Origin of the sequence: Polaromonas sp. LjRoot131, from assembly GCF_964252805.1 — a bacterium.
In the GTDB taxonomy this organism is placed as follows: domain Bacteria; phylum Pseudomonadota; class Gammaproteobacteria; order Burkholderiales; family Burkholderiaceae_C; genus Polaromonas.
On sequence record NZ_CAXUPF020000001.1, the window covers coordinates 56025 to 167854 of the forward strand.

The following is a 111830-nucleotide window of genomic DNA, read 5'->3' on the forward strand; positions in this document are numbered from 1 at the left end:
ATCACCGGCCTCAGCATAGACCGGACGACGCGGTTCACCGGCCTGTTCGGCTCCACATCTTCGGCCAGCATCATCCGCAATGTGGGACTGGTGGGCGGTTCGGTCAGGAGCTCCAATAGCGATACCGGTCCGCTGGCGGGATGGAACGACGGCATTATCAGCAACAGCTACGCCAGCACTGCCGTGACCGGAGGAGCCGATACCGGCGGGTTGGTGGGGGGAACCGGCGGCAGCTCAAAAATTGACCACAGCTACGCGACAGGCGTGGTGAGTGGCTCGGTGTTTACCGGCGGGCTGGCGGGGTACAACCAGGGGGACATCACCAACAGTTATGCCGCCGGCAGCGTATCCGGCGGCCAGTATTCCGGTGGACTCGTTGGCTACATGCTCCATACCGGCGCCATCAGCAGCAGCTATTCAAGCGCCACCGTCAATGGTTCCGGCGACACCAACGGCGGCCTGGTGGGGTTGTGGAGCGGCAGCGGCGGCAGCATCAGCAACAGCTATGCCACTGGAGCCGTCACCGGCACCACCAAGACGGGGGGCTTGGTGGGGGATATGAGCAATAGCGGTGGTGTCCTGAGCAACAGTTATGCCGCCGGGCAGGTGACCGGTACGGCCGGCAGTGTGGGCGGGTTGGTGGGGAGCCAGACGGCCGGAACGATCAGCGGCAGCTTCTGGGATAGCACCACGACCGGCCAGGCCACCAGCGCGGGCGGCGGCACCGGCATGACCACGGCCCAGATGCAGCAACAGGCCAACTTCAACTCAGCCACAGCCGCCAACGGCAACGTCAACCCGAACTGGGATCTCACCAACGTCTGGCGGCTTTATGAAGGGAACAGCCGTCCCCTGCTCAAATCACTGATGAAGGCCACCACGGTCACCGTTGGCAATGCCAGCAAGACCTACGACAAGCTGTCCTGGAATGGGGGAACCGGCATCAGTTGCTCCAACGTGGCCTGCGGCAGCTTGTCGGGGAGCATCAGTTTCGGCGGAACCGCCCAGGGAGCGGTCAATGCCGGCAGCTACACGGTGACGGGTTCCGGCCTGTATTCGAACCAGCAAGGCTATGACATCACCATTGTCAACGGCACGCTGACAGTGAATCCCGCCAGCCTGACGGTTACCGGCGTGAGTGCGGGCAACAAGGTGTATGACGCCACCACCACCGCCACCCTCAACGGCACGGCCAGCGTCACGGCCATCGCCGGCGACACGGTGAGCGTGGCCGGCAGCGGCAGCGGGGCTTTCGCCGACAAGAACGTGGGCAACGGCAAGGCCGTGACCGTCACCGGCTACACGCTGAGCGGCGCCGATGCCGGCAACTATGTCATCGTGCAGCCCACGGGCTTGGCCGCGAACATCACGCCGGCCAGCCTTGTCGTTGGCGGTGTGACGATCCAGAACAAGGTGTACAACGCCAGCGACGCCGCCACCATCAACGGCACGGCCAGCGTTGCAGCTTTCGCCGGTGACACGGTGAACGTGGCCGGCACGGGCATCGGCCGGTTTGCAGACAAGAACGTGGGCAACGGCAAGGTGGTTACCGTGACCGGCTACACGCTGGGCGGCGCCGATGCCGGCAACTACACCGTGGTGCAACCCACAGGTTTTACGGCCAACATCACGCCGGCCAGCCTGGCTGTGACCGGCGTGGGCGCAAACAACAAGGTGTATGACACCACCACCACGGCAACGCTCAATGGCACGGCCAGTGTTGCTGCCCTGGGGGGTGATGCGGTGACTGTGGCTGGCACCGGCAGCGGCAGCTTCGCCAACAAAAACGTAGGCAGCGGCAAGACCGTGACAGTCACCGGCTACACACTGGTCGGCGCTGACGCCAGCAACTACACCGTGGTGCAACCCACGGCGGTGACGGCCAACATCACACCGGCCAGCCTTGCGGTGACGGGAGTGGGGGCAAACAACAAGGTCTATGACACCACCACCACCGCCACGCTTAATGGCACGGCCAGCGTGACGGCTTTGGCCGGCGATGCGGTGACGGTTGGCGGGACCGGCAGCGGCAATTTCAATAACAAAAACGTAGGCAACGGCAAGGCCGTGACCGTCACCGGCTACACGCTAAGCGGTGCCGATGCCGGTAACTACACCGTGGTTCAACCCACGGCGGTGACGGCAAACATCACCCCCGCCAGCCTCACGGTCACGGGTGTGAGCGCCAACAACAAGGTGTATGACGCCACCACCACCGCCACCCTCGGCGGCACGGCGGCCGTGGTGGCCCTGGCTGGCGATACCGTGACGGTGGGCGGTACCGGCAGCGGTAATTTCAACAACAAAAACGTTGGCAATGGAAAAGCCGTGACCGTCACCGGCTACACGCTGAGCGGCGCCGATGCCGGAAATTACACCGTGGTGCAACCAACGGCGGTGACCGCCAACATCACACCTGCCAGCCTGGCTGTCACCGGTGTGGGGGCCAACAACAAGGTCTACGACACCACCACCGCGGCGACGCTCAATGGCACGGCCGGTGTTGCGGCTTTGGGTGGCGATGCGGTGACTGTGGCTGGCACGGGCAGCGGCACTTTCGCCGACAAAAACGTGGGCAACGGCAAGACCGTGACCGTCACCGGCTACACGCTAAGCGGTGCCGATGCCGGTAACTACACCGTGGTGCAACCTGCAGCGGTGACGGCCAACATCACGCCGGCCAGCCTGGCTGTTACCGGCGTAGGCGCGAACAACAAGGTCTACGACACCACCACTACGGCCACGCTCAACGGAACAGCAGCCGTTACGGCCCTGGCTGGCGATACCGTGACCTTGGGCGGCACCGGCAGCGGCAGCTTCGCCAACAAAAACGTGGGCAACGGCAAGACAGTGACCGTCACCGGCTATACCCTGAGTGGTGCCGATGCCGGCAACTACACCGTGGTGCAACCCGCGGCAGTGACCGCAAACATCACCCCCGCCAGCCTGACGGTCACGGGTGTGGGCGCCAACAACAAGGTGTATGACACCACCACTACCGCCACGCTCAATGGGACGGCCGGCGTTGCCGCCCTGGGCGGCGACGTGGTGACGGTTGGCGGCGGCAGCGGCACCTTCGCCGACAAGAATGTGGGCAACGGCAAGGCCGTGACAGTCACCGGCTACACCTTGGGCGGCGCCGATGCCGGCAATTACACCGTGGTGCAGCCCACGGGCCTGACGGCCAACATCACGCCGGCCAGCTTGACTGTCAGCGGTGTGAGCGCAAACAACAAGGTCTATGACACCACGGCCACCGCCACGCTGAGCGGAACAGCGGCGGTCACGGCACTGGGTGGCGATACCGTCACTGTAGGTGGCACCGGCAGCGGCAATTTCGCGAACAAGAACGTGGGCAATGGCAAAGCCGTGACCGTCACCGGCTACACACTGAGCGGTGCCGATGCCGGCAACTATGTCATTGCGCAGCCCACCGGCGTCACGGCCAACATCACGCCTGCCAGCCTGGCTGTCACCGGTGTGGGCGCCAACAACAAGGTGTACGACACCACGACCGCGGCGACGCTGAACGGTACGGCCGGTGTCACGGCCCTGGGCGGCGATGTGGTGAGCGTGGCAGGTGTCGGCAGCGGCAGCTTCGCCGACAAGAACGCAGGCAACGGCAAGGCCGTGACCGTCACCGGCTACACGCTGGGCGGCGCCGATGCCGGCAACTACGTCATCGCGCAGCCCAGCGGCGTCACGGCCAACATCACCCAGGCCACTCTGGCCGTGACCGGCGTGAGCGCCCGGGACAAGGTCTTTGACGGCACGACCGCTGCCACCCTGGGCGGCACCGCCGCCGTGGCGGCCCTGGGCGGCGACGTGGTCAGTGTCGGCGGCGGCAGCGGCAGCGGTGCTTTTGCCGACGCGAATGTGGGCAACGGCAAGGCCGTGACCGTGACCGGCTTTACCCTGGGCGGTGTCGATGCCGGCAATTACGCGGTGGTGCAGCCCACCGGGCTGACGGCCGCCATCACGCCCTTGCCCATCGCGCCTGTGCCTCCTGTACCCGCCTCAGTGCCGGCAGCGGCGTCCGCGCTGGGATCGGCCGAGGACAGTATTCGTTCTGCCATGCAACAGGCCCTGGATACGGAGCGCTCCACATCCAAATCCAGCGCCAACGCCAACTCGACCGAGGCCTCGTCCATCCTGCGCGTCACCCACAGCGCAAGCACCGATGCATCGTCGGGTGGAGAAGCGCTGGAGCTTTCCGGCCGGTCCGACGAAGTGGTGAAAGAAGTACCCCTTGCCACAGGAAGAAAAGACCCGAGCCTGCACATCGTTGACGGCGGCGTGCAGCTGCGAAGCGGTGTGCTCGCCGCAAAAAAATAAAACCGCTCGCCCCACGGAAGTGTTCCCATGAAATGCCTCGCATCCCGAAAGCACGCGGCACTGCTGCTGGCCGCCGCGCCCTTTTTGACGGCCCGGGCGGCTGATCCGCTGCCGGTTGATATCGGCACCATCCTGCAGCAGGTCCAGCCGTCCCAGCCCTTCGCGCCGCCGCGCGGGGAAGGGCAAGGGCCGACCTTCAACAACCAGGAAAATGCCCCGGCGCCCCCCGTGCGTCCCGCGGTGTCGGTAGACGTCAAATCGATCCAGATCCTCGGCAACACCCTGGTCGAGACGGACACCCTGCACGGACTGGTGGCCGATGCGGAAGGCAAAACACTCACGCTGGACCAGCTCGATGAAATGGCGACGCGCATCAGCAGGTACTACCGCGGCCGGGGCCAAAGCTTCGCGCGGGCCGTGGTGCCCGCGCAGGTGATCCAGTCGGGCGTGGTGCGCTTTCTGGTGATAGAGGCGCGTTACGGCAAGGTCGGCATCGACAACCACACCCGCGTGAACGACCTGCTGCTGCAGGCGACGGCGGCACCGCTGCAAGGCGGGAAGCCGGTCGAGCAGGCCTTGCTCGACAAGTCCTTGTTGCTGATGTCGGACATCCCCGGCGTGATGGTGCAGGCGACCTTGAGGCCCGGCGAAGGGCTGGGAAGCTCCGACCTGGTCATCCAGGCCACGCCCGGCCCGGCGGCCTCCGGAAACCTGATGCTGGACGGCTACGGCAACAGCTACACCGGAAGGGCCCGGCTCGGCGGCACGGTGTATTTCAACAACCCCCTGCGGCGTGGCGATGTCCTGGGCGTGAGCGGCTTGAGTTCCGGTACCGGGCTGAACTATGGGCGCGTGAGCTACGAATCCCTGTTGAACGGGCAGGGCACGCGCGGCGGCGCCGCCTATTCCATGCTGAACTACAAGATCGGCGGCTCCCTGCAGGAGCTGGGCGCGCATGGTTCCGCCGAAACCGAAAGCCTGTGGGGCAGGCATCCGCTGGTGCGAAGCCAGGCGGTCAATGTCTACGGCCAGGTCCAGTACGACAACCTGCAGTTGCGTGAGCGCATCGACATGGCGGGCATGAAGACGGACCGGCATCTGGGCAGCTGGGTTTCAAGCCTGAGCGGGGATTGGCGCGACACGCTGATTTCCGGCGGCATCAACACCTGGAGCCTGGCATGGACCCGCGGCCGCGTGGGCTTTGATGTCGCGCAGGCCCAGCTGGCGGACGCGGCCAGCGCCAGAACGGAAGGCTGGTTCTCAAAGACCAACCTGAATTTCACCCGGCTTCAGCGCTGGGGAGACAAGGGCACGCTGCATTTTTCATGGGCCGGCCAATGGGCGGGCGGCAACCTCGATTCCTCGCAAAAAATGTCCGTGGGCGGGCCTTACTCCGTGCGCGCCTACGACGTGAGCGCGCTGTCGGGCGATGCCGGCTACCGCGCAAGCGTGGAACTGCGCTACGACCTGGGGCCGGTCGGCGGCGGGAAACTCCAGGCGCTGGCATTCTGGGACGGCGCCTACCTGAAGGTCAACCAGCGTCCCTGGGCGGCCGGCGCCAACAGCGCGAGCTTCAGCGGCGCCGGGGTCGGGCTTGACTGGACCGGGTTCAGCCAGTGGCGGGCCCGGGCTTACCTAGCCTCGCCGCTGGGGCCTGCGCCCGAGCTGGTCAGGGCGACAGACAGCACACGCATGTGGACAGAAGTCGCTTACAGGTTCTGATGTTCTTTGTCCTTATGAGCGCCGCTGCTTTTTGCTTAGGCTTGCTGGTCGGTTTTGCTCCGGCCTTTGTGCTCCTGTTCTCTCTGCTAAGGGTGGTTGGCCGGGATCGCCCGGCATGCGACTCACTTTTTTTGCTTCGCCAAAAAAAGTAAGCAAAAAAAGGCGACCCTGGTTGCTGCGTCCCTCCGCTTCGCTACGGGCAACCTGCGGTGCTCGGTCCAGGCGGGGTCTCGCTAAACTCGCTACGCTGCGCTTCGCTCAGACAACGCGATCCCTGATCCGCCTGAACCTGCGCTCCTCGGCGCATCCACAAGGGTGGGGACAGGAATATCAATACCGAATACCTGAAGAAACAAGGACTCGCCGTGGCGAGTCCTTGTTTGTATTGGTTTGTTCTTTGTATTTCTGTCTTCTGTTCCCGCTTCCGATCCCGATTGCCCCGTCCTGGCTGGGCCGAGGAGCGCAGACGTAGGCGGATCAGGGATCGCGCTTGTTTGAGCCGCAGGCGAGTTTGCGCGAGACCCCGCCGTAGTCGAGCACCGCAGGTTGCCCGTAGCGAAGCGCAGGGACCCAGACTGCGGGTCGCCTTTTCTTTGGTGACTTTCTTTTGGCGAAGCAAAAGAAAGTTACTTGCTGCCGGGCAATCCCCGGCCAGCCGCCCTCAGCAAGAGAACCGAGGAGATAAGAGGCCAGAAGAGTGCGCCCGCCGGCGCAAGACCCGGCCACCAATCCCTGTCAATTCAATGAATAAAGCCCTGTTTCGCGTCTTGTTCGGGCACAAGCGCCCGAACTTTTCTTGATACCGTGCATGAGCTTGGCCTCTCCCGCGCCTTCAGACGGAAGCGGCTTGCAGGAGACAACACCATGCAACTGGACAATTTGAAGGTCAGCACGCGGCTGGGCGCGGGTTTTGGCCTGGTATTGCTGCTGACCGGCGGCCTGCTCGCCGTGGGCCTGGGCCAGCTGGCCGGCGCCGGCGCTTTCAGCCGCGATGTGAGCGGCGACGCCTGGTTCCGCGCCGGTGCCGTGGCGGCATTGGCCGCTTCATCACAGGCCACTGCGCGCGCCACCCTGGAGCTGTCCCTCTCGGGCGATCCGGCGCAGGCGGCCGCTGCGCGGCGGCAGCTGGCGGTCGGCGACAAGAACATGGCGGACGCACTTGCGGTGCTGGAGACCGGCGCCCCGCCGGCCGAAGAAAAAACCTTGCTCGCCGGCGTGCGCAGTGCGCAGGCCGCCCATGCGCAGGCGCTGGCCAAAACGGCCAGGCAATTCGAAGCGGGTGACCGCGACGGCGCCTCCCGCGCCTGGACGGGCGAGGCCGGGCCCGCACTGGAGCGGCTGCAGCAGGAACTGGCCGCGCTGGCCCAGCTGCAGGCGCGGCAGGCCAGGGCCGGCGGCGAAGCTGTCGCAAGCGGCATCGCGTCGGCGCAGCGCTGGATGCTGGGCCTGGCGCTGGCCGCGCTGCTGGTGGGCGTGGTCGTGGCCTGGCGGCTGGGCCGCGGCATCGCGCAGCCGCTCAATGAAGCCATCTACATCGCCGAAACCGTGGCCGCCGGCGACTTGAGCCAGGAGTTCGCCACCGAACGCGGTGGCGATTTCGGCCGCCTGCTGGGCGCGCTCGGCGATATGGAAGACACGCTGACCGACCTGGTCAGCCGCATCAAGGCCTCGACGGATTCCATCACCCTGGCCTCCGGCGACATCGCCGCCGGCAATGCCGACCTGTCGCGGCGCACCGAGGAGCAGGCCGCTTCGCTGGAAGAAACCGTCTCCAGCATGGAAGAGCTGACCTCCACCGTCAGGCTCAACGCCGAGCATGCGCGTTCGGCCAGCGGGCTGGCGGCCACCGCCTCCGGCACCGCGGAACAAGGCGGCGCGGTGGTGGCCCAGGTGGTCGACACCATGGCGGCCATCAGCGGCAGTTCCAAAAAGATCGTCGACATCATCGCCGTCATCGAAGGCATCGCCTTCCAGACCAACATCCTGGCGCTCAATGCAGCCGTCGAAGCCGCGCGCGCCGGCGAGCAGGGCCGCGGTTTTGCCGTGGTGGCCAGCGAAGTGCGCGGCCTCGCCCAGCGCAGCGCCGAAGCCGCGCGCGAAATCAAGGCGCTGATCGCCGACTCCGTGGCGCATGTCGAGAACGGCTCCGAGCTGGTCGGCCAGGCCGGCCGCACCATGCAGGACATCGTGCAGGCCGTCAAGCGCGTGAGCGGCCTGCTCGAGCAGATATCCGCCGCTTCGGTCGAGCAAAGCAACGGCATAGCGCATGTGAACCAGGCCATGGTGCTGATGGACAAGGCGACCCAGCAAAACGCCGCGCTGGTCGAGCAGGCCTCCACGGCCGCGGCTTCGCTAGCCGAGCAGACGCTGCAGCTGCAGGCCGCAGTCGATGAGTTCAAGCTCGACGCGGAGCCCGAAGCCGCGCCATCCGCCACGCTTCATTTCCAGGCGATAGGCAAGGACCTGCACCGCACGGCGCCCGTCCCCGCGTAGTTCGTTCAGATACCCGGCGGTTTTTTCAGCGTCAGCATGCGGTCCTGGCCGCGCAGCACGATGGTCTTGATCTCGGCGCCCTGCAGCACCGTGAGGCGGATTTCCGCGTCCGGCGCGGTGTGGTCCCAGAGCTTTTTGTAAAAGGCCTCCAGCGTCGCGACCTTCGCATCGTCCACCGCCAGCACCACGTCACCCGCCGACAACCCGGCCAGGTCCGCCGGGCTTTCCTTGCTCACGCGCAGGATCTGGATGCGCCCGCCCTGGTCGTTGGAGGTGATGCCCAGCCAGGGCCTGCGGCTCTTGGCGCTGTAACCCGCGCGCTGCAGCTCCGTGAGGATGGGGCGCAGCAAATCCACCGGCACAAACATATTGCCCGGCAGCCGGCGGTTTTCGCCCGTCGCGTCCGACACGAACAGCGAGCCTATGCCCATCAGTTCGCCGCGCTGGTTGAAGAGCGGCGCCCCGCTGTGGTTGCCGCCGCTCGCCAGTACCGGCGGGCTGGTGAACAGTGCCGATTCAATGTGGTATTCCCAGCTGCCCGAGAACGCGCGCCGGCTGACCAGCCGCGTCATGCTCACGTCGCCGTCCTCGTCCGGCTGCGGGCCGGTCACGGCCATCAGCGGCTCGCCCGGCTGCAGGTCCCGGCTGCTGCCCAGCACCGCCACCGCCACATTGCGCAGCGGCAGCAGCGGGCGCACCAGCCCGAAGCCGGTGGCCAGGTCGTAGGCCACGGCGCGCGCCGGGAGCGTCCTGTTGTCCTGGGTGACGATCTCGATCTGCTCGGCCTCCAGCATCAGGTAGCCGATGGTCAGGATCAAGCCGTCCTGGCTGATCAGCACACCCGAACCGGCACGCCGCAAGCCCAGCGTCTCGGCCGAGCGCGCATCTTCCGTCGCCATGACCTTGACGCCGACCACCGACGTCGTGGCCCGGTTCAGCGCGTCCATCATGGCCTGTGCAGGCGGCGGCGGTGGTGTAGCCGCGTGGGCCGCGCCCAGCAGCAAAGTGCTTGAGAGGAGGAGACAGAGCCAATGACGCAAATGCAGGCTGCACATGACGGACTCCAGACGCGGCGAGGGGCAGGGCACAGAAAGAAAATGGGCCGGCCGCGTTGGAAGAATGCGCTTTATTAAATGGTGTTGCAAGCAGCAGGGTCAAAGCCGACCGGACGAGTACGGCGAGATATGGGAGAGACCTGTATTCAATCAGGCAATAAAGCTTTGCCAGTTTGCTCGGTCATTGAAACGTGGATGTTGATGCGCAGGATGGGTTTCCATGGCTGATCACTTGGCGCAATCGCGAAGCATTCAAGAGGGATTGGTGAACGCCATTTCGCGGCACGCCAAGCGGTGTAGCGTGATGTTCTCCATGGCTAAAGAAGAGCCATGGTGCCCGGGGCCGGAATCGAACCGGCACGCCTTTCGGCGGGGGATTTTGAGTCCCCTGCGTCTACCAATTTCACCACCCGGGCTGGAATGAGCGAAGCCTCAAATTATGGCACAGTGTGGTCATGAACTATCCCACCCTTGAAGACGCGATTGGCAAAACGCCTCTGGTCGCGTTGCAACGCATCCACGCCGCTGAGAACGCCGCACGGGGCAATGTGATCCTCGGCAAGCTTGAAGGCAACAACCCGGCCGGCTCGGTCAAGGACAGGCCGGCGCTCTCGATGATCAAGCGCGCCGAGGAGCGCGGTGACATCAAACCCGGCGACACCTTGATCGAAGCCACTTCGGGCAATACGGGTATTGCCCTGGCCATGGCGGCGGCGATCAAGGGCTACAAGATGGTTTTGATCATGCCGGAGGACCTGAGCATCGAGCGGGCTCAGACCATGAAGGCCTTTGGTGCTGAACTGATCCTGACGCCCAAAAGCGCGGGCATCGAATACTCGCGCGACCTGGCCGACCAGATGCAGAAAGAGGGCAAGGGCCGGGTGCTGGACCAGTTCGCGAATGCCGACAATCCGCGCATCCATTACGAGACGACGGGGCCCGAAATATGGACAGATACGTCAGGCAAAGTGACACATTTTGTCAGTGCCATGGGTACAACCGGCACGATTACCGGGGTTTCGCGCTACCTCAAAGAGAAAAACCCGGCCATCAAGGTGATTGGCGCCCAGCCGAGCGAGGGTTCGCGCATCCCCGGAATCCGCAAATGGCCGCAGGAATACCTGCCCAAGATCTATGACCCGCGCCAGGTCGACGAGCTGGTGCTGGTGAGCCAGGCCGACGCCGAGGACATGTGCCGGCGCATGGCGCGCGAGGAAGGCATCTTCGCCGGAATCTCGGCTGCGGGCGCCCTGTGGGTGGCACAGGAGATCGCCAAGACCGTGCAAAACGCGGTCATCGTGTTTGTAGTCTGCGACCGGGGCGACCGTTACCTGTCGACCGGCGTGTTTCCGGCTTGATGGCTGTCTGCACCCGTCCGATGAGCGTTCGAAGCTGTTAAAGCCTGGCGGCAGGCGCGCTTTCTTTCTTTTCCCTTCTTTTTTATTCCGATCTCCACCATGACCCATGAATTCCGGTTTTGCCCGAACTGCGCGACGCCGCTGGCCATGGTGTCGCAGATGGAGGACGGCGGCGAAAAGGCGCGGCTGCGCTGCCCGGCCTGCGGTTTCACCCACTGGAACAACCCGACGCCGGTGCTGGCCGCGGTGATTGAATACCACGGCCAGGTGCTGCTGGCGCGCAACGCGGCCTGGCCGGGCAAGATGTATGCGCTGATCACGGGTTTTATGGAGGCGGGCGAAACGCCGCAAGGCGGCATAGAGCGGGAAATCAAGGAAGAAACCAATCTGGAAACTTCCTCGCTGGACCTGATAGGCGTCTACGACTTCCAGCGCATGAACCAGATCATCATCGCCTACCACGCGGTCTGCACGGGGGAGGTCAGCCTGTCGCCCGAGCTGGTGGATTACCGGCTCTATGATCTGGACAAGCTCAAATGCTGGCCCGCGGGCACCGGCTATGCGCTGGCCGACTGGTTGCGCACGCGGGGCCATGAGCCGGAGTTTGTGGAGTGGGCCAAGCGCACTGAGTAGAGCGAATAGAGCCACTCAAAAACCCTCCTGGCGTTGTTGCAGCCGCCTTGCCGTGCTGGTGCACTGTCTGCGGCGTCGCGCCTAGCCAGGACCGCTTCGCTGGGTTTTGTGAGAAGCTCCAAAGAGGCGGGCAGGCCGCGGCCTCGGGTAAAGCCCGTTAAAGGGCCTTTACGCTTTGCTTAAAATAGCGGCAACCCAAGGATTTTCATGAACATCGACAAAGAACTCGACACCCGCGGCCTTAACTGCCCGCTGCCCATCCTGAAAGCCAAAAAGGCGCTGACGGAAATGCTGAGCGGCCAGTTGCTGCGTGTGGTGTCTACCGATTCGGGCTCGACCCGCGACTTCCAGGCTTTTGCCAAGCAGACGGGCAATGAGCTTGTCGAGCAGCAGGTCGCCGGCAGCGACTTTATCCACGTGCTCAAACGGCGCTAAGCCGCTTGACCACCAAGCCGCCAGGCGTCAAGCCTGCTTGCGGCGTTCCCGGCCCGACCAGCCGATCTGCAGGTTGTCGAGGTAATTGCGGAAGTGCACGCCCACCTCGGGGTGCTGCAGCGCCAGCTCGACGGTGGCTTCCAGAAAACCTTCCTTGCTGCCGCAGTCATAGCGTTTGCCCTCGTACTGAAAGGCATAAACGGTCTCTTTGTCCAGCAGGCTTGAAATGCCGTCGGTGAGCTGCAGCTCACCGCCCACGCCGGCCTTCTGGCTGCGGATGTGCTCAAAAATGGCCGGCGTCAGGATGTATCGGCCGGCAACGCCCATGCGTGACGGAGCCACTTCGGGCGCGGGCTTTTCGACGATTTTTTTCACTTTCATCAGGCCTTTGCTGGCCGCACCATCGGTGGCGACGATGCCGTAGCGGCGGGTCTGGTCCTGCGGCACTTCCTGCACCGCCAGGATGGACTGCTGCACTTCCTTGAACTGCTCGGCCATCTGGCCCAGCACGGATTTCCCGCCCTGGGGGCCGACCATCAGGTCGTCGGCCAGCAGCACGGCAAAAGCCTCCTGGCCGACCAGGTGTTCGGCGCAGAGCACCGCATGGCCCAGGCCCAGGGAGCGGGGCTGGCGCACATACGAAAAATTCATGTCATCGGGCTGGACGGAGCGCACCAGCTCCAGAAGCTTGTGCTTTTGGGCTACCTCGAGCTCGTTCTCAAGCTCGTAAGCAGTATCAAAGTGGTCTTCTATGGCCCGTTTATTGCGTCCTGTCACAAAAATCATGTGACGGATGCCTGCCGCGTAAGCCTCTTCGACCGCGTACTGGATCAAGGGCTTGTCGACAACGGGGAGCATTTCCTTGGGCTGGGCCTTGGTGGCCGGTAGAAACCGGGTGCCGAGACCGGCCACCGGGAACACTGCTTTGTGTAATGTAAATTTTTGCATCGACTTTGATCGGGGAAAAGACTAGAGTGTTGCGTTGTTGATACATCGATTCAGGTCGGACAAACGCTCGACTTGACGTGGTCAAACCGCGCAAATTGCGGTCTGCAGGAAAAAGGACTCACTGGGTGGACATCTTACTTCTTGACGCGCTGGTGCCCGAGGCCATGGCCTGGCTCGAGACCCGCCACAGCGTGGGCTACCACCCTGAGCTCGCCGACGACCTGACTTCGCTGCGCAAGATCGCCTACAAGACCAAGGGCATCGTGTTTCCGCGGCAGACCGTGGTGACGCGTGAATTCCTCGACTTCCTGCCCAAGATCAAGGCCGTGGGCCGCCTGCACGTGGGCACGGACAACACCGACCTCGAAGCCTGCAAGGAGCGCGACATCAAGGTCGTGCACGCCAGCAGCGCCAACGTTCGCTCCAATGCCGAATATTTGCTCAGCAGCCTGCTGCTGCTGTACCGCCGCGGCCTGGTTTCGGCCCTGATGGGGCGCCGCCACCCGACGACGCAGATGGGGCGCGAGCTGCACGGCAGCACCGTGGGCATCCTGGGCCTGGCGCCGACGGCGCACACGCTGGCCGGCATGCTGAGCGGGCTGGGCGTGCGCCTCATAGGCTACGACCCGGCGGTGCACCATACCGCGCCGATCTGGGAGCGCCTGCGCATACAGCCGGTGTCCCTGCCCGAGCTGGTCAGCCAGGCCGACGCGGTCTCGGTGCAGATGCTCTACGCCACGCGTTTCCGCGGCTTTGTGAATGAAAAACTGCTGGCCGCCTGCCGGCGCAACCAGCTGTGGGTGGGCATCAGCCGCAGCGAACTGTTTGACGAAGCCGCGCTGGCCGCGGCGCTGTGCGACGGCCGCATCGAGGCCTGCATCCTGGACGGCGCCGAAGCCAGCTTCCTGGGCGACACCTCGCCGCTCAAGGGCCTGAAGAACCTGTTCGTCACGCCTCGCCTGGGCTCGCACACGCGCGAGGCGCGCCTGCGCTCGAGCTGGTATGTGGCGCACCGCATGCACGAAGCCATAGGCACAACAACGCACAGCGGCATGGACCAGTTGCCCAGCTCGCCCATGGACCTGGAGTTGCCGGGCGGGGTCTCTCCGTCGCAATGGTCCGAGCCGGAGTTCATGATCCGTTGAACACGCGGCCGCCATAAAAAAAGCCCCGTTGACCGGGGCTTTTTTGTGGGTGGCGTTTGGTCTTTTACTTCAAGCGCGCCAGCTGCTCGCGGATTTTGGCCAGGGCTGCCTGGTTATCGGCCAGGCGCTTGCGTTCCTGCTCCAGCACGGCCGGGGGCACCTTGTTGACGAAAGCTTCATTGGCGAGCTTGGTTTCGGACTTGGTGATCTCTCCCGTCAGGCGAGCCTCTTCCTTTTGCAGGCGCATCTTTTCCGCCGCCAGATCGACTTCCATGAAAAGGCACAGGCGCGCTTCGCCGACGATGGCCACCGGTGCAGACTGTGCCGCGGCGGCCCAACTGGCTTGGTCGTCGAACACCTTGACTTCGCTGAGCTTGGCCAGCGACTTGAGCACGGGTGCCACGCCGGTCATGAAGGCGCTGTCGCCGACCACAAACAGCGGCAGGCGCGTGGCCGGCGAGACCTTCATCTCGCCGCGCAGGTTGCGGCAGGCGTCGACCAGGGTCTTGAGTTTGGCGACGTGGGCTTCGGCTTTTTCGTCGATCTTCTCGGGCTGGCTTTGTGGGTAGGGTGCGACGCCGATGAACTTGCCGGTCTTGCCGGCGATGGGGGCCACGGTCTGCCACAGTTCTTCGGTGATGAAGGGGATCAGCGGGTGTGCCAGGCGCAGGATGGCTTCGAGCGTGCGGATCAAGGTGCGGCGCGTGGCGCGCTTTTGCGCGTCGTTGCCGGTCTGGATCTGTACCTTGGCGATTTCGAGGTACCAGTCGCAGAACTCGTCCCAGACGAACTGGTAGATGCTGCCGGCGACGTTGTCGAGGCGGTAGTCGGCAAAGCCCTTGGCCACGTCGGCTTCCACGCGCTGCATGGTCGATGAAATCCAGCGGTCGGCCTGCGAGAAGCTCAGGTAGTTGTGGAACTCGCCGCCGGGCGCGCACTGCTCTTTGGTGTGCTCTTCAAGCCCGCAGTCCTGGCCTTCGCAGTTCATCAGCGTGAAGCGCGTGGCGTTCCAGAGCTTGTTGCAGAAGTTGCGGTAGCCCTCGCAGCGCTTGCTGTCGAAGTTGATGCTGCGGCCCAGGCTGGCCAGCGAGGCGAAGGTAAAACGCAGCGCATCGGCGCCGTAACCCGGAATGCCGGCGGGGAATTCCTTTTCGGTGTTCTTGCGCACCTGCGGCGCGGTCTCGGGCTTGCGCAGGCCTTGCGAGCGTTTTTCGAGCAGGGGGGCGAGCTCGATGCCGTCGATCAAATCGACCGGGTCCAGCACATTGCCTTCGGACTTGCTCATCTTCTTGCCCTGGGCGTCTTTCACCAGGCCGTGGATGTACACGTGTTTGAAGGGCACCTGGCCGGTGAAGTGTGTGGTCATCATGATCATCCGGGCGACCCAGAAGAAGATGATGTCGTAGCCGGTGACCAGCACGCTGGAAGGCAGGAAGAGGTCAAGCTCCTTGGTCTTCTCGGGCCAGCCCAGGGAAGAGAAGGGCACCAGCGCCGACGAGTACCAGGTGTCCAGCACGTCTTCGTCGCGCGTGAGCTTTTTGCCGGGCGCCTGCTTCTGCGCTTCTTCCTCGCTGGTGGCGACATAGACCTTGCCGTCTTCGTCGTACCAGGCCGGGATCTGGTGGCCCCACCAGAGCTGGCGCGAGATGCACCAGTCCTGGATGTTGTTCATCCACTGGTTGTAGGTGTTGACCCACTGCTCGGGCACGAACTTGACCTCGCCGCTGCTCACGGCGTCACGCGCCTTCTGCGAAATGGATTTTCCGGTCGGGTCCTGCTCGCTGACCTTGCTCAGCGCGACAAACCACTGGTCGGTCAGCATGGGCTCGACCACCGCGCCGGTGCGCGCGCAAACCGGCACCATGTTTTTGTGCGGCACGGCCTTTTCGAGGAAGCCCTGTTCCTCCAGGTCCTTGAGCACGGCCTTGCGGCAGTCGTAGCGGTCCAGGCCCTGGTATTGCACCGGGCCGTTTTCGTTGATCTTCGCGTCCAGCGTGAAGATGGTGATCAGCGGCAGGTCGTGGCGCAGCGCGACCTGGTAGTCGTTGAAGTCGTGCGCGCCGGTGATCTTCACCACGCCGCTGCCGAAGGCCGGATCGACGTAGTCGTCGGTGATCACCGGGATCTTGCGGTCGCACAGCGGCAGGTCGACCATCTTGCCGACCAGGTGTTTGTAGCGCTCGTCGTCGGGGTGCACCGCCAGCGCGCCGTCGGCCAGCATGGTTTCGGGCCGTGTGGTGGCGATGTGCATGCCGCGCAGCGGCGATCCGTCAGCGGCTTTTTGCGGGCCGTCGCTGAAGGGGTACTCGATGTGCCACATGAAGCTGTCGCGCTCTTCGTTCTCGACTTCCAGGTCGGACACGGCGGACTTGAGGATGGGATCCCAGTTCACCAGGCGCTTGCCGCGGTAGATCAGGCCCTGTTCATAAAGCTGCACAAAGGTCGAGGTGACCACCGTGGACATCTTCGGGTCCATGGTGAAGTACTCGTGCTTCCAGGCCACCGAGTCGCCCATGCGGCGCATCTGGCGCGTGATGGTGGTGCCGGACTCTTCCTTCCATTCCCAGACCTTGGCGACGAAGTTCTTGCGGCCGAGGTCGTGGCGGCTTTTGCCTTCGCCCTGCAGCTTGCGCTCCACCACGATCTGCGTGGCGATGCCGGCGTGGTCGGTGCCGGGCACCCACAGCGTGTTGTGGCCGCGCATGCGGTGGTAGCGCGTGAGCGAATCCATGATGGTCTGGTTGAAGGCGTGGCCCATGTGCAGCGTGCCCGTCACATTGGGCGGCGGCAGCTGGATGGAGAACGAGGGCTTGGCCGCGTCCAGCGTGGGCTCGTACTGGCCGCTTTGCTCCCATTCGGGGCCCCAGCGGCTCTCAATGGCGGCCGGCTCGAAGGATTTGGCCAGGCTGTCCAGCCCCGGTGTCGGGACTTTGACGGCCTCCGCGGCGGGGGTGGCGGTATCGGCAGGGGCGGGGGCGGCAGCGTTGGTCATGGGGGCAATGAAAAACGGCATCGAGGGGATGCCGCCTTGGGGTTGGGGGAAACTGCCCTGATTTTATTCGACTGGAAGGCCCGGGGCCTGCTTTAGCCCGTACGCCCTGGCGGACCCGATGTCTTTGCGGCCGCCACGCAGGCCCGCAGCACCGCGGTGTCGCCCAGCTGGTTGGCCATCAGCAGGATCAGCCGGGCATTGAGCAACTCGGACTCCTCGCGGCTCAGGCCCTGGTGGGCGTCCAGCAGGCATTCGTAAAACGCATCGGCGTCCTGGAAATGCAGGCGCGTGCTCAGGGGGCTGTCGGGTTTCATGCGTTTTCCTTTCCGGCGTGGGCGCTGGCGCCCAGCGCGGCGGCCACCGCGTGGACCAGCGAGGCGTCCACACTCTCGCCGGTGGCGGCGACATGGCCGTCGGGCCGCAGCAGCGCCCAGGCGTGGCCGAAGACGTGGCAGGTCGCCTGCAGGTGGCCCTGGTCGTCAATCACGTGTTCCATGGCCGCAGCCTTCTCGCCGGGGCCGACCACCTGCACGCAGCGTATGCCGGCCTCCACCGACAGCGCCGCCAGGCGCGCCAGCGCGGCGGCGGAGACATCGCCAAAGGCCAGCAGCAGCAAGCGGCCCTGGGCCCAGGCCAGCAGGTCCAGCAGTTCGCCGGGGCGGCCGCCGGGCCAGGCAAAACCCACGTTCTGCGTCGCGCGCCCGCCGGAGGGGTCGCAGGCACCCGAGCGCGTGTAGTGGTTGGGCGTGGACATGCGGCCGGTGTTCACGAGTTGCCGCGCGAACACATGCTCGCGCGCCAGGCCCAGCGCCGCCGTGCGGAACAAGCGCTCGGCGCCATCGGCAGGCCGCAAAAACCGCGCCGTGCGGTTGGTGACCAATACGTTGTGCGTGGCCGCCTCATGCCGCTCGTGGTGGTAGCTGCCCAGCAGGGCGGGCGCGGCGCGGCCCTGCAGCACGGCGGCCAGCTTCCAGGCCAGGTTGTCGGCGTCCTGCACGCCCGAGTTGCCGCCGCGCGCGCCGAAGGGGCTCATCACGTGGGCCGCGTCGCCGGCAAAAAACACGCGGCCGTGGCGCAGGCTGTCCAGGCATTCGCTGCGGTAGGCATAGGGGCCGACCCAGACGATCTCGTAGTCGCTGTCGTCCAGCAGCTGGCCGGCCTGGCTCTTGAACTGCGCCTTGAGGCGGGCGCGCACCACGTCCTCGCGGCTGACCTCTTCGGCCTTGGCGTGCGGCGGCATCTGGTAGTCGATGCGCCAGACGCCGTCGGCCATCAGGTGCTGCCAGACGGCCCGGCCTTCGTTAAACGGTGCCTCTATCCAGGTGTGGCGCTCCACCGGCGGCGGGTTCTTGAAGCGCACGTCGGCAATGCACCAGCGGTCGTCGCCCTGTTGCGCCGTCACGGTGGCGCCGCACCAGGCGCGAAACGGGCTGCGCGAGCCGCTGCAATCGATCACATGCTCGGCCTCCAGGGTGTAGGCGCCGGCCGGCGTTTCCAGCTGCAGCGTCGCGAAGTCCTCGTTCTGCTCGAAACCGGTGACGCGGTGGCTCCAGCGGATATCGACCCGGCGGTCTTCGGGCGCAGGACTGTACAGCTGCTCGACCAGGAAACCCTCGACGTAAAACTGCTGGATGTTGATAAAGGGCGGCTGGCGGCTCAGCGAATGGGTCTGCTGCTGGCGCAAGTCGAAGGCGTAGACCTCGTCGCTGCCCGCGAAGGTGCGGCCCACGCTCCACTGCACGCCCCGGGCCGCGATGCGCTCGTAAATGCCCAGGCGCTTGAAGATCTCCAGGCTTTTTTGCGCATAGCAGATGCCGCGCGAGGAGGCGCCTTTGACGCCCACGGTGTTGTCCTCATCCAGCAGCACGGCCCGGATGCCGTACTGCGCCAGCGCGCAGGCCAGCGTCAGCCCGGTGATGCCGCCACCCACGATGGCGACGGCGTGGCGTTTGACCTCGCCCGTGCGTAGCTCCGGCGGCTCGACGAAGGGGTATTCGGGCAGGGTGTAACCCGCGCCCTGGGCGAACTCATAGCCGTTGGTGAAGGCGGCGGCCAGCGCGGCGGGCGGCTTGTCTTGGGTGGGTGTTGTCTCGGACATGGGCTGCGCCTCTTGTCTTGTTTACCTATTCGTAATCAATCTACCATAACGTAATTTCAAAAAGGGCGGCCGTCAGCTTTTCAGGCAAAGCCCTATGACGGCATGGCTCGCAATTGATGGTTGTTATTAATGCTTACGTATTTATAGTTTTTATCAATTCCATGCATTGATTCCGGCAATTAGACGAAGCGGCCGAACAGGTCTAAGGTGTTTTGGTCTTCGGTCTTCGCGCCTGGACTTTTGGGGCAGGGGCTTGAAGCATTGGCGATTTGTTCATCCATCAACCCACGAAGGAGATTTCCATGGCTGCTCTCAAAGGCTCCAGGACGGAAGAGAACCTGAAAGCCGCATTTGCCGGCGAATCGCAGGCCAACCGCCGCTACCTCTATTTTGCGAACAAGGCCGACGTTGAAGGCCAGCCCGACGTCGCGGCGCTGTTCCGCTCGACCGCGGAAGGTGAAACCGGCCATGCCCACGGCCACCTCGAATGGCTGGAGCAGTGCGGCGACCCCGCCACCGGCATGCCCTTCGGCGCCACGCGCGACAACCTCGCATCCGCCGTGGCCGGCGAAACCCACGAGTACACCGACATGTACCCCGGCATGGCCAAGACCGCGCGCGACGAAGGCCATGACGAAGTGGCCGACTGGTTTGAGACCTTGGCAAAAGCCGAACGCTCACACGCCAATCGGTACACCAAGGCTCTCGCAGAACTGGTCGATTAAGGCTGCTGGTTCCCTCTCCCTCTGGGAGAGGGTTAGGGTGAGGGCGAGAGGCGATAGATTGAGCCTTGCTTTCACCTTGGCTGCACCCCCCTCACCCCAACCCTCTCCCCGGTGGGGCGAGGGAGCAATGGAAGAGACAAAACCATGGCCACAGAAGGCAACCTCCAGGCGCCCACGCGCCACGCGATCGACTGGAAAAATCCGGACTTCTACAACGAGGACGCGGCCCTCCACGAGATGGAGCGCATCTTCGACATCTGCCATGGCTGCCGCCGCTGCGTGAGCCTGTGCGGCGCCTTCCCCACGCTGTTCGACCTGGTCGACGAAAGCAAGACCGGCGAGGTCGACGGCGTGGACAAGAAGGACTACATGAAGGTGGTCGACCAGTGCTATATGTGCGACCTCTGCTACATGACCAAATGCCCCTATGTGCCGCCGCACGAGTTCAACCTCGACTTCCCCCACACCATGCTGCGCGCCAAGGCCATCAAGTTCAAGAAGGGCGAGGTGGGCGCGGGTGAAAGGTTTTTGTCCTCCACCGACGTGCACGGCCAGTTCGCCGGCATCCCCATCGTGGTCCAGGTGGCCAATGCGGTCAACAAGACAAAGCCGGCGCGCGCCGTGATGGAAAAAGTGCTGGGCGTCGACAAGAACGCCTGGCTGCCGGACCTCGCCGCGAAGAAATTCCGTTCCGGCGCGCCCGAATCACCGCCGCACGCGGTGAAAGACGGCGCCAAGACACCCGGCAAGGTGGTGATTTATTCCACCTGCTACATCAACTACAACGAGCCCGGCATAGGCCATGACCTGCTCAAGGTGCTGGACCACAACGAGGTGCCCTATGTGCTGGTTGAAAAGGAAAAATGCTGCGGCATGCCCAAGCTGGAGCTCGGCGACCTGGCCTCGGTGAACCGCAGCAAGGAGGCCAACATCCCCGTGCTCGTGAAGTACGCCAAAGACGGCTACGCCATCCTGAGCGCCGTGCCCAGCTGCACCCTGATGTTCAAGCAGGAGCTGCCGTTGATGTACCCCGATGATGCCGAGGTGCAGCTCGTCAAGGAGCACATGTGGGATCCGTTCGAATACCTGATGGCGCGCAGGCGCGACGGCCTGCTCAAGACCGAATTCCCCACGCCGCTGGGCAAGGTCAGCTACCAGATCCCCTGCCACGGCCGGGTGCAGAACATCGGCAAGAAGACCGAGGAAATGCTCAAGATGGTGCCCGGCACCAGCGTGCACACGCACGAGCGCTGTTCGGGCCATGCCGGCACCTTCGGCGTCAAGGTGCCCTACCACCAGCAGGCCATGAAGATCGGTAAACCGCTGTTCAAGGCCATGGCCAGCCACAAGGACGGCGGCCTGCCCGATGTGATCAGCAGCGACTGCCCCCTGGGCGGCCACCACATCGCCCAGGGCTTTGAGGTCAACAGCCTGGGCGCGCCGCCGCAAAAGCATCCGCTCACTTTGATACGCACGGCCTACGGCCTCAAATAAGGAATGAGGAAGCCGCCATGAAGACCACCGGAAAGATCACCCGCGACTCCCTGATGACGCTGGAGGCCTACAGCAAATACCGCAAGGAAAACAAGGCGACCATCATCGCCCACCGCAAGCTGCGCAGCGTGCGCCTGGGCGAGCACATCAACCTGCAGTTTGAAAGCGAGACCAGCATCCGCTACCAGATCCAGGAGATGCTGCGCGTGGAGAAGATCTTTGAGGATGAGGGCATAGAACAGGAGATCGACGCCTATGCCCCGCTGATGCCTGACGGCAGCAACTGGAAGGGCACGCTGATGCTGGAGTACCCCGACGTCAACGAGCGCAAGCGTGAACTGGCGCGGCTGATCGGCGTGGAGGACCGCATGTTTGTGGAGGTCGAAGGCCATGCCCGCGTCTACGCGATTGCCGACGAGGACATGGACCGTGAAAACGACGAAAAAACCTCGGCCGTGCACTTTGTGCGTTTCGAGCTGGACCCGGCCATGTGCGCGGCGGTCAAGGCCGGTGCCGGCGTCAAGTTGGGCTGCGACCATACGCATTACCCGGCGCATACGACGATTCCGGCGGAAACCCTGGCGTCATTGGTCAGCGACCTGCATTAAGGCTTTTGCCGGCAGCTGTCTGTGCCGTGGTCCGCCTGTCGTAAAGTGGGGGTTTCGCCTTACCCAAAATTCCAAGCATGCTGTTTCTCATCTCGCCGGCCAAGTCGCTGGACTACGACACGCCGCCGCACGTAGACACCCACACTCAACCCCTGTTCACGCGCCAGTCGGCGCAACTGATTGAAGTGTTGAAAACCCGGACCCCGCAGCAGATCGGCACGCTGATGAAACTGTCGGACGCGCTGGCCGGCCTGAACGTGGCGCGTTACCAGGCCTGGTCGCCCAAATTCACCGCGAAGAATTCCAAACAGGCCGCGCTGGCCTTTGACGGCGATGTGTACGGCGGCATCAATGCCAAAACACTGAACAAGGCGCAGCTCGATTGGGCGCAAGACCATCTCTGCATCCTGAGCGGCCTTTACGGCGTGCTGCGGCCGCTGGATCGCATGCAGCCCTACCGCCTTGAGATGGGCACGGCACTGGCCACGCCCCAGGGCAAAAACCTCTACCAGTTCTGGGGCTCGCAGATTTCCGCTTACCTCAATGAGCGCGCCGCGGCCGACACCTCGCCCGTCATCATCAACCTGGCCAGCGAGGAATACTTCAAGGCCGTGGACCGCAAGGCGCTGAAAGCGCGTGTGGTGAGCTGCGTGTTTGAAGAGTTCAAGGGCGGCCAATACAAGGTCATCAGCTTCTTCGCCAAGCGCGCCCGCGGCCTCATGGCGCGTTATGCGATCGAGAAAAAAATTGCCACGGTCAAAAAACTCGAAAGCTTTGACGCCGAGGGTTACCGCTTCGACCCCAAGGCCTCCGAGCCCGACCGGTTGGTGTTCCGGCGCAAGCAGGCCGCCTGAACGGCCCCAACCCCGCCAGCCCGCCAGCCCGTCAGCCTGCCATGCAAGCCCAGACCCTCACGCGCGAGATGCAGGACTGGGTGGCGGCACAGCTCGCGACCGGCTACACGCCGCACGAGGTTTTTCAGGCGCTGCTGGATGCCGGCTGGCAAGCGGCCGCCGCCAACCAGGCCCTGGGCCTGCCGGTGCCCGGCGCCGCGATACCGCAGCCAGCGCAGGCCGTGCCCTGGGTCAAGGCCGATGCCTCAGGCGCCATGGTGGATGCGGGCGACAAATGGGTGACGGTGAGCGAGCACCGCAGCGCGCCCGAGCTCTGGGTCTTCGGCAACCTGCTCAGCACGGCTGAATGCGAGGCACTGATGGAAGCGGCCGAGCCGCGCCTGGCGCGTTCGCTGACCGTGGACATCCGCACCGGCGGCGAAGAACTCAACCACGACCGCACCAGCCACGGCATGTTTTACACGCGCGGCGAGAACGAGGTGGTGAGCCGCATCGAGGCGCGCATCGCGAGGCTGCTGAACTGGCCGGTGCAAAACGGCGAAGGCCTGCAGGTGCTGCGCTACGGGCGCGGCGCCGAGTACAAACCGCATTACGACTATTTCGATCCCGGCGAACCCGGAACGGCGGCCATCCTGCGCCGCGGCGGCCAGCGCGTGGCCAGCCTGATCATGTACCTGCAGGAACCCGAAGAGGGTGGCGCCACGGTATTCCCCGACATAGGCCTGCGTGTGCGGCCGCAACGTGGCAGCGCGGTGTTCTTCAGCTATGCGCTGGCGCATCCGGCCAGCCTGACGCTGCATGGCGGCGAGCCGGTTAAAACCGGCGAGAAATGGATCGCTACCAAGTGGCTCCGGGAAAGAGAGTTCATTTGATCTTCACCCCTTATCTCTATAGGCTGAACGAAGACTTCAAATCATGATGTCTTCATCTGCGTAAATCTGCGAAATCTGCGGATGAACTCTTTATCCGCAGATTTCGCAGATTTACGCAGATTGAAAACCGGATGATTGGCGTGCTTCGGGGCGGACACCATAATCCACCATGAAAATCAAAGCTAACAACATTGATATAGAAATCGAAGACACCCACCCCGGCGACACCAGCGGCCGGCCCGTGGTGCTGCTCATCATGGGCTTGGGCATGCAGCTGATCGCCTGGCCGCCGGCCATGGTGCAGGCGATTGCCGATGCGGGTTTTCGCGTTGTGCGCCTGGACAACCGCGACATCGGCCTGTCCCAGCATTTCGACCACCTGGGCAAGCCCAACCTGCTCTGGGAGGGCCTCAAGTTCCGCCTCGGCTGGCGTATACGCCCGCCTTACAGCATGGAAGACATGGCCGCCGACACGCTGGGTGTGCTGGATGCGCTCAACATCGCCAAGGCGCATGTGGTGGGTGTCAGCATGGGCGGCATGGTGGCGCAGCGCCTGGCGGTGCTCGCACCTTCGCGGCTGCTCAGCCTGTCCAGCATCATGAGTTCCAGCGGCGCGCGCGGCCTGCCCGAAGCCAGCCCGGCCGTGACCCGCATATTGCTGAGCCGGCCCGCCGGCAAGGGCGTGCAGGCGGCCGTAGACCACACAGCGCGGCTGCTCAAGGCCATCGGCAGCCCCGGCTTTCCCACGCCCGACGCCGAGCTGCGCGAAAAGGTCGCCGCCGCGGCGCAGCGCAGCTTCCACCCGCAAGGCGTTGTGCGCCAGATGGTGGCGATTGCCGCCGACGGCACACGCGCTGCGGCGCTGGCAAAGGTGACGGCGCCCACGCTGGTGGTGCACGGCCGTGCCGACCCGCTGATGCCCATGGCCTGCGGCCAGGACACGGCCAGGCGCATTCCCGGCGCGCGCTTTGAAAGCATTGAGGGCATGGGCCATGATTTGCCGCCGGGTGTCGTTGAGCGCCTGCTCGCACTCTTGATTCCGCACTTCCAGGCCCACGCTTAAAGGTATGGCCCCACCGAAAGGGTTGTCGATTGGCCGGGGCGCCCTTTCGCTTCACGGTTAGCTGCGAAAATAGAGGCATGAACACCCCAGAACAATCGCAGCTCGGCAAGACGTCCGCCTACATCGACCAGTACGACGCCTCGCTGCTGTTTCCCATCCCGCGCGAAGGCAAACGCGCCGAAATCGGCGTCACCGGCACGCCGCCATTTTTCGGCGCCGACCTGTGGACGGCGTTTGAACTCAGCTGGCTCAACCTGCGCGGCAAACCCCAGGTGGCGCTGGCCCAGATCACCGTGCCCTGCGAATCGCCCAACATTGTCGAGAGCAAGTCCTTCAAGCTCTACCTCAACAGCTTTAACAACACGCGCTTTGCCGACGCGCGCGACGTGCGCGAACGCATACGCGCCGACCTCAACGCCGTGGTGGGCATGGGCGTGGGCATCAAGACCCTGGGCCCCGAGCTGTTCGATCGCGAGCCGGTGCACGAACTCGACGGCCTGAACCTGGACCGGCTGGACGTGGAGTGCATCCACTACCAGCCCGCGCCCGAGCTGCTGTTCGCCGAGTTCGACGAGCCGCCCGTTGAAGAGACGCTGACCAGCAACCTGCTCAAAAGCAACTGCCTGGTCACCGGCCAGCCCGACTGGGGCAGCGTGCAGATCCGCTACGCCGGCCCGCAGATCAACCAGGAAGGCCTGCTGCAGTACCTGGTGAGCTTTCGCAACCACAACGAGTTCCATGAGCAGTGCGTGGAGCGCATCTTCATGGACATCTGGACGCGCTGCAAACCGCTCAAGCTCTCGGTCTATGCGCGCTACACACGCCGCGGCGGGCTGGACATCAACCCGTTTCGCACCAGCCATCCGCAGGCGCTGCCGCCCAGCGTACGCACCGCGCGGCAGTAAGAATCCCCCGGTTTATTGCCCGAACTCGCTGAAGTTTTTCAGCGGCGTAAGCCCCGGGAACTGCCCCGCGCGTTTTTCCTTCATGGCCGTCACGGACTCGCGTACATGTGCGTTGCTCCAGATCGCGCCCTGTAGCCAGCCCATCTGCCGGAGCGCGTCGTCCACCGAATGGTCGCGCGCATAGTGGATGGCCTGCTTGCTGCCCCAGACCGCCACCGGCGGCTTGGCGGCGATCTCGGCGGCGCATTGCATGGCGGCGGCCAGCATGGCCTCCGCTGAATCAAACACCTCGTTGACCAGGCCATAGCCCAGTGCCCTGGCCGCCGGCAGGCGGCGCCCGGTGTAGGCCAGTTCCTTGACGACGGCCAGCGGCAGGAGCTTGGGCAGGCGCTGCAGTGTGCCCACGTCGGCCACCATGCCGATGTTGATTTCCTGGATGCAGAAAAACGCGTCGGCCGTGGCATAGCGCAGGCAGCAGGCCGTCACCATGTCGACCGCGCCGCCTATGCAGCCGCCCTGGATGGCTGCGATCACGGGGATGCGCAAAGTCTCGAGTTTGGTGAAGGTGGCCTGCATGTCGGTCAGCAGGTCGAAGATGGCGGCCCGGCCTTCGGGGCTCTGGTCGTCCATCGCGATGCCGCTGCCGAAGGTCTCCAGCGCCATGCCCGCGCTGAAATGTTTACCGGTGCTGGAGATCACCAGCACACGCGCCTCGCCGGTTTTATGGATGTGCGTGAGCGCCGCGTCCAGCTCGCGCCAGAACAGCGGGTGCATGGTGTTCATCGCCTCGGGCCGATTCAGCACCAGATGCGCGACGTGATTGCTGGTGTTGAGGGTGAAACAGGTCAGGGAGGGTGGGGTGGTGGCGTTCATGCCCCCACTCTAAGTCAGGCGACCAAGTCCAGCCAGTCACACCTGAGACGCCGCGCCAGGTGCGCCCGCGCCCTGGCATAGACATACAGCCGCGGCGCAAGGATGCCCAGCGCGCACAGCGGGTAGGCCCAGGCCGCCTCAAAGGCGTAGGCCGGCAGCCAGCCCGTCCAGCCCATCAGCCAGGCCGTCAGCACCGCTTCCCAGAGCTGGCATTCAAGCGGGTGTGCCGCCCGCTGCGCCTCGCGCCAGTCCTTGACGCGCTGCAGCTGTGCCAGCGTGATGTGGTGCCAGTACGGCGACCGGGCGGATGTTGAGGGCTGGGAAGGGTCAGAGGGGTCAAACATAAAGCCTCCGTGCGAGGCTTCAATGTAAGTTTCGTGAAAGCTTCTGTCAACGGCCGCAAAGCGTCAGGGTGGCTGCAAAACGCTCATTTTTGCAAGCCATCGTGACAGGCCGGGCGGGCCCCGGCCACCCGGCCATCGCGCCTCAGGCCGAGGCCAGGGCTTTCAGGGCCGAGACCAGCCGGTCCAGGTCGGCCTCGGTGGTGTAGAGCGCCGGGGAGACGCGTATGCAAGGGCCTTTGGCCAGGCCGGTGCGGCGCACCGTCAGCACGCCATAGCTGTCGCGCAGCTGCGCCGCCAGCGCCTTGTAGTCGTCCGGCGTCGTCCTGCCGGCCAGGCGGAAAGAGGTGATGCCGGCGGCCATGCCGGGCTGGTCAGGCGTCAGGATGTCGACGCCCTTCAATTTGCGGGCGCGGGCTACCCAGTAATCGCGCAGGTGGCGAAGGCGAAGCTCCTTGGCCTTGGGGCCGATTTCCGCATGCAGGGCCAGCGCCCGGGGCAGGGTCAGCAGGGCCGCGAAATTGGAGGTGCCGCTGTGCACGCGCGAGCGGATGTCGTCGGCCGGCCAGTCCTCGTCGGCCATCGCGCGGTCTATGTCGGGCAGCCGTCCTTTGGCGATGTACATAAAACCCAGGCCGACGGGCGCGCCTATCCACTTGTGCAGGTTGAAGCCGACGAAGTCCACGCCCAGGTCCGCGACCTTGAAGTCGATCTGGCCCCAGGAATGCGCGGCGTCCAGCACCACGTCCACGCCGCGGGCCCTGGCCATCGCGGCGATCTCGGCCACGGGCATCACCAGCCCGGTGCGGTGGCTGACGTGCGTGAGCAGCAGCAGTTTTGCCTTGGGGTTGTTGGCCAGGGCTTCCCGGTAGGTTTGCAGCACGGCTTCGCGCGTGGCGGGCTCGGGGATGCTGAACTTGACCACGTTCACGCCGCGCCTGTCCTTGAGCCAGTTCATCGCGTACTGCATGGAGTCGTAGTCCAGGTCGCAAAACAGCACGCTGTCGCCCGCGCTGAGCTTGTTGTAGCCGCCTATCAGCAGCTGCAAGGCCTCGGTGGCGCCGCGCGTGAAAGCAATTTCCCCGGGGGCGGCGCCCACGGCGGCGGCCAGCAGCTTGCGGGCTTCGGTCGCGTCGCCGTCGAACTGCGAACGCGCGTAATAGGAATTCTCGCGGTTCACCATGTCGGTCTTGGCCTGGTACTCGCTGCGCACCGGGTCGGCCATGATGCCCCAGTAGCCGTTTTCCAGGTTCACTGTTTTGGGTGTCACGGTGTAGAGCGACCTGACGGCCGCCCAGTAGCCGTTGTCGGTGGCCATGGCCTGCGCGCTGCCCGCGGGCAGGGGCGGCAGGGTCCGGGCGGTGGCGGGGGTTTGGGCCTGGGCGTTGGCCGCGGTGAGGGAGGCGGTGGCCATGAGGCCCATGACAAAACCGCGACGATTGGCATGCAGCATGAAACGTATCCTGATGATTGATGTCTGCGGTTTTTATCCGCAAGACATGTCAGGCATGTGTCGTCGTGGCTGCGGCCTGGGCCTTCAGGCAGACCGCCCGCTGCCCTCAGATCCGGCGGCGGCGCGGCACCACGCTGAGCTGCAAGGTGAGCTTGCCCGGCGAGGCCGTCACGGTGTAAGCCTGCGGCGCGATGTCTATCAGCTGGTCGGCATGCCAGACCTTGATCTGCGCGGCACCCTCGGGCAACTGTTCGACCCGCGCTACGCCCTCGGCATTCGTCAGCACGGCCCAGGGCGATTCGCTCACGTACACGTGGCCGCGCATGGAGCCATGGATGTGGCAGCCCAGCAGCACAGCGCCGGCCTTGGTGAAAGTCGCGTCGGCCGTTTTGGCCGGCTTGCCTTCGGGCTTGCCGTCCAGGCGCAACTCAAAGCCTTCGCCCGTCGCGGCATTGAACTGCGCCACCCCGGCGGCCGAGGCGCGCACATGGTGTTCCCAGGGATCGTTGTTGACGAACTGGGCCTTGGCGCCCACGCCCACCACGCTGACGGCCGGCACAAAGCGCATTTTTTCCTGGTAGATCGTGACCTGGCTGGGCAGCGGGCTTGGGGCTGCGCCAGGCTTGCCCGAGGGCACGACCACCACGACAGCATCGGGCGCCGGCTTGCCTTCCTTGTCGAGCACCAGCACGGAGAGGTTGGCGGCGCCGGCCCAGGCGGAAAAGGCAAAACCGGCCAGCAAGAGCAGGGTGGATGCCAGCGTTCGTGAAGTGGTGCGTGTCATGGGATTCTTTCGTTTATGCGTCACGCGGTGTGAGGAATGCCAGCACGGCCGCCACCACAAACAGCGCCAGCACATCACCCCACAGGTGGCCCATGGTGTGGTGGCCGCTGAAGGACTGCACCGCCATGATCCCGCCGTGCACGACGCTGGACCAGACGGTGAACCAGATGAGGCTGCGGTGCAGCAGCGGGTTGCGGGCCGCCAGCAAAAGAAAGACGCCCAGCGTTGCGTACAGGCCGAGGATCATCTCCAGGTAGTGCGAACGGCCTTCCGTATGCCACGCCCAGCCGGAAGGCCAGACGATGGTGAGCGGCCACAGCGCAAAAATAAAGATGAGGCCTGTCAGCGCCAGGGCGACGCGCAGGTATTTGATGCGATCAGTGTCGGTCATTGTTTTGTCTCTTTCGGGTCATCGAAAGCCGCGCATTTTCAGCACTCACAACACCTCCCGGCAGCACGACGATGCCGGGAGGATGTTTAGGCGGCTATTACTTCGCAGCCGGCTTGTATTCCGCAACGGCCTTGGCCAGGTCGCGCGTTTCTTCGCAGCCGGCGCAAATCGCCTGCAGCTTGGCCAGCTGGGCGTCGGCCTGGGCTTTCTGGTTGGTTTTCAGGTAGGCGATGCCCGAATATTCCAGCGCGCCCTTGTGATTGGGGTCCAGCGCCAGGGCCTTGCCATAGGCGGCAAAGGCCTCGTCGTACTTGCCGAGCCAGCGGTTCGAGTAACCGAGGTAGTTGTAGGCGTCGGCGTTCTTCGGGTTCTTGGCCACGACCTTGTTGAAGCTGCTCACGGCTTCGGACCAGTTCTTGGCGGCTATGGCTTTCTTGCCGGCAGCGAAGTCGTCGATCTGTGCGTTCTGCACCGGCGTGGTCTGGATGTCGGCCGCGATGGCCGCACCGGCCAGGGCCAAGGCGACGACGGGCAGGGCGATGAAGTTGCGGATGGAAAAAGCGTTCATGTCGGGCTCCTTGAATGTTGCTTGCTTACTGACTGAGTTGATGCGCTGCGAATCAGCACCTAAGACAAACGCCGGAACGCGGCAAACGGATGCGGGGAACTCGTATTTATTTGTAAGGGCTCAGGCCGCCTGCGGCCACTGAAGGCCGAAAGGCAGTGTGCGAGGCCCGAACAAGAAGTGCAACACCCTGCGCCGGCTGTTTCCCGTGGATTTGGAGGAGGCGTGGAGCAGCAGCGGGCGCATGGCCATCACGCTCCCCCGTTCCGCCGTGCAGATGACTTCGGCCTGGGTCTGGCGGGCCGCCGCGGCGGCCTGCGCTTCGGTCTTGCCCCGCAGGTGGGAACCCGGGACGACCCTTAGCGGGCCGTCCTCGGCGCCGCAGGTATCGATGTGCAAACGCACAGCCACCAACTGCTGTAGCAGTTCGACCGGCGGCTGGACGTACAGGCTGCCTTCCTTCTCCGACCAGCCGCCCAGGCCGGCATGCGCAACGCGAGCGGCCACCGGGATGCTGAGGTCCTGGTGTACCGGCACCAGCCAGTTGCGGGATGCCGACTTTTCAAAGTAGGTGCACTGCACGGCCGCGAAATCGACCGGGACCAGCGGCGCCAGCAAGGGGTGCCGGCGGATGTTTGCCGCAAGCGCCTGGCACCAGGCTTGCGACAGCAGGCCACGCGTTCCCGCCGAATCCGGAGAAATACCCGCAAGCCGCGACGCGACCGACTCGCATTCGGCGGCGCCCAGCACCTGGGGAACAAGCGCAAAGCCCTGGGTGGTGAATGCGGTGTGCTCCATGTCTAGCAGGGGATGCCGCGGGTCACAGCATCGATTGAAACAGCGCGAGGTACTGCGGATGCTGCGAAATCGTGTTGTGTGAGGTCCCCGGCAGCACCTTCAGCGCGGCTGTTCCCTTGTTGAAGTGCGTGTACAGCGCCTCGGTGCTGGCCGCCGGGATGAGCTCGTCGTGCTCGGCGGCAATCAGCAGGGTGGGCGCCGTGACCTTGGGTGCGTACTTCCAGGATTCAAACTTGTCGACCAGCAGCCAGGAGACCGGGAGGTAAGGAAAGCGCTGCACGGCCAGTTCCTGGAGGCTGTTGTAAGGCGTCACCAGGATCAGGCGCGACACCGGCCGCTGGCTGGCGACCCAGACAGCCACGCCCGAACCCAGGCTCCTGCCGACCACGGTGACGTCCGCATGCGTCTTGTTCACGTGGTCGAACAAGGCCAGGGCATCGCTTTGCAGCGCCGCCTCGGTGGGGCTCCCGCTGCTGCCGCCGTAACCCCGGTAGTGAAGCAGGTAGAGGGCGTGACCCGGGAAGGCTTGCGCGAAAGACGGCAGGTTGGCCGATACATCCTCGGCATTGCCGCCGAAGTAAACAAGGGCCTTGGGCCCGGCCGCCTGCCGGGCGGTGATCGCCAGTTCCGCATCCTTGACCTGGAAATGCATCGTCGTGGCCGGGCCTCCCCCTGGGCTCGGCTGGAGAAAATAAATAAAGGAGCGCTGGTAGGCAAACATCGCCGCGCACATCGCCAGGTAGGCCAGCAGCAGGATCGCCAAAAAGATTGTCACTGCGCGCGCCATGGAGGGGGATGTGTGCCGCGAAGGCTCACCACAGCTTGGCGCAATTGCCGCTGAAGACCACGGTCTCGCCGGGCTTGGCCGGGTTGGCGTCGGTTTCCAGCGTGACGATCAGCTTGCCGATCTTGGACAGCAGTTTTTCCGAGGTGTCGGGCAGCATGGACACCGCCGAACCGCTGGTCGGCACCGTGCCCAGCGAAAACGCCGGGCCGCTGGCCGGCACCGCCCACAGCACCAGCTTTCCGCTGGCGGGCGGCGTGATCGGGCCTATGACCTTGACCGTCATGGTCTTGCCGTGGCGCAGCGAGCTGACCAGCAGCTTGCCGTTGCCCTGGGCGTCGGTCAGCAGGCCCACATAGCTTTGCGGCAGCCGTTCGCCCGAGCGCATCGCGAGCTGGTCGCTGGACATGAACAAGGTGGGCATGGCCAGAAAGAACGCGCTGGCCGCGATCACACCAGCGGCCAGGCCGCCAAAACCAAAGCCCGCCGGCTTGAGCCAGCCCAGCCAGCCGGCTTTGCCCTGCGGCGCGTGCCGCGTGCCTGCGGGCTGCGTGCGCGCCGCGATCGCGGCCCACACCCGGGGTGAAGGCTGGTGCGCCGGCACCGACATCGCCAACTGGCCCAGGCGCGCCTCCCACTGCGCAACGCGCACACGCACGTCGGCGCGGTCGCGCTGCAGGCGCTCAAAGCGCCGCCGCGCGCCGCCGTTCAGTGTGCCGAGCACATAGGCGGAAGCCAGGTGCTCGAGCAATTCGGGGTGGGTGTATCTCATGCCACCACCCCTTGGGCGGCCAGGCAACCCTTGAGTTTCTCCAGGCCGCGGCGTATCCAGGCTTTCACCGAACCCAGCGGTGCGCCCATCTGCGCGGCCACCTCGCTGTGCGACAGGCCCTGGTAATAGGCCAGCGCCAGGCTTTGCCGGTGGCTGCCTTCCAGCGCGTTCATGCAGCCTTCTATGTGCAGGGCTTCGGTGGCCTGCTCCAGCAGCTGCATGGCGCTGGGGGCGGGTGCCATGGTGCTTTCAATGACTTCCTCATCCAGCTCGCCGGATTCGGGCAGCTCGCTTTCCTTGCGGCGCGCACGTGCCCGAAAGGCGTCCAGCGCCTTGTTGCGGACGATGGCGATCAGCCACGTCATGGGTTGAATGGTTTGGCCGTCCACCTCGCTGCGGTAGCCGGCTGCGCTTTTCCAGATGCTCACATACGCCTCTTGCAGCACATCTTCGGCCGCCTGTCCTTGTCCCAATATACGAACGGCGACGCCAAACAGATGCGTATGGGTGCGTTCATAAACCTGGGCAAAGCAGCCATGGTCGCCTTGCGCCGCCCCGGCGATCAGGGCTTGCAGGCTGCGGGTGTCCGTATCGGGGGCCAGTTTCATGCGGCTGAGTATAGGGAGTTAGGCCCAGGCGGCAAAACGTACCCGGGAATGCCATTTTTTTCAAAAAAACTGCATCCAATTGGTGCTTGCCGTCGTTTGTCCCTGGTGAGCCGGACACCGCGCCGGCTTGCGACCCCTTCGGTCGTGGGATTTGTTGGGGCTTTTTTACTTTCTTTTAACCCGGAGACCTGTCAATATTTGCAGGCCTCCTCCCAGGAGATCGCCATGACAACGATTGCAACCGCCACCCGACCCGGCTTACGCACCGGCCTTGCGGCCGCCGCCTTGTGTGCCGGCCTGCTGCTGAGCGCCTGCGCCGGCGGCCCGGCCGCGCCAATGGATGGCGGCAAGCCGGTGCCCGCCGCGCTCAAGCCCGCCGACAGCGAACGCGCGGCCTTCACCTGGCACGCGGTGGGCTCGCAGATTTACGAATGCCGCGCGTCCGACAAGGGCGGCTGGGCCTGGGTGTTTGTCGCGCCCGAGGCGGACCTCTTCAACCAGAAAGACGAAAAAGTCGGCACACATGGCGCCGACCCCAACTGGACCGCACTGGACGGCAGCAAGACCCTGGGCACGGTCAAAGCGCGCGCCGACGGCGAGCGTCCCGGCGACATCCCCTTGCTGCTGCTGACGGCCAAATCCGCCGGCACTCCCGGCAAGATGGCCGCCGTCACCAGCGTGCAGCGCTTGAACACCGAGGGCGGCAATGCACCGGCCAAGGGGTGCGCGGTGCAGGCCGACGCCGGCAAACGCGTCAAGGAAGGCTATACCGCCGACTACGTGTTTTTCACCGCCAAAAACACCTGAAGAAGCGAGGCCCGAGATGTCCGTGCTCAAAAACCTTTTCAGCACCAGCAAGAGCCCCAAGCACGACGCCACGGGGCCTGAGACCGGGCCGGTCAAGATGAACCTGGACGAGCGCATGGCGTTCCGGCGCGAGATGCTGTTCGAAGCCATCAAGGTCACCATGCAGGCCCACGGCATCCTGTCGGCCAGCTACAAGTTCCGCGTGGTGCGCAACGACAAGCGAGGCCACCAGTATTTCGTGCTGGTGGACCTTTCCACCGACTTCCTGGACAACCGGGAAGGCGCGCCTGCCCGGCTGGCCGAGGTGGGGGCGGCCATCGCCAAAAATGCCGCCACGCGTTATGACCTGCTGGTCAGCGGCGTGTACTGGCAGGTCAATGAGCAGATCCAGGGCTTCTCGGCCAGCCGGCCAGTTCCCCTGCCCGCGGGCCAGGACGCTGGCGATTCGCGGCCGCCTGTGCGGCGCCATGAGCGCGCCACGTTGGAAGAACTCGCGGCCTTTGAGGCCGCCTGGGAGAAGGGACGGGCGCTGCAGATCGGCGACCGGGTTTATTCATCCGACCTGGCGCCGCTGGAGCCGGATTCGCAGAAGGATGACAGCCGATAGCGATCCGCGTCAGGGCCTGCGCCGCCGCGGCACCACCGTGAGCTGCATGACATTTTTCGCCAGTACCGTGCCCACCGTGACCTGTTGCGGCGCGATGTCTATCAGCTGGTCGGCCTGCCAGACCTTCACCTGGGCTGTGCCCTCGGGCAAGTCTTCAAAGGTCGCGATGCCTTCGGAACTGGTTTTTGCGGCCCAGGGCGATTCACTGGCATAGAGGTAGCCGCGCATGGAGCCGTGGATAAAGCAGCCCAGCAGGGTTGCGCCCAGCACCCCGGCCTTGTCCAGTGTCACTTCGCTGGTTTTTGCGGGCTTGCCCTCCGATTTGCCTTCGAGCCGCAGTTCAAAGCCCGCGTTCGCCGCGCTGAATTGCCCCGTGCCCGCGGGCGAGCTGCGCACATGGTGGTCCCAGGGGTCGTTGTTGACGAACTGAACTTTGGCTCCGACAGGTACCACCGTCACGGCCGGCACGAACTGCATTTTTTCCTGGTGGATGGTGGCCTGCGCGGGCAGCGGGGTTTTGGGTAAGGCGCTTTTGCCGGCCGGCGTCACCACCACCACCGCGTCCTGCACCGGCTTGCCGTCCTTGTCGAGCACCGAGACCACCAGCTTGCCGGCCTGCGCCGCTGCGCTGAACGCCAGCAGTGCGGAAAGGGCCACGCCCTGCGCGGCGGCCTTCATGGCTTGGCCCCGCTTTCCGGCGGCGTGATGATGTCGCGGTTCATGGGCGCCAGCAGCGCCAGCATTTCGTTCTGCTTGCGAAACGGAATGCCTCTGGCGTCCATGCTTTGCTGCAGCACTTCGACCAGCGCGTGGAAGTCGGACTTTTTGATGTCCAGGTTGGCATGCGCGCTTTTCATGTCCGCGCCCTTATAGACACAGGGGCCACCGCTCAGGGCGCAGAGCTGATCGACCAGTTGTTCCTTCACGCGCTGCTGGTTGGCGGGCTTGAAGTGCGGCCCGGTGCGCGGATCGGCCAGCAGGCGAACCATGAAGTCGTCCATCAGCGCCACCAGGCCGGGCTTTTCGCCAAAGGCTTTGTAGAGTTGGTCGTTTTGCGGGGCTGCGGTTTGCGCGAATGCGGCGCCTGCGGTCAGCAGGCTGCCCGCGGCAAGTGCCAGGCAGATCAGTGTTTTTTTCATGAGGGCTCCTTGAATGATTGGCAGGGTTCAGAAAGCGACCTGGGCCGAGAGGTAGTAACCGGACTGCTTGCGGCTGGCCGTGGTGGCGGGCACGATCACACCCAGGTCCACATAGGCCAAGGTCAGCGAGAGGTTTTTCGTCGGCGCCCAGGCGATGAAGATGTCCTTCCAGTCTTCCGATCGCAGGCCGTTGCCCAAGCCGGCCGCGCGGCCGGCACCCTCGAGCTTGTTGCGCATGAAGCGGTATTCGGCGCCGATGGCGATGTTCTTGCTGACCAGGTAGGCGACCGAAAACTCCGGCTGCAGGCTGTAGCGGTTTTCATTGCCGCCCAGCGTCGCGCCGTAACCCAGCAGGCCGTTCTGGTTGGCCTTGGTCGCGCGCAGCGTGGCGTTGACCAGCAGGCCCTGACCCAGGAAAAGTTTGGTGGCACTCACATACACGTCGACGCCCGAACGTTTTGCCCCCAGCGTGGCCAGCGTGGCGTCCAGCCCGGTAGAGCCCAGCGTCTTGTGCTGCACGCCCACCGCCACCTGCGGCACCAGCGTGTCGCTGTCGAGCACGGCATCGCCCAGCACGCGAAGCTTGGCGCCCACGATGGTCTGCTTCAGGTGCAGTCCCGGCAGGCCCAGCGCCACACCGGTATCCCGCGTGTTGAAGTCCTGCCGCGCGATCGACAGCTCATAGCGGTCATGGACGCCGACCGCCGCGCCATAAATGTTCAGGCCGTAGTCGCGGGTGCCCACATGCGTCAGGTAGGCCGAGCCGCCGGTTTCGTCCGCCGTGGCATTGCTGCCGATGACCGCCCAGGGGGTCAGGCCGCCGCCGGCTGTGCCTTCTATGGTGCTGACGCCGCCGGTGAGGAGGAGTTTGCCTGTGTCGGCTTGGGCGCCGGTGCAGAGGAGGAGGGTGGCTAGCAGGGGGATGGTTTTCATGGGGTGGGGTTTGGTTTTGGGGCTGGTGTATGGAGTACGGAGGGGAGAGGTGGGGTGGATTCAACTTTTTTCTTTGTTGTTCTTATGGGGTGCTTTTTGCTAAGTTTTGCTGGCCGGGGTCGCCCGGCGGCGAGGCACTTTTCTTTGCTTCGCCAAAGAAAAGTACCCAAAAGAAAGGCGACCCGCAGTCTGGGTCCCTACGCTTCGCTACGGGCAACCTGCGGTGCTCGAGCCAAGCGGGGTCCGGCTAAACTCGCCTTCGGCTCAGACAACGCCGGCCCTGATCCGCTTGTCTCTGCGCTCCTCGGCCCAGCCAGGACGGGGCAATCGGGAGCGAGGACAGAAGACAAATACCAAAGAACAAACCAAGATAAACAAGGACTCGCCAAGGCGAGTCCTTGTTTCTTCAGGTATTCGGTATTTGGATTTGGCATCCCTTCCCCACCCCTTGTGTATGCGCCGAGGAGCGCAGGTCCAGGCGGATCAGGGATCGCGATTGTCTGAGCGAAGCGAGTTCGAGCGAGACCCCGCCTGGACCGAGCACCGCAGGTTGCCCGTAGCGAAGCGGAGGGACGCAGACACCAGGGTCGCCTTTTCTTTTGCTTACTTTTCTTTTGGCGAAGCAAAAGAAAAGTGAGTAGCCGCCGGGCTACCCCCGGCCAGCCACCCTCCGCAGCGAGCGCCCCGCCGGAGCAAGACCGGCCTCAACAAAAGCCATTTGTCTCCTGGGGAACACGCAGTCGCCCCCTCGACTGCTAGCATTCCGGCAATGAACCGCCGCCACTTCCTAGCCGCCGCCACGATGACCTTGACCGGAGATTTCGCAATGGCCGACCTCCCCAAAGTAACTTCGCTGGACGACGCAATGCGCTGGCTGGACACGCTGGACAAAGCGGCCAGCGTCAAAACCACGGGCCAGTGGCCCATGGTGTCGGTGCTGGAGCACATGGCGCAAAGCGTGGAGATGAGCCTGGACGGTTTCCCGCAGCCCAAAAGTGCCTTCTTCCAGAACACAGCCGGCGCGGCGGCCTTTGCTTTTTTCAAGTGGCGCGGGCAGATGAGCCACAGCCTCAGCGAGCCGATTCCCGGCGCGGCGGCCCTGCACCTCGAAGGCGACTGGCGGCCCGCCTCTGTGCGGCTGAGCATCGCCATCGAGCGTTTCACGCGCCATCAGGGCCCGCTCAAGCCGCACTTCGCTTACGGCGCGCTCGACAAGGCCGACTTCTCGCGGGCCCATGCTTTTCACATCGCCAACCACCAGGACGAGATCGTTGTAGTGGCCCGCTAGTTCGGCCGCGTCTTCATCAAGGGGCGAGACTGACGGTTCGCGCGCCGCGCTTGTTCTTGGCCTGTGCCTTTTGCCGGCTCCCGAGCAAAGCCAGCAGCCGGTGTTCGGCGGCGTAGAGGCGGCGCAATTTTTTGCCCGACTCCAGCTGCGGCCAGAGCGCCGCCATGGCGGGTTCGTCCTGGGCCAGGTGACCGCCCAGTTCCAGCACGGCCGGGTGGATATAGGATTTTTTGCAGACGGCCGGTGTGTTACCCAGCAGCCTCGCCACTTCCTGCAGAACCGCTTTGGCGCTGAAGCCGCCTTTGGCCGCTGAGTCGCCCTTCCCGCCTTTTTCGCCGTTTGCGCCGCAGGCCAGGCGCGTGAGTTCCAGCGCCTGCACCGTACCATGCCAGGTGCGGAAGTCCTTGGCCGTAAAACGCTCACCGTCGGCTTTCCCCCGGCCTTGCGCGATTTCCGCCAGGTAGTCGTTGACATCGCCCGAGCCCACCGCGCGCAGTTCGCCGGCCTCATCCTCGTACTGGAACAGCAACTGCCCCGGCAATTGCTGGCAGCGTCGCACCACGGCCGCCACCTTGGGGTCGTCCACCTTGAGGTCCTGCATCACACCGCTCTTGCCGCGAAAGCGCAGCTGCAGGGTTTTGCCGCGCACGCCGGCATGCGGGTTGCGCAGCGTGGTCAGGCCGTAAGAGCCGTTGTCGCGCGTGTATTCGTCGTTGCCCACGCGCACAAAGGTGGTGTCCAGCAGGCGCACCAGCGTCGCCAGCACCAGGCTGCGGCTCACGGGCGCATTGCGGCGCGGCGCCAGGTCGCGCGCCACCCGGGCGCGTATGCGCGGCAGGGCGTTGCCGAAGGCCAGCAGCCGTTCGAACTTGCTGTCGCCGCGCAAGGCCTGCCAGTCGGCGTGGTAGCGGTATTGCTTGCGGCCGCGTGCGTCGTAGCCGGTGGCCTGCAGGTGGCCGTTGGGCCGGGGGCAGATCCAGACCCGCGTGTAGGCCGGCGGGATCGCCAGCTTGTGGATGCGGCGGATTTCTTCCGGGTCTTTGATCCATCGGCCGGCGGCGTCGCGGTAGCGGAAACTGTTGCCGCGTTTGACCCTCGTGAGGCCCGGCATGTCGTCGCTGACATACACCAGGCCCGAGCCTTTGAGTTCGGGCACCGCAGCGGCTTTCGCGGCGGCTGGGCTGGTGCTGCGCGAGGGAACGCTGGCGGAAGAAGAGGGCGTTGGGGGCGTTGGGCCGGTGGGCATAGGCCTGCATTGTGCGAAGCGCCGCAAGGCCGAGGCTGTAGGACCCAGCCGCTTTGCGCGGCGGGTCGGAAGCGGTTCAGAACAGCTGGTCGGTGGTGTTCGCCTCGATGCCCTCCGGGGGGCTCGCAGGCTTTTTCTCATCGGGCAGCGGCACCTCGCCCGCGCGCGCCAGGGTGGCTGCGCGCACACCCAGCAGGCGCAGCTTTTTCTCCAGCGGCACGCGTTTGAGGCACTGGCCGGCCAGGCGGCGAATGGTGGCGCCGTCGTCGGTGTAGCTGTCAGAGGTCTGGTCGCGTGTGGCGATCTTGAAGTCGTCGTAGCGCAGCTTGATGCCTATGGTCTTGGCGACATAGCCCTTGCGCTGCAGGTCCTCGCCCAGCCGTACGCACAGGTCGGTGAAGATGGCGCCCAACTCGGCTTTGTTGCGCACCGCGTGCAGGTCGCGGTCGAAGGTGGTCTCGCGGCTCATGCTGACCGGCTCGCTCTCGGTCACCACCGGCCTGTCGTCGCGGCCCCAGGCGGCCTCGTGCATCCAGGCGCCGGTGGCCTTGCCGAAGTTGTCCACCAGCCAGCCCGGGTCCTGCGCGGCCAGCTCGCCTATGGTGTGGATGTGCAGCTTGGCGAGTTTCTCGCCGGCCTTGGGGCCTATGCCGTTGATCTTGCGCACGTGCAGCGGCCAGATCTTTTCCTGCAGGTCGGATTCATAAACGATGGAAATCCCGTTGGGCTTGTTGAACTCGCTGGCCATCTTGGCCAGCAGCTTGTTGGGCGCCACGCCGACCGAACAGGTCAGGCCGGTCTTTTCAAAAATCGCTTTCTGGATCAGCCGCGCCAGCACGCGCCCGCCTTCGCGCTGGCCGCCCGGCACCTCGGTGAAGTCGATGTAGACCTCGTCCACGCCGCGGTCCTGCATCAGCGGTGCGATGTCGGTGATGGTGCTTTTGAAGAGCTGCGAGTACTTGCGGATTTCCGAAAAATCCACCGGCAGCACGATGGCCTGCGGGCACAGCTTGGCGGCTTTCATCATGCCCATGGCAGACCCCACGCCGAACTGCCGCGCCGCATAGGTGGCCGTGGTGATGACGCCGCGGCCGACGTAATCTTTGAGCAGTGGAAAGCTTTCAACCGGGATGAAACGCAGCGCGCGCTCGCCCTGCGCGGCCCGCAGTTCCTCGTCCACTTTGCGCCAGCCGCCGCCTATGACCACCGGCAGGCCCTTGAGCTGCGGGTAGCGCAACAACTCGACGGACGCGAAAAAAGCGTCCATGTCGAGGTGGGCAATGCGGCGGATCTTGGGTGCGGGAGAAGGGGACGGGGCGCTCACCCGGCAAGCATAGCAATTCGCGGCAGCCTGGGCGCGGCCGTTCCGACACGATTTGGCCCTATTTGGCTCGTGCAACCGCAAGGCTGGTGTGCTCCTGGCTGCAACAGGAAGCGCGGCTGCAGGCAAATATTTCCGCTGCTATTTTCTTAGGGGACTTCTAAAATCCCGCCTTTGCCCAAACAGCGCAAGCGTGCCAATGAAGCGACCCAGCCTGCACCCCACCACAAGACGAGGAAAAGACGCGATGAAGCGATGGATCAAATGGACCGCCGGCGTGGCGGGCGCCCTAGTGCTGCTACTGGCCGGCACGGCCGTGGTCGGCAGCCAGATGGCCGAGCGCAAAAGCCAGCGGCAAATCAAGGTGAGTGTGCAGCCGGTGGCCATCCCGGCCACGGCCCAGGCGCTGGAGCGCGGCGCTTACCTGTACAACTCGCGCGGCTGCGCCGACTGCCACGGCGCCAACGGCGCGGGCCGCGAATTCATGAACGACGGCAAGGGCATGCGCCTGGCCGGCCCCAACATTACCCTGGGCGAGGGCAATGTGGTGGCGCGCTACACGCCCGAAGACTGGGTGCGCACCCTGCGCCACGGCGTCAAGCCCGACGCCCGCCCGGTGTTTGTCATGCCCAGCGAAGACTACAACCGCCTGACCGACGAGGACCTGGGTGCGCTGGTGGCGTATGTGAAAAGCCTGCCACCCAGGATGGGCGCCGCCGCCGTGCTGGACCTGCCCCTGCCGGTCAGGGTGCTTTACGCCTTTGACGCCATCCAGGACGCCGCACAAAAAATCGACCACACCCTGCCGCCCGCCAAACCCATTGCCGAAGGTGTGACCGTCGCCCATGGCGCCTACGTCGCCAATATGTGCATAGGCTGCCACGGCACGACCTTGGCCGGCGGCAAGATTCCCGGCGGCCCGCCCGACTGGGCTCCCGCCGCCAACCTGACACCCGGCGAAGGCAGCGCCATGCCGCGCTACAAGGATGCAGGCGCCTTTGTCGCCATGCTGCGCAGCGGCAAGCGCCCCGACGGAACGTCCATCACCGTGATGCCCTTCGAGTCGCTGCGCGCGCTCAACGACGTCGACGCGCAGGCGCTGTATGCATATTTGCAGACGGTGCCGGCCAGGCCTTTCGGCCAGCGGTAAGCGAGCGTAAACAATCGCCTGAGGCTGTCGGTGCTCTGGCATCATGGCCGGCTTGCCCATCCTTCTTATCGAAAGCCAACGCCATGCCCTCCCATGCGACCGGATGTTTTGAAGTCAATCTTGTGCCGCAAGCGCTCGCGAACGCCGACGCCGGTCCTCTGATGGGCCGGCTGTCCATCAACAAGACCTTCAGCGGTGACCTCCAGGCCACCAGCCAGGGCGAGATGCTGAGCGCGGGAACGGCCGTTAAAGGTTCGGCCGGCTATGTCGCGATGGAACGCGTGACCGGCACGCTGCACGGCAAAAGCGGCAGCTTTGTGCTGCAGCACAGCGGCACCATGAACCGCGGCGCGCCGCAGCTGATCGTCAGCGTGGTGCCGGATTCAGGGACCGATGAACTCACGGGCCTCAGCGGTACGCTGAGTATCCAGATCGCCGATGGCAAGCATTCGTATGCGATGGAGTATGAGATTGCGCTGCAGGCTTGAGATGGCAAGTAACCCTGGCTCAAGGTAGTTATGGAGCAACTGGCGGCGCGGGGCGCGCGGGAGGTGGATTTGGTTTTGCCCTAACTGTTGGAAAGACTTCGACGCATACATCAACCCTGTTGAGCGTTCGCAATCCATTGGCCTCGTTACTTAAACCAGAGTGCACATGCAAATGATGAGAATCGGTGAACTGTCCGTATTGGCGGTGTTGTATGTCGGCTTGGTGGGGTGGGCAATTTTATTGAAAGAGCCCGCCTTAGCGATGTTGACCATCCTGACGATCTTCCCGTTATGCATTCTCCATCTGGTTCGCCGAAATTTAACTTTGCTTCAAAAAATTCGCGCGGCTGGATGGCTTCCGTATTTGATTGTGATTCCATTATTTTTTATCTGGATCACACAATTTCCAGGACGTATTCCTTTCTTTTTCATAGCTGCTTTGAGCGGATTGATCTATTTCATCTCTTTTGGAGCTCTCATGAGGCTCTTCTGGGTGAATAGAAGTTAAGGACTTCGTCGAAGTCTATGTTGGAGGCTCCGGGTGTGTCTAGACAGGAGCCACCATCGGCGATTGGTGCTATGCAATGCGACGGCTACGAAACCAAAGCAATTGAGTTATACGTGAGAGTGATGAACTGGCTGGGCCGCGTTAAATTTGCGACACTCGAGGCCCAACGGTTCTATGAGTGGATGATTACCACAGCTATCTTGGCAGAAATCCAAGAGATACCCGTCATCGAACTCAATTCACCGAAGCCACAAACACCCACTCCGCATAAGTCTCTTTATCCTGGTGTTGAATTCCGTCGAAATCTGACCCACTTAGCGCGGTAATGGCTTTAATTCGGGTGAGGCCTCGATGCAACTCAACACTCGTAAGCTGCAGAAGTGAATCAGCCATGTCTTCTCTTTTCAAATACCGATTTAGCCTGGGTGGCTTCTTGCTCTCCAGCTTCCTGCTGATCTATCTATCCTTATGGATCAACGAAGCCTTTGCTATCGTCTTCTTTGCCAATGTCCTGTTTTGGAGCTGGCGTCTCAAGGCTGTCAAGTGCGATCAATGCGGGAGTCCATTGGCACCTCCTGAAGGGAGTTCTTCGGTCGATATTTTCAGAAGCTTCGGTGTCACGGAATGCAGGGATTGCAAGTCTAAGCTCGATTGAGAAAGTGGCGGATTGAACAGCCCCGTGTCTATGAAGACTAATCGTTTGCCAGTGCATTCAATTTAAAACGGTTGTAATCGAATGAAAATTACCAACAGAATGATTGCTGCCTTAGTCGTTGCGGTGACGTTGTCGATACCTGTTGCATCTTACTTTTTTCCTTCAAACCGCGAGGATGAACGTAGCGCGTGTGAAAAGAGATGTGCGCCGAAATTAGGTGCCATGAAGCGTGACCCCAAGTTTGACAATGCGTTCAAAAAGAATTGGGATGGCGGGCCAGTGGTTTGTCAATGTGTGGATGCGCCGCGATAGGGTGGCAGTCCCAGATGTACCACGGGCCTGATAGATGAGATTGCGAACGGTATGAAGCAGGACCCTGAGATTTACTGCCCGGCATGTGCGTATCGCCCGCTACCAGAAGATGTCTGGGAGTGCATACCCAGTTGCGGGACGACATGGAATACGTTCTGGACGCATGGTGTGTGTCCTGGCTGCGGTTACTGCTGGACCCAAACCCAATGCCCCCGATGTGGAGAGCTATCACCTCACGATGCTTGGTACCACTATCCGCGGGGTCTGCCCGCGCAAGAGCAAGATATTCAAACTAGCGAACAAACGTAACAATTCGGCGGTTGCGGGCGCCGCGTTCGAATCTAACCGGCACGCCTTTCGATGGGAATTTGGGTTCCCTGCGGCTACCAATTCCACCATCCGGGTCTGACGGAGGTCATCGACGTCAAGGGCAACTCGGTGACCCACACCCTCGGCAACCCCGGCAACAAGACCGGCGAGCAGGATCAACGATCCCTGGGACAACCTGCAGAGAAACATCACGCGTCTATGACGCCCTGAACCGCGTGCAACAAGTCACAAGAGCGAGAAATTGAACACGACTACAACAAGCACTGTTCAATGAGGAGTCCGCATGCGCTACCCTAGCTCAGCCGCCAAAATCTGGAACAGAGAAGGGCGGTCGCGATTTCAAGGGCTCTGCAGTTGATCTCTTCAAAGACAGAAAATGAAAAACTTCAAACGAACCTTCATTGTTTGGGCGCCCTTCGTCCTTAGCTCCATCGCCACAATAGTGGCTCACCAAACTCTTTGGGCCACTGAGTGGTATCGGGGCTGTCTCTCGGTGCTCGGAGTACTGAGCTGCCTTCTGGCGACTAGGGTTCTCATGCAAACCGGTATGCGGCGCTGGCCCGCAGTGGGTGTCACTATCGGCCTTTTGCTCGGCCAGTGGTGGTTGGTGCAGGCTTTAATCTTGGCACTCTCTTGGCGTATCAGCGGGTTTGCTCCATAGTTGTTGTGTCACAGTGTCGGCTGTAGTCGGCGGCCGAATTGTCGGCAAGGGGTGGCTGTAAACAGCGCACCCATGCCGGTTTCAAGCTCGGCACAATTTCCCGCACCAACCGTTTGTTGGCTTCGGCCGACATCGTCGTTTCCGCAAGCCTTATCAGCCCACAGTGATCACGGTCTCGGCGTACTCGCTGGGCACGACCAGGCCGCGGCCCTTGCCGACGTCGAGTTCATTGAGCAGCGCCAGGATGTCGCGCTCGAGTGCTGCCTGCTTGCCGGCTTCCAGTGCGCCGAAGGCCTTGTGGGTCGGGCCGTAGAAGTCGCGGAACACCTGCACAAAATGCGCGGCCGAGCGGTAGCGGAAGGAGAACATTTTTCGTTCAACCTGGATGTTGCTGGCGCGCGGGCCGAACAGCGAGACCAGGTGCGCCTCGGTGCCCCACAGCGCCGGCGAGCGCACACCCGCGGGTGGCGCCACATGCGTGCCGATGATCTTGAACAGGCGGCCGATGAAGCCGTCGGGCGTCCAGTTGGCCATGCCGATGCGGCCGCCCGGGCGAACCACGCGCAGCGTCTCGCGCGCGGCGCTGGCGTGGTCGGGCGCGAACATCACGCCGAAGGTCGACAGCGCGACATCGAAGCTGCCGGCCTCGTAGGGCAGGGCTTCCGCGTCGGCGACCTCGAAGTGCACGTCCAGGCCTTCGGCTTTGGCGCGGCCCCGGCCCTTGTCCAGCAGGGCCTGCACATAGTCGGTCGAGGTCACGTCGGCAAAGCGGCGCGCCGCGGCCAGCGTGGCGTTACCATTGCCTGCCGCGACGTCCAGCACACGTTCGCCGGCGCGCACGTCGACCGCTTCGGCGAGCGTCTCTCCGACGATTTGCAGCGTGGTGCCTACGATGGTGTAGTCGCCGCTGGCCCAGGTGGCTTGCTGGCGTTGCTTGATCGCGGCATAGTCCGGTGCGGCGGCCGGTTTTTCGGGGGTGGCGGTGATGGATGTCATGTTGGTTACCTTTGGATGGGTTGGATGCCGGCATAGCGCTTGCCGGTATGCCTATGGTCGAGGCCGGTGCCTTCCAGCGCTTGACCCGGCGTCGCCCCGGCTTGACCGAAAGTCCACCATTCAATCCGCCATCCCGGCGGCACCTGCGCCATGAGCCAGCTTGACCCGCTTTCCGACGTGCTGCGCAGCGTGCGGCTGCGCGGCTCGGTGTTTTTTCACGTCAGCTGCCGCGACCAGTGGTCGGCGCAGGCGCCGCATTCGAGCGAGATGGCGCCGGTGCTGATGCCGGGCGCCGAGCATGTCATCGAGTACCACCTGTTCCTCAAGGGCGAGGGCTGGGTGGCGGTCGACGGCGAGCCGCCGCTGCGCATGCGCGAAGGCGACATCGTGATGCTGCCGCATGGCGACGCGCACGTCGTGTCCAGCGCGCCCGGCCTGGCGCCGGCCGAGCAGGATGACTGGCTGTTCAGGATGCGCGACGACCCCAAGCCCATCCCCATCACCTACCGCGGCGGCATGTTCGAGGCCGGGCTGGGCCTGCCGCCCGAGGACGCCAGCACCGTCATCCTGTGCGGTTTCATCGCCTGCGATCTCAAGCCTTTCAACCCGCTGATCAACGCCTTGCCAAGGCTGCTGCACCTGCCGGCCGAAGGCGTAGGCGCCTGGGTGGCGCCCATGCTGGAGCAGGCGGCGTCCGAATCCGTCGACCGGCGCCCGGGCGGCGCGGCGCTGCTGCAGCGCGTCAGCGAGATGGTGTTTGTCGACGGCGCGCGGCGCTACCTGGACTCGCTGCCGGAACAGGCCCGGGGCTGGCTGGGCGCGCTGCGCGACCGTCAGGTCGGCCGCGCCATCACGCTGATGCACGGCGACCCGGCCGAGCCCTGGACGCTGGAGGAACTGGGCAGCCGTGTGGGGCTGTCTCGCTCGGCCCTGCATGAACGTTTTGTCACGCTGACAGGCATGGCACCCATGCAGTACCTGACCAGCTGGCGCATGCAGTGCGGTGCCCGCCTGCTGCGCGAAGGCCGCCTGAGCGCCGCGGCGATCGCGCCGGAAGTCGGCTATGACTCGGAGGCGGCGTTCTCACGCGCGTTCAAACGCGCGACGGGGCAGCCGCCGGGGGCTTGGCGGCGGGGGCAGTTGCAATCGGGGTGAGCGGCCGGCCGGGCGATCGATCAGCCCGGCTGCGGCGTTCCAAGGCTCACTTCAGGTCATGGGCACTGGCCGCATAAGCCAGCTGGTAGCGGCCCGCCAGCGCGCCGGGCAGGGCGCCGTGGCGTTCGATGTCTTCGCCAAGCGCCCCGCGCTGCAAGGCGTCCAGCGCCGATGCGTCATAGGCGGCGGCAGCCACTATCCAGTCGGCGGCTTTGTCCTTGCCGCCGCGGATCTGCTGCTCCCGGGTGCTGGCGGCCTGCGGCGTCTCGGTGCGCAGCACATGAAATGCCACGCCGCCGGGCTGGCTGACGAATGAGGTCGCAAGTGCCGAGAGGTGGGCCAGCAATTCCGCATCCCGGCCTTCGGCAGGCGACAGCCGCAAGGTCAGCGCATGGCGGCCTATGCCGCCTCCGGTGCTGTGCAGCAGCCGGCACTGGCTTCGGACCATGCCCTGATGGTGCGGCATCATCTTTGTGGACCAGGGCGTCGGATTGTTTAGGCGCTCCAGGTAGCCGCTCGACGTGAGGGTTTCATAGTTCTCCAGCTCATACAGCACGAAAAAACCTTCCCCGCCATCGGCACTGGACCAGCGCGAACCGCGCAGGAAACCGGGGATGCCCATGCGTTCGGGAAAGTGTTCGTGGGAATGCCAGTGTTCGAATTCCTCCCGGTGTTCGGCCGCCATGTTCCACCACATCGCGACGGCGGCTTGTCCCAGGAAGGCCATGCTCAGTAAGTGCCCGGCACAAAGATGCTGGTGTCCACCGCCTTGATATCCGTCCGCCCGCAAAACGCCATGGTCAGGTCCAGCTCTTTGTGGATGATCTGCAGCGCCTTGGTCACGCCTTCTTCACCCATGGCGCCCAGGCCGTAGAGGAAGGCGCGGCCTATGTAGGTGCCTTTGGCGCCCAGGGCAACGGCCTTGAGTGCGTCCTGGCCCGAGCGTATGCCGCCGTCCATGTGCACTTCGATCTGGTTGCCGACGGCGGCGACGATTTCGGGCAGGCAGGAGATGGAGGACATGGCGCCGTCGAGCTGGCGGCCGCCGTGGTTGGAGACGATCAGCGCATCGGCGCCTGAGTTGACGGCGAGCTTCGCGTCCTCGACGTCCTGGATGCCTTTGAGGATCAGCTTGCCGCCCCAGCGCTTCTTGATCCATTCGACGTCGCCCCAGTTGAGGGCGGGGTCGAACTGCTTGGCCGTCCATTCCGAGAGCGAGCCCATGTTCTCCACGCCCTTGACGTGGCCGACGATGTTGCCGAAGCCGTGGCGTTTGGTGCCCAGCATGCCCAGGCCCCAGCGCGGCTTGGTCATGAGGTTGAGGATGGTGGAGAGCGTGGGCTTGGGCGGGGCGCTCAGGCCGTTCTTCAAATCCTTGTGGCGCTGGCCCAGGATCTGCAGATCCAGCGTGAGCACCAGCGCCGAGCAGTTGGCCGCCTTGGCGCGGTCTATCAGGCTTTCGATAAAGGCGCGATCCTTCATCACGTACAACTGAAACCAGAAGGGATGGCGGTCGGTGCCGGCCGCGACGTCTTCGATGGAGCAGATGCTCATGGTTGACAGCGTGAAGGGGATGCCGAATTTTTTGGCGGCGCGGGCGCCCAGGATTTCACCGTCGGCGTGCTGCATGCCCGTGAGGCCTGTGGGCGCGATGGCGACCGGCATGGCGACGGGCTGGCCGATCATGGTGGTCGCCGTACTGCGGTTTTCCATGTTGACGGCGACGCGCTGGCGCAGCTTGATCTTCTGGAAGTCGCTTTCGTTGGCCCGGTAGGTGCTTTCGGTCCACGAGCCGGAATCGGCGTAGTCGTAAAACATGCGGGGTACCCGCTTCTTGGCCAGGACGCGAAGGTCTTCAATATTGGTGATCACGGGCACGGCGATAGTCTCCTCAGTTGGCTAGAACCTGTTCACGGTCTAAACGGGGCCGCGTTGGGGTGCAATCGGGATGAGTGGGCCGACCGGGAACGCCGCATGGGCTCATGCCCATGCAAGGGCTCGGGTGGCTCAATCGCCCGATTTCACCCCAACCCGGAGGGCAAGTACCTTCTCGGGCGGTCTGCGGCGTTGCGGCGCTAACCCATAGCGGTGCTATGGGCAGCGCGCCGCGCCTTGCATCCCATCCCGAGAAGGTGCTTGCGCGGCTCCGTTTAGACCGTGAACAGGTTCTGATGCTAAAGCCTGGCGCCGGCCGGCGATTGAATAAATTTCGGCGGGCCGCAAATTATTTCAATACGGGGGCGCCGGGGCCCCGGCTCAGGCAGTCCTGCTACCAGCTGCCGGAGGCGCCGCCGCCGCTACTGGAGCCGCCCGAGGAACTTCGGCTGCTGGAACTTGAGCTGGAACTGCTGCTCGATGAACTGCCGCCCCCGCTGCTGGTGCTGACGCTGCCGGGGAAGAAACCGAACAGCAGGGCCAGGCCCGCCGTGACCCCGATGGGCAGCCAGGATTCCCAGTCCAGAAAGAGCAGATCCGGCGAATTCTCGAAGGCGACATAGCCCACGATACCGGCCACAAGGGCGCAGCGCACGCCGAACTCCAGCAGGCTCCGCTTCCAGGCCATGTAAGCACCCGCGCCGACCAGGCCCAACAACAGGCCGCCGATAGCGCCCCCTCCCGCGTAGAGCATGCCCACGCCGAAGCTCTTGGCGCCCACCACAAAGGCAGTGCCGACCATGAGGCACACCACCAGTGCAAAACCGCCGGCAATCCGGCGCACTGTGCGGGAGCGGCCGCAGCCGAAACCCAGCGCGAAGGCCAGCGGCACCGGGAAAGTGAGCAGGATGGCCGCTATGCCGGGACTTGTCAGGACGACGGCCGCCACCAGGGGCATTGCGGCGAGTACGCCGACCGTCAGCTGCCACTTCCAGCGGTAGAACGCGCGGACTACCCCCACGGCGAAACCCCACAGCAGTGCGGCAATAAAAGCCCAGCCAAAGGGCGTGATGCCACCGGGGCTCGCGTCTGGGGGCTCAATATCGCCTCGCAACAGCGCGCCTATGTGGCTGACGGCCGCTTCCAGTCCGCCCGCGTAGTCGTTGCGCTTAAAGCGCGGCTTCATGTCCTGGTCGATGATGCGGCCCGCCAGCACGTCGGGCACGGTGCCCTCAAGGCCCTGGCCCACCTCGATGCGCATGCGCCTGTCCTCCAGCGCCACCAGAATCAGGATGCCGTCGTCGCGCTGGGTGTCGCCGAGTTTCCATTTCTCGAACACGCGCGTGGCGTATTCCTCGATGGAGTCTTCGCCCGTGGTCGGCAGCATGAACACGACCACTGCGGCCCGTGTGTCTGCTTCGATCGCCAGGATCTGCTCGTTCAAGGCCGCGATCTGCTGGGTGTTCAGGGTGCTGGTGGTGTCGAGCACGCGGGCACTGTAAGGCGGCACGGGCACCCGCGCGGCTTGGGACGGCGCGGGCACTTGCGCGGCATCGGCCGGCTCGGCCGCCTGCGCGGCATCGGCCGGCTCGGCCGCCTGCGCGGCATCGGTCGGCACGGCTATCTGCTGGGCACCGGCGGGCAGCATGCACAGCGCCACCCACAGCACGGCCAGGGTCTTGAAGAGGCGCCATGTTGTTGGCGCCGGGAATGTCACGGCAGCTTGAGGATGTTGCATGAAGGGTCTGGGATAAAGAAAGGCGAAGGGCGGGGCGCAGCGCTGCCGGACGTCGGGGCTGCGGAAAATCAACGCGCCGCAGTCGCGCCGCCACGCACGCTGGCTTCACGCACACCGGCGCCGCGCACTTCGAACTTGATCTCGTCGGCGACCTTGCCGCCGGCATCGACCAGCTGCACCACATGCCGGCCCGGCCAGGGCAGCCACTGGGCCTGCGGGCCGCGCGCAAACTCCTTGCCGTCCATCAGCCAGCGTGTGCCCCGGCCTTCGGCGCTGAAGCTGATGCGCTGGTGTTTGGGCGGGATGTCCGGGTCCAGCGCGATGATGGTGCCCGAGGCCGGGGCGGTGATGCGCGCCGTGATGTCGGGCTCAGCCGCCGGCTTTTTCGCGGACCTGGAGGCCCTGGCCGGACGGGCATCGCCGGCAGCCGAATTCACGGCAAACACCGCCTGCTCCGTGCCCTGGATAAACCATTCGCTGCGCGCCGCCTCCAGCGGCGTGCCGCCTGGGGGGGCGAACTGCGTGCGGCTTTGCACCAGGCCGGCGGGCGGTGTGGGTGCACGGCTGCGCTCGGTCTTGTGCAGGTAATTCATCAGCGCCGCCCAGATGGGCGCCGCGCCACTGGTGCCGCTCACGTCCCACATGGGCGCGCCGCTGGCGTTGCCCACCCATACGCCCACGGTGTAGCGCTGCGAGAAGCCCATGGCCCAGTTGTCGCGCATGTCCTTGCTGGTGCCGGTCTTGACGGCCGTCCAGAAGCGCGTGGCCAGGATGCTGTCGGTGCCGAAGGTGCGCGCGCGCGCCAGCGGGTCGGCGATGATGTCGGTCGCGATAAAGGCGGCGCGCGGGTCGAGCGCCGGCCTGAACACCGGCTTGGGGTTCTTCCCAAGCGAGGGCGCGCTGTAGCGCCCGCCGTTGGCCAGCGTGCGGTAGGCGTTGGTCAATGCCAGCAGCGACACCTCGCTGCTGCCCAGCGCCAGGCTGTAGCCGTAGTAGTCGCCCGCTTCCTTGATCGGCAGGCCCACGGCCTTGAGCTGCTTCTGGAAGGCGTCGGGTGAGACCATGACCAGGGTGCGCACGGCCGGCACATTGAGCGAGGCGCCCAGCGCGGTGCGCGCCGACACCAGGCCCTTGAACTGCCGGTCGTAGTTTTGCGGGATGTAGAGGCCGCCGGCTGTCTGGATCTGGGAGGACGAGTCTTCCAGCAGCGAAGCCGCCGTGATGCGCCGCTCGGCCACCGCCTGCGCATACAAAAAGGGCTTGAGCGTGGAGCCCGGCTGGCGCAGGGCGGTCACGCCGTCGACCTCGGCCGCGTCGCTCAGCTCGCCGGATGAGCCGACCCAGGCCAGCACCTCGCCCGTGGCGTTGTCCAGCACCACGATGGCGCCGTCCTCGACGTGGCGGCCGCGCAGTTCGCGCAGCTGCTGCGTGAGGGTTTGCACGGCAAAGCGTTGCAGCGGGGCGCGCAGGGTGGAGCGGACAGTCTGGCTCTTCGAATTCGCGGAGCCCTCACCCCCGCCCTCTCCGAGGGGGAGAGGGAGCAAGGCGGATTCGCTGCGCTCAGGGTTATTGCCTCCTTTTCCCTTGGGAGAGGGCAGGGCTGAGGCCGCGCGAAGCGCCAGCAGCCTGCGCGCCAGGTGCGGCGCCACCCCTTCACTCGCATCAAAGGCCTTGCGCTGCAGCGCGGCCGCCGCAAACAGATCCAGCCCTTCGCAATCGACCTTGGCCGGCGCCTGCATGACTTTCAAGACGCCGCAAGCCCGCTGCGACACTTGCACGGCCTTGGCATTGGGCGCGCGCACCAGCGCGGCCGCGATGGCCGCCTCGCGCTCGTCCAGCCCGTGCGCGGCCTTGCCGAACAGCGTGCGGCTCAGCGCGTCTATGCCCACCATCTCGCCGCGAAAGGGCACGAGGTTCAGGTAGGCTTCCAAAATCTGGTCCTTGCGCCAGCGCGCCTCCAGGATCCGGGCCGACACCGTCTGCCCGACTTTCTGCGTGAGGCTGCGGCCGCCCGCGCCGGCACGCCAGTCTTCGTCCATCAGCCCGGCCAGCTGCATGCTGATGGTGGAGGCGCCGCGCGTTTTGGTGTTCCACAAATTGCCCCACGCCGCGCTGGAGACCGCGCGCCAGTCCACGCCGCTGTGCTCGTAAAACCGCTTGTCCTCGCTGAGCACCAGCGCCGTGCGCAGGGCCGGCGACACATCGGGCAGCGCCACCCACTGGCCGCGCCGCACCGCGCTGTCGGTGCGCAGGCGCTGGAGGATTTCGCCGTTGCGGTCCAGCACCAGGGTGTCGGAGGGCTTGAAGTCGCGTTTGACTTCGTCGAAGGTGGCGACGGCCTGCGCGGGACTGGCGCAAGTCATCATCACAGAAAAGGCAAGCAAACCTGCCTTGAAATTGGTCTTCACCTGTATCTCCATACTCATGACGCGCGACTTTTCATCTTGGTTTCCCAATCTGCCTAAATCTGCGTCATCTGCGGATAAAAGTTTTTTGGAACGCTCTTTTACTTCGCCGCCTCCACCTTCACCCGCGGATTCGGAAACTCGCCAAACATCTCGGGCGCATACATGGCTTCCACGCGGCTCGGCGGCAGCGCGAAATCGCCGACGTTGTTCAGGCGCACCGTGTATTCCATCTTCACCACGCCCTTGGGCAGGTATTCGTAATAGCTGCGGAAGGCCTCGAAGCTGCGCTCTTCGAACGCAGGCCAGCCCGCGCCGGTTTTCTTCTCGCCGCCGGTCGCGATTTCGGAATCGCGGCCCAGGCCGCCGCCGAGAATCGTCGCACCGCCGGGCACCGGGTCGCTGATCACCACCCAGGTCATGTCCGCGCTGGCGTTGACTTCCAGCGTGATGCGGACCACGTCGCCGCGCGTGTAGATGCCTTTGACGGCCTGCTCCACGGGCGTGATGGTTTTCTTGATCTGGTAGCCGGCGTTGAAAGGCTCCTTGAGCTGCACGGCCGCGATCGATTGCAGCGTGAGCCATGGCTTGCCCGGGCCTTGGTGCGTCACCGTCAGCGTGTCCTTGGGGGCCGTGCCCCAGGGCAGGAACATGCTGTTGTTGCGCAGGTTGCCGGGTGCGGCCGGCGCGCCGAAGAAGGTGGTCTGGTTGGGCGCGCCGGCCGCGTCGGTGGGCTTGACGCGGTCGACCTTGGCCCAGTCCACACTCGCCACACTGGCCGCGGCGGCTGCCAGCGTCGCCTTGGTCACGCCGGCCACCGGCGTGGCTTCAAACTTGGCCGAGAACTTGTCGAGTGCCAGGCCGCCCCAGAGGTTGGCCGTGGTGGTGTGCCAGGCGCCCTTTTGCTGGCGCGCGATAAAGCCGTTGGCCAGCCGGCCCATGTCGTCCTTCCAGGCCGGGTCGTCCATCACGGCCAGCATCAGGCGCGCGGTGTTGACGTCGCCGTTGGTCATCAGCCACCACCAGTAGTCGTCCTTCTCGGTGCTGAAGACCAGCTTGGTGCCCTGGAAGGACAGGCGCGAACGCAGCACCTGGTTGGCTTCGGCGATGCGCTGCTCGCGCTGCGGCACGTCGGCCACACGTTTGAGGATGTTGAGCCAGTCGATCACCGCATGGGTGGGCCACTGGTTGGGCGCGATGGTGATGCTGCCCAGCATGCGGCCCTGCGCCTTGCCGTAGCGCGACAGCGCTTCCAGCGCGGCCAGCTTGCGCACATCCAGGTCCTTGCGCGGGCTCCAGAACTCGCGCTGGATGCGGCCTTCCACGAAGGCGATCAGGCCGCGCTCCATGGGCGCGCGCGCGTCGTCGGGCAAGGCAAAGGCCGGGTTGATGCCGGATGCCTCATGCGTGGCGGCCAGCAGGTAGGCCGTCAGCGCATCGCTGCCGCGATTGGCTTCGCCGTCGCGCGGCGGGAAGTAGTTGGCCAGGCCGTCGCTGTCGAGGTAGCTGGGCAGTTGCGCCAGCACGGTCTGCCACAGCTTGGCGTCGCGCAGGCCCACCGACTTGCTGGTCTTTTGCTCCAGGCAGATGAAGGGGTACATCGCGAAATAATCGCGCACGCCGTCCATGCCTTCGGCCAGCTTGGGCTGCAGCGACATTTTCAGGCCGCCGCGGCCGGGCAGGGCGTCGGCCGGCGGGTTCACGTCCAGCGTGAAGCTGCCGTCGACCTGCACCAGCGTGGCCTGCTGCACCGTCAGCGGAACGGCCGGGATGATGCGCTGGCGTGCCTTGAGGCCGTCGCGCGCGCCGGTGATCGTGTCCTTCGCCTCGATCTCCCACAGGATGGCCTCGGCGCGCGTGAACGCCAGCTGCGCAGGCGCAGTGACCATCCAGGCCACTTCGCGCGCTTCACCGGCCGGGATGTCCACGGTCTGCGGTTTCAGGTCGAGCAACGTGGCGCGCGGGCTCACTTCGACCTTCATCGCGGCCTTGGTGGTGTTGCGCAGGGTCAGCTGCGCGCGGAACTGGTCGTCCTCGCGCACCAGCGGCGGCAGGCCGCTGATGATCTGCAGGTCTTGCGTCGCGCGGATAGAGGTCTGGCCGGTGCCGAACAGGCCGGTGCCGGCGTCGGCCACCGCGACGATCTTGAAGGTGGTCAGCGCATCATTGAGCGGCACCGTCACCACGGCCTGGCCCTTGGCGTCCAGCACCACATTCGGGTTCCACAGCAGCAGGGTGTCCAGCAGTTCGCGCGTGTTGCTGCGCCCGCCGCCGCCGCCGGCCGCCACGGCTTTGCGGCCGTAGTGCCTGCGGCCGATGATTTCCATCTGCGCGGTCGAGGTTTCGACGCCCCAGGAGCGGCGCTGCAGCATCGCGCCCAGCAAGTCCCAGCTGTCGTTGGGCATCAGCTCCAGCAGTGCCTGGTCCACCGCGGCCAGCGCCACTTCGGCATTGGCGGCCGGCTGGCCGTTGGGCAGTTTGGCCGTGATGGTGACCTTCGCCTGGCCGCGCACGGCATAGCTTTCCTTGTCGGCCTTCACGCTCACGTCGAGCTGGTGGGCCTTGGTGCCCACGCGGATTTCGGCCACACCCAGGCGGTAGGCCGGTTTGCTCAAGTCCACCAGCGCGGTGGGCGCCACGTATTCGCGGCCCTCGTACCAGAAGGAGGTCCACCATTCACGCGGCGCCTTGTAGCCCCAGGTGAAGAAGCTGTACCAGGGCACCTCGCGCAGCCGGCCGCGCAGGGCCAGCACGCTGACGTAGACATTCGGGCCCCAGCCTTCCTTGATCTGCAGGTTGACCGTAGGGTCCTGGCCGTTGAGCTGCACCACCTGCGTCTCGATGACGCCTTCGCGCTCAATCGCGACCAGCGCGGTGGCGAAGCGGAAGGGCATGCGCACCTGGAACTTGGCCATCTCGCCGGGCTGGTAGCTTTTCTTTTCGGGCAGCACGTCCATGCGGTCATGGTCTTCGCCGCCGAACCAGAGCTCGCCCTGGCGCGTCACGTAGACGTTGCTGGCCGCCTGTATGGTGTTGCCGTCCTTGTCTTTCGCGGTCACGATGAGTTCGACCTCACCCGGCTCGCCGAGCTTGGTCTCACACAGCAGCAGGCCGCGCGAATCGCTCTTGCCGCTGCAGACGCTGCCGAGGTCTTTGGTCTCGGTCTTGTTGTCGTAGGTGTAGAAGCCGCCCACCATGCGCTTGCGGCTGGTGGTGGTGATGCGCGCCACGGCTTTCACCTCAAGCGACACGTCCGGGGCGACCTTGCCCGTGAGGTCCAGCGCCAGCGCCTGGAACTTGATCTTCTGGCTGGAGGACACCCAGCCTTCGGTCTTGATGCCCGCCACCACGGCGGCCGGCCAGACGGTGGAAACGCTGCGTATGGTCTGCACCTCGCCGTTGGGGTCGGCGTAAGTGGCTTCCATCAGCAGCTCCTGCGGCTGCCTGTGCGTGGGGATGTCGTTGATGGTGAGCTTGCCCGCGCCGTTGCGGTCCAGCGTCAGCGGCAGCTTGTCGGCGATCACGCGCTGGTCTTGCGAGGAGGTGGCTTCTTCGTCGTCCGCCCTGGCGGCCGAGTCGCGGTTGATGCGCGGCGGCATGAAGTTGAATTCTTCAAAGTCGCTGTAGCTCAGCGATTTGGCGCGCACCAGCGCCGACACGCGCACCGGCAGGTTGACGGCGCCGCCACCCGAGACGTAGTTGATCTGCACGTCGGTCGGCACCGACTTCACGTTGATCAGGGCTTTTTTCTCGGACGGGTTGATGCGCCCCTCGAGCACCGGCAGGCGGAATTCCTCGACACGGAACTGCCCGCTGGTGAAGCTGCGGGCGCGATTGCCGCGGCCGTTGCCGCTGTCGTTCTGGCCTTTCAGCTGCACTTCGTAGACGCCGAGCTTGGCGGCCGGCGGGATGGCGAAGGTGTTCTCGGCGCTCAGGCCGCCGGTGGCGGTCTTGCGCCAGCTGATGGGCTGGGTGTACTGCTGGCCGCTGCCCACGTGGGTGACGACCAGCGTGGCCGGTGTGCCCTCGGGCAGGCCGAAGCCCTTGCTGGTTTCGGTGCGCAGCAGATGTTTCATCGACACCGTTTCGCCGGCGCGCAGCAAGGTGCGGTCAAAAATCGTGTGCGCGCGCTCGTCGGGCATGGGGTTGCGGCTGGTCGGCACATTGAAGCGCCAGGGCTCTATGCCCCTGTGCCAGTCGCTCCAGGTAAAGGCCAGGTCTTCGACACCGGCCACCGTGCTGCGCGCACTGACGAAATAGGCATTGCTGGAGTCATTGCCCGGGCAGCGCGGCGGCTCGGAAGAAAGGCCCGCGAAATTCGCGATACCCTGGGCGTTGGTGACGGCCTTGGCCACTTCGCTACCGTTGCAGCCCGAGACGCGCACCGTGGCGCCCGCCACCGGCATGCCCTTGTCCAGCGTGGTGACCCAGGCCAGCGAGTTCTCGCGGCCCAGCTTGAAATGCACGCCCAGGTTGGTCACCAGGGCCGAGGTGCGCACATACATGGTCCGGCTCGCGCCGTGGCGATCGTCCAGCAGCGAGGAGCCGAGTTTCTGCGAGGCGATCTCCACCACGTGAAAACCGGGTGCCAGCGGAATGCCGACGACCTCAAAGGGGCGCGGGTCGCCGCCCACGGGCTTGGGCAGGTCCAGCGTCTTCACGCCGGCCTGGCCGCCCAGCAGCGACAGCATGCGCGACTGCACATAGTCCTTGCCCTGCGAATCGAGCGCCTTGGGCAGCGGGCCCTTGACGTCGGCGGCCGCCTGCTTGCGCGAGACCTCGTACTCGTCGTAGCGCTGCACCTTGCGGAACCAGGCAATGATGTCGGCGTCGGTGCGCGGCTGCAGGTCGCTGACCTTACCGGCCGGGGCGCCCGGCACCAGTCCCTTGACCTGCAGGGCTGCTTCCACATTGCGCAGCGTCACCGGCAGCAGGGCCGGGTCGCCCGGCTTGGTGTTGGGTTCGGCAAACCGTTCGACGATGCCGAAGGGCGAGGCGGCGAACTTCGCCAGCGGCGGCATCGCGCCGGTCGCCACTTTCAGCGGAAAGCTGTCGGCATTGCGCAGCGTGCGGCCCGAGGCATCCTTGAAGTTGCCGGGCAGTTCCAGTGAGAACTGGGCCTGCTCCGGAAAGATGGGCTTGAAGCTGAGGTTGGTGACCACGTTGTCGCCGTCGCTGTTGCCGTCCTCGAAAGAGGGTTTCAGCGTGTCCTTGTCACCTTTAAGGCGGATGCCCTCGGCCAGCTTGCGCGGCACCGGCGCGTTGAAGTTCAGGGTCATGGGCCGCATCGGCAGGCAGGCCGACTGGGCGTTTTCGCGCTCGCAGCTGAAGTTGGCCGAGAAGGGCTCGCGGACCTGGAAGTTGTAGCGTTTTTCGACCGAGTTGGGCACGCCGCTGGGCGTGCTCACGCCCTTGCCATAGACCAGCTGCACCTTGGTGGCCGACGTCAGGCGCCGGTTGCAGGCCAGCGTGACGTAGCGCAGCGGGTCTTTGGCCGCGGCCTTGTCCAGGCCTTGCGACTTGAGCAGCTCTTCGCGCTCCTTGCCGTCGATCAGCTTGACGGGCACACGCTCGCCCAGGCCTTCGGCGGCACACCAGACGTTCTCACGGATGCTTTGCAGCGTGGCCGGGCCGTTGAGCTGCAGCAGGAAATACTGCTCTTCGTCGATGCGCTCATAGGTGCCGGGGCGCAGGTTCTGGACAAAGGGGCCGCCGGTGTTGAATTTGTAGGAAGCAGGGCCGCTTACCGGCTGGCTTTTGGGCGACTTGAAGGTGCCGACCACGTTCACCGCGCAGTTCACGCCCGGCGGCAGGTCATTCTCGAACTCGAAGGCCCATTCGCGCTCGCTGATCCAGCGGCCGGAGCCCTTGGTGGCCTGCGCGTCGCTGCAGCTCAGCGACAGCGGCGCGGGCGCCTTCGGGTCGCCGAAATTGACGGCCCCCTCATCAAACTTGGCGACCACCTGCCGCACCCGCGCGACCTCGCCCTGGGGCGAAAGGCTGATGATTTGCAGGGCATGGGCATGCAGCGATACCGCCGCGATCAGTGCCAGGGCGGCTTTTTTCATGTTTTGGCTCACGTTTCCTTCTCCTTCGGGAAGCCAGAGCGTAGCTGATTTGTATGTAACAAAATGCAGCGGCGACGGGGAAAAATGCCGGTTGGGCGACGGGTTGCGTCCGGTCAGGCCTCTACCCCTTTATTTCGCGTGCCATGGCCTTGGCGGGTGTCTGTGTTTGCGGACACTTGTCGAGCGGCGGACACGCATGGGCTGTTCAGCGTGCAGGCTATAGTGAAAGCCATTCAAAACAAGCGACGAGCCCGGCCCCCAGAGGCGACGGCTCGCGGCCATACCTGGCCTTCAACTTGCATATTCGGATTCACGCATGAAACCAGGCATTTCTTTCACCAAAATCTGGTTTGACGATGACATGGTCGAACTGAGAATCAAGGTCTCAAACGGGGACTCAATTTTCACCAATGACGTTTATGTCGGCCATCAACAACTCATGGACCTTGTGAAAGATATGGACCGGTTCAAGACCCACGTTCACGGCGGAATTCATGACGTGATGTTTGGCGCGTTTGGTCCTGAGTACGCCAGCGGTGCATTTCATGCCCGCCTGCACTTCCAGGAGCGTGGAATTCTTTTCGTCACCGTGAAAAGCCAATCCGATTTTGCGGATTTCGGGAAGAAAAATGTGGCAAGCGAGGCGACGCTTTATCTCAGAACCGAGCCCGCATTGCTCGACAATTTCATTGAAGAAATAAGGCAACTCAGCGGAGGGAAACGAGACGATGCTTTGCTGGAAGCCATTTAAGCCACCGCGATTCGGCCGAGGTGGCGTGCCAATCGACGCAGACATTCAACATGACCAGCGGCAACGCGTATGAATATTCTTCTCGAGAGTTCCGACAGCGTGCCGTTTTATACGGACATGCGCGCCACCCTCAAAGCGATGGCTGTTGAGGCAAGTTCTTATGACTGGTTTGTGAGCGACGTGGAGACCAATATCCCTGTTCCAGTCCTCATCGAAGGCGATGGATGGCTGAGCGGCGACGAACTTTCTCGAGCGCTCGCCGACGACATTCAGTTTGAATGGGCTGTTTTCAGCGCAATGCCGCGGGGCACGCGGTTCGATGTTCTCTTATCGCCGTCTGCCGACGGTAATGCGAGATTCTGGCAACCACCGGACGTACAGCCGCAACTGCAGGGCGCGGTTTTTGAGATCGTATGCTGGGACAGTTCGGCCACCCTCTTTATCGGTATTTCGCAGCAGCAGGCAGAGCGGGTCACCGCGGCGTACCCAGAGGCAAAGCCGCTGTCTTCGGCGTGGCCCAAAGCCGAGGCGTAGCTGTGGACATTTGTTGGGAGCCCACATTGCCACATGCCAGTGAACCCGCACGCCGCCAGTAGCCCAGGCCCATGAATTCCCTGATGGCGAAGGGATGCCAGAATCTCGCCAGGGAGATTCGACATGCTGCAGTGGCTTAAAAGAAAACGCGAACCGGATGCGACAGGAAACAACGAGCTGGTATTGAGCGAGGCGTTTCCTTCACACGACATCCTGTGGCGCGCCGGCACCCATTTGCCCATCCCCGACTGGCAGCAGCAGCCCTGGCCCGAGGATGGCGACGAGGGCACGCTGCATCGCCACGCCAACGGATGGGCGGCGGCCTGGCTGGATGCGACGGGCAGCGCTCTGGATGAGCGCTACACGCGTGCCGAATCGGCCAACTTCATGCTGCTGTCCGTCCTGGAACCGCGCGCGACACGCGTGCTGCTGGACTACCTGGAGCGCTCACGCAAGAGGGTGCTTGCCACGCTGCCCGGGATAGCTGCCGACCACGGCCATGGGAAGACGGTCGTCATGGTGTTCGGCGAGGAAGAAAACTACTACCAGTACATCTCGCATTACGGCAGCGGCTCATCCCAGCCCGAGGCCCACAGCAGCGGCATGTTCATCGACGCAGGCTACGGCCACTTCGTGTTCACCCAGGGCGCTTTTGACACCATGGAACCCGTGGTCATCCACGAAATGACCCATTGCCTGGTTCGCCACCTGCCGATTCCGGCCTGGTTGAACGAGGGGCTGGCCGTCAACACCGAGCACCGTTTTGTCCGGCCGCGCCCGCTGTACCGCCCGCAGGAACTGGAGTTCCTGTTCACCCGCTTCTGGAATGCCGCCACGATCCAGGAGTTCTGGAGCGGCAAGTCCTTCATACGGCCCGACGACGGCCAGGCCCTCAGCTACGAACTGGCCAGGTTGCTGGTGCAGCTGCTGGGCAAGGATTACGACGCGCTCACGCGCTTCTGCGAAACGGCGAACTACCAGGACGGCGGGGAAGAGGCGGCGAAGACGGTTTTGGGCATGGGCCTGGACGATCTCGCTGCGGTTGTGCTGGGGCCCGGGGAATGGACGCCATCCCCGGAGTCGTGGACCGATGGCACGGAAAAAGGGCAGTTTTAGCCATTAGGAACCAGTGATGAAAAAATATCCAAAGCTTGCCGGCGCTTGCCTGTCCCTTGTGCGCGGTACTTGCATGCTGTGCTGGCTAATGCCTGTGCTCTCATGGGCCGGCGGCGCGGAATTCGCGTTGCGCTGGAGCAGCGGCGGGCCGGTTTCCGCGGATGACGCGGTGACGCTGATGGGCCTGGAGGGCAGCCGCAAAGTCACGGCGTATGAGGTGGAGTACTTCACGGTGCTGGCGCCTCCGGTGCCCACCAGTCCGCCGGCGATCGGCAGGCGGCGGACCCGGTCCGACGGCAAGGTCGAACTGACACTGAAATACCGCAGCCCGCAAGCCTTCGGCAGCGGCTTTGACACCCAGGCTGCCTGCGCCTTGGGAAAAGATACGAACGTCAAGGTGGAGACCGACATCTCGGTGCTCCAGACGCTTCAACCCAGCCGGGCCTATTCGGTGTCCTGCGAGCGCGAGGCGAAGAAGAAGGTACTCGATTTCCCCGAGGCCATGCGTGCGACATCGATGGGGTGCAAGAATCGCATGAAACGCGTCACCGTCGGTGTGTTCAAGGTGGAGGAGTGGCAGCTTCCCCAGGGCCGGCTTCTCGAAGTGTCGATGCCGGGGAATGACACGCCGCAAGACCTGGCGCTCTTCATGGCAAAGGTCAAGCCTTTGCTGGACAAGGGCGTGGTGCTCGTGGATCGCAGCAAGTCCCAGGCGGGAAGCAGCTGCAGCTAGGGCCTGTGAACGTCCTGCTGAACACAGGACCTCACATCATGGTTTCTTTATCTGCGTCAATCTGCGAAACCTGTGGATAAAGAATTCATCCGCAGATTTCGCAGATTTACGCAGATTAAAAACAGGACTACCGGGCAAGCGCGAGCGCATCGGCGCCTGCCGGGTAGCGCATCGTTGCGCTCCCATCGGTTGCGGCGCGCCACACCGCCTCGGCCACGTCGGCCGCGGTGGTAACCGCGCTCATCGTTCCCAATGACGCAAAAATGCCTTGCGCAAACAGCGCATAGGCTTCGGGAAGCAGGCCCTGCATGCGCTCGGCCCCGTTCGCCGTGAAGCGCGTGCCCGGCCCGTAGCCCGGCTCGACCAGCTTCACGCCAATGTTGAAGGGGGCCAGCTCCAGCGCGAGCGACTCGGTGAAACCCGTGATGGCTGTTTTGCTCGCGGTGTAGGCGGCCACCAGCGGCATGGGCGCCAGCGTCACCGTCGAGGTCACGTTGACCAGCAGGCCGGCCCGGCGCGTGCGGAACTGCGGCAACACCGCCTGGGCCATGGCCATCATGCCGAAGGTGTTGGTCTCGAAGATCTCGCGCACGGTGGCCATGGGCGTTGCCTCGAAGGCGCCGAAGAGGCCCAGGCCGGCGTTGTTCACCAGGACATCGATGGGCCCGGCGTCTTTGATCGCGGCGGCGATGCTCTCGGGCCGGGTCACGTCCAGCGGCAGCACGCGCAGGCGCTCCGAGCGCGGCAGCAGGTCCTCGCGCGGCATCCGCATGGTGGCGATGACCTTCCAGCCCTGGGCGTGGAAGTGGCGCGCGGTTTCCAGGCCGTAGCCGGAGGAGCAGCCGGTGATCAAAATGGTTTTCATGGTGTGTTTCCTTTGGGAGTTGATGGAAGCTTGGTTGAAGGTGGCGTAACGATATCGGCTGAGGGACGGACTTACTACAATGATGAGTCCGTAATTAATTGGCAGGAGTCCAGGCATGGTCGACCCACTCGCAGAAGTCATCACGCTGCTGAAGCCGCGCGCGGTGTATTCGAAAGTAATCAGCGGCGCCGGCGCCTGGGCTGTGCGCTATTCCGCGTTCGGCCAGCCCAGCTTCTGCACCATGCTGGAGGGCGAATGTGTGCTGGCCGTGGATGGGCAGCCGCCCCTCACGCTGGCGGCCGGGGATTTTTTGCTGATGCCGGCCACGCCCGGGTTCACGATGTCCGGGGTGGCGCCGTCGGCTCCCATCTTTATCGATCCCAAGGCCGGTCCCGCGCCCGAGGGTGAAATTCGGCATGGCCATCCTCAGGGCCCACCCGACGTGCGCATGCTGGGCGGTTACTTCGCGTTTGATTCGCCCGATGCGGCCCTGCTGGTCTCGCTGCTGCCGGCCGTGTTGCATGTGCGCGGCATAGGGCGGCTACCGCTGCTGGTGCAACTGGTGAGGGAGGAGTCCACGGCACAGCGGCCCGGCCGCGAACTGGTGCTGGGGCGACTCATTGAGGTGCTGCTCATCGAGGCGCTGCGCGGCGCGCCCACCGAAGGCGCGCCGCCGGGCCTGTTGCGCGCCCTGGCCGACAGCCGGCTGGCCGCCGCGATGCGCCACATGCACGGCGAGCCCGCGCGCGCCTGGACGGTGCTGGAGCTCGCGAAGAAGGCGGCGCTGTCGAGATCGGCCTTCTTCGAACGCTTCTCGCGCGCCGTCGGCCTGCCGCCCATGGAGTACCTGCTGGCCTGGCGCATGGCCCTCGCCAAAGACCTGCTCAGCCGCGGTGGCATTGCCATGGCCGAGGTGGCCGAACGTGTGGGCTACAGCTCGGCCAGTACCTTCAGCACGGCTTTCAGCCGGCATGTGGGGCAGGCGCCCGGGCGGTATGCGCGGCGGCTGTCGCCTGCCGCTTTGTAGCGCCTGCCGCGGGGCCCTCAGGCGGCCAGCGCCGGCCTGGCGGTGCGCGCGGCGTCCCGGCTCAGCTGGAACACCGAGACTGCGCGCGACAGCTGCACCGACTGCTCGTCCAGGCTGGCCGCGGCCGCGGCGGCCTGCTCCACCAGGGCCGCGTTCTGCTGTGTGGCCTTGTCCATGTGCGAGACCGCCTGGTTGACCTGGTCTATGCCGCTGCTCTGCTCGCGGCTGGCGGCGGTGATCTCGCCCATGATGGTGGTCACGCCCTGCACCGACTGCATGATCTCCGTCATGGTCTGGCGCGCCTCGCTCACCAGGCAGTTGCCCAGTTCCACCTTTTTGACCGAATCGCCTATCAGCGTCTTGATTTCCCTGGCCGCGCCGGCCGAACGCTGCGCGAGGTTGCGCACTTCCGAGGCCACCACCGCGAAGCCCTTGCCCTGTTCCCCGGCGCGCGCGGCCTCTACCGCCGCGTTCAAGGCCAGGAGGTTGGTCTGGAAGGCGATGCCGTCGATCACGCCGATGATGCCCGCGATCCTGTTCGCCGAATCGTGGATGTCGTCCATGGTCGCGCCCACGCGGGCGACCGCATCGCCGCCCCTGGCCGCGACCTCGGAGGCCGACACCACCAGCCGGTTGGCCTCCAGCGCGCTGTCGGCATTCTGTTTCACCGTCGCGGAAAACTGCTCCATGCTGGCGGCGGTTTCCTCCAGGCTCGAGGCATGGGTTTCGGTGCGGCTCGACAAATCCATGTTGCCCGCGGCGATTTCGCTGGTCGCGATGCCCATGGACGCCACGTTGGCGCGCACGTCGCCGATGATGGCGACCAGGTTCACGTTCATCTGCTGCAGGGCGCGCAGCAGCTGGCCCACGTCGTCGCCGCGCTGCGTTTCCAGCTTGCCCGACAGGTCGCCGCCGGCGATGGTGCGCGCGGCCTGGGTGGCGGCGCGCAGCGGCAGCACGATGCCGGTGTGCAGCGAATAAGCCGTCCACAGCGCGCCGGCCACGCCCAGCGCGGCGGCGCCGGCAAACCATGCGGCCACACCGCCGTCCAATGCCGTGAAGCCGGCCCAGCCCATGCCGGCAAACAGCGCAAGCATCGCGAACAGCGCAGTGCCCATGCGCGCGCGTATCGACATATTTTTCAGCGCGGCAAAAGCGCCGGCCATGCCTGTGCGCACGGCCCGGCCCTGCCGCAGGGCGATGCCGTCCGCCTGCCCGGCCATGATGCGGCGGTAGAGCCGGTCCGCCGCCTCGACCTGCGCCCGGCTGGGCTTGTTGCGCACCGACATATAGCCGGTGGCCCGGCCGTTCTCCATGACCGGCGTGACGTTGGCGGCGACCCAGTAGTGGTCGCCGTTCTTGCGCCGGTTCTTGACCACGCCGTTCCACGGGATGCCGTCCTTGAGCGTGTCCCACAGGTCGGCAAAGGCTTCGGGCGGCATGTCCGGGTGGCGCACCAGGTTGTGCGGCGCGCCCAGCAACTCCTCCTCGGCGTAGCCGCTGACCTCGACGAAGTAGGGATTGACGTAGGTGATCCTGCCTTTCAGGTCGGTCTTGGAGACGATGGGCTTGCCGTCCTGCATGGCGTATTCGACATCGGTCACCGGGAGATTGCTGCGCACGGGCTTTCCTTTTTTTGGGGGGGCATGGCGGCGCGCTCCACCTCGGGGCGCTGTCCGATGCGAAAAGTTTACGGAGGGCGGGGTGCTTGAGCCTTGATCCACATCAAGGCTGGGCCAGCCGGCACGGCGGAGTTTGAAGGCCGGCTTTTCGCCTGGCCCCTGTTGTACGGATGCCGCATTGTTGCGGCCCCGCCGTGCTGCCGGGTAAACCGCCTGCCCCTGCGCACAGGATTTTTCAGCTTGAAAGTTATAGTGAAGACCGTATGTTCAACGCATTCCTCGCACTGCTGCGCAGGGCCCTGAGGCCCACAGCGCAAACACGCGCGATCCTCAGGGACGAGCGAAGCGAAGGGAACTTGCGCTACCTCGGTGCCACTTATTCGAGCGACGGAAACCTGGTCATCGAAGGCCAGGACCTTGGCGATGCGGTCGAGGCTGCGTTTGGGTATCGCGAATATGAATGGACGTGGACCATTGCCCGCACCGACCTGCCAAAGCTGGCCGCGGCACTCGATACAAGCGCCGACCTGATGGCCGCCCTCGAGAGCCGTTTTGAGGGTCCCGCTGCCGCGGGCCTCGCCGCCTTCCTTCAAGAGCACAGGATTCCCTATGAAAGCTGGAGCCGGATCGGTGACTGATTTCCTGCTTATCGGTGAGCCCGGCTCTTCCACGCGGCAGACGACCGCGGGAGGGCCACCACCGCTTTCCCTTGAATTTCTGGAGATGAAACCGCTATGTCCATGATCGGAAACTGCCTGAAGTTGTCAGAAGCCCAATTGGCCGCCGTTATCGAAGACCCGGAGGAGGCAATAGCACTCGCCTATCCAGAAGATGACCGGCATCCCGGCGCCCTGGATCTGGATAAGTCTTGGCACCTGATTCACTTTCTGCTCAATGGCGAGGCATGGGGAGGGGAGCCGCCACTGGGTAACGTCATTCTTGGCGGCACGGAATTGGCGGACACCGATGCCGGCTATGGGCCGTTCCGCTACCTGCTGGCTTCCGAAGTTCGCGAATCGTCATTGGCACTGGCGAAGGTTTCGGCCGATGATGTGTGGAGTGGTTTCGACAGCCAACGGGTCAAAGACGCCGACATCTATCCCGAGCCCTGGGTGGGCGATGAGACGGAACGAACGTACATCAAGCATCACTATGAAGCCCTGCGCGAATACTTCGCGCAGGCCGCGGAGCAAGGGGCGGCCATGCTCCTGTACATATCGTGATGCAAATCTGAGACCTTGCTCTCCAACGAAATGACCCATGAAAACGGGCGATTGCCGACCTAGAACACCCATGTCCATGAAACCCGAGGTCCAAGCCAACAAAATTGTCGTCCTGTCCGGCTCCGGGGTCAGTGCGGAAAGCGGCCTGCCGACCTTCCGGGACTCCGGCGGCCTCTGGAAGACGTTCTCGTGGCAGGAAGTGGCGAGCCCTGAAGGCTGGAAGCTGCGTCCTGAATCAGTGCTGGCCTTCTACAACGAGCGCAGGCTGCTGGCATGGCAGGCCAAACCCAACGCGGCGCACGCGGCCATCGCCTCGCTCGAGGCCGCCTACGACGTGGTCGTCATCACACAAAACGTCGACGAGCTCCACGAGCGGGCCGGCTCCAGCAAGGTCATCCACGTGCACGGCGAACTGGCTTATGCGCGGGGTACCTCCGACACTCCCAAACGCTACCGGATTGAGGGCGAACCCATTTCCATGGGCCAGCTCTGCGAAGACGGCACCCAGCTCAGGCCCGACATCGTCTGGTTCGGGGAAGAGATGCGGTTTTTCGAGGAGGCGCGCATGCACCTCGCCACTGCCGCAAGAGTGCTGGTGGTAGGCACCTCCCTCTCCGTTTACCCCGCCGCTTCGCTGGTCAAGGCTGCTCGCGGCAGGGCCAAAAAAGTGCTTGTCTCCTTCGAGGTCGACAAACTGCCCTACGGATTTAGCTTCCTGCGGGGCAAGGCGACGGAGATCCTGCCTACCCTGGCGGCCACGTGGCTGAAAGAGGCTGGCGAGATGGGGGAATGACCCCATGCAAAGCTGCAAGCCCGGCGGCCGCCTTGCCTGAACCGTGTAGCCTACGCCCATGGATTCCCTGATCACCGCCGCCTCGCGCGCGCTGGCTGCGGGTGACGCGCTGGGCGCCCTCAAGCGGGTGGCCCTGCGCGAGGACCCACCGGCGCTGGCCTTGCGCGGCATTGCCATGGCCCAGCTCGGCGAACACCCACGTGCGCGTGAACTGCTGCGGCGCGCGGCGCGCGGCTTTGGCGCGCACGAAGAGCTGGCGCGTGCGCGTTGCGTGGTCGCCGAGGCCGAGGTGGCGCTGGCCATGCGCGACTTCGCGGGCTCGCCGCGCGCGCTGGCGGCGGCCTCGGCCACGCTGGAGGCGCATGCCGACCCTGCCAATGCGCTGCAGGCCTGGCTGATCACGGCGCGCCGGTATCTGCTGTTGGGCCGGCTCGACGAGGCCAGGGCCGCGCTGGCGCGGCTCGATGCGCGCGGCCTCAGGCCTTCGCTGAGGGCGGTGGCCGAGCTGACCGCGGCCGAGCTGGCCTTGCGCTCGTTGCAGGTCGGCGAGGCGCGCATGGCGCTGGCGCGTGCGCAGGCGGCGGCCGAACGCGCGCAGGTGCCGGCATTGCAGGCCGAAGTGGCGGAGGCGCGGGCCGCGCTTGACAGGCCCGCGGCGCGGCGGCTCACCGCCGGCGGTGAGCAGGCGCTGCGCCTGGACGAGGTGTCGGCGCTGCTGGCCTCGGACGCGCTGGTCGTCGATGCCTGCCGGCACGGGCTGGGCGCCGGCGAGCAATGGCGGTCGCTGGCCCGCCGGCCTGTGCTGTTCGCGCTGGCCCGCGCGCTGGCAGAGGCCTGGCCCGGCGATGCAGAGCGTGAGGCCCTGATCGCGCGTGTGTTCCGCACCCGGCATCCCGATGAAACCCACAGGGCGCGCCTCAGGGTCGAGATAGGCCGGCTGCGCGCGCTGGCCAAACCGCTCGCGGCCATTGAGGCGACCGGCCGGGGTTTTATCTTGCGGCCGCTGGGTGGGCGCGACGTTGCTGTGCTGGCGCCGCCCGTGGACGGGGACCAGGCCTCGCTGATCGCCTTGCTCTCCGACGGCGCGGCCTGGTCCACTTCGGCCCTGGCGCTGGCGCTGGGGGACAGCCAGCGCACCGTGCAGCGCGCGCTGGCCGAGCTGGAGGCAGAAGGGCGGGTGCGCTCCCTGGGCCGGGCGCGGGCGCAGCGCTGGCTGGCGCCGCCGCTGGCCGGATTCACGACGATCTTGTTACTCCCCGCTTCGCTGCCGATTGGATAGAGTCACCTCCATGGCGCCGATGAACGGCGCGACAAGGACCAACGATGACCAGCAAGACCCTCAGCAAAAGGCCCGAACCCAAGGCGCGCCCCGCCGAGATCGTGCGCGAGTACGGCTTCCCCGGCGTCGATGACATCGCCGGCGTCACCCATGACGGCCAGCGCGTCTGGGCCGCCGCGGGCGCGAAGCTGATCGCCTTCGACCCCGCCAGCGGCGAGCAGACGCGCACGCTGGACTGCGCGGGAGACGCCGGCACCGCCTTTGACGGCAAACACCTCTACCAGATCGCCGAGTCGCGCATCGACAAGATAGACCCGGCCACCGGCAAGGTGGTGGCGACCATCCCCGCGCCCGGCAGCGGCAGCGACTCGGGCCTGACCTGGGCAGAAGGCAGCCTGTGGGTCGGCCAGTACCGCGACCGCAGGATTCACCAGGTCGACCCGAAGACAGGCGCGATCCAGCGCACGATTGAATCGAACCGCTTCGTGACCGGCGTGACCTGGGTGGACGGCGAACTCTGGCACGGCACCTGGGAGGGCGACGAGAGCGAGATCCGCCGCATCGACCCCCAGAGCGGCGCCGTGATCGAACGGCTACAGATGCCGGCAGGCGCGGGCGTCAGCGGGCTGGAGTCCGACGGCGCCGACCTGTTTTACGCGGGTGGCGGCAAGAGCGGCAAGGTCCGTGCCGTGCGGCGGCCCAAAGCCGCCTAGAACCCGGCGCCCCGGCGCCTGTATCCCCTCCGGCCCACGGGCCGGCAACGAGCGCACCCGTTTCCAGCACGGGCCGGGCAGCGCTTTGGCCCACGCAAACCTTCAACCCAACCCAGGAGAACACCATGAGCACATCAAGCACCGAAACGAATACCCTGAACCACCCTGTCGTCTCCAGAGACACCTGGCTGGCCGAGCGCAAGACGCTGCTGGCGCAGGAGAAAGAACTTACACGCCTGCGCGACCGCATCGCCGGCGAACGCCGCGCCTTGCCCTGGGTCCATGTCGAAAAGAACTATGTCTTCGACACGCCCGAAGGCAAACGCTCGCTCGCCGATTTGTTTGAAGGCCGGCGCCAGCTCATGGTCCAGCACTTCATGTTCGGCCCGGGCTGGGAGCAGGGCTGCCCGAGCTGCTCTTTTATGGCTGACCATACCGATGGCATGCAAATCCACCTGGAGCACCGCGACATCAGCTTCGTGGCGGTTTCGCGCGCGACGCTGCCCGAGATAGCGCGCTTTCACAGTCGCATGGGCTGGAAGTTCAAGTGGGTGTCGTCCAACGGCAGCGACTTCAACTACGACTTCCACGTGAGCTTCAAACCGGAGGACCGTGTCGACGGCACCGTCCACTACAACTACGGCATGGTGGAATTCCCGGCCGAGGAAGCGCCCGGCATCAGCCTGTTTTACAAGGACAGCGAAGGCCGGATTTTTCACACCTACTCGACCTATGGGCGCGGCGTCGAAGTCATGATAGGCACCTACAGCATGCTGGACCTCGCGCCCAAGGGCCGCGACGAGCGCGACACCTTCTACAAGATGGAATGGATGCGCCACCATGACCGCTACGAGACCCAGGCCGTCTTCACCCCCGCGCCTGTGGCCCATGCGTGCTGCAGCGACAAAGCCTGAGCGGCCCCAGGCAGGCGCAAGCATCGTGGCAAACCTCTGGCCCTGGCTGGCGGTGGCGGGCGTCGGCGCCCTTCACGGGCTGAACCCCGCCAACGGTTGGGCCTGGGCCGCCGCCTGGGGCCTGCGCTCCCGCGACCGCGCGCAGGCGCTGCGGGCCTTGCTGCCGATCGCCGCCGGGCACACCGCCTCGGTCGCGCTGGTGGCCGGCGCCGTGGTGTGGGGCTCGGCCATGGACCGCTTCACGCTGCAAGTGCTCACGGGCGGCCTGCTCGCCGCCTGCGCCGTGCTTCACCTGTCGCGTCGCAGTCCCAGGGCGGCACGCGCACCCGCGGGCAAGGCCGGGCTGGCGCTGGTCTCCTTCATGATGGCGAGCGCGCACGGCGCCGGCCTGATGCTGGTGCCGGCGCTGGTTCCGCTCTGCGCGGGAGAGGCGTCACTGGCGGGGATGGAAGGAGCCGGGCCGTTGGCGCTCGCGCTTGCGGCCGTCGGCGTTCACACCGCGGCCATGCTGGCCGTCACCGGCCTGGTGGCCAGCGGGGTTTGCTGTGGTGTTGATGTGAGCGCCCGCTGGCTGGGCCACCGCAGACCCTAGCCGAGGAGCCGAAACAAGCCGTAGAGGGAAAGCAGGGCGGTCACCACGAGGAATCCGGTCTTGGCCGCGCGGGCGCCGACCAAGGTTCCGATGATGCTGCAGGCCAGGATGGCGCCGAAGATGTAAGTTGTTTTCATGCGCTTGATGGTAAAGCCTGGGCTCCGCTAAAAAGCCCGCTGTGGTGTGAAACCTACGCGCGTAAAACTCAGGCGCGTGACAACCGCCGCGAAGGCTGCGACCCGGCGCGCGGCAGGCTCGCGCTGACCAGCGCCGCGGCCAGCGTGACCAGCCACGAGTAGTAGACCCACAGCAGGAAAGCCAGCAGCGGCGCGAAGGCGCCGTAAATCGTGCGGTAGGTCGGCACGTTGGCCAGGTAGATCGCGAAACCCTGCTTGCCCAGTTCAAACGCGACACCGGCCAGCAAGCCGCCCGCGATTGCATCGCGCCAACGCACCACGGTGTACGGCACAAAGCGGAAAAGGCAGGAAAAGCCGATGGCGCTCAAGGCCATGGGCCCGATGTTCAGCGCATGCGGCAACCAGCCGGGCCGCGCCACCGGCAACCCGCTGGAGGCCGCCGCAAGATAAGACGCGGCCCACAGGCTGGCACCTATCAGCACCGGGCCGGTCAGCAGCATGCCGATGTACAGGCCCAGGCGACGCAGCAGCGGGCGCGGTTTTTTGACCTGCCATATCCGGTTCAGCGTGCCTTCCACACTCATGAGCAGCGCCAGCGCCGACACCAGCAGCAGCGCAAAGCCGACCTGCGTGAGCCCGCCGGTATTGCCCGCGAACTGCGCCAAATGCTTGAGCACCGTCCGCGCGATGCCGTCCGGCAGCAAGCCGCGCAGCAGGTGCTCACGGATCGCGTCCCCGGTCGCATGCAGGGCAGGGATGCGCGCGAACAGCGCAAAACTCAGCGCCAGCAGCGGCACCATGGACATCACCATGGTGAAGGTCAGCCCACCCGCCGACTGCGGAAGCCGCTCTTCCCGCCCGCGCCGGATCAACACGCTGAGCAGGCCGCCCTGGTTTCTGCTGCTGGAGGTTGTCGTCGTTGCCATGCAGGGAATATAGCGAGGGGAATGCGGTTTTACGCCGGGGCTTTGGGAAATGAGGGGATTTGAGGGGTAAACGCGGCGTCTGCGCGACAAAGTGCGGCTGGGTCATGCCGCTGAAGGAAAATGCAGGTTCCGTAGACGCGGAATTTTTTGTTGGCGGCTATAGTGCAAATCTCACTCCGTCGGACAGGCACACGCAGGCCAGGCCATACCGGAGACCTCGAAACTCAGGCAACATGCAATGAACCATCTGGTCCTGCTCGGCGACTCCATTCTCGACAACGGCGCATATACCGCCGGCGGTCCTGCTGTCATCACGCATGTGCAGCGGCAGCTACCCGAGGGTTGGTGCGCTTCCCTGAGCGCGGTGGATGGTTCGACAACTGACGACATCCATTCCCAGCTAAAGACGCTTCCACCGGAGGCCACGCATCTCCTGCTCAGCGTAGGGGGCAACAATGCCTTGCTTCGTGCGGATGTCCTGGAAATGCCTGTCGCCTCGAACGGCGAGGTGCTGCTTCTGCTGTCCGAAGTCGTCCGTGATTTTGAGCTGGGCTATCGGCGGGCGGTAGACGCCTGCCTTGGGTTCAATCTTCCGCTCGTTGTCTGCACGGTTTACCACGGCAATTTTCCGGATGCGAATTACCAGCAACGGGTCGCGGTGGCGCTCACCTTGTTCAATGACGTGGTGATCCGGGTTGCGACTGAAAAACACCTCAAAGTCATAGATCTCCGGCTTGTTTGCACCTCTCCGGACGACTACGCGAATCCCATTGAACCATCCGCCTCTGGCGGAGAAAAGATCGCACAGGCTATCGTCCGTGCCGTCACCGAGCCAGCCTATTCCCTGCGTGGAGCCTATGTTCTTGCTGCCTGATCCTTCAATCGAGAAGTCATGTATCGGCAAACCCTATCATCCCCCGCGCTAAATTCCTGGCCGCAAAAGAATGCCCCTGCCTCGCGTCTACGCCGACTTCAACGCCATTGAATACCTCGATGACGAAAGAACCATGGCGGAAATGGCTCTCACGGGTTATGGGACGTTAGGCAGCCTGGCCCGGCAGGGATTGCGGCTGACAGAAGGAATGGCCTTGCTCCTTTACGAGCCGAACGATATCGAGTGCGAAGCCAGCGTTCATTTTCAGGTGTCTCGCAGGGACCCGGCGGGCAGGATGGGTGAATGGGTTGCGCGGTTCGACCCCCGGAACGTCAAAGACTGCACCCACCCCGGGGAATCTTTCCGACAGCATCCGTGCATTGTGTGCGGCCAGGACTTCATGGATCAAGAATCTGAACGCGCCAGAAACTACACCGAGAACTGCACTGCTTGCGGCGCAAGCATCATGGAACCCATGGCGCCGGCTAAGAAGATCGACCCCTTGCATGCAAGCTCAGGCACTGAATGACCCTTCATCTCTTGAACACCCGAAAACTCGCTGCCGAGCTGGCGGACGGCAAGCTCTCCGAGCGAACCGGTATGCACTACATGCTGGCCGGAGCCCTCCTCTACGCGTACAACACCTACTGGGCCTTGTGGTTCGGCTCGTACCGCGACGGCTGGTTTTTCCTCGAACTCTTTGCATTCGTCACTATCAGCTGGTTCGGTGTGCTCGAGTGTTACAAGGCCAACGGAGAGGACAAAGGTACTGACTTCATACTGCGTTTTTGCGCCTTGGCTGTTCCTGCCGGCTTCAAGATCGCCGTCCTGGGGCTGGTCGCGGGCCAGGCCCTCTACTTCGGGTCTGACTATGTTCTTGATGCGCGAACATTTCGCGACCCGGCCCTGGTTTACCGCTATCTCTACTTCGCTCTTACTGTCTCGCTCTCTTTTGTCTATTACTGGCGAATCACGCATCACATGGCGTCTATTCGGAAAGCCCGGGAATCACGGGAGACCCCCTGAGCCATTCGTCAATGAGGTCTCTGCGGCAAGCCATAGCCCCCCTTTACCCAAAACTTCAAGAACCATGAAAACCCGCATCATGTATATCGAGTCGAAGGCCGACGGTCTGGTCGGTCCAGCCCGCATTGGCCGCGTGAGCTTCTCGAAAACGGGCGCCTCGCTCAGCTACCGGGGCAAGACTTTTCAAAGCCTGAAAGGCAAAGGCTTCAAGTCAAACTACTTTGATGTGGAGACCCGCGACCGCTACTGGATATCCGGCCCCCGCAAGGACGGCAGGGATCGCCTGTACCCGACGAATATTCCCGTTGCGGTTGACGCCGATGTCCATGATGAGTACTGGAAAGGCATTCGCGGCCGGTCCGTACCTCCAAGGAAAGAGCATGATGCTTGACCGCTGCATCGAGGTGCCAGGCCGCCTATGACCCGCTACATAGCCGCCCGTCGCAGAAGGAACAAGCAGCCCTTGTCCGGGGAGCTCATTCACAGGGTAACGGCTCGCCTTTTTCCAAAGCGCAGCGACTATGGGATCAACTCCTACGAAGACATCGCTCTGGAGCTGGCGAAATTCGGTATCTTGAACCGGGGCGATTTCACTCGGCTGATGAAACGCCACAGACGGGAACTCATCCGCAATGACCGGAATCGGCTCGCCCCAGGGGAAATCAAACACTTCTGCGAGATTTTCGGCGAAGCCTTTGTCAAGGATGCCCTCAGGCGGCAATATTGGTTCGCATTGCCTGCGATGATTCGAATCGCGATGGAGTTGCAGTTCGGTGAGGACGCCGCAGTGTACGAAGATGCCACTTAACCGGCCTGCCACATGCCCCTGCCATTCCTTATCTCCTGCAAGCTACCCGCTGTCCGCCTGTATGAACTGGGGGATGGCCGCTTTCAGCTGATTGAGCAAGGCCCCATCGCACCGTTGATGTCGGGCTATCGCTATCTCATCGTGGAGCGGGCGCTTGCTTTGTTCCTTGATCAACTTGGACTTGAGCGAGCAAGGCAGGAGCCGGCCGTGCTGTTCAATCGAGCCACAGGCGAGGAGATGCGCACCCATGTTCGCCTTCACATCAGCCAGTTTCTTACGCAAAACATGCTGGCCGACCTCCCGCTTGAAGGATTGCGCTTGCTGACCTTCAATGATGAGTACTACTTTGCAAGCCCTGAACTGAAAGCCTGCCTGGAGGCCAGTCCGTTTGGCTACCTGCAGTTCAGCGAGGGTTTCAGTGGGTTTGCGGGGAATGCGGTCTGACCCGGCCCTAGTACCATCGTCCTTATGAAAATTTTTGGGTATACGAACCAGCAAGCCGGACCTGAGTCTGTCGTTCCCGAGGAACTGGCGGAGGTCACCTTGTGTGCAACGCCGGGTGAACTCCGGCGCATCGGTGAGTTCCTCGTCTTTTGTGCCGCGGAGATGGAGCGCATGGGCGATGCCTATGACCATGTTCACTTGAGCGATCGCATAAAGGAATTTGGTGTTTCCTCACCGCATTTTGTTGTCGCCAGAGCGGAGGCCGTGTGATCTCCCTGAATCTTTCAACCAGACACCAGACGGCGTTGCTTCAGTGATGCCAGCGGTTCTCCAACTTACTTGCCTATGCTGAAACGAGAAGACGCTGCCGTTCTCTATGAGATCTATGACCGTGCGATCCGTGTGCTGACGGAATCGGAGGACTTGGTCTTCCGGCTGCAAAAGGACGAGGGCGGTAAGGCGCGAGTCGAGGCGTACGGAGAGGTTATCACCGACATCCTGTGGAAACTGCGAGCGCCGCTCGTCATCCAGTATCCGGATCTCGATACCAGTGTTCCAGAGGGACCCCCTGACACGCAGCTTGACCCGGAAGAGCAGGAGTCTGTTGACCAGCTTACGCCCGAACAGGTGCGGGCCATCGATGATGTGCTGTTGGCGGGGTGTGCGACTTCATGGCGAAAGGTCGCCAGGGTGGTCGGTGATGCCATTGGGAGGCTTTTCAGCCAGTTCCCTGACGTGCCTGCCGGCTACTATGCACAGAGAGTGATCCTCCTGGTCCAGGCGGGCCATCTCGAATCCCAAGGGAGCCTGGAATACATGCGCTACAGCGAAGTCCGCCTGATTGGCGCAGGATCCGGGGAGAAGCCTGACGGAGCACCCCATGAATAGCCCCGCCGCGGAAGCCCTGAGCCTCCTGGTGCTGCAACTGAACGCCAAAATGAATGACAGCCTTGCGTTCGTGAAAGAGAAGGGCGAGCCCGAGGAATTCACCGCATACCGGCTGCAGGCCGCCGAAGTCATGGGCGCATTACATGGAATTGCTGAAACCCTGTATGCCCGGCATCCGCATTTGAGGCCTGCCGAACTTGGCGGTACTTATTCGATAGACCCCGCTGTTTTCAAGGACCGGTTCTATGTGCCAGAGCAGAACGACGATGTGCAGGGTGGATGAATGTTCAAAATCACCAACCCCTTCAATCGAGAAAACGTATTGGTGCTGAACCTCACGGTTCTCTCCGCCATTCTTGGCGTGGCGGCGGCGGTTTTAAGCAATTGCGGAATCGGCCTCTTTTTGGAAACCGATACTTGGTGCAGTCCACTGACATGGTTTGTGGGCTCGTTTTTTGCGATCATCGCCGCGCTCATAGGAGGCCTGCCCGTCTGGTTCCTGTTCAAGCGCTTTGGGCTGCAGAGGCACTGGCAATATGTCCTGGGCGGCGTGTTCTGTGCATTGCCCTTTTGGTACGGGCTGGCCCAGCCCTTCGATTCCGCGCGTTGGCACCATGCTGGCGGATACGACTCGCTCACCTATCTGGGGTCGGGTGCGTTTGGCGGACTTTTCTTCTGGTTGTGCTCACAGCGGTTACGCAAGGGCGCATTGCAGCCGGATGACCCGCGCGAGCAGCGCTAGTTAAAACACAGTCTTATGTCTCCTCAAACTACTCGCAGTCTCTACTGGTGGGCGGGGCCTTTTCTCGCAATCGCTCTGGTCACTTTTTCTGTTCTTGGCCACGGCGGTCCGGGCTTCTTTTTCCTGTCGCTAGTAGGTGCTTGCCTGTTCATGTTTGTGACCCCGCTGATCCAGTTTTTTCTGCTCAACACGAAGAAATGCAAGGATCGCCATGGCGCTGCTTGCGCTGCTGCGCTGCTGGTTACCCTGATGACGCTCTGCTTTCCAGTCTTCATGGGCCTGTTTAACTTCCACTAAAGTGGCGAAGGCGTACCAGGAACTAACTTGGCGACAAAATCAGAAAAACTCTTTGCGGCGTATGCGCGATTTGCGCAAACCATTGTCGGCATTCCGGATGAAAAGGCGTGGGAGCTGTGTCAGGTCGCTGCCGGGGTTCCGGCCTTCGTCGACGAGGTCCGTTCACGCGATCCCAAGCCGACAAGTTCGCAGATCATCACTGGCCTGGAGCAGGGTTTGAGGGAAATGCCTAGCCTTATTGGCGAGGTTGATAGTCAGTGGCGCGGGGCGGTTTCAAAAGCGCTGCATGATGCACTCACCGCGGAGTATCCCGAGTTTCTGCAACTCGAGACGGCGCGTCTGGAGAAAGTCATGGCGCGGGGAAAAATCAGGACTGAGGCCGAGTTTTACCTGGTGAGGCACAAGATCGATGTTCTTGAGGGGGAACCTGAGTTGTCTGAGCAGTTGAGGAGTCTCTATGCATTGGTTGAGGCATTTGAAGCGCGCGGCTAAGCCGGCCTTCAATTTGAAACATATGAAAACCAGCACGGCACATTGGATGATTTTCCCGACGGGAGTGAGTATGTTCTTTGCCGGATCGATCAATACGGGTTCACAACACCAGGGACGGCTTCGCTACAAACGAGGCGCCCCGGCTGTCTTCAATCCTGGAGCACACCAGTGACCCGGTTCACCATTCGACTGGGCGGCCTGCTCATTTTTGCTTTTGCCTTGGGCGGCGTGTTTTTTTTAACCACGATCGACAGTGTTTTTCACGGCGGGTTTGCAAAATCCGCCAAGATCTTCTGGCTGCCATTTGGGGTGGCCATCTTCGGCTTCGTGTATTTCAAGCGCAAGGCACTTGCCGAGTTGTCGCCCAATCCCTGGCGGCCGTGGGTGATGGCGGCCATCTATTACCCGCTGTCCTTATGGTTCGGCTGGGGCTATCTGATGGCCATCAATACCTTGTCCGTGGATGCGCTTCCCACGGCCTACAGCGGGCCGGTGACCGCGAAGTATGTGGTCACAGGAAGGCGGCCGACGACTTACAACATCCGTTTTCTGGATGGCCCCAGCGGGGAAAGCATTGAAGTCCGTTTGCTGCCCGAAGCCTATTCGAAGGTTGAAGTGGGCGCCACTTACTGCGCCGCCTTCCATCGCGGACTCCTGGGCATCCCCTTTCGGCAACGGGCTACTTCCAGCTCAGCGTCCGGCGCCGGCTGTGCGGGCTGAAAGAAGTCCATGGAAATGCAAGAACACGATAAAAGTAAACCAACAACGCTGGTTGTACCCCTAGCCACCTTCGTTGTCTCACTTTGCATTCTGGGGGCTCTGATGTACTACTCGGCCGCATACCCCTATCCAAGCGGGAGACGACTTGGCTTGATGAGTTTTGTGATGCTCTGGTTGCGGGAGATCGTCATTCTGGTCTTTGCGGTAGGTGCTTTGGCTTTGCTTGTTGTCTGCCGGAGCTTGGCTGTTACCAAAGACCCCGTGAGATGACCCAGCCTGCTGAAGTCGAAGGAATGGAGTTCGATTGGTTTGCCATGGACTCAAGGGGGAGCATCGCCCTGTTTGCAACGGCGGGAGCCGGATTTGTGCCTCCGCTCGTCCTTTCGCATGCCGGCGAGCACGACGCCATCTCCCAGGGCATTCTCTCCCCGCATTGGGGTACCGAAAAGGTGTGGGACGTCTATGCCGGCCTTGGGCTGTGGGTGTATGACTGGAAACTTCACGAGGGCCCGTACTTTTGTGTGCGCAAGCCAAGCCACGAAATGGCGGATGGCCTTCGCCGGAGGCTGCTGGGCGTTTCGTCATTACCCCGCTTTGAAGGTAAATTTCAGCATGGCGGAACCATCACCTCGATACTGGAATTCCCATGACACGTAGAAAACTCAAGTTTGGTGACCTATGAGCATGGAAAAGATTCATGAGCCTGCGGGGCGAGCCACAGCGCGGAGCTACCGGGGCTACGGCTTGTTTGGCGGGGTCGCGGTAGGCCTCTTCGCCGGCGTCCTGGTCAGCGGGCCCCACTTTGAGGAGTGGTCCGCCGCTGCATCGCTTGCGCTCATCCTCGCCTGTGCTGCCGGTGGTGCCTTGATCGGCTGGCTGTTCCTGTCCATCGCGGCGGGGTCGGTGGCGGGTGGGGGCGCCTGGGGGGCGGGGCATGTGGGGGAAGGAGATGCTTCAGGTGTTGGCGGTCACGGCGGTGGGGGAGATGACGGTGGCGATGCCTGACGAGCAGCGGGTCCCTAAACCCGCAAGCACCCAAGGCTACGCCGAGCAAGCCGAGGCGCTGATTCCCCAGTACGAAGCCATTCCCTTTGTCAAACGCCACGAGGCCGAACTGCATCTTTTGCCGACGGCCCCCAGCCGCATCCTGGACATAGGCGCGGGGACCGGCGTCGATGCGGCCTGGTTTGCAGAGCAAGCGCACAGCGTCCTGGCCGTGGAGCCGACTGCGGAATTTCTGACGGCGGCCATGCGCCTTCACCCCTCGCCTTTGATCGAATGGCTGGACGATACCTTGCCTGGATTGGAGCGAGTGCTGTCGCGCGGGCAGCGCTTTGACGTCGTCATGCTGAGCGCTGTGTGGATGCACCTTGACGAAACGGAGCGTAGCGCCGGCATGCCCAAGCTGGCGTCGCTGCTGGCGCCTGGCGGCCTGATCCTCTTGTCACTCCGGCATGGCCCGATTCCCGCCGGGCGGCGCATGTTTGAGGTTTCCGGCGAGGAGACGATAGAGCTTGCGCGGCAGCATGGGCTTGAAGTTGTGCTGAATACGCTAACAGGATCCTTGCAGCCGGGAAATCTTGCGGCGGACGTCACCTGGACCCGGCTCGCCTTCAGACGAGGAGGCTAGCAGCCCCTGGCAACGCCAAGGGCCTGCGCGCCTCACGCTTCACTTAGCCGAGGTTCACCGGCACAAAAATCTTGCTGTCCCCGCGCTGGATCAGCAGGGCCACGGATTTTTCGGCCTTGGCCACGGTGGCGCGGACCTGCTCGATGTTTTTCACGGGCACGCCGTTGATGGACAGCAGCACGTCGCCGGGCTGCACGCCGGCCAGGGCCGAGGGGCCGCTGGCCTGTTCGACGACCAGCCCGTTGTCGACGCCGGCTTCCTTCTTTTCATCGGGCTGCAGCGGGCGCAGCGCCAGGCCCAGCTTGCCGTGGCCGGGGTTGTCCTTCTTTGCCACAACCTGGCCGGGTTTGTCGTCGGCGCTGCCGAGTTTGGCGGTGATCTCTTTGGACGATCCCTGGCGCCAGATGTCGAGCTTGAGGCTGTCGCCGGGGGCTGCGAGGCTGATGATGGCGGGCAGGTCGCCGGAGGAGACGATGGGCTGGCCGTTGACGCTGCGGATCACGTCGCCGGTCTGCAGGCCGGCCTTCTCGGCGGGGCCGCCTTTTTCGACATTGGCGACCAGCGCACCTTCAGGCTTGTCGAGCTTGAAGGAGTCGGCGAAGGACTGGTTGATCTCCTGCACGGCCACGCCCAGGCGCGCGTGCTCGACCTTGCCGGTGGCCACGATCTGGTTCTTGATGCGGGCCGCCACGTCGATGGGGATCGCGAAGGACACGCCCTGGTAGCCGCCGCTGCGGGTGTAGATCTGCGAGTTGATGCCGACCACCTCGCCGCGCGTGTTGAACAGCGGCCCGCCGGAGTTGCCGGGGTTGACGGCAACGTCGGTCTGGATGAAGGGCACGGCGCTGTCGTCGGGCAGCGAACGGCCCTTGGCGCTCACGACGCCTGCGGTGACAGTGTTCTCAAAGCCGAAGGGTGAGCCGATGGCCAGCACCCATTCGCCGACCTTGAGTTCGCTGATCTTGCCCAGGGTGACCACGGGCAGGTTCTTGGCCTCGATGCGCAGCACGGCGACGTCGGTCTTGGGGTCGGCGCCCAGCACCTTGGCGCGGTATTCGCGGCGGTCGGTGAGCTTGACGGTGACTTCCTTGGCGTCGCGCACCACGTGGGCATTGGTCAGGATGATGCCGTCGGCACTGACGATAAAGCCCGAGCCCTGGCCGCGCGTGGGCATTTCCTGCTGGGGTGCGCTGCCGCGGCCGCCGGGGCGGCCCTGGCCTTGCTGGAAGCGCTTGAAGAATTCAAAGAAGGGGTCACCCGAGAAAGGCGATTCATCGTCGTCGCCGTCACCCTGGGCGATTTCATTGCGGACCTTGGTGGTGCCGGTGACGCTGATGTTGACCACGGCCGGGCCGTAACGTTCGGTGATCTGCGAGAAGTCGGGCAGGGCCATGGGGACGGAAGCCGCGCCGGTCGTCGCAGCGGGCGCAGAGACGGCGGGGGGCGTGGCGGCCGTAGCGGCGGAATGCAGGATGTTGATGGCGCCGACGCCGGCGCCGCCAATGGCGCCCGCGGCCAGCAATGCGGCGACGAGCCGGGTGTTCTTCAATGCGGTGGATGACATGCGTGCTTCCTTGGGTTGATGGCACACAACGGTGCCGTTGCCCACAACTATGAGGACGCAGCCTTAGACGGGGCTTAAGGTGGCGCCACTCAAAAAGCCCTCCTGGCGTTGTTGCGCCGCCTTGCCGTACTGGTGTACTGTCTGCGGCGACGCGCCTAGCCAGGACCGCTTCGCTGGGCTTTGTGAGCGGCTCTCAGCCGTTCTGAAATCTTTAGGCGGCGCTTGAATCGGGCGTTGCCGGAAAACGCACATCGACTTTGAGCCCGCCGAGGCGTTCCGAGCTGCCTAGTTGCAGCGTGGCGCCATGCCGTCCGGCGATGGCCTTGACGATGGCCAGGCCCAGGCCGCTGCCGGTTTGCGGCGCTTCATCGGCCCGGCCCCCTTCGGCGCCGGCGCGGACGAAGCGGTCGTACACACGATCGCGGTCTTCGGGCGGGATGCCGGGGCCGCTGTCTTCCACCGTGAGTTCGGGGTGGCCGTCCGCCAGGGCCAGCGAGACGTCGACCCGGCCGCCGGCCGGCGTGTATTTGACGGCGTTGTCCAGCAGGTTGCGCAGCAGCACGCGCAGGGCGTCGGCCTGGCCGGTGACCCGCAGCGGCTGCGGCGGCGGGGTGCCAGCCACCAGGCCCAGGTCTATCTGTTTGTGCAGGGCATGCGGCAGCACGTCGGCCACCGCGAGCTTGACGACCTCCTGCAGGTCCACCGGCGCAGCCGCACCCGCGGCCGCGCCGGCTTCCTCGCGGGCCAGCACCAGCAGCTGTTCAACCAGGCGTATCGCGCGGTCTATGCCCTGGTTGAGCCGGGCGATGCCGGCCTCGCGCTCGGCGGGTGCGTCGCCGTTGCGGCGCAGGGCCTGGGCCTGCAGCTTGAGCGCCGTCAGCGGCGAGCGCAGCTCGTGCGCCGCGTCGGCCACAAAATGTTTCTGCGCCTCGAAGGCGCCGCGCACGCGGCCGAACAGCAGGTTGAGCTCGTCGACCAGCGGGCGCACCTCGTCGGGCAGCCCCTCGGCGGCCAGCGGCGACAAATCGTCGGCGCGGCGGCCCGCCACCTGGCGCCTGGCCCGTTCTATGGGGGCCAGCGAGCGGCTGATGACCCACCAGACGGCCAGCATCAGCAGCGGCGTCAGCAGCACAAACGGCATCACGGCGCGCACCGCCAGCGCGCGTGCGCGGGCCGAGCGCGCGTCCAGGTCCTGGGCGATCTGCACGGTCTGTAGCGCGGTCTGCAAGGTATAGACGCGGTAGCGGTTGCCGTGGGCCTCGACGTCGGAAAAGCCCAGCACCGCGCGCGGCGGCAGCGCCGAGCGGGTGGAGCGGAAGATCTGCGTGCCGTCCAGGCCCCAGATCTGCACATAGACCTCGAAGCGGTCGTCGTCGTCGGCCTCTTCGAGCGGCAGGTTCAGGGGCACGCCGCTGCGCAGCGAGCGCGCCATCTGCTGCAGGTGCTCGTCGAACATCGCATCGGCCTGCCGCAGCGCGCCGCGGTAGGCAGTGCCGGCCTGCAGGACGGCGGCGCCCAGGATGGCGGCGAGCACAAACCACAGCAATCTTTTTCTGAGGGAATGTGTCACCGGTTTGTTCATGGTCATTGCTTGGGCACCAGGTAGCCCAGGCCACGCACGGTCTGGATGATGTCGTTGCCCAGTTTTTTCCGGACCCCGTGGATGTAGACCTCGACGGCGTTGCTGCTGACGTCGTCTTTCCAGCTGAAGAGTTTTTCCTCGAGCTGAGCACGCGAAAGCACCACGCCGGGGCGCGCCAGCAGGGGCTCGAGCACCGCCCATTCGCGCGCCGACAAGGTCACGGGCTGGCCGTTGAGGCTGGCTTCGCGCGTGGCCGGGTTCAGGCTCACGCCCTTGTGTTCAAAGGCCGGCTCGGCCCGGCCGGCGCTGCGGCGTATCAGCGCGCGTATGCGGGCCAGCATCTCGTCGGTGTCATAGGGCTTGACGACGTAGTCGTCGGCGCCGGCGTCCAGCCCGGCGATGCGGTCGCCGACCGCGTCACGCGCGGTGGCCACCAGCACCGGGGTGGTGTCGCGGCGGGCGCGCAGGGTGCGCAGCACTTCGAGGCCGTCGCGCTGCGGCAGGCCCAGGTCCAGCAGCACCAGGTCGTAGTGCTCGCTGCGCAGGGCCTCGTCGGCCATGCGGCCGTCGCGCACCCAGTCGACCGCGTAATGCTCGGCGCGCAGCACCTGCAAAACCGTCTCGCCGATCATGGTGTCGTCTTCAACCAAAAGTAGGCGCATGGGATTTTCTAGCTTGGAAGGCGCCAGTATGCACGCCTTGGCTTAGGTCGAACTTAAAAACCGGCCACCTCCCGGCTGATTGCTCCCTCTCCCTCTGGGAGAGGGCAGGGGTGAGGGCTGGCGGCGATTGATGTTGGGCTGTGCCTATGGAAAAGCCGCTGGCCCTCACCCCAACCCTCTCCCAGGGGGAGACGGGGCAAGACAGGAGCCGGCTCTGGAGCAAGGCAGGGGCCCCGTCTAGAATCACCGCACAACAACTGGGAGCCGGGATGGGAGCGTTCATGCGGGTGGGATGGTCCGGTGCAACACAGGGCGCGCTTTAGCATGGCGGCCACCAAATCCGCGGTCAAGCCCTTCTGGCACCGCCTCAACAAATTCTTCGCATTTCCGTTGCAGGCCACGCCTTTGGCCTATGGGCTGTTCCTGGCGTTCTGCAGCCTGCTGCCCGAGGTACTGATTTTCCTGCCGCGGGTGTTCATATGGGTGATTGTTGAGCTCGGCATCCTGCTGGCCGCGAGCCGCTACGGCTTCAAGATCGCCGTGCTCGGCTCACGCGGCATCGCGCGTGCCCGCGACTTCCCGTCGCAGCTGGATGACGAGTGGAGCAGCCTTCCCTGGAAGCTGTTCGGCGTCTTCGTCGTGCAGGCGGTGGTCCTGGGCTTCGTGGCCTCGGTCAACAGCAAGCTCGCTACGGTCGGGACGTTTGTGCTGTCCTTCCTGTTTCCGGCGACCGTGATCGTCCTGGTGCAATCGGGCAGCGCGATGCGCTCGCTGAACCCGGCCGCGCTCTGGCGTGTGGTGCAGGTCCTCGGCGCGCCTTATCTCGCGCTGTGCCTGTTCCTGTTCTTGCTGAGCAGCGGTGCGCAGGTCGCGCTGGGGCTGCTGCTGCCCCTGGTCAGCCTGTGGCTGCTGGTGCCGCTGTTCAATTTTGCCTTCATCTATTTCGGCTGGGTCATGGCCAGCCTGCTCGGTTACGTGATGTACCAGCACCATGAGGCGCTCGAGATCGACCTGCTGCCGGGCGCCGGCGCGGACGAAGCCCCGCCCGAGCGCCGCAGCCCGGAACAGATCGCGCGCCAGGAGACCGACGCGCTGGTGGCCGAGCTGGTGACCGAGGGCGACATCCCCGCCGCGCTCAACATCGCCTACGAAGACCAGCGCCTGCGGCCCAACGACGTTGCCGCGCTGCGGCGTTACCACCGCGTATTGCTGATGTCCGACAAGACGCCGACGCTGCTGGAGCATGCGAAACGTTTCATCGCGCTGCTGCTGCAGCAGGAGCTGGGGGCCGAGGCGGTCAAGGCCTGGCAGGACTGCCGCGCCCGTGAGCCGGCCTTTGTCCTCGAGGATGCCGAGCAGACGCTGGCCCTGGCGCGCGCTGCCTGGCGCGCCGGCGATGCGCAGGCGGCGCTGGCCATGCTGCGCAGCTTCGACAAGCGCTTTCGCGGCCACGCCGCGATCCCGCAGGCCTACGAGCTCATCGCGCGGGTGCTGACCCAGGGCATGAGCCGTGCCGACATGGCCCGCCCGGTGCTGGCCGTGCTCGAGGAACGTTATCCCGACAGCGAGGCGACGCGCGAGGTGCGCTGGCTGCTGCGCGACCAGCCGGCCGCCTGAAGTTGCGGCTCAGGCCTGCGCGAGTGAGCGCGTGGCCATGTCGTTGGGCGCGAGCCGCTGCAGGTGCGGCAGCCAGTACAGGGCGCGCTCGCGCTGCCCCGCGCGCAGCCAGCCCTGGGCGCAGACGCCCAGCGTGTCGGCGAGTCCCGAATGCTCCGGCGCGCTTTTGAGCAGCGCGCGGCACAGCTTGTCGGCGTCGTCGAACTGGCGGGCGCGCGTGAAGCGGCGCGCCAGCCGTGCCATGTCGTCGGGTTTGAGCCGCGCGCCGGGTTTGGCCTGGTCCAGGTAGGTGCGGTAGCTGGCATGCTGCAGCTCCAGCGTGGCGTCGTCGCTGGGCGCGAGGCGGAAGATGCGGCGCGCGGCACCGTGAAAGTCTTCGCTGGCCGGCTGCAGCCGCGCGGTGTTGAACCAGGCGCGCAGCACCTCGCCATCGGTGGGCCGCAGTTTCGCCGCGGCACGCCATTGCGCGCAGGCGGCGTCGAATTTCATCCCGGCCGCCAGCCGTTTGGCCTCGGCGACGTGCTGGTCGAAGCCGTCGCCGGCCTGCTCGGCGGCCACGGGCGGCGGCGTGAGTTTGCGCCAGTGCATGGCCGCGGCCATCAGGATCGCACCCGTGAGCAACCCGCCCAGGTGCGCCATATAGGCCACGCCCTTGCCGCCGACGACGTGCTGCAGCGCCTCGTTGGCGATCCAGGCCGGCAGCAGCAGCAGCGCGGGCGCCGTGACGTAGTTGAAATAGAAGAACAGCTGGTAGAAAAAGCGGATGCGGCGCAGGCGGTACATCACGGCATACATGGCCATCAGGGCGGAGACCGCGCCGGAAGCGCCCAGGCCGTAACCGCCTTGCCCGGCGTAGGCCCAGCCGGCCAGCAGGGAAGCGCCGAGCGCTCCCGCGAGGTAAAACGCCAGGTAAAGGCCGCGGCCCAGCGCGAGTTCGACCGAAAAGCCGAACAGGAAGAGGAACACCATGTTGCCGATCAGGTGGCTGGTGTCGGCATGCAGAAAGGCCGCGGTGATCCAGGTCACGGGGCGCAACGGTGCGTCCTTGCTGTTGTCCTGGGCCCAGTGGGCGGTGAAGGGGGCCGGCTGCATGCCTTCGTAGCGGCGCCTGTCCTGCTGCCACTGCTCATGGGCCGGGTTCCCGGGCCGGACGACGAGGCCGGCGTGCAGGCGCGCCAGGAAGGTTTTTTCGGATTCCAGGCCGTCCAGCAATGCACCGTAGCGGCGCTGCTCCAGCATGCGCCTGGCCGTCGGGGCGCGCGGTGACCCGGTTTCCTCAAGCCAGCCGACAAAAGCCGGCAGCTCCAGCGCCGGCAGGCTGCTCGAAAGGTAAAAGGCCGCGGCCTTGTTCTGTGCGGTTTCCTCGGCGCGCTGCGGGCCCCAGAACACCGCCATGTTCACCAGGATCAGCAGGATCGTCAGCCATGGCGGGTTGCGCCAGGTGGGCCGGTTTTCCAGCGGAATTGCGTAAAACATATCCCGCCGGTGCTTCAGCTCAGCCCAGCCGCGCCCGGTGCCGCGCGATCTGCGCCTTCACCTGCACCGGCGCGGTGCCGCCCAGGATGTTGCGGGCGTTCAGCGAGCCGCGCAGGCTCAAGCAGTCGTAAACATCTTTTTCGATGCTGGGGTTGAACTCCTGCAGCACGGCCAGCGGCAGTTCGGACAGGTCGACCGCGTGCGTGGTGGCGGCCTTCACGGCGTGGGCCACGGTTTCGTGGGCGTCACGGAAGGGCAGGCCTTTCTTGACCAGGTAGTCGGCCAGGTCGGTGGCGGTGGCATAGCCGCGCAGCGCGGCTTTTTCCATGGCCTCGGGCTTGACGGTGATGCCGGCCACCATCTCGGCGAAGATGCGCAGCGTGTCTTTCAACGTGTCGACGGTGTCGAACAGCGGCTCTTTGTCTTCCTGGTTGTCCTTGTTGTAGGCCAGGGGCTGGCCCTTCATCAGGGTGATCAGGCCCATCAGGTGGCCGACGACGCGGCCGGTCTTGCCGCGCGCGAGTTCGGGCACGTCGGGGTTTTTCTTCTGCGGCATGATGGACGAGCCGGTGGTGAAGCGGTCGGGGATGTGGATGAAGCCGAAGTTCTGGCTCATCCACAAAATCAGCTCTTCGCTCATGCGGCTGATGTGCACCATGGCCAGCGAGGCGGCGGCCGTGAATTCGATCGCGAAGTCGCGGTCGCTCACCGCGTCCAGGCTGTTCTGGCAGACCTGCGGCTTGCCCATTTCATCGACCATGCCCAGGGTTTTGGCGGCGCGCTCGCGGTCCAGCGGGTAGCTGGTGCCGGCCAGCGCGGCGGCGCCCAGCGGCAGGCGGTTCACGCGCTTCCTGATTTCCTGCATGCGTTCGGCGTCGCGGCTGAACATCTCGACATAGGCCAGCATGTGGTGGCCGAAGCTCACGGGCTGGGCCACCTGCAGGTGGGTGAAGCCGGGAAGGATTACCTCGGCGTTTTTCTCGGCGATGTCGACCAGGGCTTTTTGCAGGTCGGTCAGCAGCCCGCCTATCAGGTCGATCTCGCCGCGCAGCCACAGGCGCACGTCGGTGGCGACCTGGTCGTTGCGGCTGCGGCCGGTGTGCAGGCGCTTGCCGGCGTCGCCGACCAGCTGGGTCAGGCGGGCCTCGATATTGAAGTGCACGTCCTCGAGGTCCAGCTTCCATTCAAAGGCGCCGGACTCGATTTCGGCGGTGATCTGCGCCATGCCCTTCTGGATGTCGGCATAGTCGGCCGCGGGAATGATTTTTTGCGCGGCCAGCATCTCGGCATGGGCCAGCGAGCCGGCGATGTCGGCCTGCCACAGGCGCTTGTCGAAGAACACGCTGGAGGTGTAGCGCTTGACCAGGTCGCTCATGGGCTCGGAAAACAGGGCAGACCAGGCTTGGGACTTTTTGTCGAATTGGTTCACGTCGGGCTTTCTAAGGGTAGCGGCCAGCTTGCCGGCTGTACCGGGCAGGCTGTGGATTCGGGGCGCCGGATGCGCTATTCTGGGCAAGCACGGGCCGGCGGCGGCCCTGATTGTCTTCCAGGCCGCCGCCGCAGGGGCGCGACCGGTGCAATACTCGGCATCTCGGTGATTTTATCCATGTGCCTAAGAACCGGTTTCTAATCCGCCCGGGAGCCCGCTCCCGCCGTTTTGTCGATATCCAAGCACACACGCCATGAAGCCTTCGCCAGATCCGCACAATTTCGGGGAATCCACGCTGCTGGGCAGCGTTATCTCCGGCGACGAGGAGCCCGCGCGGCGCAGCGGCGGCATGCGCGCCAGCATGTTCGACGCCTGCCAGGTCGGCGTGGTGCTGCGGGCCGTGCTGTTCGCCGAAGCGGTGGTGGGCGTGGCCGCCATGTTCGGCGCCGACAACCCCCTTCAATGGCTGCTGCGCTTTGCCCTGCTGACCGGCGGCGTGCTGCCGGCCACGCTGGCCTGGCTGATCGTGGCCTGCGCCCTCAAGTCGCGGCTGAACCGGCTCAGGAACTGGCAGCAATGGACGGCCGGCGTGCTGCTGGGCGCGGGCGCGGGCCTCTACGGCTGCGGCCTGCTGTCGGTGATGGGGCTGCTGTTGCGGCCGCCCTGGCAGGCCAGCGCGGCGGCGGGTGCCCTGCTGTCGGCCGTGCTGCTGGCGGGCCTGTTCTGGCGCGCCAAGGCGCGCACGCCGGCGGCCACGGCGGCGCGCCTGGCCGAACTGCAGTCGCGTATACGCCCCCACTTCCTGTTCAACACCCTCAACAGCGCGATCGCCCTGGTGCGCGCCGAGCCGGCCAAGGCCGAAGCCGTGCTGGAAGACCTGAGCGAATTGTTCCGCCACGCGCTGGCCGATCCGGCCGAATCCGTCACCCTGGGGCAGGAGATCCTGCTGGCCCAGCGCTACCTGGCCATCGAGCAGGTCCGCTTCGGCGAGCGCCTGCAGGTGCAGTGGAGCCTGGACGCCGACGCCGACCAGGCCAAGCTGCCGCCGCTGCTGCTGCAGCCGCTGGTGGAGAACGCCGTCAAGCACGGCGTGGAGCCCAGCGCCAGCGGCGCGCAGCTCAGGATTTCCACCCTCAAGCGCGGCGGCACGGTGGTGATCAAGGTCACCAACTCGACGCCGGCCGGCGCCGGCGAGCGCGGGCACGGCCTGGCGCTGGCCAATGTGAGGGAGCGGCTCGCTTTGCTGCATGATGTCGAGGCGAAATTCAAGACGGTCTTCAAGGACGGCATATTTCAGGTACGCATGGAGATTCCGGCATGACACTCAAGGTATTGGTGGTGGACGACGAAGCGCTGGCCCGCTCCCGCCTGCGGACCCTGCTGGGCGATTGCAAGGCGCCGATGGCGGTGGCGGGCGGGGAAGCCGCCGACGCCGAACAGGCCATGAAGGCCCTGCAGCGCGAGGCTTTCGATGCGGTGCTGCTCGACATCCGCATGCCGGGTCCCGACGGCATCGCGCTGGCCCAGATGATCGCGGCGATGCCGCGGCGGCCGGCCGTGGTGTTCGTCACCGCGCATTCCGAGCATGCGGTGCAGGCCTTTGAACTCGAGGCCGTCGACTACCTGACCAAACCGGTGCGCCTGGAGCGCCTGCAGCAGGCGCTGCAGAAAGTCGAACGCCTGGCCCAGGCCGCGCGGCCCGGCCCCGCCCAGGCCGCCGCGGAAATGCTCATCATCCAGGACCGGGGCCGCACCGAGCGCGTGCCGCTGGCCGAGGTGATCTACTTCAAGGCCGAGCTCAAGTACATCACCGTGCGCACGGCCAGCCGCAGCTACATCCTGGACGGCTCGCTGAGCGAGCTCGAGGAGCGCCACGCCCAGCGCTTCATGCGCATACACCGCAACGCGCTGATCGCAAGGCATGCGGTGCGTGCGCTTGAAAAACATTTCGACCCCGAGGAGGGCGAGGGCTGGGCGGTGCGGCTCAACGGCATCGACGAGCTGCTGGCGGTGTCGCGGCGCCAGCTCAGCGCGGTGCGCGAAGCCATCACGTCCTGAGGCCGCTGTCCCCGCCAACCCGGTATTCCTGTTTTCGTTTCCGTTTCCCCACTCACACATGTCCCAATACGCCGATTTCACCCAGCGCCACGTGCACCGCTTCAGCAACCAGCCCGCCGTCGAGCAGCAGATGGTGCGCGAATTTTTTGACGGCAAGCCCGGGTTTTACGTGGACGTGGGCGCCAACGACCCCGTGCTCGACTCCCAGTCCCAGCACCTGGAGGCGCTGGGCTGGACGGGCCTGCTGGTCGAGCCCGACCCGGATTGCTGCGCGTTGCTGCGCCAAAGCCGCAAGGGCACGGTGATCGAGATGGCTTGCTCCAGCGCCGAGAACGCCGGCAAGCTGCTGCAGCTGAACCGCGCGGGGCCGCACTCGACGCTGGAAGACCGGCCCATCGCCCTGGGCGCAGTGGTCCGCTCCACCGTGGCGGTGCGCTGCGAAACCCTGGACACCATGCTGCGAGAACACGGCGCGCCCGTGGGTTTCGATTTACTGTCCATCGACATCGAGGGCCATGAACTGGTCGCCCTGTCGGGTTTCGACTTCGGCCACTGGCAGCCCCGGCTGGTGCTGATCGAGGACCACGTCACCCACCACCACAAGCACGCGCTGATGCGCGCCCAGGGCTACCAGCTGCTGCTGCGAACCGGCCTGAACAGCTGGTACGTTCCGGCGAAAGCGTCCTACACGTTTTCCTGGGCGGCCCGGTTTGAATATCTACGTAAGTACTATCTGGGCCTTCCATCGCGGAAATTTCGCTATTCGCGCCCGGCGGCTTAAATGCATACGGGGGACACATGACACAAGAAGAAGCCGCAACGCCGCCTGCCGGGCCGGATGCGGCGCCGCCCGAGCCCGACCGGCTGCTGCTTCATATGCCGGTCGACATCCGCAACATGTCGCTGGTGGTGCTGGCCGGGCTGGCCTTCCTGTTTGTGCTGCATTGGGCCAAGGCCGTGTTTATCCCGGTGATGCTGGGTGTGCTGTTCAGCTACGCGTTTTCCCCTGTGGTCAACTGGTTTGAGGCCAGGCGGGTGCCGCGCTGGCTGAGCGCGGCCGTGCTCCTGCTGGCCATCCTGGGCGGCATAGGCACCACCGCCTGGTCGCTCGGCGACGAGGCCACGCAGCTCGTGGAGGCGCTGCCGGCGGCGGCGCAGAAGTTCCGCCTGGCCGTGAAGGCGCGCACCGGCCGCTCCGACAGCGCGCTGGAAACCGTGCAGAAAGCCGCCTCGCAGATCGAGCAGGCCGCTCAGGAAAGCTCGGTACCCGGCAACACGCGCGGCGCCATGCGCGTCGTGGTGGAGCCCGCGCGCTTTGACATCAGGCACTTCCTGTGGTCCGGCACTGTCGGCCTGATCGCGCTGATAGGCCAGGCCACCGTGGTGGTCTTCCTGACCTACTTCCTGATGCTCTCGGGCGACACCTTCCGGCGCAAGCTGATCAAGCTGGCGGGCGACAGCCTGAGCAGCAAGAAGATCACGCTGCAGGCGCTCAATGAAATCACCGGCCAGATCCAGCGCTACCTGCAGGTGCAGTTGCTGACCAGCGCGCTGGTGGGCCTTTTGACCTGGCTGGCCCTGCTGGCCCTGGGGCTGGACAATGCCGCCGTCTGGGGCGTCGCGGCGGCCGTGCTCAACCTGGTGCCCTACGTCGGCTCGCTGGTCACGGCGGCCGGCTCGGCGCTGGTGGGTTTCATGCAGTTCGGCTCGCTCAACATGGCCCTCGCCGTGGGCGGGGCCTCGCTGGTCATCCACACCCTGGTCGGCAACCTGCTCACGCCCTGGCTCACCAGCCGCGCCAGCCGCATGAACCCGGTGGCGGTGTTTGTCGGCCTGCTGGCCTGGGGCTGGCTGTGGGGCGTGTGGGGATTGCTGCTGGGTATCCCGATTCTGATGATCGTCAAGGCGATTTGCGACCGGGTGGAAGACTTGAAGCCTATCGGCGAGTTCTTAGGCTCGTGAAAGGCCCCCACGCTGGAATAAGGCCCCCACGGTCGTTCGCTTCGCGTAACTCCCTGCCCCCCGAGGGGGCCGCCCGCCTGCAGCCCGGCAAAGCCGGTTCTGCGGCTCATGCTGGTCTGGAAGTCCTGCTAACTGAATGAAAAGAAAGAGAACACGCCATGATGGAACTGCTCACCGACCCGCAAGCCTGGGTTGCCTTTGCCACCCTCACCGCGCTGGAGCTGGTGCTGGGCATAGACAACATCATTTTTATCTCCATCCTGGTCGACAAGCTGCCGAAGGAGAAGCAGGAAGTGGCGCGGCGGCTCGGCCTGTTCATGGCCATGTTCATGCGCATCGGCCTGCTGCTGGTGCTGTCGTGGATCATCGGGCTGGTGGAGCCGCTGTTCACCGTGCTCAAGCAGGAAATCTCGGGGCGCGACCTGATCCTGATCGGGGGCGGCCTGTTCCTGATCTGGAAGAGCACCGGTGAAATCCACCAGTCCATGGAAGGCGAAGAGGGCCATGCCTCCAGCACCGTCAAGGCCACCTTCGCCGCCGTGATCGTGCAGATCATGATTGTCGACATGATCTTCTCGCTGGACTCCATCATCACCGCCGTCGGCATGGTCGACAACCTGACCGTCATGATCGCCGCCGTCATCGCCTCCGTCGGCCTGATGATGCTGTTCGCGCCGGCCATAGGCCGTTTTGTGTCCACCCACCCGACCATCAAGATGCTGGCCTTGTCCTTCCTCGTCGTGGTCGGCGTGGTGCTGATCGCCGAAGGCCTGGACCACCACGTGCCCAAGGGCTATGTCTACTTCGCCATGGCCTTCTCGGTGGGGGTGGAAATGCTCAATATCCGCATGCGCCGCAAGACCAGCAAGCCTGTGCACCTGAGGAACGCCTATTCGGCGGACGACAAGGCGGCGGACAGCCCCCGCGCCCGTGACTGAGCTTGTCCCCAGGCGCGCAGGCTGCACCATCTGCCTGCGGCCGCAAAGCGCCTGCATCTGTCGGTGGATCACCCCGGTCGCGCATGCGGCCGAGGTGCTGATCCTGCAGCACCCCCTGGAAGTGGACCACGCCAAAAACACCGGCCGGCTCCTGCACCTGAGCCTGCCGCGCAGCCGCATGCTGACGGGCGAAACGTTTGACGAGGCCGGCTTGCGGGCGGCGATGGCGGAGACGACGGCTTATACGGTGCTGCTGTATCCGCCCACGCCGGAAGATGCCGAGGCGCCTGCTGCCCTGGATGCAGAGCGGCTCAAGGACCCGGCGGGGGTGCGGTTGGTGGTGCTGGATGCGACCTGGCGCAAGAGCCGGAAGATGCTGCTCCTTAATCCTTTGCTTCGGAAGTTGCCGCGCTTGTCGCTGGTCGAGCTGCCGGCCTCGAACTACCGGATACGGAAGGCGCATAAACCTGGGCAGTTGTCTACGCTGGAGGCGGTCTGTTCTGCGTTGGTTCGGCTTGAAGGGGATAGTGGGGGCTATCAGGCGCTGCTGCGGGCGTTTGAGGGGTTTGTTGCGCAGCAGATGGCCTTCAGGCCGGTATGAGGTCGGGGCTTGTTCCGACGGAGTGCTCTTCTCTTGGTTCTGCTGGCCGGGGGTTGCCCGGCAGCAAGTAACTTTCTTTTGCTTCGCCAAAAGAAAGTCACCAAAGAAAAGGCGACCCGCAGTCTGGGTCCCTCCGCTTCGCTTCGGGCAACCTGCGGTGCTCGAGCCAAGCGGGGTCCGGCTAAACTCGCTTCGCTCAGACAACGCCGGCCCTGATCCGCTTGTCTCTGCGCTCCTCGGCCCAGCCAGGACGGGGCAATCGGGAGCGGGGACAAAAGACAAAGAAACAAACCAAGACAAACAAGGACTCGCCACGGCGAGTCCTTGTTTCTTCAGGTATTCGGTATTTGAATTTGGTATTCCTTCCCCACCCCTTGTGGATGCGCCGAGGAGCGCAGGTTCAGGCGGATCAGGGATCGCGTTGTTTGAGCCGAAGGCGAGTTTAGCGAGACCCCGCCTGAACCGAGCACCGCAGGTTGCCCGCAGCGAAGCGGAGGGACGCAGCAACCAGGGTCGCCTTTTCTTTTGGCGAAGCAAAAGAAAAGTGAGTAGCCGCCGGGCTACCCCCGGCCAGCCACTCTCAGCAGAGAGCGCCCGCCGGGAGCAAGACCCGGCTCCAATCAGTCCCCCAGATCGACCAACCCTGCCAACACCGCCCCAGCAGGAGCCCCATAGTCCGCCATCACCACCGCCCGGCCCGGATGCTCCGAAATATCCTGAAGCCGCTCTTTAACAAACGCAATCGAAGGCGCATCGAGCGCGGCAAACGGCTCGTCGATCAGCAGCAGGTCGGCCCCTGAGGCAAACGCCGCCGCAAGCCAGACCTTGCGCTTCGACCCGGTGGACAGCATGAAAATCTTTTTCTCCATGTGCGGCTCCAGCCCCAGGCCCTCGACCAGGGGTTCCAGCAGCGTTTCATCAAAACCGGGATGGCGGCCACCCAGCGATGCGAAGAACTGCACCGGCGTGAGCTGGTCGAAATCTGTTGTACGCGGCTCCATCCAGAACAGCTGCCGGCGATAGGCCTCGGGCTGCTCTTTGAGTGAGATACCGTTCAGCTGCAACCGGCCCGCATCCGCAGCCATGGCGCCCGCCATCAAGCGCAGCAGGGTGCTCTTGCCGCGTCCGTCGCCGCCTTGCACCAGGGTCACGCCCGGCGGGATGGTGATGGACAGCTGGGAGAAAAGCTCCACCTTGGGCTTGGGGTAGTGGAAGCTGAGGTTTTCAATGGAGAGCATTGCGGGGTGTTTGATGGGTAGCTGATCAATCGTCGACTTGAGTCGGCTGCGCCGACGGAGCTTGCCTGGCCAGCCGAAGAAGCCGTTCGGAGATGACGGATTGCATTTTGCTGGGGTCCTCTGCAGTGCGCGACATGCTTTCCCCTATTTCCTGGCCGATCAGATGAAGAGCTTCATGCCGCGCATGCCCATCCCGGATGAGAGCCGCAAGTGCTTGCGTGGCGGGACCAAAGCCTTGCGCAAGGTAGTTCTCAACGACAACGTGAAGAACCGCGTGATGGCGAACATGGCCGCGCATTCGCTGCGCTGTGTGGAAGTTCATGGCAAGGCGCATGCGTTCCTGCTCTGACATGCCGAGCCAGACCGCGGGTGATGGCGCGAGATCCGGGTTGTAGAAAGTGCTTGTCATCGCTTGAGGTGTCTGGTCAGTATGTTGGTTTGCCCAATGCGTACAAGCCATGATGCGCGGGGATGCAGGTGATGTGTGGTGTCATGGAGACTTTTCACGGATGGAAAAGCCCCACCCCTTAGGGCGATTCTAGATGCCGCCCTCAGGTGTATCGATCACGTGAATACGGGTCGGTGTTTGCTTTGCTGACCCTCATCTGCGTTATCTGCGGATAAAAAGGTGTATCCGCAGATTACGCAGATGAACGCAGATTGAAGACAGGGCGATGGCAATGCTGTTCAAGCCACTGTCTGAACAAGCAGTCTTGCCTCCGCCGGCAAATCCGCCAGCAGCAACTTTTCACCTTCCGCGATGCGGCGATCCGGCGTGAAGCTGCTGTCCGCAGGAGCGCCCTTGCGCTGCCAGCGCAATTGCAGCACGCGGCCGTCCAGCCGCAGCGTGATCTCAAACGACGGCCAGTGCGCCGGCACGCACGGCGACAGCGACAGTTCACCCTGCTGCACGCGCAGGCCCAGGATGTTTTCGATGGCTGCGCGGTGTAGCCAGGCGGCTGAGCCGGTGTACCAGCTCCAGCCGCCGCGGCCCACATAAGGGGCGCTGCCGTAGATGTCGCCGGCCATTACATAGGGCTCCAGTTCATACACGGGTCCGCGCAGCGGGTGTTCGCTGCGGTGGGCGGGGCTCAGGGCCTGGAAGCTTTCCCAGGCGGCTTCGGCGTCGCCGGTGGCGGCCTGGGCCATCATGGCCCAGACGGCGGCGTGCGAATACTGGCCACCGTTCTCGCGCACGCCGGGCGGATAGGCCTGGATGTAGCCGGGGTTGTCGGCCGAGTGCTGCAGCGGCGGCGTGAGCAGGCGCAGCAGGCCGGCCTCGGGGTCGACCAGCTGTTCGTTCATGGCCTGCATCGCGGGCACCGTGAATTCATCGGTGGACGCGCCGGACAGCACGGCCCAGGCCTGGGCGATCAGGTCGATGCGGCATTCGCTGTTGGCGGCGGAGCCCAGCGGCGCGCCGTTGTCGAAGAAGGCGCGGCGGAACCAGGCGCCGTCCCAGCCGTCCTTGTGCAAGGCACCGATCCAGCCCTGGCGCGCGGCCAGCCAGCTGTCGACGCGCTGGTCGCCGCGCGCGCGGGCCAGCGGCTCGAAGTCCTGCACCACGCGGCACAAAAACCAGGCCAGCCACACTGATTCGCCGCGGCCTTCGTGGCCGACGCGGTTCATGCCGTCGTTCCAGTCGCCGGTGCCCATCAGGGGCAGGCCGTGGGCGCCGGTGGCCAGGCTCTTGTCGAGGGTGCGGGCGCAGTGCTCGAACAGCGTGGCCGTTTGCGTGCTGGTCTGCGGCGCGTAATAGGCGTCTTCGGCGCCTTCGGGAATCGCCGGGCCATCGATGAAGGGGACGGGCTCGTCGAGGATGCTGGCATCGCCTGTGACCTGCACGTAGTAGGCGCAGGCATAGGGCAGCCATAACAGGTCATCAGAGAAATGCGTGCGCACGCCTTCGCCGCCGGGCGCGTGCCACCAGTGCTGCACGTCGCCCTCGGCAAACTGGCGCGAGGCGTTGAGCAAAATTTGCCGGCGCAGGCGGTCGGGTTCGATGACGGCGAAGGCCATAGCATCCTGCAACTGGTCGCGAAAGCCGAAGGCGCCGCCGGCCTGGTAGAAGCCGGCTTTGGACCACAGGCGGGACGCCAGCGTCTGGTAGAGGAGCCAGCGGTTGGCCAAGGCGTCGAACAGCGGGTCGGGCGTGCGCACCTGAAGCTTGCCGAGCAGGCCGGCCCAATAAGCCTTGACCTCGTCCAGCGTTTGTGTGGAATCACGTGTTTGCCAGCGGCGCGCCAGTTGTTCGGCGGCTGTCGGGTCGGCGGCGTGGCCGAGCATGAAGGTCAAGGTCAGGCTCTGGCCCGGTGCCAGTGTGAAGTGGCCCGCCAGCGCGGCGCAGGGGTCTGCGCCCCCCGTGGCGCTGCGGCCCAGCGCGGCGGGAATCACCAGCCGGCCGGTGGCGTCGAAGAACTCACTTCGATCGCAGGTCCACTGCAGCGGGCCGGGCAGGCCGGCGACGGACAAAAAGGCCGTGCTGCCGCCGAAACCGGCGCGGCTTTCACGCTGTTTGGCGAGCACAGCCGTGAAGGCCGGGTCGTCGGATTTCCAGGCGCGGACGGTGCGGCGTTCGTGGCGCCCCGCGCCCATTTGCCACTCGACCATGGCCAGCGCGCGCAGCCGGCGCGTTGCACCGCCCTGGTTGTGCAGCTGCAGTTGCACAAGCTTGACGGGCTCGTTGATGTCGACAAAGTACGTGGTCTCTACCTTCAGCGCGCCGTGCAGGGATTCAAATGCGGAATAGCCCTGGCCGTGGCGCACGCGGCAAGATGCGCCACTGTCGGCGCTAGCGCTCAAGGGCAGCAGCGCCTGTGTGTCCAGGTCCTGCAGCAGGTAGTGTTCAAAACAGGGGTCGGCCACCGGGTCGTTGGACCAGGGCGTGAGCTGGTGCAGCCGGCTGTTGACCGCCCAGGTGTAGCCTCCACCGGCTTCGGAGACCTGAAAGCCGAAGGCGGAATTGGCGATCACGTTGACCCAGGGGCGGGGCGGGCGATGGGCTTGGTCCACCACAAACTGGAACTCGCCGGTGGCGGCATCAAAGCGGCCTTGCGGCGCCTGCGTGTCACCGGCGGCGTGGGGCGTGGGCAGCGGGGCCGCGGTGGACGCACCGGTGCGCTGCGGGCTGCCGATGGCCTGGAGCGCCGCGGCCTGCTGCTCCAGCGGCCGGCCGTCGGCCACGAGGATGATCCGCGCCAGGCCCGTGAGGGCGGCTTTCTCGGAGGGCACGATCTCCTGCTCGCGCAGCAGGAAAAAGCCGCCGGCGTCCCGGCCCGGAAAGCTGTTTTCGGCCTGCCGCAGCGTGCGGTCGCGCAGGGCGAGGATGTCGCGCTGCAGCGGCATCAGGTAAGAGTTGACCTCGCTGTTGAGGATCACCACGTCGGCGGCCAGGCCGCAAAAACTCCACCAGGGCTGGGCCTGCAGCAGGGAGTGCACCAGCGTCATGCCGTTGCTGGAGTGGATGAGCACCAGCAGGATGGGTTTGTCGCCGGAAATCCCGAAGCGCCAGAGCTGGCGTTGGTCCACCAGGCCGCGCTCGCCCACCGGGCGGGTGCAGCTGTACATCAGCGCGGTGTTGATGTCCTGCAGCGCGGCGTTTTCCTCGGGGTCCACGCCGAGGTCGCGCAGCCGCACCTGGGCCAGCGTGGCGGCCATGCGGGTGGCGCGTTCCACGTGCATGGGTTGCAGGTATTTGTCGATGCGGGCGGCCAGCTCGTCGGTGTTGGGGGCGGCGGCGGTGGCAAAGCTGAGCCTTGCCACGCCGCCGGCCGGGATGCGTATGCGCACGCGCAGCCCGGCGACCGGGTCCAGCCCGTTGATGGGCGCGCCGCCTTCGCCGTGGACCTGCGTTTGCAGCGCGGGCTCGGCGGGGCCGCGGTTGCGCCCCAGGAAGGCGCGGCGGTCCGCGATGAAGTCGATGGACCGCACGTTGGCCTCGGAATCCGCCAGGAAGTGCGCCACCGCCATGGCCGGGTCGCCTTGCAGCCGGGCCTTGCGCGTCAGCAGAAGTGCGCGCCATTCGGCATGCCACTGGGTCTCGATGAACAGATTGGAAAAAGCCGGATGGGCTTCGTCGGCGCGCGGGTCGGTCAGCACGGCCTCGAAACATGACACGACGTCCAGCGTGATATCGGCGCTGGAGACGTTGTGCAGCGTGACGGTGCGTATTTCGGTGTCGTCTTCGGGGCTGACCAGCACGGTGGTACGCATTTCCAGTTGGTCCGATGCCGCGTCAAACTGCACGCGGTCGGCCAGGAAGGTGGCCTTGTAGCGCCAGTCCGGGTGCGGCGCGGGATGCAGCGTGAGGGACGAGAGCCGGTCTTGCCCCGCCGGGCGCAGGTAGATGAAGGTGCCGCAGGCATCGCGCAACAGGTCGTCGCGCCAGCGCGAAATGTTCCAGGTCTTGTCGCCGCTGCGCCAGCGGCTGACGCCGGCGCCGTTGGCGCGAAGGGCCACGCTGTAGCGCCCGTTCGACAGCAGCTGGGTGGGCTGCCAGCCGGGCGCGGCGGGGTCCAGCTCGCGTGAGTGGTAGAGCCGGGCCTGGGCCGTGTCGTCCGGCTCGGGCAGGGCGCGGGGATCTGCGCTTTCGATGATCTGGCGCGGCGTCTTTTCATGCAGCAGCGACTCAAAGGCCTGCATCAGCGGCGCCGAGGAGAACCAGCGCCGCGGTGCTTCGTCGCACAGCACGTTGCACAGCGCCACCAGCGACATGCCCTGGTGGTGCGCCATGAAGGTGTTGACCAGGCTCATGGCCTGCGCGCCGGGCTGGCGCGCGACGGTGAAGTCCAGCGCGTCGGCAAAACCATACTCGCCGCGCGCACCCCACTGTTCAAGCTGGCGCAAATTGGCCGCGGCTTCGCGCGGCATGAACTGGGTCGCCATGATGCTGGCATAGGGTGCGACCACGCGGTCGGTGGGCGGCGTGCGGCGCAGGGCCAGGCGCGGCACGCCGAAGGGCGAGTACTGGAAGGCCAGCGTGTGGTCCTGGGCGAAATAGGCCGATTCCGAGACACCCCAGGGCAGGCCCTGGGATTCGCCGTAGGCCTGCTGCTCCTTGACCGCGGCCAGGCCTGAGATATGCAGCAGGCCCTCGTCGGGCTCGCGCATCACCAGCGAGGGCATCAGGTATTCGAACATGGAGCCCGACCAGGACTTGAGGCCCGGCGTGACGCCGACGGTCAGGAAAGCCCGGCCCAGCGCCTGCCAGTGGCGCCGTGGCACGTCGCCTTTGGCAATCGCCAGGAAGCTGGTGAGGCGCGACTCCGATGCCATCAGGTCGTAAAAACTCGCATCCAGCGCCTGCTCATGCACGCGCAGGCCGATATGAAAGAGGTGGCGCTTGGTGCTGTAAAGGCCGCTGAAGTCCATGGCCATGCACAGCTTTTCGCAGCGTTCGCCGAGCGCTATCCAGTGGGCGGCTTCAGCCGGATCGGTGCCCGCCTGGGATGCGAATTGGCGAAGGGACTGCGCCACCGCCAGCAGGTGGCCGGCGAGGTTGCCGCTGTCTACGGTGGAGACATAGGCCGGCTGCAGCACTTGCAGCGTGCGCGTTTCATACCAGTTGAAGAGATGGCCCTTGTGCTTGGGCAGGGCTTCCACCGTGTCCAGCGTAGCGGCCAGCCGTTTGGCCATTTCGCTGCCGGTGATCCAGCCGAATTCGCGCGCGCAGGCCACGGCCATCAGGTACAGGCCGATATTGGTGGGCGAGGTGCGGTGGGCCAGCGTGGGCTCGGGCTCCATCTGCAGGTTGTCGGGCGGCAGGTGCTGGTCTTCGGGGCCGACCACGCGCTCGAAGAAGTGCCAGGTCTGGCGTGCGAGCTTGAGCAGGTAGTCGCGGTCGGCGGCGTTCAACGCGCCGTGCGGCGCGGGCGGGGGCGGCTTGCTCCCCCACCAGGCGACCACCGGCGCCAATGCCCATAACAGGAAGAGCGCGGGGCCGGCTGCCGGATGGGGGCTCCAGGCCGCCGCCACGGCGAGCGCGGCGCAGGCTACGGATACGGCGGCATGGCCGCGCACAAAGGTGCCCAGTGTGTATTGCGCCGAGGCCTGCGCCTGGGCAGCGGTGGTCCACTGCAGCAGGCGCCGGCGGCTGAAGGCCATGCGCCAGAGGGCCCTGGCCACGGCGTCGACCATGAGGGCGGCTTGCACCGCCAGCTGGCTGAACTGCCAGGCCGCCTGCGCCAGGCTGCGCCCCACATCGCGCATGCCGACGTCGAAAAAGTGCAGCCAGGCGATGCCGCGGCGCGTGGGGATCAACCCTGCCAGTGCGCCCATCAGCGGGCCGGCCAGGAAGGCCAGGAAACTCAGGGCCAGGGCGGTGCCCAGCGGCAGCGCGCCGGTGAAGACCACCCAGGCCAGCAGCGCGAAGCAGGCCGGCGCGACCAGCGAGCGGCGCAGGTTGTCCGCCATGCGCCACAAGCCCAGGGCGTCTATGCCGAAGGCGGCGGGCCGCAGCATCAGGGGCAGCAACTGCCAGTCGCCGCGCGTCCAGCGGTGTACGCGCGAGGCCGCCACGCCGGCATGGTGCGGGTGGTCTTCCATCAGCACGACATCGCCCGCATAGCCGCAGCGCGCGATGCTGCCTTCGAGCAGGTCGTGGCTCAGGATGGCGCCTTCGGGCAGCCGGCGGTCCAGCACGGCGTGCACGGCCTCGACATGCAGCAGGCCCTTGCCGGTGAAATTGCCCATGCCGAACACGTCCTGGTAGAGGTCGGAGGTGCCGCTGCTGTAAGGGTCCAGCCCGCGCTGGCCGGCAAAGAGGGTATGGAATACCGATCGCTCGCGGTGCGCCGATAGCGGCGTGGCCACGCGGGGCTGCAAGATGCCGTAGCCGGCCGTGACGCGCCGGGTTTTGCGGTCGATCTGCGGGGTGTTGAGCGGATGCGCGGCAATCGACACGAGCTCGCGCAGCGACCCCGCGGGCAGGGTGGTGTCGCTGTCCAGTGTGACCACGTAGCGCGTGCCTTCGGCCAGCCGCATGTCGGCGCCGGCGGGCAGGAAGCCTGGCGCGGAGCGCTGCGCCAGGTGGCGCAGCAGCATCTCGAGCTTGCCGCGCTTGCGCTCCCAGCCAATCCAGCGGCGCTCGGTAGCCGACCAGGTGCGCGGGCGGTGCAGCAGCACAAAACGGGCGGGCGCGCCCTGGGCCACGGGGTAGGCCGCGTTCAGGGCGCGCAGCCTGGCCAGCACATCGTCCAGCAGGGCCTGGTCACCGGGCGCGCTTTCGGTGTCGGCGTCGGCCCAGTCGGTGAGCAGCGCGAATTGCGCGTTGGCTTCCCGGCTGGCCAGCCAGTGCAGATGCAGGCGGTGCGCCAGTTCGCCGTTGGCTTCAATGGACGACAGCATGGAGGGGATCACCACCAGCACGCGGTGCTCGGGCGGAATGCCGGCGTTGAAGTCCAGCCGGGCCAGCGGCTGTATGCGGGTGGATTCGGCGATCAGGCGATGGATCAGCGCGACCACGGCTTCGGAGGCCGGCCAGGCCATGAGGAACACCGCCACCCAGGCGGGCCAGGGCAGCAGGAGCACGGTCAGCGGATGAAGCGCCCAGGTGAGCAGCGCGGCGGTGCCGGCGGCCCAGGCGGCCGCAAACAAGGGCAGGCGCCAGGCGCGCGGCGTTTCGTTGCTGGGCAAAGCCTTGCGCGGGCCGGCCGCGGGGCGCAGCGCGGCCTCGAGCATCGGGCGGCCGGAGCCTATCAGGTAGTAGCCCGCGGTGCGCGCGACCATGGAGTTGTTGGGCTGGCGTGCCGCGGCCAGAACGGCTTCGGCGACGGCGCGCTCGGATTTTCCACTTTGCTGCGCCAGCCGCTCCATCGCGCGCGTGATCTGCTGGCGCGTCATCTCGCTTTCGCGTGAGAAGCTGGGCAAGCGGCGCAGCACCTGCAGGGAATGGCTGACCGGCTCGATCAGTTCGACCCACTCGACCTGTCCGATCAGCCGCAGGGTGGTGATGATGTTGCTGACGGTCAGGTTGGCGGCCACCTGCACGGTCTGCCCTTCGCCGATCATGCCCAGGGCGTCGGTGCAGTGCCGTTCCGCCCAGCGGACCAGCAGGAGCGCGGGGTGCAAATCGGATTCGGTGCGCTCCACGGGCATGCGCTGCCACAGCTGGGTGAGGTAGCTGCGCTCCAGGCCGTGGGCCTGCATCAGGGCCAGCAGTTCGTCGAGATCGCGCAGGCTCAGGGCGTCGGCTTTGTCCCAGGCGGCGTGGGCCACCTCGCGCGCGACCTTGTTCCAGGCGATGCGGTCGGCCATGCGGCGCAGGTTCTCCAGCAGCACCACGCGCAGCGTGGTGGGCAGGGCCCAGAGTTCGCCGAGGTTGAGTTCGCTGACCTCCTGGTAGGCATGCAGGAAGGCGGTGAACAGCACCGGATCCAGCACGCTGTCGGTATGTGCCACATAAGCCCAGGCAATGCCGTAGACGCGCGGCAGGCCTTGCAGGGGTTTGTCCGCCAGCTTGGGCAGGTCGGCGTAGTAGCGGTGCGGCACGCCCTCCTGGATCTGCTGGAGCTGCGCCTCGACCAGGTGAAAGTTGTCGAGCAGCCATTCGGCGGCGGGCGTGACGTAGTGGCCGCTGCGCGAAGTCAGCGCGATGTAGTCGTAGGCCAGCCGTATGGCGGCGATGTTTTCTTGAACGCGCGGAAAAAACGGCGGGTCGGTGTCGGGGCTGCCGGCTGGGCGCACCGCCTGTGCGGCAGCCAGGCTGCGGCCATGCTCTTCAAAACGCTGGGCGCCGAACAGTTCCGCGCGTATGGGCTGCTGTATGTCGCCGCGGCGGCCGACGAGGAGTTGCCGGGCGTAGGCGCTTAAGGTGTCCAGCCGTTCAAGGACAGCCGTAGCCACTCGCTCAGGCTATGGCAAGAAGGCCGAGGCAGATCGCCACGATCACCGCCACCGTGACAATGCGCGGCGACATCACGGAATGCGCGGACTGAAGGCCCGACTGCAGGCCGAAGAAGCGGCCGCGCGAATGCGCGCACTGGTCCATGTGCGACGCCAGGTCGGCGGCGTCGGTGGAAACAAAATCGGTATGAATGGCCGACGGCCTGTCGGCCATGATCTCCAGGGTGGTCATGATTTTGCGCTCCGGGCTAGGCTTGGGGGGTTGGGCAATGCGAAGGCCACATTGCTCCGTGTCTGACACCATGCTAAGCAGAGGCACTGCGGGGTGCCATCGGAAGACGCTGGAGTTTGTCTAGGACAGGGCCTACAGTATGCGCTTCTTGAATACCCCTACGGCCTGCTACCCCGGGTCTTGCTCCGGCAGTGCGCTCTCTTCTGAATTCTGCTGGCCGGGGGTAGCCCGGCGGCTACTCACTTTTCTTTTGCTTCGCCAAAAGAAAAGTAAGCAAAAGAAAAGGCGACCCTGGTTGCTGCGTCCCTTCGCTTCGCTACGGGCAACCTGCGGTGCTCGGTCCAGACGGGGTCAAAAACAACTCGCCTTCGGCTCAAACAAGTTTTTGCCCTGATCCGTCTGACCCTGCGCTCCTCGGCGCATCCACAAGGGGTGGGGAAGGAATACCAATACCGAATACCTGAAGAAACAAGGACTCGCCGTGGCGAGTCCTTGTTTGTCTTGGTTTGTTCTTTGTATTTTTGTCCCCGCTCCCGATTGCCCCGTCCTGGCTGGGCCGAGGAGCGCAGACGTAGGCGGATCAGGGATCGCGCTTGTCTGAGCGAAGCGAGTTTGCGCGAGACCCCGCCGTAGTCGAGCACCGCAGGTTGCCCGAAGCGAAGCGTAGGGACCCAGACTGCGGGTCGCCTTTTCTTTGGTGACTTTCTTTTGGCGAAGCAAAAGAAAGTTACTTGCCGCCGGGCAACCCCCGGCCAGCAGAACTAAGAAGAGAGAACTGGAGTAGAAGAGAGAACTGGAGCGCAAAGGCCCGAGCAAGACCGGCCCTTAACCCGTATTCCGCAACCCGGCCGCGATGCCGTTGATCGAAATATGAATCCCCGTCTGCACCCGCTGGTCAGCCTGACCAGCCCGATAACGCCGCACCAACTCAACCTGCAAGTGATGCAGCGGGTCGATGTACGGAAAGCGATGGCGTATGGAACGCTGCAGTGCGGCGTTGCCGGCCAGGCGCTGCTTTTCGCCGGTGATCAGGCCCAGCGCTTCGGCCGTGAGGTGCCACTCGGCCTCGATGGCGCCGAAGATCTTTTTGCGCAGGCGCGCGTCGCCCACCAGCTCGGAATAACGCGAGGCCAGCGCCAGGTCGCTCTTGGCCAGCACCATGTCCATGTTGCTGAGCAGGGTGCGGAAGAAGGGCCACTGCTTGTACATTTTTTGCAGCAATGCCAGTGCTTCCTTGCGCGCGGCGGGTGTTCCGCCTTCGTTCAGCATCTGCGCGATGGCCGAGCCGAAGCCGTACCAGCCGGGCAGGGTGAGGCGGCATTGGCCCCAGCTGAAACCCCAGGGGATGGCGCGCAGGTCTTCGATTTTTTGCGAGGCCTTGCGCGAGGCCGGGCGCGAGCCGATGTTGAGTTCGGCGATTTCGCGTATCGGTGTGGCGCTGAAAAAATATTCGGTGAAACCGGGGGTGTCGTAGACCAGGGCGCGGTAGGCCGCCATGCTGGCTTCCGACAAACCGGCCGCGGCCTGCAAAAAGGCCTTGGTCGCGGGTTTGGTCGGCTGCAGCAGGGTGGCTTCCAGTGTGGCGGCCACCAGGGTTTCGAGGTTGCGCCGGCCGATTTCGGGATTGGCGTATTTGGAGCCTATGACTTCGCCCTGTTCGGTCAGGCGTATCTGCCCGCGCACCGTGCCCGGTGGTTGCGCCAGGATGGCCTGGTAGCTGGGGCCGCCGCCGCGGCCTACCGTGCCGCCGCGGCCGTGGAACATGCGCAGCTGGATGTTGTGCGAGTTGGCCAGCACGTCGAAGAGCTCGACCAGCGCGATCTCGGCGCGGTAGAGCTCCCAGTTGCTGGTGAAGATGCCGCCGTCCTTGTTGCTGTCGGAGTAGCCGAGCATGATGTCCTGCTCGGCGCCGCTGCGCTTGACCAGCTGGGCGATGCCGGGCAGCGCGTAGAACTCGCGCATGATGGGTGCGGCATTGCGCAGGTCTTCGATGGTCTCAAACAGCGGCACCACGATCAGGTCGTTGGTGGCGTTGCCGTCCAGGGTTCCGTGCATCAGGCCGACTTCTTTTTGCAGCAGCAACACCTCGAGCAGGTCGCTCACGGTTTCGGTGTGGCTGATGATGTAGTGGCGTATCGCCTCCTTGCCGAAGCGCGCGCGCGCCGTGCGGGCGGCCTCGAAAATCGCCAGTTCGCTTTGCGCATGGGCCGAGTAGTCGCTGCCGACCACGCGCAGCGGCCGCGCGTCGTTGAGCAGGCCCACCAGCAGCACGCGCTTGGCAGCTTCGTCGAGCTTGGCGTAGTGCGCTTCGATGCGCGCGACGGCCAGCAGCTCGGCCACCACTTCCTCGTGCTTGTCGGAGCTCTGGCGCAAATCGACGGTGGCCAGGTGGAAGCCGAAGACTTCGACCGCGCGTATCAGCGGGTGCAGGCGCTGGGCGACGATGGCTTCGCCGTGGTGGGCCCGGAGCGAGGTTTCGATGGTGCGCAAATCGGCCAGGAAGTCCTCGGACTTCAGGTAGGCGTTTTGCGGCGCGACGGCGTGGCGCGCGGCCTCGCCGCCGGTCAGGTCTTTCAGGGTGGCGGCCAGGCGGGCGTAGACGCCGGTCAGGGCGCGGCGATAGGGCTCGTCCTTGCGGTGCTCGCTGGTGTCGGGCGAGCTTTCGGCCAGGGCGCGCATCTCGGGGCTGAAGTCGACCAGCATGGCCGACTGCGAGAGTTCGCCGCCCAGGAAGTGGACCTCGGTCAGGTAGTGGCGCAGCGCTACCTCGGCCTGCCGGCCCAGCGCGTAGTTGAGGGTGTCGGCGCTGACGTTGGGGTTGCCGTCGCGGTCGCCGCCTATCCATTGGCCCATGCGCAGAAAGCTGTGCACCGGCTGGTTGCCGAGTTCGCGCTCGAGGTTGGCGTAGAGCTTGGGAATCTCGCGCAGGAAGGTGGCTTCGTAATAGCTCAGCGCGTTTTCGATTTCGTCGGCCACGGTGAGTTTGCTGAAACGCAGCAAACGCGTTTGCCACAGCTGCATCACGCGGGCGCGCAGCTGCGCCTCGTTGGCGGCCAGTTCGCGCGGCGTGAGGGCGTCCTTGGCGGCGTTGTGGGCCAGCGCCAGGGCCTTGATGTCGTCGCGCGCGGTCAGCAGCTGGGCGATGTCGCGCTCGGCGTCGAGGATGCTCTTGCGCTGCACTTCGGTGGGATGGGCGGTGAGCACCGGCGAGACAAAGCTGTGCGCCAGCGTGTTGGAGATCGTGCGGGTCGAGATGCCGGCCCAGCGCAGCCGGGCCAGCGCGACCTCGATGCTGCCTTCCTGGGTGTCGCCCGCGCGCTCGTGCACGGCGCGGCGGCGGATGTGGTGGCGGTCTTCGGCCAGGTTGGCCAGGTGGCTGAAATAGGTGAAGGCGCGGATCACGCTGACGGTCTGGTCGCCCGACAGGCCCTTGAGCAGCTTTTTGAGCGCCTTGTCGGCTTCGGGGTCGGCGTCGCGCCGGAAAGTGACCGACAGCTTGCGCACCTGCTCTATCAGCTCATAGGCGGCCACGCCTTCCTGTTCGCGGATCACGTCGCCGAGGATGCGGCCCAGCAGGCGAATGTCCTCGACCAGTGGCCGTTCGTTGTCCCGGGAACGGGTGGAGGCCTTGGGAACGGCGGCTGCGGCGCCGTCCCTGGCGCCCTCAACGGCGTGTTGTTGTAGCTTTTTGGCGCGCGCGGAAGTGACCATCTCTACCCTCTAGTTCTTGATCCTCGCATGCTAGCATTCACTTCCCCCCAAGTATTACAAGCAGGTTACGAGTGTCCGCAGTGTCTGAACCCAACCCCCCTGGTATCAAGAAGGTGGTCATCGCCACGCGCGAGAGCCGCCTGGCCCTGTGGCAGGCCGAGCATGTCAAGGCGCTGCTGCAGGCGCGCCTGGGCTGGCAGGTCGAACTGCTGGGCATGACCACCCAGGGCGACCAGATCCTGGACCGCTCGCTGAGCAAGGTCGGCGGCAAGGGCCTGTTCGTCAAGGAACTCGAGGTGGCGCTCAGCGAGGGACGGGCAGACATCGCCGTGCATTCGCTGAAAGACGTGCCCATGGACTTGCCCGAGGGCTTCGCCCTGGCCTGCGTGCTGGAGCGCGAGGACCCGCGCGATGCTTTTGTGTCTAATCAATTCGCTGCACTGGCCGATTTGCCGCAAGGCGCGGTGGTTGGCACCTCCAGCCTGCGCCGGCTGGTGCTGCTCAAGGCCTTGCGGCCCGACCTGGTGATACAGCCGCTGCGCGGCAACCTCGACACGCGTTTGCGCAAGCTCGACGAGGGCCAGTACCACGCCATCGTGCTGGCGGCCGCGGGCCTGAAGCGCCTGGGCCTGGAATCTCGAATACGCGCCACCTTCGAACCCGCCCAGATGCTGCCTGCCGCGGGCCAGGGCGCATTGGGCATTGAAGTGCGCGCCGACCGCGCCGACCTGCTGGCCGCGCTGGCCGCGCTGGCGCACACGCCGACCTGGCTGGCCGTGACGGCCGAACGCACGGTGTCCCGCGCCATGGGCGGCAGCTGCTCCATGCCGCTGGCGGCCTTCACGCAGGGCACGGCGGCGGGCGATGCGATGCAGCTCAATGCCGCCTGGGGCGACCCGGCCACGGCCGAGGCGCCCACCACCCCTGGCGCCGGCCCGCTGGCGCCGCTGGTGCAGGTGAACCGGACCGCCCAGGTACGCAATTTTGCCGAGGCCGAGGCCCTGGGTGAAGCCGTGGCGGCGCAACTGCGCGCCGGCGGCGCCGTGTGGGCCGGCAAAGGCCCGGACGCCTGATGCCGCGGATGCCGGTGCCTGCGGCCGGTGCGGCCCCCGTCATCGTGACGCGGCCGGCGGCCGATGCGCAGCACTGGGTGGAGCAGCTGCGGCAGGAGGGCTTCGCGGCCGAAGCCCTGCCGCTCATCGCTATCGCCCCCGCGTCCGACGGCGCCGCGCTGGCGCAGGCGCGGCAGGCGCTGGGCGGCTATGCGGCCTGCATGTTCGTCAGCGGCAATGCGGTCGAGTATTTTTTCAAATCTCCCCTGGCAGGCGCTGAAGGCCTGCCGCCCGCCCTGCGCCTGATGGCGCCCGGGCCGGGCACCGTGGCAGCCCTGCTGGCGGCGGGTGTGCCTGCCGCGCAGGTCGACGCGCCGGCCGACTCCGCCGGGCAGTTTGACTCTGAGGCCCTGTGGGCCGTGGTCGGCCAGCGCGACTGGCGCGGCCGGCGTGTGCTGGTGGTGCGCGGCGAAAGCTCCGATGCCGCGGGCGCTGCGGTGTCGTCGGGGCGCGACTGGATCGCCCGCCAGTGGGAAGCGGCCGGTGCGCAGGTGGACTTTGTCAGTGTGTACCAGCGCAGGGCCCCCCAATTCAGTGAGCGGCAACTGGCGCGCGCGCGCGCCGCCAGCGCGGACGGTTCGGTCTGGCTGTTCAGCAGTTCGGAAGCGCTGGCCAACCTCACGCGCCTGCCGGCGCTGGCCGGCGTCGATTGGCGCAAGGCCCGCGCGGTGGCCACGCACCCGCGGATCGAGGAAGCCGTGCGCGCCGCCGGTTGGGGTGTTGTTGTGGCGTCACGTCCCGCCCTGAAGGACATCAGGGACACATTGGCCTCGATAGAATCCTTTTATCCATGAGCGATCCCCAAACAGCCCAGCCCATTCCCCCCACGCCCGACAACCAGCCTGTGCTGGAGCGCGCGCTGGTCGTGGCCGAACCGCCGATTGTGGCGCCCGACGTCTGGCTGGTGCCCCGCAAGTGGGCGCTGCTCGTGGCCGTTCTCGCGGCCGGTGGCCTGCTGGCCAGCGGCCTGCTGTGGCAAAAGCTCGGCAACATCCAGGAAGAGCTGGCGCGCCGCAGCCTGGATTCCGGCGCGCAGTCCATCGAAGCGCGCACCCTGGCGCGCCAGGCCCAGGAAGCCACGCGCGAACTTTCGGCGCGGCTGGCCATCCAGGAAACCCGCATCAGCGAGGTCAGCCTGCAGCGCACCCAGCTCGAAGAACTGATGCAAAGCCTGTCGCGCTCGCGCGATGAAAACCTGGTGGTGGACGTCGAGTCCGCGCTGCGCCTGGCGCAGCAGCAGGCCCAGCTTACGGGGAGCGCCGAACCACTGCTGGCCGCGCTCAAGTCGGCCGACCAGCGCCTGGCGCGCGCCGCCCAGCCGCGCCTGAACCCTTTGCAGCGCGCCATCGCGCGCGACATGGACCGCATCAAGGCCGCGACGCTGACCGACGTGCCGGTGCTGATGCTCAAGCTCGACGAACTGGCCCGCATGGCCGATGAACTGCCGGTGGCCAATGCCATGGTGGCCAACAGCCCCTTGCGCTCGGCGCCGGCCCTCAGCGCGCCGGCACACGCCCCCGCCGCGCGCCCCGGCGCCAGCGCTGCGGCGGCCGACAAGCCTCCGATGGGAATATTCGACAAACTTTCGCTCAGCGCCTGGTCGCAGCGCACGCTGGACAACCTGCGCGAAGAGGGGCGCAAGCTGCTGCGCGTGAGCCGCATCGAGCAGCCCGAGGCGGCGCTGCTGTCGCCCGAGCAATCCTTCTTCCTGCGTGAAAACCTCAAGCTGCGCCTGCTCAACGCGCGCCTGGCGCTGCTGTCGCGCCAGACCGATTCGGTGCGCGCCGACCTTGCCAGCGCCAACGCCTGGCTGGGCAAGTATTTCGACCCCAACTCTCGCAAGACCCAGGCCGCGGCCCAGCTGCTGGCCCAGGTGCAGGGCCAGCTCAAGACCAGTGAGCTGCCGCGCCTTGACGAAACCATGGCCGCGCTGGCCACGGCGGCCGCGGGCCGCTGATTTCCCCAAAGGCAGGACACACGCATGCGCGCCGCTCTCTGGCTACTGGCCCTTTTTGGCGTGGCGGTTGCCGTGGCGCTGTTCGCGGGCAACAACCAGGCGGTGGTGACCATCTTCTGGCCGCCGCACCGGGTCGACATTTCCTTCAACCTGATGGTGTTGCTGCTGGCCGGCCTGTTCTTCGTGCTGTACCTGGCGCTGCGCGCGCTGTCGGCGGTGTTTTCGCTGCCGGCCGAAGCGCGGCGCTGGCGCGCCCAGCAAAAAGAGCGCGCGATGTACGGCGCCCTCATGGATTCATTGGCCCACCTGCTGGCCGGGCGCTATATACGCTCCACCAAATCGGCGCAAAACGCGCTGGCGCAGGAAAAAAGCCTGGCCCTGCTGGCCGACCAGTCCGGCCACGTGACCGGCCACAGCGCCAGCCGCGGCGGCCAGCTGCGCGCGCTGGCCCACCTGCTGGTGGCCGAGGCCGCGCAGTCGCTGCAGAACAAGGGCCTGCGCGACCAGCACCTGCACCAGGCGCTGCAAAGCTCGGCCCCGCGCCATGCGCAGGAGGTGCGCGAGGGCGTGCAGTTCCGCGCCGCGCGCTGGGCGCTGGACGACCGGGACGCCGGCGCTGCGCTCGACTGGCTGGCCCAGCTGCCGCAGGGCGCATCGCGCCGCACGCTGGCGCTGCGCATGAAGCTGCGCGCCTCGCGCCATGCGCGGCAGACCTCGCAGGCGCTGGAAACCGCGCGCCTCTTGGCCAAGCACCGCGCGTTTTCGCAGGCGGCGGCGCAAAGCATCATCCGCGGCCTGGCGCTGGAACTTCTCAACGACGCGCACGACCCGTCGCAGCTGCAACAGGCCTGGTTTTCACTCGACGAGGGCGAGCGCGCCATGCCCGAACTGGTGGTGCATGCCGCATCGCGCCTGATG

Annotated in this window: 102 protein-coding genes and 1 tRNA gene (2 of these 103 cut by a window edge); 61 read left to right on the plus strand and 42 right to left on the minus strand. The window is 65.1% G+C overall.

Translation table 11 applies throughout. The features are described from left to right. The 3 genes from ACSQ27_RS00245 to ACSQ27_RS00255 all read left to right on the plus strand — a co-directional run. Positions 1-4335: the 3' portion of a YDG domain-containing protein gene (locus tag ACSQ27_RS00245; RefSeq protein ID WP_436153479.1), read on the plus strand. Its footprint begins 1593 nt before the window's first position; 4335 of the gene's 5928 nt are visible here — the last part of the coding sequence; its start codon lies off the left edge, out of view; the stop codon is at positions 4333-4335. Between the two features lie 27 nt (positions 4336-4362). Next, positions 4363-6057, plus strand: a complete 1695-nt coding sequence (locus ACSQ27_RS00250; protein WP_436153480.1) for a ShlB/FhaC/HecB family hemolysin secretion/activation protein — start codon at positions 4363-4365, stop codon at positions 6055-6057. 864 nt (positions 6058-6921) lie between these two features. Beyond that, positions 6922-8550, plus strand: a complete 1629-nt coding sequence (locus tag ACSQ27_RS00255; protein ID WP_436153481.1) for a methyl-accepting chemotaxis protein — start codon at positions 6922-6924, stop codon at positions 8548-8550. Positions 8551-8555: 5 nt separating this feature from the next. Here ACSQ27_RS00255 and ACSQ27_RS00260 read toward each other — a convergent pair whose 3' ends face one another. Then, complete coding sequence (locus ACSQ27_RS00260) at positions 8556-9500, minus strand: S1C family serine protease (protein WP_436153482.1); 945 nt, start codon at positions 9498-9500, stop codon at positions 8556-8558. A gap of 436 nt (positions 9501-9936) precedes the next feature. After that, a tRNA-Leu gene (locus ACSQ27_RS00265) sits at positions 9937-10021 on the minus strand. A 39-nt stretch (positions 10022-10060) separates the two neighbouring features. Between ACSQ27_RS00265 and cysM the strand changes: the two genes are divergently transcribed. From cysM to ACSQ27_RS00280, 3 genes are all read left to right on the plus strand, one after another. Next, the gene (gene cysM / locus ACSQ27_RS00270; protein WP_436153483.1) at positions 10061-10963 is read left to right on the plus strand and encodes a cysteine synthase CysM; all 903 of its coding nucleotides are present in this window, start codon (positions 10061-10063) and stop codon (positions 10961-10963) included. A 99-nt stretch (positions 10964-11062) separates the two neighbouring features. Then, entirely contained in the window at positions 11063-11596 is a 534-nt protein-coding gene (locus ACSQ27_RS00275; protein WP_436153484.1) for an NUDIX hydrolase, read from the plus strand. Positions 11597-11803: 207 nt separating this feature from the next. Continuing rightward, on the plus strand, positions 11804-12031 hold the full coding sequence (locus tag ACSQ27_RS00280) for a sulfurtransferase TusA family protein (protein ID WP_092130867.1): 228 nt from the start codon (positions 11804-11806) through the stop codon (positions 12029-12031). Between the two features lie 27 nt (positions 12032-12058). Here the strand turns inward: ACSQ27_RS00280 and galU are convergent, their stop codons facing one another. Further along, the gene (galU, locus tag ACSQ27_RS00285) at positions 12059-12979 is read right to left on the minus strand and encodes a UTP--glucose-1-phosphate uridylyltransferase GalU (protein WP_436153485.1); all 921 of its coding nucleotides are present in this window, start codon (positions 12977-12979) and stop codon (positions 12059-12061) included. A 125-nt stretch (positions 12980-13104) separates the two neighbouring features. Here galU and ACSQ27_RS00290 point away from each other — a divergent pair, with 125 nt between their 5' ends. Further along, positions 13105-14124 (plus strand): NAD(P)-dependent oxidoreductase, encoded by a 1020-nt coding sequence (locus ACSQ27_RS00290; RefSeq protein ID WP_436153486.1) that lies wholly within the window; start codon positions 13105-13107, stop codon positions 14122-14124. Positions 14125-14188: 64 nt separating this feature from the next. On the opposite strand, the gene ACSQ27_RS00295 is transcribed toward ACSQ27_RS00290, so the two are convergent. The 3 genes from ACSQ27_RS00295 to ACSQ27_RS00305 all read right to left on the minus strand — a co-directional run bounded on the left by ACSQ27_RS00295 (position 14189) and on the right by ACSQ27_RS00305 (position 19214). Next, on the minus strand, positions 14189-17137 hold the full coding sequence (locus ACSQ27_RS00295) for a valine--tRNA ligase (protein ID WP_436153487.1): 2949 nt from the start codon (positions 17135-17137) through the stop codon (positions 14189-14191). Positions 17138-17208: 71 nt separating this feature from the next. Further along, positions 17209-17430, minus strand: a complete 222-nt coding sequence (locus ACSQ27_RS00300) for a DUF2783 domain-containing protein (RefSeq protein WP_436153488.1) — start codon at positions 17428-17430, stop codon at positions 17209-17211. Further along, positions 17427-19214, minus strand: coding sequence for an FAD-dependent oxidoreductase (locus ACSQ27_RS00305; protein WP_436153489.1), 1788 nt, complete (start codon positions 19212-19214; stop codon positions 17427-17429). Before ACSQ27_RS00305 ends, ACSQ27_RS00300 begins: the two co-directional genes overlap by 4 nt. A 302-nt stretch (positions 19215-19516) precedes the next feature. On the opposite strand from ACSQ27_RS00305, the gene ACSQ27_RS00310 reads away from it, so the two are divergent. The 7 genes from ACSQ27_RS00310 to queF all read left to right on the plus strand — a co-directional run bounded on the left by ACSQ27_RS00310 (position 19517) and on the right by queF (position 25735). Next, positions 19517-19939 (plus strand): rubrerythrin family protein, encoded by a 423-nt coding sequence (locus ACSQ27_RS00310; protein WP_411879083.1) that lies wholly within the window; start codon positions 19517-19519, stop codon positions 19937-19939. Between the two features lie 144 nt (positions 19940-20083). Continuing rightward, positions 20084-21433, plus strand: a complete 1350-nt coding sequence (locus ACSQ27_RS00315) for a (Fe-S)-binding protein (RefSeq protein WP_436153490.1) — start codon at positions 20084-20086, stop codon at positions 21431-21433. Positions 21434-21450: 17 nt separating this feature from the next. Further along, positions 21451-22041 (plus strand): DUF3501 family protein, encoded by a 591-nt coding sequence (locus ACSQ27_RS00320; protein ID WP_436153491.1) that lies wholly within the window; start codon positions 21451-21453, stop codon positions 22039-22041. Between the two features lie 77 nt (positions 22042-22118). Beyond that, positions 22119-22895 carry a peroxide stress protein YaaA gene (yaaA, locus tag ACSQ27_RS00325; RefSeq protein WP_436153492.1) on the plus strand — a complete coding sequence of 259 codons (777 nt, stop codon included), beginning with the start codon at positions 22119-22121 and terminating at the stop codon, positions 22893-22895. Between the two features lie 41 nt (positions 22896-22936). Further along, on the plus strand, positions 22937-23767 hold the full coding sequence (locus ACSQ27_RS00330; protein ID WP_436153493.1) for a 2OG-Fe(II) oxygenase: 831 nt from the start codon (positions 22937-22939) through the stop codon (positions 23765-23767). A gap of 169 nt (positions 23768-23936) precedes the next feature. Next, entirely contained in the window at positions 23937-24830 is an 894-nt protein-coding gene (locus ACSQ27_RS00335; RefSeq protein WP_436153494.1) for an alpha/beta fold hydrolase, read from the plus strand. Positions 24831-24907: 77 nt separating this feature from the next. Further along, positions 24908-25735 carry an NADPH-dependent 7-cyano-7-deazaguanine reductase QueF gene (gene queF / locus ACSQ27_RS00340; RefSeq protein ID WP_436153495.1) on the plus strand — a complete coding sequence of 276 codons (828 nt, stop codon included), beginning with the start codon at positions 24908-24910 and terminating at the stop codon, positions 25733-25735. 12 nt (positions 25736-25747) lie between these two features. On the opposite strand, the gene ACSQ27_RS00345 is transcribed toward queF, so the two are convergent. From ACSQ27_RS00345 to ACSQ27_RS00390, 10 genes are all read right to left on the minus strand, one after another. Further along, positions 25748-26608 carry an enoyl-CoA hydratase-related protein gene (locus ACSQ27_RS00345; RefSeq protein ID WP_436153496.1) on the minus strand — a complete coding sequence of 287 codons (861 nt, stop codon included), beginning with the start codon at positions 26606-26608 and terminating at the stop codon, positions 25748-25750. A gap of 14 nt (positions 26609-26622) precedes the next feature. Next, positions 26623-26952, minus strand: a complete 330-nt coding sequence (locus tag ACSQ27_RS00350; protein WP_436153497.1) for a hypothetical protein — start codon at positions 26950-26952, stop codon at positions 26623-26625. 142 nt (positions 26953-27094) lie between these two features. Beyond that, positions 27095-28402 (minus strand): aminotransferase class V-fold PLP-dependent enzyme, encoded by a 1308-nt coding sequence (locus ACSQ27_RS00355; RefSeq protein WP_436153498.1) that lies wholly within the window; start codon positions 28400-28402, stop codon positions 27095-27097. Between the two features lie 106 nt (positions 28403-28508). Next, positions 28509-29186, minus strand: coding sequence for a cupredoxin domain-containing protein (locus ACSQ27_RS00360; protein WP_436153499.1), 678 nt, complete (start codon positions 29184-29186; stop codon positions 28509-28511). A gap of 13 nt (positions 29187-29199) precedes the next feature. Then, the gene (locus ACSQ27_RS00365) at positions 29200-29577 is read right to left on the minus strand and encodes a DUF6632 domain-containing protein (protein ID WP_436153500.1); all 378 of its coding nucleotides are present in this window, start codon (positions 29575-29577) and stop codon (positions 29200-29202) included. A gap of 97 nt (positions 29578-29674) precedes the next feature. Beyond that, positions 29675-30145 carry a tetratricopeptide repeat protein gene (locus ACSQ27_RS00370; RefSeq protein WP_436153501.1) on the minus strand — a complete coding sequence of 157 codons (471 nt, stop codon included), beginning with the start codon at positions 30143-30145 and terminating at the stop codon, positions 29675-29677. A 120-nt stretch (positions 30146-30265) separates the two neighbouring features. Next, complete coding sequence (locus tag ACSQ27_RS00375; RefSeq protein WP_436153502.1) at positions 30266-30940, minus strand: phytanoyl-CoA dioxygenase family protein; 675 nt, start codon at positions 30938-30940, stop codon at positions 30266-30268. A gap of 22 nt (positions 30941-30962) precedes the next feature. Further along, a complete protein-coding gene (locus ACSQ27_RS00380; RefSeq protein WP_436153503.1) occupies positions 30963-31715 on the minus strand; it encodes an alpha/beta hydrolase in 753 nt (250 codons plus the stop codon). 37 nt (positions 31716-31752) lie between these two features. Beyond that, positions 31753-32496 carry an anti-sigma factor gene (locus ACSQ27_RS00385; RefSeq protein WP_436153504.1) on the minus strand — a complete coding sequence of 248 codons (744 nt, stop codon included), beginning with the start codon at positions 32494-32496 and terminating at the stop codon, positions 31753-31755. Then, on the minus strand, positions 32493-33104 hold the full coding sequence (locus ACSQ27_RS00390; RefSeq protein WP_436153505.1) for an RNA polymerase sigma factor: 612 nt from the start codon (positions 33102-33104) through the stop codon (positions 32493-32495). The genes ACSQ27_RS00385 and ACSQ27_RS00390 overlap by 4 nt, the downstream gene beginning before the upstream one ends. Before the next feature lie 225 nt (positions 33105-33329). On the opposite strand from ACSQ27_RS00390, the gene ACSQ27_RS00395 reads away from it, so the two are divergent. Both ACSQ27_RS00395 and ACSQ27_RS00400 read left to right on the plus strand, forming a co-directional pair. Further along, positions 33330-33911 carry a DUF3455 domain-containing protein gene (locus ACSQ27_RS00395; protein ID WP_436153506.1) on the plus strand — a complete coding sequence of 194 codons (582 nt, stop codon included), beginning with the start codon at positions 33330-33332 and terminating at the stop codon, positions 33909-33911. A 16-nt stretch (positions 33912-33927) separates the two neighbouring features. After that, entirely contained in the window at positions 33928-34518 is a 591-nt protein-coding gene (locus tag ACSQ27_RS00400; protein ID WP_436153507.1) for a hypothetical protein, read from the plus strand. 9 nt (positions 34519-34527) lie between these two features. Here the strand turns inward: ACSQ27_RS00400 and ACSQ27_RS00405 are convergent, their stop codons facing one another. From ACSQ27_RS00405 to ACSQ27_RS00415, 3 genes are read right to left on the minus strand one after another with little or no spacing between them, the layout of a single operon-like run. Then, positions 34528-35196 carry a cupredoxin domain-containing protein gene (locus ACSQ27_RS00405; RefSeq protein WP_436153508.1) on the minus strand — a complete coding sequence of 223 codons (669 nt, stop codon included), beginning with the start codon at positions 35194-35196 and terminating at the stop codon, positions 34528-34530. After that, positions 35193-35657: a group I truncated hemoglobin gene (locus ACSQ27_RS00410; RefSeq protein WP_436153509.1), complete on the minus strand. Its 465-nt coding sequence runs from the start codon at positions 35655-35657 to the stop codon at positions 35193-35195. Before ACSQ27_RS00410 ends, ACSQ27_RS00405 begins: the two co-directional genes overlap by 4 nt. Before the next feature lie 27 nt (positions 35658-35684). Beyond that, positions 35685-36590 (minus strand): DUF3034 family protein, encoded by a 906-nt coding sequence (locus tag ACSQ27_RS00415; protein ID WP_436153510.1) that lies wholly within the window; start codon positions 36588-36590, stop codon positions 35685-35687. Between the two features lie 826 nt (positions 36591-37416). On the opposite strand from ACSQ27_RS00415, the gene ACSQ27_RS00420 reads away from it, so the two are divergent. Further along, positions 37417-37878 (plus strand): DUF1569 domain-containing protein, encoded by a 462-nt coding sequence (locus tag ACSQ27_RS00420; protein ID WP_436153511.1) that lies wholly within the window; start codon positions 37417-37419, stop codon positions 37876-37878. A gap of 16 nt (positions 37879-37894) precedes the next feature. On the opposite strand, the gene ACSQ27_RS00425 is transcribed toward ACSQ27_RS00420, so the two are convergent. Then, positions 37895-39124, minus strand: coding sequence for a DNA topoisomerase IB (locus tag ACSQ27_RS00425; protein WP_436153512.1), 1230 nt, complete (start codon positions 39122-39124; stop codon positions 37895-37897). A 76-nt stretch (positions 39125-39200) separates the two neighbouring features. Then, on the minus strand, positions 39201-40391 hold the full coding sequence (locus ACSQ27_RS00430; RefSeq protein WP_436155372.1) for a Y-family DNA polymerase: 1191 nt from the start codon (positions 40389-40391) through the stop codon (positions 39201-39203). A 301-nt stretch (positions 40392-40692) separates the two neighbouring features. On the opposite strand from ACSQ27_RS00430, the gene ACSQ27_RS00435 reads away from it, so the two are divergent. The 3 genes from ACSQ27_RS00435 (at position 40693) to ACSQ27_RS00445 (ending at position 42591) form a co-directional block, all read left to right on the plus strand. Then, positions 40693-41595, plus strand: a complete 903-nt coding sequence (locus tag ACSQ27_RS00435; RefSeq protein ID WP_436153513.1) for a c-type cytochrome — start codon at positions 40693-40695, stop codon at positions 41593-41595. An 83-nt stretch (positions 41596-41678) separates the two neighbouring features. Continuing rightward, entirely contained in the window at positions 41679-42083 is a 405-nt protein-coding gene (locus ACSQ27_RS00440; protein WP_436153514.1) for a DUF3224 domain-containing protein, read from the plus strand. 166 nt (positions 42084-42249) lie between these two features. Further along, on the plus strand, positions 42250-42591 hold the full coding sequence (locus ACSQ27_RS00445; protein ID WP_436153515.1) for a hypothetical protein: 342 nt from the start codon (positions 42250-42252) through the stop codon (positions 42589-42591). A 234-nt stretch (positions 42592-42825) separates the two neighbouring features. Here the strand turns inward: ACSQ27_RS00445 and ACSQ27_RS00450 are convergent, their stop codons facing one another. After that, positions 42826-42984 (minus strand): hypothetical protein, encoded by a 159-nt coding sequence (locus ACSQ27_RS00450; RefSeq protein WP_436153516.1) that lies wholly within the window; start codon positions 42982-42984, stop codon positions 42826-42828. Between ACSQ27_RS00450 and ACSQ27_RS00455 the strand changes: the two genes are divergently transcribed. Then, positions 42983-43246, plus strand: a complete 264-nt coding sequence (locus ACSQ27_RS00455; protein ID WP_436153517.1) for a hypothetical protein — start codon at positions 42983-42985, stop codon at positions 43244-43246. The genes ACSQ27_RS00450 and ACSQ27_RS00455 overlap by 2 nt on opposite strands. 1456 nt (positions 43247-44702) lie before the next feature. Here the strand turns inward: ACSQ27_RS00455 and ACSQ27_RS00460 are convergent. Continuing rightward, positions 44703-45545, minus strand: coding sequence for a class I SAM-dependent methyltransferase (locus ACSQ27_RS00460; protein WP_436153518.1), 843 nt, complete (start codon positions 45543-45545; stop codon positions 44703-44705). Positions 45546-45695: 150 nt separating this feature from the next. On the opposite strand from ACSQ27_RS00460, the gene ACSQ27_RS00465 reads away from it, so the two are divergent. Beyond that, positions 45696-46700 (plus strand): AraC family transcriptional regulator, encoded by a 1005-nt coding sequence (locus ACSQ27_RS00465; RefSeq protein ID WP_436153519.1) that lies wholly within the window; start codon positions 45696-45698, stop codon positions 46698-46700. Between the two features lie 46 nt (positions 46701-46746). Here the strand turns inward: ACSQ27_RS00465 and ACSQ27_RS00470 are convergent, their stop codons facing one another. The 5 genes from ACSQ27_RS00470 to ACSQ27_RS00490 form a co-directional block, all read right to left on the minus strand. Beyond that, a complete protein-coding gene (locus ACSQ27_RS00470) occupies positions 46747-47427 on the minus strand; it encodes a hypothetical protein (RefSeq protein ID WP_436153520.1) in 681 nt (226 codons plus the stop codon). A gap of 2 nt (positions 47428-47429) precedes the next feature. Beyond that, positions 47430-48578 carry an alpha-hydroxy acid oxidase gene (locus ACSQ27_RS00475; RefSeq protein ID WP_436153521.1) on the minus strand — a complete coding sequence of 383 codons (1149 nt, stop codon included), beginning with the start codon at positions 48576-48578 and terminating at the stop codon, positions 47430-47432. 391 nt (positions 48579-48969) lie between these two features. Next, positions 48970-50313, minus strand: coding sequence for a TPM domain-containing protein (locus tag ACSQ27_RS00480; protein WP_436153522.1), 1344 nt, complete (start codon positions 50311-50313; stop codon positions 48970-48972). A gap of 68 nt (positions 50314-50381) precedes the next feature. Continuing rightward, a complete protein-coding gene (locus ACSQ27_RS00485) occupies positions 50382-52733 on the minus strand; it encodes a transglycosylase domain-containing protein (protein WP_436155373.1) in 2352 nt (783 codons plus the stop codon). Positions 52734-52819: 86 nt separating this feature from the next. Continuing rightward, the gene (locus ACSQ27_RS00490) at positions 52820-58786 is read right to left on the minus strand and encodes an alpha-2-macroglobulin family protein (RefSeq protein ID WP_436153523.1); all 5967 of its coding nucleotides are present in this window, start codon (positions 58784-58786) and stop codon (positions 52820-52822) included. A gap of 316 nt (positions 58787-59102) precedes the next feature. On the opposite strand from ACSQ27_RS00490, the gene ACSQ27_RS00495 reads away from it, so the two are divergent. The 4 genes from ACSQ27_RS00495 to ACSQ27_RS00510 all read left to right on the plus strand — a co-directional run bounded on the left by ACSQ27_RS00495 (position 59103) and on the right by ACSQ27_RS00510 (position 61920). Next, positions 59103-59537: a hypothetical protein gene (locus ACSQ27_RS00495; RefSeq protein WP_436153524.1), complete on the plus strand. Its 435-nt coding sequence runs from the start codon at positions 59103-59105 to the stop codon at positions 59535-59537. A 69-nt stretch (positions 59538-59606) separates the two neighbouring features. Then, positions 59607-60071: a hypothetical protein gene (locus ACSQ27_RS00500; RefSeq protein ID WP_436153525.1), complete on the plus strand. Its 465-nt coding sequence runs from the start codon at positions 59607-59609 to the stop codon at positions 60069-60071. A 123-nt stretch (positions 60072-60194) separates the two neighbouring features. Then, positions 60195-61187: a hypothetical protein gene (locus tag ACSQ27_RS00505; RefSeq protein WP_436153526.1), complete on the plus strand. Its 993-nt coding sequence runs from the start codon at positions 60195-60197 to the stop codon at positions 61185-61187. 88 nt (positions 61188-61275) lie between these two features. After that, complete coding sequence (locus ACSQ27_RS00510) at positions 61276-61920, plus strand: hypothetical protein (RefSeq protein WP_436153527.1); 645 nt, start codon at positions 61276-61278, stop codon at positions 61918-61920. Positions 61921-62047: 127 nt separating this feature from the next. On the opposite strand, the gene ACSQ27_RS00515 is transcribed toward ACSQ27_RS00510, so the two are convergent. Beyond that, the gene (locus tag ACSQ27_RS00515; RefSeq protein WP_436153528.1) at positions 62048-62785 is read right to left on the minus strand and encodes an SDR family oxidoreductase; all 738 of its coding nucleotides are present in this window, start codon (positions 62783-62785) and stop codon (positions 62048-62050) included. Positions 62786-62900: 115 nt separating this feature from the next. Between ACSQ27_RS00515 and ACSQ27_RS00520 the strand changes: the two genes are divergently transcribed. Next, a complete protein-coding gene (locus tag ACSQ27_RS00520; RefSeq protein ID WP_436153529.1) occupies positions 62901-63812 on the plus strand; it encodes an AraC family transcriptional regulator in 912 nt (303 codons plus the stop codon). A gap of 17 nt (positions 63813-63829) precedes the next feature. Here the strand turns inward: ACSQ27_RS00520 and ACSQ27_RS00525 are convergent, their stop codons facing one another. Next, positions 63830-65434: a methyl-accepting chemotaxis protein gene (locus ACSQ27_RS00525; protein ID WP_436153530.1), complete on the minus strand. Its 1605-nt coding sequence runs from the start codon at positions 65432-65434 to the stop codon at positions 63830-63832. A 263-nt stretch (positions 65435-65697) separates the two neighbouring features. Between ACSQ27_RS00525 and ACSQ27_RS00530 the strand changes: the two genes are divergently transcribed. The 7 genes from ACSQ27_RS00530 (at position 65698) to ACSQ27_RS00560 (ending at position 70948) form a co-directional block, all read left to right on the plus strand. After that, the gene (locus ACSQ27_RS00530) at positions 65698-66072 is read left to right on the plus strand and encodes a hypothetical protein (RefSeq protein WP_436153531.1); all 375 of its coding nucleotides are present in this window, start codon (positions 65698-65700) and stop codon (positions 66070-66072) included. Between the two features lie 96 nt (positions 66073-66168). Further along, positions 66169-66657: a YfbM family protein gene (locus ACSQ27_RS00535; RefSeq protein WP_436153532.1), complete on the plus strand. Its 489-nt coding sequence runs from the start codon at positions 66169-66171 to the stop codon at positions 66655-66657. Between the two features lie 70 nt (positions 66658-66727). Continuing rightward, the gene (locus ACSQ27_RS00540; protein ID WP_436153533.1) at positions 66728-67450 is read left to right on the plus strand and encodes an SIR2 family NAD-dependent protein deacylase; all 723 of its coding nucleotides are present in this window, start codon (positions 66728-66730) and stop codon (positions 67448-67450) included. Between the two features lie 58 nt (positions 67451-67508). Beyond that, entirely contained in the window at positions 67509-68729 is a 1221-nt protein-coding gene (locus ACSQ27_RS00545) for a helix-turn-helix domain-containing protein (RefSeq protein ID WP_436153534.1), read from the plus strand. 44 nt (positions 68730-68773) lie between these two features. Beyond that, entirely contained in the window at positions 68774-69442 is a 669-nt protein-coding gene (locus ACSQ27_RS00550) for a Vgb family protein (RefSeq protein ID WP_436153535.1), read from the plus strand. Positions 69443-69567: 125 nt separating this feature from the next. Then, positions 69568-70356: a DUF899 domain-containing protein gene (locus tag ACSQ27_RS00555; RefSeq protein ID WP_436153536.1), complete on the plus strand. Its 789-nt coding sequence runs from the start codon at positions 69568-69570 to the stop codon at positions 70354-70356. 25 nt (positions 70357-70381) lie between these two features. Then, positions 70382-70948 (plus strand): hypothetical protein, encoded by a 567-nt coding sequence (locus ACSQ27_RS00560; protein WP_436153537.1) that lies wholly within the window; start codon positions 70382-70384, stop codon positions 70946-70948. On the opposite strand, the gene ACSQ27_RS00565 is transcribed toward ACSQ27_RS00560, so the two are convergent. After that, positions 70945-71085: a hypothetical protein gene (locus tag ACSQ27_RS00565; protein ID WP_436153538.1), complete on the minus strand. Its 141-nt coding sequence runs from the start codon at positions 71083-71085 to the stop codon at positions 70945-70947. The genes ACSQ27_RS00560 and ACSQ27_RS00565 overlap by 4 nt on opposite strands. Positions 71086-71153: 68 nt before the next feature. Continuing rightward, entirely contained in the window at positions 71154-72011 is an 858-nt protein-coding gene (locus ACSQ27_RS00570) for a YhjD/YihY/BrkB family envelope integrity protein (protein ID WP_436153539.1), read from the minus strand. A gap of 238 nt (positions 72012-72249) precedes the next feature. Between ACSQ27_RS00570 and ACSQ27_RS00575 the strand changes: the two genes are divergently transcribed. The 16 genes from ACSQ27_RS00575 to ACSQ27_RS00650 all read left to right on the plus strand — a co-directional run bounded on the left by ACSQ27_RS00575 (position 72250) and on the right by ACSQ27_RS00650 (position 79932). Next, complete coding sequence (locus ACSQ27_RS00575; protein WP_436153540.1) at positions 72250-72885, plus strand: SGNH/GDSL hydrolase family protein; 636 nt, start codon at positions 72250-72252, stop codon at positions 72883-72885. Positions 72886-72955: 70 nt separating this feature from the next. Next, positions 72956-73414, plus strand: a complete 459-nt coding sequence (locus ACSQ27_RS00580; RefSeq protein ID WP_436153541.1) for a hypothetical protein — start codon at positions 72956-72958, stop codon at positions 73412-73414. 11 nt (positions 73415-73425) lie between these two features. Next, on the plus strand, positions 73426-73911 hold the full coding sequence (locus ACSQ27_RS00585) for a hypothetical protein (RefSeq protein WP_436153542.1): 486 nt from the start codon (positions 73426-73428) through the stop codon (positions 73909-73911). A gap of 64 nt (positions 73912-73975) precedes the next feature. Next, complete coding sequence (locus ACSQ27_RS00590; protein WP_436153543.1) at positions 73976-74302, plus strand: 1-deoxy-D-xylulose-5-phosphate synthase; 327 nt, start codon at positions 73976-73978, stop codon at positions 74300-74302. Positions 74303-74329: 27 nt separating this feature from the next. Continuing rightward, a complete protein-coding gene (locus ACSQ27_RS00595; RefSeq protein WP_436153544.1) occupies positions 74330-74719 on the plus strand; it encodes a hypothetical protein in 390 nt (129 codons plus the stop codon). Positions 74720-74731: 12 nt separating this feature from the next. Beyond that, on the plus strand, positions 74732-75163 hold the full coding sequence (locus ACSQ27_RS00600; protein WP_436153545.1) for a hypothetical protein: 432 nt from the start codon (positions 74732-74734) through the stop codon (positions 75161-75163). A gap of 24 nt (positions 75164-75187) precedes the next feature. Next, positions 75188-75433, plus strand: coding sequence for an Imm32 family immunity protein (locus tag ACSQ27_RS00605; protein WP_436153546.1), 246 nt, complete (start codon positions 75188-75190; stop codon positions 75431-75433). Between the two features lie 75 nt (positions 75434-75508). Continuing rightward, on the plus strand, positions 75509-76051 hold the full coding sequence (locus tag ACSQ27_RS00610) for a DUF3658 domain-containing protein (RefSeq protein WP_436153547.1): 543 nt from the start codon (positions 75509-75511) through the stop codon (positions 76049-76051). Beyond that, positions 76044-76334 carry a hypothetical protein gene (locus ACSQ27_RS00615; RefSeq protein ID WP_436153548.1) on the plus strand — a complete coding sequence of 97 codons (291 nt, stop codon included), beginning with the start codon at positions 76044-76046 and terminating at the stop codon, positions 76332-76334. The genes ACSQ27_RS00610 and ACSQ27_RS00615 overlap by 8 nt, the downstream gene beginning before the upstream one ends. Then, complete coding sequence (locus ACSQ27_RS00620) at positions 76335-76793, plus strand: hypothetical protein (RefSeq protein WP_436153549.1); 459 nt, start codon at positions 76335-76337, stop codon at positions 76791-76793. Positions 76794-76808: 15 nt separating this feature from the next. Beyond that, positions 76809-77090 (plus strand): hypothetical protein, encoded by a 282-nt coding sequence (locus tag ACSQ27_RS00625; RefSeq protein ID WP_436153550.1) that lies wholly within the window; start codon positions 76809-76811, stop codon positions 77088-77090. 27 nt (positions 77091-77117) lie between these two features. Then, complete coding sequence (locus tag ACSQ27_RS00630; RefSeq protein WP_436153551.1) at positions 77118-77582, plus strand: hypothetical protein; 465 nt, start codon at positions 77118-77120, stop codon at positions 77580-77582. Positions 77583-77750: 168 nt separating this feature from the next. Further along, the gene (locus ACSQ27_RS00635) at positions 77751-78302 is read left to right on the plus strand and encodes a hypothetical protein (protein WP_436153552.1); all 552 of its coding nucleotides are present in this window, start codon (positions 77751-77753) and stop codon (positions 78300-78302) included. A gap of 9 nt (positions 78303-78311) precedes the next feature. Beyond that, positions 78312-78572 carry a hypothetical protein gene (locus ACSQ27_RS00640; protein ID WP_436153553.1) on the plus strand — a complete coding sequence of 87 codons (261 nt, stop codon included), beginning with the start codon at positions 78312-78314 and terminating at the stop codon, positions 78570-78572. Continuing rightward, positions 78569-78952: a hypothetical protein gene (locus ACSQ27_RS00645; protein WP_436153554.1), complete on the plus strand. Its 384-nt coding sequence runs from the start codon at positions 78569-78571 to the stop codon at positions 78950-78952. Before ACSQ27_RS00640 ends, ACSQ27_RS00645 begins: the two co-directional genes overlap by 4 nt. 347 nt (positions 78953-79299) lie before the next feature. Beyond that, complete coding sequence (locus ACSQ27_RS00650) at positions 79300-79932, plus strand: class I SAM-dependent methyltransferase (RefSeq protein ID WP_436155374.1); 633 nt, start codon at positions 79300-79302, stop codon at positions 79930-79932. 43 nt (positions 79933-79975) lie between these two features. Here ACSQ27_RS00650 and ACSQ27_RS00655 read toward each other — a convergent pair whose 3' ends face one another. The 3 genes from ACSQ27_RS00655 to ACSQ27_RS00665 form a co-directional block, all read right to left on the minus strand. Further along, the gene (locus ACSQ27_RS00655) at positions 79976-81496 is read right to left on the minus strand and encodes a DegQ family serine endoprotease (RefSeq protein WP_436153555.1); all 1521 of its coding nucleotides are present in this window, start codon (positions 81494-81496) and stop codon (positions 79976-79978) included. A gap of 211 nt (positions 81497-81707) precedes the next feature. Beyond that, positions 81708-83078 carry an ATP-binding protein gene (locus ACSQ27_RS00660; RefSeq protein ID WP_436155375.1) on the minus strand — a complete coding sequence of 457 codons (1371 nt, stop codon included), beginning with the start codon at positions 83076-83078 and terminating at the stop codon, positions 81708-81710. Positions 83079-83080: 2 nt separating this feature from the next. After that, a complete protein-coding gene (locus ACSQ27_RS00665) occupies positions 83081-83740 on the minus strand; it encodes a response regulator (RefSeq protein ID WP_436153556.1) in 660 nt (219 codons plus the stop codon). Positions 83741-84064: 324 nt separating this feature from the next. Between ACSQ27_RS00665 and ACSQ27_RS00670 the strand changes: the two genes are divergently transcribed. Next, a complete protein-coding gene (locus ACSQ27_RS00670; RefSeq protein WP_436153557.1) occupies positions 84065-85357 on the plus strand; it encodes a tetratricopeptide repeat protein in 1293 nt (430 codons plus the stop codon). A 9-nt stretch (positions 85358-85366) separates the two neighbouring features. On the opposite strand, the gene ACSQ27_RS00675 is transcribed toward ACSQ27_RS00670, so the two are convergent. Further along, a complete protein-coding gene (locus ACSQ27_RS00675; RefSeq protein WP_436153558.1) occupies positions 85367-86833 on the minus strand; it encodes a rhomboid family intramembrane serine protease in 1467 nt (488 codons plus the stop codon). Between the two features lie 19 nt (positions 86834-86852). Next, positions 86853-88262 carry an argininosuccinate lyase gene (argH, locus tag ACSQ27_RS00680; protein WP_436153559.1) on the minus strand — a complete coding sequence of 470 codons (1410 nt, stop codon included), beginning with the start codon at positions 88260-88262 and terminating at the stop codon, positions 86853-86855. A 253-nt stretch (positions 88263-88515) separates the two neighbouring features. On the opposite strand from argH, the gene ACSQ27_RS00685 reads away from it, so the two are divergent. From ACSQ27_RS00685 to ACSQ27_RS00710, 6 genes are all read left to right on the plus strand, one after another. Then, a complete protein-coding gene (locus ACSQ27_RS00685) occupies positions 88516-89583 on the plus strand; it encodes a sensor histidine kinase (protein WP_436153560.1) in 1068 nt (355 codons plus the stop codon). Further along, a complete protein-coding gene (locus ACSQ27_RS00690; protein WP_436153561.1) occupies positions 89580-90320 on the plus strand; it encodes a LytR/AlgR family response regulator transcription factor in 741 nt (246 codons plus the stop codon). Before ACSQ27_RS00685 ends, ACSQ27_RS00690 begins: the two co-directional genes overlap by 4 nt. Before the next feature lie 58 nt (positions 90321-90378). Further along, positions 90379-91101 (plus strand): FkbM family methyltransferase, encoded by a 723-nt coding sequence (locus tag ACSQ27_RS00695; RefSeq protein WP_436153562.1) that lies wholly within the window; start codon positions 90379-90381, stop codon positions 91099-91101. 17 nt (positions 91102-91118) lie between these two features. Continuing rightward, complete coding sequence (locus ACSQ27_RS00700; protein ID WP_436153563.1) at positions 91119-92282, plus strand: AI-2E family transporter; 1164 nt, start codon at positions 91119-91121, stop codon at positions 92280-92282. 158 nt (positions 92283-92440) lie between these two features. Beyond that, positions 92441-93220, plus strand: coding sequence for a TerC family protein (locus ACSQ27_RS00705; RefSeq protein WP_436153564.1), 780 nt, complete (start codon positions 92441-92443; stop codon positions 93218-93220). Continuing rightward, positions 93213-93821, plus strand: a complete 609-nt coding sequence (locus ACSQ27_RS00710; RefSeq protein WP_436153565.1) for a tRNA-uridine aminocarboxypropyltransferase — start codon at positions 93213-93215, stop codon at positions 93819-93821. Before ACSQ27_RS00705 ends, ACSQ27_RS00710 begins: the two co-directional genes overlap by 8 nt. A gap of 620 nt (positions 93822-94441) precedes the next feature. Here ACSQ27_RS00710 and ACSQ27_RS00715 read toward each other — a convergent pair. From ACSQ27_RS00715 to ppc, 5 genes are all read right to left on the minus strand, one after another. After that, positions 94442-95059, minus strand: coding sequence for an ABC transporter ATP-binding protein (locus ACSQ27_RS00715; protein WP_436153566.1), 618 nt, complete (start codon positions 95057-95059; stop codon positions 94442-94444). Positions 95060-95084: 25 nt separating this feature from the next. After that, positions 95085-95468, minus strand: a complete 384-nt coding sequence (locus tag ACSQ27_RS00720; protein ID WP_436153567.1) for a hypothetical protein — start codon at positions 95466-95468, stop codon at positions 95085-95087. A 278-nt stretch (positions 95469-95746) separates the two neighbouring features. After that, positions 95747-103900, minus strand: coding sequence for a GH36-type glycosyl hydrolase domain-containing protein (locus ACSQ27_RS00725; protein ID WP_436153568.1), 8154 nt, complete (start codon positions 103898-103900; stop codon positions 95747-95749). Between the two features lie 4 nt (positions 103901-103904). Then, positions 103905-104132 (minus strand): hypothetical protein, encoded by a 228-nt coding sequence (locus ACSQ27_RS00730; protein ID WP_436153569.1) that lies wholly within the window; start codon positions 104130-104132, stop codon positions 103905-103907. Positions 104133-104957: 825 nt separating this feature from the next. Beyond that, positions 104958-107843 carry a phosphoenolpyruvate carboxylase gene (gene ppc / locus ACSQ27_RS00735; protein ID WP_436153570.1) on the minus strand — a complete coding sequence of 962 codons (2886 nt, stop codon included), beginning with the start codon at positions 107841-107843 and terminating at the stop codon, positions 104958-104960. 53 nt (positions 107844-107896) lie between these two features. Between ppc and hemC the strand changes: the two genes are divergently transcribed. The 4 genes in view from hemC to ACSQ27_RS00755 are tightly spaced (at most 24 nt apart) and all read left to right on the plus strand, a layout consistent with a single transcriptional unit that may run on beyond the window. After that, on the plus strand, positions 107897-108916 hold the full coding sequence (gene hemC, locus ACSQ27_RS00740) for a hydroxymethylbilane synthase (protein WP_436155376.1): 1020 nt from the start codon (positions 107897-107899) through the stop codon (positions 108914-108916). After that, positions 108916-109749: a uroporphyrinogen-III synthase gene (locus ACSQ27_RS00745; RefSeq protein ID WP_436153571.1), complete on the plus strand. Its 834-nt coding sequence runs from the start codon at positions 108916-108918 to the stop codon at positions 109747-109749. Before hemC ends, ACSQ27_RS00745 begins: the two co-directional genes overlap by 1 nt. Beyond that, positions 109746-110912 carry a uroporphyrinogen-III C-methyltransferase gene (locus ACSQ27_RS00750; RefSeq protein WP_436153572.1) on the plus strand — a complete coding sequence of 389 codons (1167 nt, stop codon included), beginning with the start codon at positions 109746-109748 and terminating at the stop codon, positions 110910-110912. Before ACSQ27_RS00745 ends, ACSQ27_RS00750 begins: the two co-directional genes overlap by 4 nt. Positions 110913-110936: 24 nt before the next feature. Further along, positions 110937-111830, plus strand: the 5' portion of a protein-coding gene (locus ACSQ27_RS00755) for a heme biosynthesis HemY N-terminal domain-containing protein (RefSeq protein ID WP_436153573.1). 396 nt of this gene lie beyond the right edge of the window; 894 of the gene's 1290 nt are visible here — the first part of the coding sequence; its start codon is at positions 110937-110939; the stop codon falls past the right edge of the window.

What these genes read in the sequence shown, in the direction of transcription:
- galU (WP_436153485.1), bottom strand. Translation starts at nt 12,979, where the DNA reads ATGCAAAAATTTACATTACACAAAGCAGTGTTCCCGGTGGCCGGTCTC.
- ACSQ27_RS00305 (WP_436153489.1), bottom strand. Translation starts at nt 19,214, where the DNA reads ATGTCCGAGACAACACCCACCCAAGACAAGCCGCCCGCCGCGCTGGCC.
- ACSQ27_RS00490 (WP_436153523.1), bottom strand. Translation starts at nt 58,786, where the DNA reads ATGAAAAAAGCCGCCCTGGCACTGATCGCGGCGGTATCGCTGCATGCC.
- ACSQ27_RS00440 (WP_436153514.1), top strand. Translation starts at nt 41,679, where the DNA reads ATGCCCTCCCATGCGACCGGATGTTTTGAAGTCAATCTTGTGCCGCAA.
- ACSQ27_RS00660 (WP_436155375.1), bottom strand. Translation starts at nt 83,078, where the DNA reads ATGAACAAACCGGTGACACATTCCCTCAGAAAAAGATTGCTGTGGTTT.
- queF (WP_436153495.1), top strand. Translation starts at nt 24,908, where the DNA reads ATGAACACCCCAGAACAATCGCAGCTCGGCAAGACGTCCGCCTACATC.
- ACSQ27_RS00350 (WP_436153497.1), bottom strand. Translation starts at nt 26,952, where the DNA reads ATGTTTGACCCCTCTGACCCTTCCCAGCCCTCAACATCCGCCCGGTCG.
- ACSQ27_RS00335 (WP_436153494.1), top strand. Translation starts at nt 23,937, where the DNA reads ATGAAAATCAAAGCTAACAACATTGATATAGAAATCGAAGACACCCAC.
- ACSQ27_RS00700 (WP_436153563.1), top strand. Translation starts at nt 91,119, where the DNA reads ATGACACAAGAAGAAGCCGCAACGCCGCCTGCCGGGCCGGATGCGGCG.
- ACSQ27_RS00540 (WP_436153533.1), top strand. Translation starts at nt 66,728, where the DNA reads ATGTCCATGAAACCCGAGGTCCAAGCCAACAAAATTGTCGTCCTGTCC.
- ACSQ27_RS00455 (WP_436153517.1), top strand. Translation starts at nt 42,983, where the DNA reads ATGTCTTCTCTTTTCAAATACCGATTTAGCCTGGGTGGCTTCTTGCTC.
- ACSQ27_RS00400 (WP_436153507.1), top strand. Translation starts at nt 33,928, where the DNA reads ATGTCCGTGCTCAAAAACCTTTTCAGCACCAGCAAGAGCCCCAAGCAC.
- ACSQ27_RS00330 (WP_436153493.1), top strand. Translation starts at nt 22,937, where the DNA reads ATGCAAGCCCAGACCCTCACGCGCGAGATGCAGGACTGGGTGGCGGCA.
- ACSQ27_RS00695 (WP_436153562.1), top strand. Translation starts at nt 90,379, where the DNA reads ATGTCCCAATACGCCGATTTCACCCAGCGCCACGTGCACCGCTTCAGC.
- ACSQ27_RS00510 (WP_436153527.1), top strand. Translation starts at nt 61,276, where the DNA reads ATGCCTGTGCTCTCATGGGCCGGCGGCGCGGAATTCGCGTTGCGCTGG.
- ACSQ27_RS00370 (WP_436153501.1), bottom strand. Translation starts at nt 30,145, where the DNA reads ATGAACGCTTTTTCCATCCGCAACTTCATCGCCCTGCCCGTCGTCGCC.
- ACSQ27_RS00600 (WP_436153545.1), top strand. Translation starts at nt 74,732, where the DNA reads ATGCCCCTGCCATTCCTTATCTCCTGCAAGCTACCCGCTGTCCGCCTG.
- ACSQ27_RS00255 (WP_436153481.1), top strand. Translation starts at nt 6,922, where the DNA reads ATGCAACTGGACAATTTGAAGGTCAGCACGCGGCTGGGCGCGGGTTTT.
- ACSQ27_RS00575 (WP_436153540.1), top strand. Translation starts at nt 72,250, where the DNA reads ATGAACCATCTGGTCCTGCTCGGCGACTCCATTCTCGACAACGGCGCA.
- ACSQ27_RS00625 (WP_436153550.1), top strand. Translation starts at nt 76,809, where the DNA reads ATGTCTCCTCAAACTACTCGCAGTCTCTACTGGTGGGCGGGGCCTTTT.
- ACSQ27_RS00645 (WP_436153554.1), top strand. Translation starts at nt 78,569, where the DNA reads ATGACCCAGCCTGCTGAAGTCGAAGGAATGGAGTTCGATTGGTTTGCC.
- ACSQ27_RS00500 (WP_436153525.1), top strand. Translation starts at nt 59,607, where the DNA reads ATGAATATTCTTCTCGAGAGTTCCGACAGCGTGCCGTTTTATACGGAC.
- ACSQ27_RS00720 (WP_436153567.1), bottom strand. Translation starts at nt 95,468, where the DNA reads ATGACAAGCACTTTCTACAACCCGGATCTCGCGCCATCACCCGCGGTC.
- ACSQ27_RS00320 (WP_436153491.1), top strand. Translation starts at nt 21,451, where the DNA reads ATGAAGACCACCGGAAAGATCACCCGCGACTCCCTGATGACGCTGGAG.
- ACSQ27_RS00430 (WP_436155372.1), bottom strand. Translation starts at nt 40,391, where the DNA reads ATGGACGCTTTTTTCGCGTCCGTCGAGTTGTTGCGCTACCCGCAGCTC.
- ACSQ27_RS00385 (WP_436153504.1), bottom strand. Translation starts at nt 32,496, where the DNA reads ATGAGATACACCCACCCCGAATTGCTCGAGCACCTGGCTTCCGCCTAT.
- ACSQ27_RS00545 (WP_436153534.1), top strand. Translation starts at nt 67,509, where the DNA reads ATGGATTCCCTGATCACCGCCGCCTCGCGCGCGCTGGCTGCGGGTGAC.
- ACSQ27_RS00375 (WP_436153502.1), bottom strand. Translation starts at nt 30,940, where the DNA reads ATGGAGCACACCGCATTCACCACCCAGGGCTTTGCGCTTGTTCCCCAG.
- ACSQ27_RS00670 (WP_436153557.1), top strand. Translation starts at nt 84,065, where the DNA reads ATGGCGGCCACCAAATCCGCGGTCAAGCCCTTCTGGCACCGCCTCAAC.
- ACSQ27_RS00530 (WP_436153531.1), top strand. Translation starts at nt 65,698, where the DNA reads ATGTTCAACGCATTCCTCGCACTGCTGCGCAGGGCCCTGAGGCCCACA.
- ACSQ27_RS00465 (WP_436153519.1), top strand. Translation starts at nt 45,696, where the DNA reads ATGAGCCAGCTTGACCCGCTTTCCGACGTGCTGCGCAGCGTGCGGCTG.
- ACSQ27_RS00405 (WP_436153508.1), bottom strand. Translation starts at nt 35,196, where the DNA reads ATGAAGGCCGCCGCGCAGGGCGTGGCCCTTTCCGCACTGCTGGCGTTC.
- ACSQ27_RS00390 (WP_436153505.1), bottom strand. Translation starts at nt 33,104, where the DNA reads ATGAAACTGGCCCCCGATACGGACACCCGCAGCCTGCAAGCCCTGATC.
- ACSQ27_RS00650 (WP_436155374.1), top strand. Translation starts at nt 79,300, where the DNA reads ATGCCTGACGAGCAGCGGGTCCCTAAACCCGCAAGCACCCAAGGCTAC.
- ACSQ27_RS00260 (WP_436153482.1), bottom strand. Translation starts at nt 9,500, where the DNA reads ATGATGGACGCGCTGAACCGGGCCACGACGTCGGTGGTCGGCGTCAAG.
- ACSQ27_RS00570 (WP_436153539.1), bottom strand. Translation starts at nt 72,011, where the DNA reads ATGGCAACGACGACAACCTCCAGCAGCAGAAACCAGGGCGGCCTGCTC.
- ACSQ27_RS00715 (WP_436153566.1), bottom strand. Translation starts at nt 95,059, where the DNA reads ATGCTCTCCATTGAAAACCTCAGCTTCCACTACCCCAAGCCCAAGGTG.
- ACSQ27_RS00550 (WP_436153535.1), top strand. Translation starts at nt 68,774, where the DNA reads ATGACCAGCAAGACCCTCAGCAAAAGGCCCGAACCCAAGGCGCGCCCC.
- ACSQ27_RS00485 (WP_436155373.1), bottom strand. Translation starts at nt 52,733, where the DNA reads ATGGAGATACAGGTGAAGACCAATTTCAAGGCAGGTTTGCTTGCCTTT.
- ACSQ27_RS00495 (WP_436153524.1), top strand. Translation starts at nt 59,103, where the DNA reads ATGAAACCAGGCATTTCTTTCACCAAAATCTGGTTTGACGATGACATG.
- ppc (WP_436153570.1), bottom strand. Translation starts at nt 107,843, where the DNA reads ATGGTCACTTCCGCGCGCGCCAAAAAGCTACAACAACACGCCGTTGAG.
- ACSQ27_RS00250 (WP_436153480.1), top strand. Translation starts at nt 4,363, where the DNA reads ATGAAATGCCTCGCATCCCGAAAGCACGCGGCACTGCTGCTGGCCGCC.
- ACSQ27_RS00745 (WP_436153571.1), top strand. Translation starts at nt 108,916, where the DNA reads ATGCCGCGGATGCCGGTGCCTGCGGCCGGTGCGGCCCCCGTCATCGTG.
- ACSQ27_RS00655 (WP_436153555.1), bottom strand. Translation starts at nt 81,496, where the DNA reads ATGTCATCCACCGCATTGAAGAACACCCGGCTCGTCGCCGCATTGCTG.
- ACSQ27_RS00665 (WP_436153556.1), bottom strand. Translation starts at nt 83,740, where the DNA reads ATGCGCCTACTTTTGGTTGAAGACGACACCATGATCGGCGAGACGGTT.
- ACSQ27_RS00450 (WP_436153516.1), bottom strand. Translation starts at nt 42,984, where the DNA reads ATGGCTGATTCACTTCTGCAGCTTACGAGTGTTGAGTTGCATCGAGGC.
- ACSQ27_RS00480 (WP_436153522.1), bottom strand. Translation starts at nt 50,313, where the DNA reads ATGCAACATCCTCAAGCTGCCGTGACATTCCCGGCGCCAACAACATGG.
- ACSQ27_RS00415 (WP_436153510.1), bottom strand. Translation starts at nt 36,590, where the DNA reads ATGAAAACCATCCCCCTGCTAGCCACCCTCCTCCTCTGCACCGGCGCC.
- ACSQ27_RS00620 (WP_436153549.1), top strand. Translation starts at nt 76,335, where the DNA reads ATGTTCAAAATCACCAACCCCTTCAATCGAGAAAACGTATTGGTGCTG.
- ACSQ27_RS00730 (WP_436153569.1), bottom strand. Translation starts at nt 104,132, where the DNA reads ATGACCACCCTGGAGATCATGGCCGACAGGCCGTCGGCCATTCATACC.
- ACSQ27_RS00420 (WP_436153511.1), top strand. Translation starts at nt 37,417, where the DNA reads ATGGCCGACCTCCCCAAAGTAACTTCGCTGGACGACGCAATGCGCTGG.
- ACSQ27_RS00690 (WP_436153561.1), top strand. Translation starts at nt 89,580, where the DNA reads ATGACACTCAAGGTATTGGTGGTGGACGACGAAGCGCTGGCCCGCTCC.
- ACSQ27_RS00535 (WP_436153532.1), top strand. Translation starts at nt 66,169, where the DNA reads ATGTCCATGATCGGAAACTGCCTGAAGTTGTCAGAAGCCCAATTGGCC.
- ACSQ27_RS00470 (WP_436153520.1), bottom strand. Translation starts at nt 47,427, where the DNA reads ATGGCCTTCCTGGGACAAGCCGCCGTCGCGATGTGGTGGAACATGGCG.
- ACSQ27_RS00360 (WP_436153499.1), bottom strand. Translation starts at nt 29,186, where the DNA reads ATGACACGCACCACTTCACGAACGCTGGCATCCACCCTGCTCTTGCTG.
- ACSQ27_RS00555 (WP_436153536.1), top strand. Translation starts at nt 69,568, where the DNA reads ATGAGCACATCAAGCACCGAAACGAATACCCTGAACCACCCTGTCGTC.
- ACSQ27_RS00595 (WP_436153544.1), top strand. Translation starts at nt 74,330, where the DNA reads ATGACCCGCTACATAGCCGCCCGTCGCAGAAGGAACAAGCAGCCCTTG.
- ACSQ27_RS00295 (WP_436153487.1), bottom strand. Translation starts at nt 17,137, where the DNA reads ATGCCGTTTTTCATTGCCCCCATGACCAACGCTGCCGCCCCCGCCCCT.
- ACSQ27_RS00565 (WP_436153538.1), bottom strand. Translation starts at nt 71,085, where the DNA reads ATGAAAACAACTTACATCTTCGGCGCCATCCTGGCCTGCAGCATCATC.
- ACSQ27_RS00345 (WP_436153496.1), bottom strand. Translation starts at nt 26,608, where the DNA reads ATGAACGCCACCACCCCACCCTCCCTGACCTGTTTCACCCTCAACACC.
- ACSQ27_RS00605 (WP_436153546.1), top strand. Translation starts at nt 75,188, where the DNA reads ATGAAAATTTTTGGGTATACGAACCAGCAAGCCGGACCTGAGTCTGTC.
- ACSQ27_RS00580 (WP_436153541.1), top strand. Translation starts at nt 72,956, where the DNA reads ATGCCCCTGCCTCGCGTCTACGCCGACTTCAACGCCATTGAATACCTC.
- ACSQ27_RS00300 (WP_436153488.1), bottom strand. Translation starts at nt 17,430, where the DNA reads ATGAAACCCGACAGCCCCCTGAGCACGCGCCTGCATTTCCAGGACGCC.
- ACSQ27_RS00685 (WP_436153560.1), top strand. Translation starts at nt 88,516, where the DNA reads ATGAAGCCTTCGCCAGATCCGCACAATTTCGGGGAATCCACGCTGCTG.
- ACSQ27_RS00310 (WP_411879083.1), top strand. Translation starts at nt 19,517, where the DNA reads ATGGCTGCTCTCAAAGGCTCCAGGACGGAAGAGAACCTGAAAGCCGCA.
- ACSQ27_RS00460 (WP_436153518.1), bottom strand. Translation starts at nt 45,545, where the DNA reads ATGACATCCATCACCGCCACCCCCGAAAAACCGGCCGCCGCACCGGAC.
- cysM (WP_436153483.1), top strand. Translation starts at nt 10,061, where the DNA reads ATGAACTATCCCACCCTTGAAGACGCGATTGGCAAAACGCCTCTGGTC.
- ACSQ27_RS00675 (WP_436153558.1), bottom strand. Translation starts at nt 86,833, where the DNA reads ATGTTTTACGCAATTCCGCTGGAAAACCGGCCCACCTGGCGCAACCCG.
- ACSQ27_RS00590 (WP_436153543.1), top strand. Translation starts at nt 73,976, where the DNA reads ATGAAAACCCGCATCATGTATATCGAGTCGAAGGCCGACGGTCTGGTC.
- ACSQ27_RS00615 (WP_436153548.1), top strand. Translation starts at nt 76,044, where the DNA reads ATGAATAGCCCCGCCGCGGAAGCCCTGAGCCTCCTGGTGCTGCAACTG.
- ACSQ27_RS00425 (WP_436153512.1), bottom strand. Translation starts at nt 39,124, where the DNA reads ATGCCCACCGGCCCAACGCCCCCAACGCCCTCTTCTTCCGCCAGCGTT.
- yaaA (WP_436153492.1), top strand. Translation starts at nt 22,119, where the DNA reads ATGCTGTTTCTCATCTCGCCGGCCAAGTCGCTGGACTACGACACGCCG.
- ACSQ27_RS00365 (WP_436153500.1), bottom strand. Translation starts at nt 29,577, where the DNA reads ATGACCGACACTGATCGCATCAAATACCTGCGCGTCGCCCTGGCGCTG.
- ACSQ27_RS00750 (WP_436153572.1), top strand. Translation starts at nt 109,746, where the DNA reads ATGAGCGATCCCCAAACAGCCCAGCCCATTCCCCCCACGCCCGACAAC.
- ACSQ27_RS00520 (WP_436153529.1), top strand. Translation starts at nt 62,901, where the DNA reads ATGGTCGACCCACTCGCAGAAGTCATCACGCTGCTGAAGCCGCGCGCG.
- ACSQ27_RS00315 (WP_436153490.1), top strand. Translation starts at nt 20,084, where the DNA reads ATGGCCACAGAAGGCAACCTCCAGGCGCCCACGCGCCACGCGATCGAC.
- ACSQ27_RS00515 (WP_436153528.1), bottom strand. Translation starts at nt 62,785, where the DNA reads ATGAAAACCATTTTGATCACCGGCTGCTCCTCCGGCTACGGCCTGGAA.
- ACSQ27_RS00640 (WP_436153553.1), top strand. Translation starts at nt 78,312, where the DNA reads ATGGAAATGCAAGAACACGATAAAAGTAAACCAACAACGCTGGTTGTA.
- ACSQ27_RS00355 (WP_436153498.1), bottom strand. Translation starts at nt 28,402, where the DNA reads ATGCTGCATGCCAATCGTCGCGGTTTTGTCATGGGCCTCATGGCCACC.
- ACSQ27_RS00445 (WP_436153515.1), top strand. Translation starts at nt 42,250, where the DNA reads ATGCAAATGATGAGAATCGGTGAACTGTCCGTATTGGCGGTGTTGTAT.
- ACSQ27_RS00705 (WP_436153564.1), top strand. Translation starts at nt 92,441, where the DNA reads ATGATGGAACTGCTCACCGACCCGCAAGCCTGGGTTGCCTTTGCCACC.
- ACSQ27_RS00435 (WP_436153513.1), top strand. Translation starts at nt 40,693, where the DNA reads ATGAAGCGATGGATCAAATGGACCGCCGGCGTGGCGGGCGCCCTAGTG.
- ACSQ27_RS00280 (WP_092130867.1), top strand. Translation starts at nt 11,804, where the DNA reads ATGAACATCGACAAAGAACTCGACACCCGCGGCCTTAACTGCCCGCTG.
- ACSQ27_RS00610 (WP_436153547.1), top strand. Translation starts at nt 75,509, where the DNA reads ATGCTGAAACGAGAAGACGCTGCCGTTCTCTATGAGATCTATGACCGT.
- ACSQ27_RS00275 (WP_436153484.1), top strand. Translation starts at nt 11,063, where the DNA reads ATGACCCATGAATTCCGGTTTTGCCCGAACTGCGCGACGCCGCTGGCC.
- ACSQ27_RS00505 (WP_436153526.1), top strand. Translation starts at nt 60,195, where the DNA reads ATGCTGCAGTGGCTTAAAAGAAAACGCGAACCGGATGCGACAGGAAAC.
- ACSQ27_RS00395 (WP_436153506.1), top strand. Translation starts at nt 33,330, where the DNA reads ATGACAACGATTGCAACCGCCACCCGACCCGGCTTACGCACCGGCCTT.
- ACSQ27_RS00410 (WP_436153509.1), bottom strand. Translation starts at nt 35,657, where the DNA reads ATGAAAAAAACACTGATCTGCCTGGCACTTGCCGCGGGCAGCCTGCTG.